General features: G+C 35.8%; 115 protein-coding genes, 16 tRNA genes and 4 riboswitches (1 of these 135 running past the window's edge). Of the genes, 40 read left to right on the top strand and 91 right to left on the bottom strand.

Annotation, left to right across the window (positions count from 1 at the left end):
* Nucleotides 1-1,081, bottom strand: the 5' portion of a protein-coding gene (gene metK, locus AC2CGR_RS14195) for a methionine adenosyltransferase (RefSeq protein WP_000163123.1). 119 nt of this gene lie to the left of the window's left edge; 1,081 of the gene's 1,200 nt are visible here — the first part of the coding sequence; its start codon is at nucleotides 1,079-1,081; its stop codon lies beyond the left edge, outside the window.
* 169 nt (nucleotides 1,082-1,250) lie between these two features.
* Nucleotides 1,251-1,372, bottom strand: a riboswitch (SAM riboswitch).
* A gap of 228 nt (nucleotides 1,373-1,600) precedes the next feature.
* Here metK and pckA point away from each other — a divergent pair.
* The gene (gene pckA, locus AC2CGR_RS14190; RefSeq protein WP_087966570.1) at nucleotides 1,601-3,187 is read left to right on the top strand and encodes a phosphoenolpyruvate carboxykinase (ATP); all 1,587 of its coding nucleotides are present in this window, start codon (nucleotides 1,601-1,603) and stop codon (nucleotides 3,185-3,187) included.
* 286 nt (nucleotides 3,188-3,473) lie between these two features.
* Nucleotides 3,474-3,671: a hypothetical protein gene (locus tag AC2CGR_RS14185; protein ID WP_087966696.1), complete on the top strand. Its 198-nt coding sequence runs from the start codon at nucleotides 3,474-3,476 to the stop codon at nucleotides 3,669-3,671.
* A gap of 121 nt (nucleotides 3,672-3,792) precedes the next feature.
* Here AC2CGR_RS14185 and AC2CGR_RS14180 read toward each other — a convergent pair whose 3' ends face one another.
* Nucleotides 3,793-4,176 carry an ATP synthase subunit I gene (locus AC2CGR_RS14180; RefSeq protein WP_484480947.1) on the bottom strand — a complete coding sequence of 128 codons (384 nt, stop codon included), beginning with the start codon at nucleotides 4,174-4,176 and terminating at the stop codon, nucleotides 3,793-3,795.
* Between the two features lie 281 nt (nucleotides 4,177-4,457).
* Between AC2CGR_RS14180 and AC2CGR_RS14175 the strand changes: the two genes are divergently transcribed.
* Nucleotides 4,458-4,679, top strand: coding sequence for a hypothetical protein (locus AC2CGR_RS14175; protein WP_000639042.1), 222 nt, complete (start codon nucleotides 4,458-4,460; stop codon nucleotides 4,677-4,679).
* Between the two features lie 9 nt (nucleotides 4,680-4,688).
* Here the strand turns inward: AC2CGR_RS14175 and AC2CGR_RS14170 are convergent, their stop codons facing one another.
* From AC2CGR_RS14170 to AC2CGR_RS14130, 9 genes are all read right to left on the bottom strand, one after another.
* Nucleotides 4,689-5,612 carry a DMT family transporter gene (locus AC2CGR_RS14170; RefSeq protein WP_087966571.1) on the bottom strand — a complete coding sequence of 308 codons (924 nt, stop codon included), beginning with the start codon at nucleotides 5,610-5,612 and terminating at the stop codon, nucleotides 4,689-4,691.
* 259 nt (nucleotides 5,613-5,871) lie between these two features.
* Nucleotides 5,872-6,195 carry an iron-sulfur cluster biosynthesis family protein gene (locus AC2CGR_RS14165; RefSeq protein ID WP_000289563.1) on the bottom strand — a complete coding sequence of 108 codons (324 nt, stop codon included), beginning with the start codon at nucleotides 6,193-6,195 and terminating at the stop codon, nucleotides 5,872-5,874.
* 558 nt (nucleotides 6,196-6,753) lie between these two features.
* A complete protein-coding gene (locus AC2CGR_RS14160) occupies nucleotides 6,754-7,770 on the bottom strand; it encodes a WxLIP family cell surface protein (RefSeq protein ID WP_098594003.1) in 1,017 nt (338 codons plus the stop codon).
* A 109-nt stretch (nucleotides 7,771-7,879) separates the two neighbouring features.
* Nucleotides 7,880-8,605, bottom strand: coding sequence for a WxL domain-containing protein (locus AC2CGR_RS14155; RefSeq protein ID WP_087966575.1), 726 nt, complete (start codon nucleotides 8,603-8,605; stop codon nucleotides 7,880-7,882).
* Between the two features lie 66 nt (nucleotides 8,606-8,671).
* Nucleotides 8,672-9,397: a WxL domain-containing protein gene (locus tag AC2CGR_RS14150; RefSeq protein WP_087966577.1), complete on the bottom strand. Its 726-nt coding sequence runs from the start codon at nucleotides 9,395-9,397 to the stop codon at nucleotides 8,672-8,674.
* A 38-nt stretch (nucleotides 9,398-9,435) separates the two neighbouring features.
* Entirely contained in the window at nucleotides 9,436-9,780 is a 345-nt protein-coding gene (locus AC2CGR_RS14145) for an LPXTG cell wall anchor domain-containing protein (RefSeq protein ID WP_087966581.1), read from the bottom strand.
* Nucleotides 9,781-9,822: 42 nt separating this feature from the next.
* Nucleotides 9,823-12,405: a WxL domain-containing protein gene (locus tag AC2CGR_RS14140; protein WP_484480946.1), complete on the bottom strand. Its 2,583-nt coding sequence runs from the start codon at nucleotides 12,403-12,405 to the stop codon at nucleotides 9,823-9,825.
* Between the two features lie 152 nt (nucleotides 12,406-12,557).
* Nucleotides 12,558-12,646, bottom strand: a riboswitch (cyclic di-GMP riboswitch).
* Between the two features lie 71 nt (nucleotides 12,647-12,717).
* Nucleotides 12,718-12,806: riboswitch (cyclic di-GMP riboswitch) on the bottom strand.
* A gap of 246 nt (nucleotides 12,807-13,052) precedes the next feature.
* Nucleotides 13,053-14,273, bottom strand: a complete 1,221-nt coding sequence (locus AC2CGR_RS14135) for an ATP-binding protein (RefSeq protein ID WP_087966585.1) — start codon at nucleotides 14,271-14,273, stop codon at nucleotides 13,053-13,055.
* Nucleotides 14,270-15,526: an ATP-binding protein gene (locus AC2CGR_RS14130; RefSeq protein ID WP_484480945.1), complete on the bottom strand. Its 1,257-nt coding sequence runs from the start codon at nucleotides 15,524-15,526 to the stop codon at nucleotides 14,270-14,272. The genes AC2CGR_RS14135 and AC2CGR_RS14130 overlap by 4 nt, the downstream gene beginning before the upstream one ends.
* Nucleotides 15,527-15,836: 310 nt before the next feature.
* Here AC2CGR_RS14130 and AC2CGR_RS14125 point away from each other — a divergent pair, with 310 nt between their 5' ends.
* Nucleotides 15,837-16,646, top strand: a complete 810-nt coding sequence (locus AC2CGR_RS14125; protein ID WP_131100903.1) for an alpha/beta fold hydrolase — start codon at nucleotides 15,837-15,839, stop codon at nucleotides 16,644-16,646.
* Nucleotides 16,647-16,850: 204 nt separating this feature from the next.
* On the opposite strand, the gene AC2CGR_RS14120 is transcribed toward AC2CGR_RS14125, so the two are convergent.
* The 3 genes from AC2CGR_RS14120 to AC2CGR_RS14110 form a co-directional block, all read right to left on the bottom strand.
* Nucleotides 16,851-18,995: an LTA synthase family protein gene (locus AC2CGR_RS14120; protein ID WP_131102656.1), complete on the bottom strand. Its 2,145-nt coding sequence runs from the start codon at nucleotides 18,993-18,995 to the stop codon at nucleotides 16,851-16,853.
* A gap of 234 nt (nucleotides 18,996-19,229) precedes the next feature.
* Nucleotides 19,230-19,460, bottom strand: a complete 231-nt coding sequence (locus tag AC2CGR_RS14115) for a hypothetical protein (protein WP_029440218.1) — start codon at nucleotides 19,458-19,460, stop codon at nucleotides 19,230-19,232.
* Nucleotides 19,461-19,471: 11 nt separating this feature from the next.
* On the bottom strand, nucleotides 19,472-19,768 hold the full coding sequence (locus AC2CGR_RS14110; RefSeq protein WP_000455572.1) for a DUF3986 family protein: 297 nt from the start codon (nucleotides 19,766-19,768) through the stop codon (nucleotides 19,472-19,474).
* A 120-nt stretch (nucleotides 19,769-19,888) separates the two neighbouring features.
* Between AC2CGR_RS14110 and AC2CGR_RS14105 the strand changes: the two genes are divergently transcribed.
* The 3 genes from AC2CGR_RS14105 to AC2CGR_RS14095 are packed head-to-tail and all read left to right on the top strand — an operon-like array spanning nucleotide 19,889 to nucleotide 22,471.
* Nucleotides 19,889-20,896: an ABC transporter substrate-binding protein gene (locus tag AC2CGR_RS14105; protein ID WP_131100905.1), complete on the top strand. Its 1,008-nt coding sequence runs from the start codon at nucleotides 19,889-19,891 to the stop codon at nucleotides 20,894-20,896.
* Between the two features lie 11 nt (nucleotides 20,897-20,907).
* Nucleotides 20,908-21,672: an ABC transporter ATP-binding protein gene (locus AC2CGR_RS14100; RefSeq protein ID WP_000009047.1), complete on the top strand. Its 765-nt coding sequence runs from the start codon at nucleotides 20,908-20,910 to the stop codon at nucleotides 21,670-21,672.
* Complete coding sequence (locus AC2CGR_RS14095) at nucleotides 21,665-22,471, top strand: ABC transporter permease (protein ID WP_000368783.1); 807 nt, start codon at nucleotides 21,665-21,667, stop codon at nucleotides 22,469-22,471. Before AC2CGR_RS14100 ends, AC2CGR_RS14095 begins: the two co-directional genes overlap by 8 nt.
* A gap of 34 nt (nucleotides 22,472-22,505) precedes the next feature.
* Here AC2CGR_RS14095 and AC2CGR_RS14090 read toward each other — a convergent pair whose 3' ends face one another.
* Together AC2CGR_RS14090 and AC2CGR_RS14085 are read right to left on the bottom strand one after the other, a co-directional pair.
* Entirely contained in the window at nucleotides 22,506-22,733 is a 228-nt protein-coding gene (locus tag AC2CGR_RS14090) for a hypothetical protein (RefSeq protein ID WP_000849109.1), read from the bottom strand.
* 214 nt (nucleotides 22,734-22,947) lie between these two features.
* The gene (locus AC2CGR_RS14085) at nucleotides 22,948-24,063 is read right to left on the bottom strand and encodes a zinc metalloprotease (RefSeq protein WP_484480944.1); all 1,116 of its coding nucleotides are present in this window, start codon (nucleotides 24,061-24,063) and stop codon (nucleotides 22,948-22,950) included.
* Nucleotides 24,064-24,156: 93 nt separating this feature from the next.
* Between AC2CGR_RS14085 and AC2CGR_RS14080 the strand changes: the two genes are divergently transcribed.
* Nucleotides 24,157-24,831 (top strand): HAD family hydrolase, encoded by a 675-nt coding sequence (locus tag AC2CGR_RS14080; RefSeq protein WP_484480943.1) that lies wholly within the window; start codon nucleotides 24,157-24,159, stop codon nucleotides 24,829-24,831.
* Nucleotides 24,832-24,869: 38 nt separating this feature from the next.
* Here AC2CGR_RS14080 and AC2CGR_RS14075 read toward each other — a convergent pair whose 3' ends face one another.
* The 3 genes from AC2CGR_RS14075 to AC2CGR_RS14065 form a co-directional block, all read right to left on the bottom strand.
* A complete protein-coding gene (locus AC2CGR_RS14075; protein ID WP_087966595.1) occupies nucleotides 24,870-25,409 on the bottom strand; it encodes a DUF3267 domain-containing protein in 540 nt (179 codons plus the stop codon).
* 106 nt (nucleotides 25,410-25,515) lie between these two features.
* Entirely contained in the window at nucleotides 25,516-25,995 is a 480-nt protein-coding gene (mutTA, locus tag AC2CGR_RS14070; RefSeq protein WP_000276389.1) for an antimutator 8-oxo-(dGTP/GTP)ase, read from the bottom strand.
* 84 nt (nucleotides 25,996-26,079) lie between these two features.
* The gene (locus tag AC2CGR_RS14065; RefSeq protein ID WP_000435820.1) at nucleotides 26,080-26,397 is read right to left on the bottom strand and encodes a hypothetical protein; all 318 of its coding nucleotides are present in this window, start codon (nucleotides 26,395-26,397) and stop codon (nucleotides 26,080-26,082) included.
* Between the two features lie 83 nt (nucleotides 26,398-26,480).
* On the opposite strand from AC2CGR_RS14065, the gene ytzI reads away from it, so the two are divergent.
* From ytzI to AC2CGR_RS14045, 4 genes are all read left to right on the top strand, one after another.
* Nucleotides 26,481-26,630 carry a YtzI protein gene (gene ytzI, locus AC2CGR_RS14060; protein ID WP_131100911.1) on the top strand — a complete coding sequence of 50 codons (150 nt, stop codon included), beginning with the start codon at nucleotides 26,481-26,483 and terminating at the stop codon, nucleotides 26,628-26,630.
* A 213-nt stretch (nucleotides 26,631-26,843) separates the two neighbouring features.
* The gene (locus AC2CGR_RS14055) at nucleotides 26,844-27,074 is read left to right on the top strand and encodes a YczI family protein (protein ID WP_000911966.1); all 231 of its coding nucleotides are present in this window, start codon (nucleotides 26,844-26,846) and stop codon (nucleotides 27,072-27,074) included.
* 330 nt (nucleotides 27,075-27,404) lie between these two features.
* The gene (locus AC2CGR_RS14050; protein WP_270184717.1) at nucleotides 27,405-27,644 is read left to right on the top strand and encodes a hypothetical protein; all 240 of its coding nucleotides are present in this window, start codon (nucleotides 27,405-27,407) and stop codon (nucleotides 27,642-27,644) included.
* An 11-nt stretch (nucleotides 27,645-27,655) separates the two neighbouring features.
* Nucleotides 27,656-27,886: a YczI family protein gene (locus AC2CGR_RS14045; protein WP_270184716.1), complete on the top strand. Its 231-nt coding sequence runs from the start codon at nucleotides 27,656-27,658 to the stop codon at nucleotides 27,884-27,886.
* A gap of 63 nt (nucleotides 27,887-27,949) precedes the next feature.
* On the opposite strand, the gene luxS is transcribed toward AC2CGR_RS14045, so the two are convergent.
* Entirely contained in the window at nucleotides 27,950-28,423 is a 474-nt protein-coding gene (luxS, locus tag AC2CGR_RS14040; RefSeq protein ID WP_001141369.1) for an S-ribosylhomocysteine lyase LuxS, read from the bottom strand.
* Nucleotides 28,424-28,551: 128 nt separating this feature from the next.
* On the opposite strand from luxS, the gene yidD reads away from it, so the two are divergent.
* Nucleotides 28,552-28,788, top strand: a complete 237-nt coding sequence (yidD, locus tag AC2CGR_RS14035) for a membrane protein insertion efficiency factor YidD (RefSeq protein ID WP_000809327.1) — start codon at nucleotides 28,552-28,554, stop codon at nucleotides 28,786-28,788.
* Here yidD and AC2CGR_RS14030 read toward each other — a convergent pair.
* Entirely contained in the window at nucleotides 28,785-29,348 is a 564-nt protein-coding gene (locus AC2CGR_RS14030; protein WP_000838159.1) for a beta-class carbonic anhydrase, read from the bottom strand. The genes yidD and AC2CGR_RS14030 overlap by 4 nt on opposite strands.
* Before the next feature lie 223 nt (nucleotides 29,349-29,571).
* Here AC2CGR_RS14030 and cydA point away from each other — a divergent pair, with 223 nt between their 5' ends.
* Together cydA and cydB are read left to right on the top strand one after the other, a co-directional pair.
* The gene (gene cydA / locus AC2CGR_RS14025) at nucleotides 29,572-30,921 is read left to right on the top strand and encodes a cytochrome ubiquinol oxidase subunit I (RefSeq protein WP_087966599.1); all 1,350 of its coding nucleotides are present in this window, start codon (nucleotides 29,572-29,574) and stop codon (nucleotides 30,919-30,921) included.
* Nucleotides 30,911-31,939, top strand: coding sequence for a cytochrome d ubiquinol oxidase subunit II (gene cydB, locus AC2CGR_RS14020; protein WP_000017662.1), 1,029 nt, complete (start codon nucleotides 30,911-30,913; stop codon nucleotides 31,937-31,939). The genes cydA and cydB overlap by 11 nt, the downstream gene beginning before the upstream one ends.
* 166 nt (nucleotides 31,940-32,105) lie before the next feature.
* Here cydB and AC2CGR_RS14015 read toward each other — a convergent pair whose 3' ends face one another.
* On the bottom strand, nucleotides 32,106-32,339 hold the full coding sequence (locus AC2CGR_RS14015) for a spore germination protein (RefSeq protein ID WP_131100914.1): 234 nt from the start codon (nucleotides 32,337-32,339) through the stop codon (nucleotides 32,106-32,108).
* Between the two features lie 82 nt (nucleotides 32,340-32,421).
* Entirely contained in the window at nucleotides 32,422-33,240 is an 819-nt protein-coding gene (locus AC2CGR_RS14010; protein WP_087966602.1) for an S-layer homology domain-containing protein, read from the bottom strand.
* 708 nt (nucleotides 33,241-33,948) lie between these two features.
* Here AC2CGR_RS14010 and AC2CGR_RS14005 point away from each other — a divergent pair.
* Nucleotides 33,949-34,986, top strand: a complete 1,038-nt coding sequence (locus AC2CGR_RS14005) for a YdcF family protein (RefSeq protein ID WP_087966604.1) — start codon at nucleotides 33,949-33,951, stop codon at nucleotides 34,984-34,986.
* 74 nt (nucleotides 34,987-35,060) lie between these two features.
* Here AC2CGR_RS14005 and AC2CGR_RS14000 read toward each other — a convergent pair whose 3' ends face one another.
* Nucleotides 35,061-35,378 (bottom strand): zinc ribbon domain-containing protein, encoded by a 318-nt coding sequence (locus tag AC2CGR_RS14000; protein ID WP_087966606.1) that lies wholly within the window; start codon nucleotides 35,376-35,378, stop codon nucleotides 35,061-35,063.
* Nucleotides 35,379-35,619: 241 nt separating this feature from the next.
* On the opposite strand from AC2CGR_RS14000, the gene AC2CGR_RS13995 reads away from it, so the two are divergent.
* The gene (locus AC2CGR_RS13995) at nucleotides 35,620-36,492 is read left to right on the top strand and encodes a YitT family protein (RefSeq protein WP_484480942.1); all 873 of its coding nucleotides are present in this window, start codon (nucleotides 35,620-35,622) and stop codon (nucleotides 36,490-36,492) included.
* Nucleotides 36,493-36,722: 230 nt separating this feature from the next.
* On the opposite strand, the gene AC2CGR_RS13990 is transcribed toward AC2CGR_RS13995, so the two are convergent.
* The 5 genes from AC2CGR_RS13990 to AC2CGR_RS13970 form a co-directional block, all read right to left on the bottom strand.
* On the bottom strand, nucleotides 36,723-36,941 hold the full coding sequence (locus tag AC2CGR_RS13990; protein WP_087966608.1) for a hypothetical protein: 219 nt from the start codon (nucleotides 36,939-36,941) through the stop codon (nucleotides 36,723-36,725).
* Between the two features lie 95 nt (nucleotides 36,942-37,036).
* A complete protein-coding gene (locus AC2CGR_RS13985) occupies nucleotides 37,037-37,852 on the bottom strand; it encodes a DUF4247 domain-containing protein (RefSeq protein WP_000071207.1) in 816 nt (271 codons plus the stop codon).
* Nucleotides 37,853-37,864: 12 nt separating this feature from the next.
* The gene (locus AC2CGR_RS13980) at nucleotides 37,865-38,371 is read right to left on the bottom strand and encodes a DUF4178 domain-containing protein (protein WP_000051761.1); all 507 of its coding nucleotides are present in this window, start codon (nucleotides 38,369-38,371) and stop codon (nucleotides 37,865-37,867) included.
* Between the two features lie 22 nt (nucleotides 38,372-38,393).
* Nucleotides 38,394-38,798 (bottom strand): DUF350 domain-containing protein, encoded by a 405-nt coding sequence (locus tag AC2CGR_RS13975; protein ID WP_000220322.1) that lies wholly within the window; start codon nucleotides 38,796-38,798, stop codon nucleotides 38,394-38,396.
* 80 nt (nucleotides 38,799-38,878) lie between these two features.
* Nucleotides 38,879-39,544 (bottom strand): PspA/IM30 family protein, encoded by a 666-nt coding sequence (locus AC2CGR_RS13970; RefSeq protein ID WP_000110287.1) that lies wholly within the window; start codon nucleotides 39,542-39,544, stop codon nucleotides 38,879-38,881.
* 403 nt (nucleotides 39,545-39,947) lie between these two features.
* On the opposite strand from AC2CGR_RS13970, the gene AC2CGR_RS13965 reads away from it, so the two are divergent.
* Entirely contained in the window at nucleotides 39,948-40,526 is a 579-nt protein-coding gene (locus tag AC2CGR_RS13965; protein ID WP_087966610.1) for a lipoprotein BA_5634 family protein, read from the top strand.
* Between the two features lie 36 nt (nucleotides 40,527-40,562).
* On the opposite strand, the gene AC2CGR_RS13960 is transcribed toward AC2CGR_RS13965, so the two are convergent.
* The 3 genes from AC2CGR_RS13960 to AC2CGR_RS13950 are packed head-to-tail and all read right to left on the bottom strand — an operon-like array spanning nucleotide 40,563 to nucleotide 42,959.
* Nucleotides 40,563-40,730, bottom strand: coding sequence for a FeoB-associated Cys-rich membrane protein (locus tag AC2CGR_RS13960; protein ID WP_000989599.1), 168 nt, complete (start codon nucleotides 40,728-40,730; stop codon nucleotides 40,563-40,565).
* A 16-nt stretch (nucleotides 40,731-40,746) separates the two neighbouring features.
* Nucleotides 40,747-42,735, bottom strand: coding sequence for a ferrous iron transport protein B (gene feoB, locus AC2CGR_RS13955; protein ID WP_131100916.1), 1,989 nt, complete (start codon nucleotides 42,733-42,735; stop codon nucleotides 40,747-40,749).
* Nucleotides 42,732-42,959, bottom strand: a complete 228-nt coding sequence (locus AC2CGR_RS13950) for a FeoA family protein (RefSeq protein ID WP_000060512.1) — start codon at nucleotides 42,957-42,959, stop codon at nucleotides 42,732-42,734. The genes feoB and AC2CGR_RS13950 overlap by 4 nt, the downstream gene beginning before the upstream one ends.
* 194 nt (nucleotides 42,960-43,153) lie before the next feature.
* A riboswitch (TPP riboswitch) is annotated at nucleotides 43,154-43,255 on the top strand.
* Nucleotides 43,256-43,341: 86 nt separating this feature from the next.
* Between AC2CGR_RS13950 and thiT the strand changes: the two genes are divergently transcribed.
* Nucleotides 43,342-44,013, top strand: coding sequence for an energy-coupled thiamine transporter ThiT (thiT, locus tag AC2CGR_RS13945; protein ID WP_087966614.1), 672 nt, complete (start codon nucleotides 43,342-43,344; stop codon nucleotides 44,011-44,013).
* A 205-nt stretch (nucleotides 44,014-44,218) separates the two neighbouring features.
* On the opposite strand, the gene AC2CGR_RS13940 is transcribed toward thiT, so the two are convergent.
* The 6 genes from AC2CGR_RS13940 to AC2CGR_RS13915 form a co-directional block, all read right to left on the bottom strand.
* Nucleotides 44,219-46,072, bottom strand: a complete 1,854-nt coding sequence (locus tag AC2CGR_RS13940; protein ID WP_087966616.1) for a sensor histidine kinase — start codon at nucleotides 46,070-46,072, stop codon at nucleotides 44,219-44,221.
* Nucleotides 46,069-46,758, bottom strand: a complete 690-nt coding sequence (locus AC2CGR_RS13935) for a response regulator transcription factor (RefSeq protein ID WP_001097103.1) — start codon at nucleotides 46,756-46,758, stop codon at nucleotides 46,069-46,071. The genes AC2CGR_RS13940 and AC2CGR_RS13935 overlap by 4 nt, the downstream gene beginning before the upstream one ends.
* A 38-nt stretch (nucleotides 46,759-46,796) precedes the next feature.
* Nucleotides 46,797-47,417 carry a class D sortase gene (locus tag AC2CGR_RS13930; protein WP_071722131.1) on the bottom strand — a complete coding sequence of 207 codons (621 nt, stop codon included), beginning with the start codon at nucleotides 47,415-47,417 and terminating at the stop codon, nucleotides 46,797-46,799.
* Between the two features lie 89 nt (nucleotides 47,418-47,506).
* On the bottom strand, nucleotides 47,507-47,983 hold the full coding sequence (locus AC2CGR_RS13925) for an LPXTG cell wall anchor domain-containing protein (protein WP_087966618.1): 477 nt from the start codon (nucleotides 47,981-47,983) through the stop codon (nucleotides 47,507-47,509).
* Nucleotides 47,984-48,161: 178 nt separating this feature from the next.
* A complete protein-coding gene (locus AC2CGR_RS13920) occupies nucleotides 48,162-48,494 on the bottom strand; it encodes a hypothetical protein (RefSeq protein ID WP_071722127.1) in 333 nt (110 codons plus the stop codon).
* 183 nt (nucleotides 48,495-48,677) lie between these two features.
* Nucleotides 48,678-48,893 carry a hypothetical protein gene (locus AC2CGR_RS13915; protein ID WP_071722125.1) on the bottom strand — a complete coding sequence of 72 codons (216 nt, stop codon included), beginning with the start codon at nucleotides 48,891-48,893 and terminating at the stop codon, nucleotides 48,678-48,680.
* A gap of 161 nt (nucleotides 48,894-49,054) precedes the next feature.
* Here AC2CGR_RS13915 and hpt point away from each other — a divergent pair, with 161 nt between their 5' ends.
* Together hpt and AC2CGR_RS13905 are read left to right on the top strand one after the other, a co-directional pair.
* Entirely contained in the window at nucleotides 49,055-49,582 is a 528-nt protein-coding gene (gene hpt, locus AC2CGR_RS13910) for a hypoxanthine phosphoribosyltransferase (protein WP_001019304.1), read from the top strand.
* A gap of 216 nt (nucleotides 49,583-49,798) precedes the next feature.
* Entirely contained in the window at nucleotides 49,799-50,701 is a 903-nt protein-coding gene (locus tag AC2CGR_RS13905; protein WP_087966620.1) for a diacylglycerol/lipid kinase family protein, read from the top strand.
* 79 nt (nucleotides 50,702-50,780) lie between these two features.
* On the opposite strand, the gene AC2CGR_RS13900 is transcribed toward AC2CGR_RS13905, so the two are convergent.
* The gene (locus tag AC2CGR_RS13900; protein WP_484480941.1) at nucleotides 50,781-51,461 is read right to left on the bottom strand and encodes a DUF7003 family protein; all 681 of its coding nucleotides are present in this window, start codon (nucleotides 51,459-51,461) and stop codon (nucleotides 50,781-50,783) included.
* 180 nt (nucleotides 51,462-51,641) lie between these two features.
* Between AC2CGR_RS13900 and AC2CGR_RS13895 the strand changes: the two genes are divergently transcribed.
* Entirely contained in the window at nucleotides 51,642-52,601 is a 960-nt protein-coding gene (locus AC2CGR_RS13895; protein WP_087966623.1) for an Rpn family recombination-promoting nuclease/putative transposase, read from the top strand.
* A gap of 121 nt (nucleotides 52,602-52,722) precedes the next feature.
* Here AC2CGR_RS13895 and AC2CGR_RS13890 read toward each other — a convergent pair whose 3' ends face one another.
* The 6 genes from AC2CGR_RS13890 to AC2CGR_RS13865 all read right to left on the bottom strand — a co-directional run bounded on the left by AC2CGR_RS13890 (nucleotide 52,723) and on the right by AC2CGR_RS13865 (nucleotide 56,523).
* Nucleotides 52,723-53,139 (bottom strand): SRPBCC family protein, encoded by a 417-nt coding sequence (locus tag AC2CGR_RS13890; protein WP_087966625.1) that lies wholly within the window; start codon nucleotides 53,137-53,139, stop codon nucleotides 52,723-52,725.
* 17 nt (nucleotides 53,140-53,156) lie between these two features.
* Nucleotides 53,157-54,167, bottom strand: coding sequence for an aldo/keto reductase (locus AC2CGR_RS13885; protein WP_087966628.1), 1,011 nt, complete (start codon nucleotides 54,165-54,167; stop codon nucleotides 53,157-53,159).
* Between the two features lie 389 nt (nucleotides 54,168-54,556).
* Nucleotides 54,557-54,736, bottom strand: coding sequence for a hypothetical protein (locus tag AC2CGR_RS13880; protein WP_087966630.1), 180 nt, complete (start codon nucleotides 54,734-54,736; stop codon nucleotides 54,557-54,559).
* A 75-nt stretch (nucleotides 54,737-54,811) separates the two neighbouring features.
* Nucleotides 54,812-55,159: a YxeA family protein gene (locus AC2CGR_RS13875; protein WP_087966633.1), complete on the bottom strand. Its 348-nt coding sequence runs from the start codon at nucleotides 55,157-55,159 to the stop codon at nucleotides 54,812-54,814.
* A gap of 195 nt (nucleotides 55,160-55,354) precedes the next feature.
* Nucleotides 55,355-55,945 carry a DedA family protein gene (locus tag AC2CGR_RS13870; protein WP_087966635.1) on the bottom strand — a complete coding sequence of 197 codons (591 nt, stop codon included), beginning with the start codon at nucleotides 55,943-55,945 and terminating at the stop codon, nucleotides 55,355-55,357.
* Complete coding sequence (locus AC2CGR_RS13865) at nucleotides 55,945-56,523, bottom strand: class I SAM-dependent methyltransferase (protein WP_071722111.1); 579 nt, start codon at nucleotides 56,521-56,523, stop codon at nucleotides 55,945-55,947. The genes AC2CGR_RS13870 and AC2CGR_RS13865 overlap by 1 nt, the downstream gene beginning before the upstream one ends.
* A 400-nt stretch (nucleotides 56,524-56,923) precedes the next feature.
* Between AC2CGR_RS13865 and AC2CGR_RS13860 the strand changes: the two genes are divergently transcribed.
* A complete protein-coding gene (locus AC2CGR_RS13860) occupies nucleotides 56,924-58,153 on the top strand; it encodes a helix-turn-helix domain-containing protein (RefSeq protein ID WP_071722109.1) in 1,230 nt (409 codons plus the stop codon).
* Nucleotides 58,154-58,566: 413 nt separating this feature from the next.
* Complete coding sequence (locus AC2CGR_RS13855) at nucleotides 58,567-58,866, top strand: YolD-like family protein (RefSeq protein WP_484480940.1); 300 nt, start codon at nucleotides 58,567-58,569, stop codon at nucleotides 58,864-58,866.
* Between the two features lie 93 nt (nucleotides 58,867-58,959).
* On the opposite strand, the gene AC2CGR_RS13850 is transcribed toward AC2CGR_RS13855, so the two are convergent.
* Nucleotides 58,960-60,909 (bottom strand): ABC transporter permease, encoded by a 1,950-nt coding sequence (locus tag AC2CGR_RS13850; RefSeq protein WP_484480939.1) that lies wholly within the window; start codon nucleotides 60,907-60,909, stop codon nucleotides 58,960-58,962.
* A complete protein-coding gene (locus AC2CGR_RS13845) occupies nucleotides 60,896-61,666 on the bottom strand; it encodes an ABC transporter ATP-binding protein (RefSeq protein WP_000859654.1) in 771 nt (256 codons plus the stop codon). Before AC2CGR_RS13845 ends, AC2CGR_RS13850 begins: the two co-directional genes overlap by 14 nt.
* 307 nt (nucleotides 61,667-61,973) lie before the next feature.
* Here AC2CGR_RS13845 and AC2CGR_RS13840 point away from each other — a divergent pair, with 307 nt between their 5' ends.
* Entirely contained in the window at nucleotides 61,974-62,846 is an 873-nt protein-coding gene (locus tag AC2CGR_RS13840) for an AraC family transcriptional regulator (protein ID WP_087966642.1), read from the top strand.
* Between the two features lie 43 nt (nucleotides 62,847-62,889).
* Here AC2CGR_RS13840 and AC2CGR_RS13835 read toward each other — a convergent pair whose 3' ends face one another.
* Both AC2CGR_RS13835 and AC2CGR_RS13830 read right to left on the bottom strand, forming a co-directional pair.
* Entirely contained in the window at nucleotides 62,890-63,525 is a 636-nt protein-coding gene (locus tag AC2CGR_RS13835) for an SdpI family protein (RefSeq protein WP_029440261.1), read from the bottom strand.
* Complete coding sequence (locus AC2CGR_RS13830; protein ID WP_029440262.1) at nucleotides 63,522-63,794, bottom strand: autorepressor SdpR family transcription factor; 273 nt, start codon at nucleotides 63,792-63,794, stop codon at nucleotides 63,522-63,524. Before AC2CGR_RS13830 ends, AC2CGR_RS13835 begins: the two co-directional genes overlap by 4 nt.
* Nucleotides 63,795-64,002: 208 nt before the next feature.
* On the opposite strand from AC2CGR_RS13830, the gene AC2CGR_RS13825 reads away from it, so the two are divergent.
* The 6 genes from AC2CGR_RS13825 to AC2CGR_RS13800 all read left to right on the top strand — a co-directional run bounded on the left by AC2CGR_RS13825 (nucleotide 64,003) and on the right by AC2CGR_RS13800 (nucleotide 72,575).
* Nucleotides 64,003-64,698, top strand: a complete 696-nt coding sequence (locus AC2CGR_RS13825; protein WP_000276737.1) for a response regulator transcription factor — start codon at nucleotides 64,003-64,005, stop codon at nucleotides 64,696-64,698.
* 2 nt (nucleotides 64,699-64,700) lie between these two features.
* Nucleotides 64,701-65,723 carry a sensor histidine kinase gene (locus AC2CGR_RS13820; RefSeq protein ID WP_087966644.1) on the top strand — a complete coding sequence of 341 codons (1,023 nt, stop codon included), beginning with the start codon at nucleotides 64,701-64,703 and terminating at the stop codon, nucleotides 65,721-65,723.
* 94 nt (nucleotides 65,724-65,817) lie between these two features.
* Nucleotides 65,818-67,791: an FtsX-like permease family protein gene (locus AC2CGR_RS13815; protein ID WP_484480938.1), complete on the top strand. Its 1,974-nt coding sequence runs from the start codon at nucleotides 65,818-65,820 to the stop codon at nucleotides 67,789-67,791.
* Between the two features lie 80 nt (nucleotides 67,792-67,871).
* Nucleotides 67,872-69,827: an FtsX-like permease family protein gene (locus AC2CGR_RS13810; RefSeq protein WP_484480937.1), complete on the top strand. Its 1,956-nt coding sequence runs from the start codon at nucleotides 67,872-67,874 to the stop codon at nucleotides 69,825-69,827.
* A 19-nt stretch (nucleotides 69,828-69,846) separates the two neighbouring features.
* The gene (locus tag AC2CGR_RS13805) at nucleotides 69,847-70,599 is read left to right on the top strand and encodes an ABC transporter ATP-binding protein (RefSeq protein ID WP_000393244.1); all 753 of its coding nucleotides are present in this window, start codon (nucleotides 69,847-69,849) and stop codon (nucleotides 70,597-70,599) included.
* On the top strand, nucleotides 70,596-72,575 hold the full coding sequence (locus AC2CGR_RS13800) for an FtsX-like permease family protein (RefSeq protein WP_270184709.1): 1,980 nt from the start codon (nucleotides 70,596-70,598) through the stop codon (nucleotides 72,573-72,575). The genes AC2CGR_RS13805 and AC2CGR_RS13800 overlap by 4 nt, the downstream gene beginning before the upstream one ends.
* 50 nt (nucleotides 72,576-72,625) lie before the next feature.
* Here AC2CGR_RS13800 and AC2CGR_RS13795 read toward each other — a convergent pair whose 3' ends face one another.
* Nucleotides 72,626-72,820, bottom strand: coding sequence for a YjcZ family sporulation protein (locus AC2CGR_RS13795; protein ID WP_001290395.1), 195 nt, complete (start codon nucleotides 72,818-72,820; stop codon nucleotides 72,626-72,628).
* A 277-nt stretch (nucleotides 72,821-73,097) separates the two neighbouring features.
* Here AC2CGR_RS13795 and AC2CGR_RS13790 point away from each other — a divergent pair, with 277 nt between their 5' ends.
* Together AC2CGR_RS13790 and AC2CGR_RS13785 are read left to right on the top strand one after the other, a co-directional pair.
* The gene (locus AC2CGR_RS13790) at nucleotides 73,098-73,691 is read left to right on the top strand and encodes a TetR/AcrR family transcriptional regulator (RefSeq protein WP_071722093.1); all 594 of its coding nucleotides are present in this window, start codon (nucleotides 73,098-73,100) and stop codon (nucleotides 73,689-73,691) included.
* 47 nt (nucleotides 73,692-73,738) lie between these two features.
* Nucleotides 73,739-74,410, top strand: a complete 672-nt coding sequence (locus AC2CGR_RS13785; protein WP_087966653.1) for a YqeB family protein — start codon at nucleotides 73,739-73,741, stop codon at nucleotides 74,408-74,410.
* An 85-nt stretch (nucleotides 74,411-74,495) separates the two neighbouring features.
* Here the strand turns inward: AC2CGR_RS13785 and gntP are convergent, their stop codons facing one another.
* The 15 genes from gntP to AC2CGR_RS13710 all read right to left on the bottom strand — a co-directional run bounded on the left by gntP (nucleotide 74,496) and on the right by AC2CGR_RS13710 (nucleotide 91,521).
* Complete coding sequence (gene gntP, locus AC2CGR_RS13780) at nucleotides 74,496-75,821, bottom strand: gluconate permease GntP (protein WP_484480936.1); 1,326 nt, start codon at nucleotides 75,819-75,821, stop codon at nucleotides 74,496-74,498.
* A gap of 49 nt (nucleotides 75,822-75,870) precedes the next feature.
* On the bottom strand, nucleotides 75,871-76,596 hold the full coding sequence (locus AC2CGR_RS13775; RefSeq protein WP_484480935.1) for a GntR family transcriptional regulator: 726 nt from the start codon (nucleotides 76,594-76,596) through the stop codon (nucleotides 75,871-75,873).
* Nucleotides 76,596-77,612 carry a sugar kinase gene (locus tag AC2CGR_RS13770; protein ID WP_484480934.1) on the bottom strand — a complete coding sequence of 339 codons (1,017 nt, stop codon included), beginning with the start codon at nucleotides 77,610-77,612 and terminating at the stop codon, nucleotides 76,596-76,598. Before AC2CGR_RS13770 ends, AC2CGR_RS13775 begins: the two co-directional genes overlap by 1 nt.
* Entirely contained in the window at nucleotides 77,605-78,360 is a 756-nt protein-coding gene (gene dagF, locus AC2CGR_RS13765; RefSeq protein WP_000181907.1) for a 2-dehydro-3-deoxy-phosphogluconate aldolase, read from the bottom strand. The genes AC2CGR_RS13770 and dagF overlap by 8 nt, the downstream gene beginning before the upstream one ends.
* Nucleotide 78,361: 1 nt before the next feature.
* Nucleotides 78,362-79,465 (bottom strand): DgaE family pyridoxal phosphate-dependent ammonia lyase, encoded by a 1,104-nt coding sequence (locus AC2CGR_RS13760; RefSeq protein WP_484480933.1) that lies wholly within the window; start codon nucleotides 79,463-79,465, stop codon nucleotides 78,362-78,364.
* Complete coding sequence (locus AC2CGR_RS13755) at nucleotides 79,443-80,543, bottom strand: amidohydrolase/deacetylase family metallohydrolase (protein WP_484480932.1); 1,101 nt, start codon at nucleotides 80,541-80,543, stop codon at nucleotides 79,443-79,445. The genes AC2CGR_RS13760 and AC2CGR_RS13755 overlap by 23 nt, the downstream gene beginning before the upstream one ends.
* A 360-nt stretch (nucleotides 80,544-80,903) precedes the next feature.
* The gene (locus AC2CGR_RS13750) at nucleotides 80,904-81,764 is read right to left on the bottom strand and encodes a M15 family metallopeptidase (RefSeq protein WP_484480931.1); all 861 of its coding nucleotides are present in this window, start codon (nucleotides 81,762-81,764) and stop codon (nucleotides 80,904-80,906) included.
* Between the two features lie 82 nt (nucleotides 81,765-81,846).
* Complete coding sequence (locus tag AC2CGR_RS13745; protein WP_484480930.1) at nucleotides 81,847-82,953, bottom strand: sensor histidine kinase; 1,107 nt, start codon at nucleotides 82,951-82,953, stop codon at nucleotides 81,847-81,849.
* Nucleotides 82,946-83,644: a response regulator transcription factor gene (locus AC2CGR_RS13740; protein WP_087953105.1), complete on the bottom strand. Its 699-nt coding sequence runs from the start codon at nucleotides 83,642-83,644 to the stop codon at nucleotides 82,946-82,948. The genes AC2CGR_RS13745 and AC2CGR_RS13740 overlap by 8 nt, the downstream gene beginning before the upstream one ends.
* A 173-nt stretch (nucleotides 83,645-83,817) precedes the next feature.
* Nucleotides 83,818-84,924: an o-succinylbenzoate synthase gene (gene menC, locus AC2CGR_RS13735; protein WP_484480929.1), complete on the bottom strand. Its 1,107-nt coding sequence runs from the start codon at nucleotides 84,922-84,924 to the stop codon at nucleotides 83,818-83,820.
* The gene (locus tag AC2CGR_RS13730; RefSeq protein ID WP_484480928.1) at nucleotides 84,925-86,370 is read right to left on the bottom strand and encodes an o-succinylbenzoate--CoA ligase; all 1,446 of its coding nucleotides are present in this window, start codon (nucleotides 86,368-86,370) and stop codon (nucleotides 84,925-84,927) included.
* Nucleotides 86,371-86,678: 308 nt separating this feature from the next.
* Entirely contained in the window at nucleotides 86,679-87,497 is an 819-nt protein-coding gene (menB, locus tag AC2CGR_RS13725; protein WP_000963885.1) for a 1,4-dihydroxy-2-naphthoyl-CoA synthase, read from the bottom strand.
* A gap of 69 nt (nucleotides 87,498-87,566) precedes the next feature.
* Nucleotides 87,567-88,379, bottom strand: coding sequence for a 2-succinyl-6-hydroxy-2,4-cyclohexadiene-1-carboxylate synthase (gene menH / locus AC2CGR_RS13720; RefSeq protein WP_484480927.1), 813 nt, complete (start codon nucleotides 88,377-88,379; stop codon nucleotides 87,567-87,569).
* Nucleotides 88,376-90,130, bottom strand: a complete 1,755-nt coding sequence (menD, locus tag AC2CGR_RS13715; RefSeq protein ID WP_270184699.1) for a 2-succinyl-5-enolpyruvyl-6-hydroxy-3-cyclohexene-1-carboxylic-acid synthase — start codon at nucleotides 90,128-90,130, stop codon at nucleotides 88,376-88,378. Before menD ends, menH begins: the two co-directional genes overlap by 4 nt.
* Entirely contained in the window at nucleotides 90,127-91,521 is a 1,395-nt protein-coding gene (locus AC2CGR_RS13710; RefSeq protein WP_087966673.1) for an isochorismate synthase, read from the bottom strand. Before AC2CGR_RS13710 ends, menD begins: the two co-directional genes overlap by 4 nt.
* Before the next feature lie 194 nt (nucleotides 91,522-91,715).
* Here AC2CGR_RS13710 and AC2CGR_RS13705 point away from each other — a divergent pair, with 194 nt between their 5' ends.
* On the top strand, nucleotides 91,716-92,669 hold the full coding sequence (locus tag AC2CGR_RS13705) for a 1,4-dihydroxy-2-naphthoate polyprenyltransferase (RefSeq protein ID WP_131100952.1): 954 nt from the start codon (nucleotides 91,716-91,718) through the stop codon (nucleotides 92,667-92,669).
* Between the two features lie 109 nt (nucleotides 92,670-92,778).
* Nucleotides 92,779-93,510, top strand: coding sequence for a yteA family sporulation protein (locus tag AC2CGR_RS13700; protein WP_484480926.1), 732 nt, complete (start codon nucleotides 92,779-92,781; stop codon nucleotides 93,508-93,510).
* A gap of 44 nt (nucleotides 93,511-93,554) precedes the next feature.
* Here AC2CGR_RS13700 and cspD read toward each other — a convergent pair whose 3' ends face one another.
* Entirely contained in the window at nucleotides 93,555-93,755 is a 201-nt protein-coding gene (cspD, locus tag AC2CGR_RS13695) for a cold-shock protein CspD (RefSeq protein ID WP_001193054.1), read from the bottom strand.
* A 391-nt stretch (nucleotides 93,756-94,146) separates the two neighbouring features.
* On the opposite strand from cspD, the gene AC2CGR_RS13690 reads away from it, so the two are divergent.
* Complete coding sequence (locus tag AC2CGR_RS13690; RefSeq protein WP_001201255.1) at nucleotides 94,147-94,929, top strand: TIGR00266 family protein; 783 nt, start codon at nucleotides 94,147-94,149, stop codon at nucleotides 94,927-94,929.
* Between the two features lie 172 nt (nucleotides 94,930-95,101).
* Here the strand turns inward: AC2CGR_RS13690 and AC2CGR_RS13685 are convergent, their stop codons facing one another.
* Complete coding sequence (locus AC2CGR_RS13685) at nucleotides 95,102-95,875, bottom strand: MerR family transcriptional regulator (RefSeq protein WP_131100954.1); 774 nt, start codon at nucleotides 95,873-95,875, stop codon at nucleotides 95,102-95,104.
* 140 nt (nucleotides 95,876-96,015) lie between these two features.
* Here AC2CGR_RS13685 and AC2CGR_RS13680 point away from each other — a divergent pair, with 140 nt between their 5' ends.
* Together AC2CGR_RS13680 and AC2CGR_RS13675 are read left to right on the top strand one after the other, a co-directional pair.
* Nucleotides 96,016-96,738 (top strand): lipase family protein, encoded by a 723-nt coding sequence (locus tag AC2CGR_RS13680; RefSeq protein ID WP_001260122.1) that lies wholly within the window; start codon nucleotides 96,016-96,018, stop codon nucleotides 96,736-96,738.
* Nucleotides 96,739-96,814: 76 nt separating this feature from the next.
* Nucleotides 96,815-96,949 (top strand): hypothetical protein, encoded by a 135-nt coding sequence (locus tag AC2CGR_RS13675; RefSeq protein ID WP_000911071.1) that lies wholly within the window; start codon nucleotides 96,815-96,817, stop codon nucleotides 96,947-96,949.
* 285 nt (nucleotides 96,950-97,234) lie between these two features.
* Here the strand turns inward: AC2CGR_RS13675 and glgP are convergent, their stop codons facing one another.
* The 5 genes from glgP to glgB form a co-directional block, all read right to left on the bottom strand.
* A complete protein-coding gene (gene glgP / locus AC2CGR_RS13670; protein WP_484480925.1) occupies nucleotides 97,235-99,643 on the bottom strand; it encodes a glycogen phosphorylase in 2,409 nt (802 codons plus the stop codon).
* Nucleotides 99,644-99,661: 18 nt separating this feature from the next.
* Complete coding sequence (gene glgA / locus AC2CGR_RS13665; protein WP_087966708.1) at nucleotides 99,662-101,092, bottom strand: glycogen synthase GlgA; 1,431 nt, start codon at nucleotides 101,090-101,092, stop codon at nucleotides 99,662-99,664.
* A 112-nt stretch (nucleotides 101,093-101,204) separates the two neighbouring features.
* Nucleotides 101,205-102,239, bottom strand: a complete 1,035-nt coding sequence (gene glgD / locus AC2CGR_RS13660; RefSeq protein ID WP_000504140.1) for a glucose-1-phosphate adenylyltransferase subunit GlgD — start codon at nucleotides 102,237-102,239, stop codon at nucleotides 101,205-101,207.
* An 18-nt stretch (nucleotides 102,240-102,257) separates the two neighbouring features.
* A complete protein-coding gene (gene glgC / locus AC2CGR_RS13655; RefSeq protein ID WP_087966684.1) occupies nucleotides 102,258-103,388 on the bottom strand; it encodes a glucose-1-phosphate adenylyltransferase in 1,131 nt (376 codons plus the stop codon).
* Nucleotides 103,336-105,273 (bottom strand): 1,4-alpha-glucan branching protein GlgB, encoded by a 1,938-nt coding sequence (gene glgB, locus AC2CGR_RS13650; protein WP_087966686.1) that lies wholly within the window; start codon nucleotides 105,271-105,273, stop codon nucleotides 103,336-103,338. The genes glgC and glgB overlap by 53 nt, the downstream gene beginning before the upstream one ends.
* Nucleotides 105,274-105,742: 469 nt before the next feature.
* On the opposite strand from glgB, the gene AC2CGR_RS13645 reads away from it, so the two are divergent.
* Nucleotides 105,743-106,357 (top strand): CalY family protein, encoded by a 615-nt coding sequence (locus tag AC2CGR_RS13645; protein WP_087966689.1) that lies wholly within the window; start codon nucleotides 105,743-105,745, stop codon nucleotides 106,355-106,357.
* A 175-nt stretch (nucleotides 106,358-106,532) separates the two neighbouring features.
* Nucleotides 106,533-110,756 carry a S8 family serine peptidase gene (locus AC2CGR_RS13640; RefSeq protein WP_484480924.1) on the top strand — a complete coding sequence of 1,408 codons (4,224 nt, stop codon included), beginning with the start codon at nucleotides 106,533-106,535 and terminating at the stop codon, nucleotides 110,754-110,756.
* Nucleotides 110,757-110,927: 171 nt separating this feature from the next.
* On the opposite strand, the gene AC2CGR_RS13635 is transcribed toward AC2CGR_RS13640, so the two are convergent.
* The 19 genes from AC2CGR_RS13635 to AC2CGR_RS13545 all read right to left on the bottom strand — a co-directional run bounded on the left by AC2CGR_RS13635 (nucleotide 110,928) and on the right by AC2CGR_RS13545 (nucleotide 115,340).
* On the bottom strand, nucleotides 110,928-111,872 hold the full coding sequence (locus AC2CGR_RS13635; RefSeq protein ID WP_000715339.1) for an L-lactate dehydrogenase: 945 nt from the start codon (nucleotides 111,870-111,872) through the stop codon (nucleotides 110,928-110,930).
* Nucleotides 111,873-112,335: 463 nt separating this feature from the next.
* The gene (locus AC2CGR_RS13630) at nucleotides 112,336-113,316 is read right to left on the bottom strand and encodes an anti sigma factor C-terminal domain-containing protein (RefSeq protein ID WP_484480923.1); all 981 of its coding nucleotides are present in this window, start codon (nucleotides 113,314-113,316) and stop codon (nucleotides 112,336-112,338) included.
* On the bottom strand, nucleotides 113,303-113,797 hold the full coding sequence (locus AC2CGR_RS13625) for an RNA polymerase sigma factor (protein WP_484480922.1): 495 nt from the start codon (nucleotides 113,795-113,797) through the stop codon (nucleotides 113,303-113,305). The genes AC2CGR_RS13630 and AC2CGR_RS13625 overlap by 14 nt, the downstream gene beginning before the upstream one ends.
* 135 nt (nucleotides 113,798-113,932) lie before the next feature.
* Nucleotides 113,933-114,004: transfer RNA gene (locus AC2CGR_RS13620), tRNA-Glu, on the bottom strand.
* Between the two features lie 5 nt (nucleotides 114,005-114,009).
* A tRNA-Ser gene (locus AC2CGR_RS13615) sits at nucleotides 114,010-114,100 on the bottom strand.
* Nucleotides 114,101-114,107: 7 nt separating this feature from the next.
* Nucleotides 114,108-114,182 (bottom strand) — tRNA-Asn (locus AC2CGR_RS13610).
* Nucleotides 114,183-114,189: 7 nt separating this feature from the next.
* Nucleotides 114,190-114,266 (bottom strand) — tRNA-Ile (locus AC2CGR_RS13605).
* 9 nt (nucleotides 114,267-114,275) lie between these two features.
* Nucleotides 114,276-114,346 (bottom strand) — tRNA-Gly (locus tag AC2CGR_RS13600).
* A gap of 13 nt (nucleotides 114,347-114,359) precedes the next feature.
* A tRNA-Lys gene (locus AC2CGR_RS13595) sits at nucleotides 114,360-114,435 on the bottom strand.
* 10 nt (nucleotides 114,436-114,445) lie between these two features.
* Nucleotides 114,446-114,521: transfer RNA gene (locus AC2CGR_RS13590), tRNA-Thr, on the bottom strand.
* 14 nt (nucleotides 114,522-114,535) lie between these two features.
* Nucleotides 114,536-114,611: transfer RNA gene (locus AC2CGR_RS13585), tRNA-Phe, on the bottom strand.
* A gap of 12 nt (nucleotides 114,612-114,623) precedes the next feature.
* Nucleotides 114,624-114,699, bottom strand: a tRNA-Asp gene (locus AC2CGR_RS13580).
* A gap of 3 nt (nucleotides 114,700-114,702) precedes the next feature.
* A tRNA-Met gene (locus tag AC2CGR_RS13575) sits at nucleotides 114,703-114,779 on the bottom strand.
* A gap of 27 nt (nucleotides 114,780-114,806) precedes the next feature.
* Nucleotides 114,807-114,899, bottom strand: a tRNA-Ser gene (locus AC2CGR_RS13570).
* Between the two features lie 17 nt (nucleotides 114,900-114,916).
* Nucleotides 114,917-114,993 (bottom strand) — tRNA-Ile (locus AC2CGR_RS13565).
* Nucleotides 114,994-114,997: 4 nt separating this feature from the next.
* A tRNA-Met gene (locus tag AC2CGR_RS13560) sits at nucleotides 114,998-115,074 on the bottom strand.
* A 20-nt stretch (nucleotides 115,075-115,094) separates the two neighbouring features.
* Nucleotides 115,095-115,167, bottom strand: a tRNA-Ala gene (locus tag AC2CGR_RS13555).
* A 15-nt stretch (nucleotides 115,168-115,182) separates the two neighbouring features.
* Nucleotides 115,183-115,256, bottom strand: a tRNA-Pro gene (locus AC2CGR_RS13550).
* Between the two features lie 10 nt (nucleotides 115,257-115,266).
* Nucleotides 115,267-115,340, bottom strand: a tRNA-Arg gene (locus AC2CGR_RS13545).
* Between the last annotated feature and the right edge of the window lie 3 nt (nucleotides 115,341-115,343).

Raw genomic sequence — 115,343 nt, 5'->3', positions numbered from 1 at the left:
AGTCTAGCATTTTAATAATACCAGCTGGGCGAAGATCGAAGTTGTTACGAACTAGTTCTACTAATACGTCTTCAGATACTTTACCAGTGCCGAATGTATCAACTGAAATTGATACTGGTTGTGCTACACCGATTGCGTATGCAAGTTGTACTTCTGCTTTTTCAGCAAGACCAGCTGCTACGATGTTTTTCGCAACATAACGAGCTGCATATGCTGCAGAACGGTCAACTTTTGTTGCATCTTTACCAGAGAATGCACCGCCACCGTGGCGAGCGTATCCACCGTAAGTATCAACGATGATTTTACGTCCTGTTAAACCAGCATCACCTTGTGGTCCACCAATTACGAAGCGGCCAGTTGGGTTAATGAAGAATTTCGTTTCTCCATCCATTAATTCTGCTGGTACTACAGCTTTAATTACGTGCTCTTTTAAGTCGCGATCGATTTCTTCCCATGTAACATCTGGGTGATGTTGTGTAGAAATTACGATAGTATCAACACGTACTGGTTTACCATTTTCATCATACTCAACTGTAACTTGCGTTTTTCCATCCGGACGTAGGTATGATAATGTATCATCTTTACGTACTTCAGTTAAACGGCGAGCTAATTTGTGAGCAAGCGAGATTGGAAGTGGCATTAACTCTTGTGTTTCATTACATGCGAAACCAAACATTAAACCTTGGTCTCCTGCACCAATTGCCTCAATCTCAGCGTCAGTCATTTGACCTTCGCGTGCTTCTAGCGCTTGGTCAACACCCATAGCGATGTCAGCAGATTGCTCATCGATAGATGTTAAAACTGCACAAGTTTCTGCATCGAATCCGTATTTTGCGCGTGTGTAACCAATGCCTTGAATTGTTTCACGAACGATTTTTGGAATATCTACGTAAGTAGAAGTCGTAATTTCCCCCGCTACCAATACTAAACCAGTTGTTACAGTTGTTTCACAAGCTACACGTGCATTTGCGTCTTTTGATAAGATCGCATCTAAAATTGAATCAGAAATTTGGTCACAAATTTTATCTGGATGTCCTTCAGTTACAGACTCAGATGTGAACAGATGACGTTTTTTTGTCATGTGGTAAACCTCCCTACAGTAATTGTATATATTGTACGGAACTCATCCTTAATTTGCCACAAACTGCGACATACATTTATTCTCCCACACAAGCATACAGAAAAACCTTTCCTACTTTACATAGAGGAAAGGTTTAATTTGCTACTTGCATACTGCTTTTTGCCCTTCGCTCTTATCGTTCGAGACCTGTAGCCTCGCACAGGTTTTAGCACCTATTCACCTGTATTTACCACTACAAGTGAGGTTGCTGGGCTTCATCGGGCCTGTCCCTCCGCCAGCTCGGGATAAGAGAGTATCCGTCCCAACCTATACTAAAGAAATGATATTCATTTGTCAATTAATATTCACATTTTCGTGAAAGTTTTTCTCAGTGCGCCTAAAATGAAATATTAATAAGGAAATAATGTATTCACACAAACAAAAAGAAAGAAATAGTATACATTATTTATATAATTGTGTTATACTCTTGTTGGGGATTACGAGAAATATTTCATTAAATGAAAAGGATGGTATATAAATATGAGTACTGTGAATGTCCAAATTGGTTTACACGAATTATTGAACGGAAGCAATGCACAGATTCAACTAAGTGTTCCGCAATTAGTGGAAAAAGTATTAATGCGAAATGAAGGGAAATTAACTTCGACTGGTGCCGTTTCTGCTTCAACTGGAAAATATACAGGACGTTCTCCTAAAGATAAATTTATTGTGAAAGAAGCATCGGTTGCTGACAAAATTGCTTGGGGAGCTGTGAACCAACCGATTTCTGAAGAACATTTTAATAAATTATATACTAAAGTTTTAGAATACTTAAAAGAAAAAGAAGAGTTATTCGTCTTCAAAGGATTTGCAGGCGCTGACCGCAATTACCGCCTACCAATTCAAGTTATTAACGAATATGCATGGCACAATTTATTTGTACATCAATTATTCATTCGTCCAACTGAAGAAGAATTAACGACTCATGAATCAGAGTTCACAATTGTTTCTGCACCGAATTTCAAAGCTAATCCAGCTGTTGACGGTACAAACTCTGAAGCATTCATTATGGTTTCATTCGAAAAACGTATCGTACTAATTGGTGGTACAGAATACGCTGGAGAAATGAAAAAATCAATCTTCTCTATTATGAACTTCTTATTACCTGAACAAGATATTCTTTCTATGCATTGCTCTGCAAACGTAGGTGAAGAAGGCGACGTAGCGTTATTCTTCGGTTTATCTGGAACAGGTAAAACAACATTATCTGCTGATCCAAACCGTAAACTAATCGGTGATGATGAGCACGGTTGGTCTGATAACGGTGTATTCAATATTGAAGGCGGTTGCTACGCGAAATGTGTAAACCTTTCTCACGAGAAAGAACCACAAATTTTCGATGCAATCACATTTGGATCTGTTTTAGAAAACGTTATCATTAATGACCAAACGCGTATCGCAGACTATAACGATACTACTTTAACAGAAAATACTCGTGCTGCATACCCTATGCATGCGATCGACAATATCGTACTGCCAAGTGTTGCAGGACACCCAAATACAATTATTTTCTTAACTGCTGATGCATCAGGCGTATTGCCTCCAATCAGTAAGTTATCAAAAGAACAAGCTATGTACCATTTCTTAAGTGGTTACACTAGTAAACTAGCAGGAACAGAGCGCGGTGTTACATCTCCGCAAGCAACATTCTCAACTTGCTTCGGTTCACCATTCTTACCACTTGATGCATCTCGCTATGCTGAAATGCTTGGTGAAAAAATCGAGAAACACGATGCGAAAGTATTCTTAGTAAACACTGGCTGGACTGGTGGCGAATACGGCGTTGGTAAACGTATGAACTTAGGTTACACTCGTGCAATGATTCAAGCAGCATTAAACGGTGAACTTGCGAAAACTGAAACAGCTAAACATGACATCTTCGGTCTTGAAGTTCCACTTCACGTACCAGGTGTACCTGACGAAGTGTTAATGCCTGAACAAACTTGGGCTGATAAAGCTGCTTACAAAGCAAAAGCAATCGAACTTGCAAATGAATTCAAAGCTAACTTCAAAAAGTTCGACAGCGTATCTGAAGACATTATTAACTTAGGCGGCCCAATCGCTTAAATTAAAACTTTCTGTTGGAATAACCCTTTACTCATATGAATAAGTGTCGTGTAACCGTAAAGTTCCGCGTACTCACCGACAAAACCCAATGCGGCTTAGTGGTTACACACACTTACATAAAAAAGAAGCTTACGTAAAAAACGTAAGCTTCTTTCTATATCTTATATAGTGACTTAGCTCATAAATCACTTACCTTCACCTATGAAATTACAGAAAATTCATTTTATAATCACTCATTTTTAGTTTCCTATACTATAATTTACATATACAGGAAAGGGTGAAGCTTATGAAAAATTTTTCTCGTACAGGAAAAATTTTATTCAGTTATGGAGCGATCCAACTGTTTTGGGGACTGGTAATGCTTAACGTTCATTTATTTGAGCATACAAATGAAACAATAAAATATATTATTCTAATTACCGGAATAGTTTTTTGTATTATATCCAACTTTTTTAAAGAACCTAAAAGTCATACCAATACGTGATTTCATGTTAACTTATTGGAAGCAAAAACCTGTATTTTATGCAACGTTTCGCTTCCTGTTGTACTATTCATCGCTGGATCCCCTATTCCATCTAAAAAGATGCTTTTTATCTTTTATCATTTTAGCTCTTCGTTAATTCTTTCTCATCTTTCATGCTATAGTATCCTAAATTAACAACAATCAAGAAATAACCGCCCATAATCCCTACTGCAAATGCCCACATCACCATATGGTGCTCAATTTCGTACATAATAATAGCACCTAAAATAGCAGCCGCATAACGATTAAACATACCGAGCGTCGGTGCTTTCGTTTTCTTTACGATACTATCTCCAAGTTTCTCAATTCGTCTCCCTAAAAGCCAAACACAATACATACTTACGATAAGTCCAATTCCCGCACCTAAAAAATGTGCTGAAAACGGGGTTACCATCCAGCCTAATAAAAGAATACCTAGTATATAATACGATTGAATTTTAAACGACCTTAACGACATACTAATCATGCTGTTCTCCTCTTCCGTAATTTTCATCTATCTAACAAAAAATTTCTTTCAAGTCTATACTGCTTACATCCATTTCACTCAAATTAAAAAAACAACATAAACGGTATGTTTATGTTGTTTAAATGTTTTTAGGAAATAATATTATACAAGATTTCAAACGTCATATTCTCATAATTTGTGACGTTTTTCCAAACATTTTCCGTCCATTTATGAAAAAATTGATATCAATCTATGAACATACGGATATGATGTAATAAGCACACAAATAAAGGGGGCGTCTAATGATTTATTTTTTAATGGCTCTCATTCACCTCATTATCCCTGCACTTATTGGACTTTCATTGTATTGGTACACGAAAAACCATAGTATTTTCTACGCTGTCCTCGGTGTCCTTCTTCCGGGTATTATTCTTATCACACTCTTCCGTATTCCATTTTTAAACTTAATTCCACTTATTACTGCGATCTTATTTCTCATCTTCTTACCAAAAATAAAAAAATAGGAAAGCAGATCATAGGTGATCTGTTTTCCTATTTTGATATAGGTTCCCCACAGTAGCATGCACTTTTACTTTCTCCGATTTCACAAACCATAAACCGAAGAAAATAATAATTCCACCAATTATTTGTTGAAACGATACATATTCATTTGCCCAAACAGCTGCAAATAAAACAGCTACAAGCGGCGTTATATACATATATACCATCGTATGTGACGCCCCAATTTTTTGAACTCCAACATACCACATTACTAAACCGAATACTGTTACAAAGAAAATAGAATATAGTAAAGCGAATAGTGTCATTCCATGCGTAATGTGAAATGGCATTATAAATACGTATGGTCCACTAAAAAGCAAGAGTGGAATCGCGCCAACTAGTGCTGACCATGCGGTAACACGTAGCGCTGAATATTTTTTAATTAATGGACTTGCTAAAACAGGATAAAGCCCCCAGCATATTGATGTAATGAGTCCAATCCCATTTCCATAAAAAGAACTAGCAAGTGAATTCCCTGCTACTAAAACTAAGGCTGCACCACAAAAGGCAATGATAGAACCGATAAGCTTTCGAGAAGAAAATTTTTCTTGTTTTAATAAAATCGCAAATACAGTTGTAAAAATAGGTGAAATAGAAATGAGTAAAGAGGCATTTGTAGCGGATGTATATTTAACAGTTTCCATAAATAACGTTTGATACAGTACAATACCTACAACGCTAACGATAATTAATCTAGGTATATCCTTTCGCTCCATATAAACTGACTTTTCAATAAAAAATGTAAGGAGTAACATAAGCGGTGCCGCCGATATCATCCGAAGTGCAGTAAACTCAATTGCTGTAAATTCTAAAAGTCCATATTTCGCAATCGTAAAATTAATCCCCCAAATAATAACGACACTTAAAATTAGTAACTCAATTCCCCATTTTCTCATGCGTATCCCCTCCGCAAATACGATTATACAGAAAATTCAATCATATGTACATTTCATTATGTGAAAAAAACTTTGTATTATATGCACGTTTTGGTACATGAAATTATATCGGCGATTTTCTAAATATATCAGCGCAACTCGAATTATATCAGCGATTTTTTAAATATATCGACTTATCAACAAAAAACGACAATAATAGCGACTTATCCAATTAAAAAAAAGTGGTTCCAAAATACATTTTTGGACCACCTTTCCTTTACTACACTCGAACGTGTAACTTCATATTTGGATTATAAAACTGGCTCGGGCTCTTCAGCTGAAAAGTTCCTCCACCTTCATGCCAATCGACAGTCAACTTATCATCCATAAATACAAGCTTTGTACGATCAGCGATAAAGCTAAACTGGCTAGATTCAATATCCACATCGCGCTCATCTTTTTCTGCTACAGCTACTAAATCGATAATTCCGCTCATTACACAACCGCAACCTTCATTATCGTAAAATAACTTTATATATTTCGCTTCATTTGGAATCGTATCCATAATTTTTTTATATGCTGCTTCTGTTACAGTAACGTACATACTCTAATCTTCATCCTCTCTTCTCGTATCCTTCATATATTGTACCACCATTTTTTCTAAAAGATATGTACAGAAAATTGATACCCTATCTTCTTAGGCCTACTCGGTAGCTTTTTTATTTCTAGCGGGATGGTATTACATCATATCCTTCCCTATTCTCCTTCTATTGATTGGATTTGCTGCGTCTATAAATGTAAATAACTTACCTGTTGCTATTTATACGATTGATATTTGCAGAAATGTCCCCACACCCCCCACTACCGCTACTGTAACTTGGATTAGCATTACAGCTGGAAATCCAGTTTCTAGAGACGATGCTATATCTCTTTATATTAATCCTGGAATTACTGCCAGTGCTGTATATTCTATTTTTCTAATCACTGATATTTAGATCCCTCTTAAAAGTAATTTATTTAACAAAAAAAGCCCCAATAATTGGGGCCAACAAATAGAAATACAAATGAATTAAAACAAATAACAGACAAGTCTATGATATACTTATTATGGTTTAATATCCATTATTTAACTTATTAGCTCATTTACACTATCAATATATTATTATTTTTCGTTATTCTTCTCTTTGTTAGAACGTCTTCCTAAGAAGAATACAAGAACGAGCAGTAAGACTACTAGAAGTACTCCACCAATAATGTAATATAGCGTATAGTCTTTTTTCGCTTCTACAGCCGAATCATTTAACTTATCCGCTGTCTTTCCTTCAATCGTAAAGTTCTTCTTCCATTCCCATTTTTGATCACCATCAGTAGCTTTTATTTCTACTCGGTACGTCCCAGGATCAAACGCTTTGTTCTCCCAGCTAATAGCGTAATCAAAGTTTGAGTTTGGTGCCATTCTTAAATTTTCTTTTTTTGTTTCAAATAAAACGTCTTTCCCTTTTTCTTTATATACCTTTGCATCAACACTTAAATTCTTTAACATTGCTGGTTTTACGTTTTGTAAATTCGCTGTTACAACGTTACGTCCATTTATTTGCGTTGGCTTCACTTCGTTTAATTTCATATCTGGTTTTACTTCAACATCTGTTTCTCGTAAAACAACACCGATTGCGTATGCATATTTATTTTCAATTTGTACGCCCTCTTGTTTTTTCTTAGAAGCTTCATCTTCTTTTTCTTTAAAGTATAAACCACCTAAAATAACGCCATCAAATGACTCACTTGGCATTTCTAAATTCACATCAACTGTAACTGCACCATTTGCGGGCACTTTTGTTTCTTTTGGCATTTTAGCAATTTTAGAGAATGAATGTTTCAGTGTAGAATCCATTTTTGCTTCTACTGTACTATAATCTGTAATTCCATTACTATTTGTAATTGCTGTATTCGCAAATGATTCTACCACAACTTCTTTATTCGTATCGTTTTTCATTTGTACTTGAATCGTTTGCTTTTGTCCAGGCTGCATTTTTAAATCAAAGTACGTTTGATTCTTATCAATTTGGTTTTCTGGTATAACTGCTGTTACTGCGAACTTCATTTCTGCAGCATTTGCTGACAACGTGTTTACCATAAAGAATACAATTAATAGTAAGCTAGTTAATATTTTTTTTGCCATCTCTTATGTAGTTCCCTTCCTATCCATTTTATAGACAAGAAAGAGATAAGGTTAAAGCCATTCCCTTATCTCTTCTCATTTTCCTCTTTTATCTTAAAATTTCTCTTACTTACATAGGAGCGTCTGTTAGTTCCCAAGTTAGTGAAGTTGTGTATTGTGTTTGTTCTTTTTTCGTTTTACCTGGTACAGATAATTCAACACTTTTCTCCGCTTCTTTTGCATCTTTACCAAATGCATTTACCCATGTACCCATACCTTGATCTACTTTTGCATCAATTAAATCAGATGCTGCACCACTTGGATTTAATGTGATAGATTGTTCTGCTGTTGGTGCATCGCTACCTGCATTTGATTTCAAAGCTGAATTTTTTAATGTTAATGCCGCGCCATCCAACGCTTTATCATCTGCAGTTTTGAATTGACCATTTTGTTTTACTGTTAAATGCCATCCTGCATTTGTACCACGGTTATCTGTTACTTGAACGTAGTTTGGCACGTCAATTACAGAACCGTCTACTTTTTTCTTTACTTTATCTAATTCTGCAAAGTAGATTTCGTTATTCCCTGATGCTTTTTGTGTTTTAAAGTTGAAGTTAGATACATAATCAATACTTAATGGACCATCTGTACCTTTTTTATCTGGATCAACTGGATCTACAGTTTCATCTGGATTCTCTGGATTAACAACATCAATTTTATCTGTATTTTTCTCGAATTTAATGAATGCTTTCGAATTTAATTCTCCGCCATCTTTCTCAGCTGCGAATGCTGACGTTCCTACTGATACTGATGATAATGTTACTGCTCCGATTAATGCTAATTTTGCTAGTTTCATAGTTTTTATACCCCTTTATTTTTATTTTAATATTTTGTCATTCTCAATATTCAAACTTAAAATGGTTTAGTTAGGTGTATCTTCTAAAGTCCAAGTTAATGTCGCTGAGTATTTTGCATCTTTCACTTTCGCTGTTGTACCTGGTACGAATAAGCTAACACTCTCTTTACCTTGGTCTGCACCTTTACCAAATGCAGTTGTCCAGTCTCCCATACCTTTATCTTTTGCTGCAGTAGTAATCTCAACTGCATCTCCACCTGGATTTAGAGTTACAGAACCAGCAAACGGTGTAGGCGCATATGCTTTATCTGTGACAGAGTTTACAACTGGATTGCTTAACGTTAATGTTGCATTTGTTAATACATTTTTTCCACTGTGGAATTGCTCATTTTGTTTTACTTTTAACTTCCAACCTGCGTTTGTACCACGCTTATCCGTTACAGATACGAAGTTAGGAACATCCATTTTATCGTTTCCTTTTTTTACTGTATCTAATTTTGCAAAGTAAGTTTGGTCATTACCAGAAATAACATTCTCACCGAAGTGTAAGTTAGAAACATAGTTAATGCTTAATGGACCAGCTGTTCCTGGTTGATGCTCATCTGGTTTTTCTGGTGTAATTTTTTCATTTGGATTTTCTGGGTTGTTCGGATCTGTTGTACTTTTGTCTTCAATAAATGTTACGTCTGTTGTCGATTTCATATTTGCTTTCTCTTCTGCAAACGCTGATGTTCCTACTGATACTGTTGATAATGTTACTGCTCCGACCAATGCTAATTTTGCTAGTTTCATATGTACCTTCCCCTTTTTCATTGTTTTTTATCTATGTTTTATTTTGAATACACTTGCTTTTCCCTAATTCTTTTGAATACATATAGAGATAATGTAATGGAAAACAATCCAATATATGGTGTGAAGTCCCGTGTCTGGCCTCCAGTTTTCGGTAAATGTTTATCTCCATTTTTATCTTTTTCTTTTATAATACGAGTACCATTTTTATCAACTGTCTCTTCTTTTATTTTTGTCTCTGTCGGATCAGTTGATGTAACTGGTGTATAACTATTTGAAAATGTAATACCTGCTTTGGAATTCATACTCGAAGCATTCGCTGCCTTTAACGTAATAAGCGGTGCGCATATTAATGTGACAGCTATACAACAAGCTACCTTTTTCATTCACCTTCCTCCTTTCTAAAATGTATATATTACATATATTTTTTAGAGCGGAGCATCGGTTAATGTCCATTCAAGCTTTCCAGCATATTTCGTATTTGCTTTTATGTTCGGTCCTGGCTTAACTTGTAAATGAACACCTTCATTTTCTTTCCAATTTAACGCTACTTCCTCATCATTTTTAGAAGTATAAGAGAATGCTTCTATGTTAGAACTACTTAACGGTGTATCTTTTCCATTTTTCTTATACACTAATGCACCAGTTAATTTATCGTTTTGCTCTGAAGTAAGGGGTGTAATCTCTTTTACATATACACTCCATTTTTGTTTTTGAACTCGTTCATCTGTTACTTTCAAAGGGTTCGAAATGGACTTCGGTGCGTATGTCGTTGGCTTAGATGGAATTGTTAGATCCCCAAAAGAAATTTCCTTTGGTACATCAATTAACTTTAAAGTGCCATCTACGACAGTAACCGGAACTTGAATTTCCGCTTGTACACCTTGTTTCGTCTCAATTACAGCTATCACAGTATGATTCCCTAACTTCTTTGTATCTGGAATGTTTATTAATTTAACTACCGATATCGGTTTATCAACATCTAAATTTGTATCTACAGATAAGTCTGTTACAAATTTTTCAATATCCATTTTCGTTAAATCTGTTCCTTGCACCACTTTTTGCGGGACTGGTTTACCTGTCGGAATACCTTTATACCTTATTTTGGCAATATCTTGATTACTCTCTTGTCCCTTTGTATCACCATTTATATAGTTTTTAGCTGATACCGGTATTTCAAGATAACCATCTTTGTAATATTTCATTACATCGGTACCTTTTACAGGAGAACCTGTAATTGTCATCTCGTAAATTTTCCCGTTGAATTCTTCTATTTTTAGCGCATTTTCTTTCGCAACCGCAGTAACTTTATTGTTTTTCCTGCTAATATCAAAGAAGCTACTTACATCATCTCCACTCTCCACATCTTGAATGGAAACATCATTCACAGTAAAATCCTTATTCACTTCACTTTCTAATACAAAAGATTTCGCATAGTGAATATCTTTCGATTGAGCAGGCATATTTTGATATACCTTATAAGAAAGTTGACGGGAATTATCTTCCACAATATCTCCTATTACACTTGGAGCTGGAATTTCAATTTGTGCGATCGCTAATTGGTCGTATGATACATTAACACCTGAAGCATTTAATCTAACTTCTAGCGGTAATTCTGTTAAATTATCAAATGTAATTGTCATATCTGCTTCTGGAGTAGCTACTGGGCCTGCTGTTCCAGAAAACTCTATTTTATTATTCCCTTTGTCTTGATACCTAATTGAACTCGTATCATACACGTATAAATTCGTTAAATGACTACCATCATTACGTAAAGTAACATTTTTATAACTGTTTATCCTTTTAAAATTCCACATTGCCGTTAATGGTACTTTTTTACTTGTTCCGTGCTCATAAAATTCAAAGGAAGCATTATACGTTTGTCCTGACCTTCCGTTCCCATATAATTGTAAAAAGTTTTTTGCATCAGCTTTAGTTATTGGTGTTTTAACATCTACAGATGAAGCTGTCATAGAGTGAATATTAATACGGACATCGATCCATTTCCCTTGATATTCACCAGCCCTTTTTACTAATACATACTGTTCTCTATTTGAATTTCTAAATGTGTATTGACTTTGACCAGTTCTATCATTGCTACTCCCCTTTACCTCATATGTTACTTGTGGGCTCCAAACAAATCTAAAAGCATATTTGCCTGGGATAGAAGATCCCTCACCGGTTCTATTATTTATTACTTTTACGTCTGGATACTTAAGAACACTTGTAATAGGACTCGCAGCTAGTAGCGATTGGCCTTTTAATAGCTTCTCGGATTGAATGGAAGATAACCCCTCATTATTTTCATTTATCTTCTTACCCTCTTTTAATTCATTTTTCTTTGGTAATTGTTCTTCATTACCCTTTTCTGTTTCTAAATGCTTCGTTTCTTTTAGAACTTCAGCATGCTTTGACTCTAGTTCTTGCTTTTTATTTTCTTCTAGTACTTTCTCTGTTTTGTTTACTTCTTGTTTCATATTTTCTTCGGAAGATTTTGTATCACTTTCAGGAATAGCAACTTTTGAATCTTGCTTATTTTCGATGACATGGAGTAAAGTAGATTCAACCTTCCTTTCCTGATCCTCAAGCTTCACTGTTGGTTCAAATTTATACTCTCCAGCTTGTTTCACTTGAATAACCACATATACGTCACCGATGTAATCACTGTTCTCGTTTTTTTCAATCTGTACAATTCGATCCTCTGTTACAGACAAGTTTTGAATCGCTTTATTGTTTTTGTTCATTTTTTTCGTTTCTTCTTCACTGAAGAGTTGTCCATCAAATAATTTAAGTTCAATGTTCGTATCTTGTTTATTTGTATTCGTAATCTTTAATACTACGTTTTCATCAACTTTTATTTGTTGCTTATCCATATGAATAAGAAATCTTCCTTGTTCATCATTCGTAACCGCATAAACTTTCTTTGCAGAGTAGTCTAGCACACCAACTTGCGTAAATAATATTCCTCCAGCGAGAAGTATACGCCCAAATTTCCCTATTTGATTTTGCAATGTACTTCCCTACCTCACTTTCTATATACTTAATATTTCGAACATTAAATTTATTTTCCAACTAAATTTACAATCATAATGTGTATTCCTAGAAAATAAAAAGCCTGGTTGCCTTTTCGATTTTCATACATCACAACATGTGTGAAAATCCAAACTGCAACCAGACTATCATAGTAATTTTCATTACCTTAGACTCTTAGCTTTGCGACCTATCCTTTCGAATAGTGTGCCCATTTATTTTTTCTTTTTAAGACAATAAAAAATCCGGTTGCCTCTTGGATTTTCATACATACAACTATGTATGAAAATCCAAACTGCAACCAGACTATCATAGTAATTTTCATTACTTTAGACTCTTAGCTTTGCGACCTATCCTTTCGAATAGTGTGCCAAATATAGGTATTTATTTATCGTGTTTTGAATATACCATTAAAATCCAAAAAAGAAAATAGTTTTTTTGAAAAAAACAATTAATTTTGATAGTCTAAATTTTTTTCTGGAAAATCCATATTGAAAAATTTCAAAAAACATTTTGATGTTATAAACACATCATACATTCTTTATCGATAAAATGAGTTTTTTACCATATGCAAATAGTGAGATAAAATAAAAAAACATCACTTCCAAATAAGTGATGTTTTTTGTAGTTAATGCAGTGGCAACATAACCTTCACCGTCGTTCCAACCCCAACTTCACTTTCAAAACTCATTTTACCGTTGTGGTCTTTAATAATTTTTTCTGTAACTACTAAACCTAAACCTGTTCCCGTTTCTTTCGTTGTGTAAAACGCTTCATTTAGCTTTGGAATTTTATCTTTTGGAATACCGCAACCCTCATCCTTAACTTGAACAATGATTGCATCTTCTACAGTCACTTTAATCGTAATGGTTCCACCAACTGACATTGCTTCAATCGCATTTTTAATCAAATTAAAAAACACTTGTTTTAACCGTTTTTCATCGCATGTAATTGATGGTATGTCTTTACTATAAATACCTTGTATGTGTACGCCTTGATTTAAAGCAGGCTTCCCCATAACTCGAATAACATAAGCAATAATTTCTTCTATATTATGAACTTCTGATTCTAGTGATTTAGATTTCTCAAATCCACTAAGTTCTGTAGCGATTATATGAATTCGTTCTACTTCTTGTTTCATAATATCACTATATATTTTATCCTCTGGATATTTAATTGCTTGCTTATTCACAAATTTATCTAAATTGGCTAGAGGTCTTCTAATTTTGTAACCAATAACTGTAGCCATTTTCCCAACAGTTGCTAGCTTTTCTGTTTGTTGTATTTCTTTATCCATCATCTCAAGCGTACGAACGTAAGATTGAAACCTTAAAAACATAATCCAACATATGATAGTAAATACGCTATATAATGCCATCGGGATTAAAACGAGTGACGAGTGAATAATGACTCCTATAAGAGCGTATTTTCCAACAAGTATGCTCGGAACTAACCAAAAATATCTTTTATTCACAAAAAGTGGGGCAAATAAAATAAAAAATCCTTCTACTATATTCCCACCATCAAACTCAGCATCACTACCGTAGTAAATCATAAAATTATGGATAAAATCTAATAGATTATATCCAATTAGTATAATATATTTCACTACAAATGGATTCTTCCATTTCATGAAATATACTCCAATACAAAATAAGATCACCATCAGAAAATAAAGCCATAAACCTAAACCATCTTCAAATTGTCCTACTCCTTCTTGCGCTCCTCCTATTAAAGGTACAATAAATTCATAGGCAAGATCGTATACAAAAAATATAATAAAAAATAAACTTAAAAATGTTTTCAGCGCCTTCATTTCTTCATTTTTAAATATATCGTCTTTATTCATATGGTAACTCCTAGCTTTTCTCCCCCTTGGATTTCACTATTTCCACGTTGCTTCGGGAGAATGATATCTATTCTAGTTCCAATATCTCTTTTACTTGAAATATGTAATTCACCAAGATGCTGCTCAGTAACAAGCCGATTCGCTACCGTAAGTCCCAAACCAATTTTATCTTGTTTCGTTGTATAAAAAGCTTCTGTAACACGAGCCAAATTTTCTTTCTTAATACCATAACCATTATCGATTACACTTAGCATTACATAATCTTGTCCTTTATTTTCTAACCTTAACTCTAATGTGCCACCTTGCTCCATTGCCTCCAGAGCATTTTTTATGACATATAGAAAGACTCCTCTTATTTTCCGCTCATCACATTCAACCTCTATTATCTTTTCTTCGATATTAGAAATAAGCTGGACACTAGATTCATTCATTTTTTCTCGAAGAATTGCTACTGCTTGTAATGCAATCTCACCTATATTATGTTTCTTATAAATAGAAGGTTTACATGTAGCAACCTCCATCAATTCGCTTATCATATTATTCATATTTTCTATTTCAAAAATCATCTGTTTGTAAATAGGGTCCTCCCCATGCTTCTCTCGTTGTAACTGCGTAAATCCTTTTAATGAAGCAAGGGGATTTTTAATTTCATGTCCCACTGTCGCTGCCATTTTTCCGATTACTGCTAATTTTTGTGATTCACTAGCAATCTTAATACTTTCCTTTACCGCTGAAAGGTATTGTATAAATCGATTTAAAATGATGTATGCTGCTATTAATACGAGTGTATACATAATGAGGAACATAAATCCTTTTACTTCTTTTAATACAAATAAATAAATCACATATTTCACTACAATAGTTGAAAGTACAAACACAAAATATTTTTTATTTAAAAATATAGGTACAAAGAAGATGAGAATAATTTCTATTATATTTACCCCATCAAATGCCGCCTTATTATAAAGCATATACGAAAGTATATTAGCAATTTCTATTCCTATGTATGCAAATAAACATGCATATTTAACAAGATTCGCTTTCTCCTTTTTTATTAAATATACATTTACACCGAGTATTACAGTTCCGCAAATTACTTGCCATAGTATGCTATGTCCCTTATCCGTTAGTGATTTATTCTCTAATACGATTGCATATAAAACTTGGTATGAAATAACAATGACATATAGCACCCACAAAAAGATTTTGGCATTCCTTTCTTCTTCTTTATATGATAGAAAACTTTCTTTCACTTCAACACCCCTTCAAAATAATATCTCGAAGAATACCATTTATTATAATAAATGATTTTCTTATACAAACAAAGAGAAATCGAACATTTGAGGAAAATCATCCCAAAACCGTGATATTTTCAGACGATATGCAATCATAAAAATTATAAACAATAATACGTATATTATGTGGGAGAGATTTTATAGAAGCGGAAAAGAATGAAGGAAATCCTGGTGTTTGAATAGAACAAAATCCAACGCTCTATCCCAAAAGCTATGACGAAACAACGCTTTTGGGATAGAGCATACGAATAGGATAGGGGGATAACTTATGTTTGTTACCGTCGAGAAAGATGTGCATATTTTTGTGCAAGACGTTAATCCTGGTCCTGGTAGTAAAACTGTTTTCTTCGTCCACGGCTGGCCTTTAAATCATCAAATGTACCAATATCAGCTCAACGTGTTACCACAGCACGGCTTTCGCTGCATCGCTATGGATATACGCGGAAATGGGCAATCTGATAAACCATGGACTGGTTACACATACGATCGATTAGCCGATGATATCGCAATTGTTCTAGAAGCACTCCAAGTAGAAAATGCTACATTAGTCGGTTTCTCAGTAGGTGGCGCTCTTTCTATTCGGTACATGTCTCGTTATAACGGTCGCCGCATTTCTAAGCTCGCATTAATTGATGCTGTTTCTCCTTCATTTGTTAAAAATCAAGAATCTCCTTACGGTGTACCAAAGGAACAAGCAGATACCCTCATTAATCAAATGTATGCGAATCTACCTAAATTTTTAAATGATGTATCTTTATCATTTTTTAATAGAAATTTAGGATCTGCTACGTTAGAATGGTTTTCTTATCTCGGTATGCAGTCTGCTTCCTATGCTCTCATCAAAATATTGCAAGCAGCCGCAAATGAAGATGTAACAAAAGACTTAAGTAAAATTAACGTTCCAACAAAAATATTCCACGGTATTCATGATCAACTTATCCCATACAAAAGCGCTGAACTTACGCAAAAGCGGATTAAAAATTCTCAGTTACATCCTCTCACAAATAGTGGTCACGGCTCTCCTATCGATCAAGCGGATGAATTAAACAAAGAACTCATGAAGTTTTTACATTCATAAAAAACTATGCCAAATGTATCGATAGGAACGTAGTTTTTAAAAAGGTTAAAATTCACACATTTCTCACAAATCATTCAATAAAACGGTTACATTTTCATTTATACTAAATGTACAGGTAATACTCCCTAAACCCAGCTTGTCTGGTTACCCCGTTAAATACTATAAAAAAGAACTTGTATCGATATACAAGTTCTTTTTGTTTTTCTATTTAAAAAGTATCTCTTTACTATACTGCTTTCCAGCAAGTAGATCATATTGGAGCATTTTATATTGCTCTAACATTTCTTTTTGTTCTTTCGTTAAATCTGTTATCTCTTCCCCATCTTTATTAACCTTTAACTCATCTCTAAGAACGGGGATTTCTTTATGCATTTTTGATAAAAATTGATAAAATGGTGATTGATTTAATCCTGCATAATCAAAAACAAGACTAGAAAAATAAATTGGACTTACTAAACCTAAGTTGTCATTTGGCAAATCGTAATTCGCATACATTAACAATGGTGTTTCTGACATAATTAATCTTTCTCTTACCGTCTCTTCATTTTCTATATATCCTGCTTCTTTATAAATAGATTTATTAGTTCCTAACATAGGTAAATGATCTCCAAAGAAGACTAATAAAGTAGGCCTGTCTAAATCATCAAGCTGCTCTACTAAATATTTCAGAGCTTCATCAGACAGTCGTACACCTTCTGTATATGCTTCTAATTCTGCCTTCGATTCCTCTTCTGTTAATCCACTAATTTCTATTTTATTTTCCCCAAACATATTTGGTTTATATGGAAAATGATTTTGCATCGTCACCGCATGAATAAATGTCGGTTGTTTTCTCTTTTTTAATTCATCTATTATTTCTTTACTCATAGATAAATCACCAATATTATCTCCAACTACTTCTTTATTTTTCATCGTGTCTTCTGCATTAAAATTATCAAATCCTAATGTTTTATATACATCTTCCCGTTTATAAAACGATCGGTTAAAAGCATGAATTGCGCTTGCATAATACCCTTGTTTCTTCAACTCACTTGCAATAGATGGAATCTCTTTCTGACTTGGAACAGCTTGTTGATATGGTATAGAACCAGGCATTAAAAGACTCATTGAGTAACTCGTTAATGCTTCAAATTCTGTATTTGCTGTATTCCCTCCAAATGTAGGAGCTATCGTTTGTCCCCCTGGGAAATTCTCTGTATAACGATGTAAATTCGGCACTGGATCTTCGCTAAATGAAAGATTCGTTAATTTTGTTGGATCCCAAAATGCTTCACTCATAATAAATATAATGTTCGGCTTTTCTACTTTTTTGTGTGCTTTTACTTTGCCACTATATTGTTTTTCTATATCCTTTGCAATTTGCTGCATATTTTCTTTTGAATATTCCTCTGGCTCTTTAATAACCGTCGTATCTAAGTTACTTAAAAATCCAATAATAAAACCATTCGCTTTATAATTTGCAGCTTGATTCCATGCACGGATGTCTACTCCACCTTTTATAAATAAATCATTCATAAAAGTAGTAGGATAGTTACTATATCCATACAACATAAACCCCGAGCCACATATTAAAATAATCCTCATCATAATATGTGATTTTATAACTGGAATATACTTTCGTATATACGTAACTACAAATACAATCAACACAATGCCAACGATTGTCAGGAACATATTCCAAAAACTGAAATAATCCATAACCATCGGTATAACGGAGTCCATATGACCAACCTGTGTGAAATCAGACGGATAGAATGGCTCTCCTCTAAAAATAAGCTTAAAATGGTTCACCATCACAAAAATAATTAAAACTAAGCTAGTTATCGTTGTACTTAAGAAAACTCTTCCAAACAAATTATATGCAAAAACATATACCATATAAATAAATAACAGGCTTAATATATACTGCCCATTTTGTAAATACACCCATGTATTTACTACTATAAGGCTCATATCCTCCTGTATCATGATATACATCCAATTCATTGTATGAGCGATTAAAAATAATACGACATAAACTCGAATGGCTGGCCTAAGCTTATGGCTGATGCCTTTATTCAAATGAATGATGTATAGTAGTGCACTCCACAAAACAATAATAAGTATACTTAGCGGTATTTCCCCATTAAAAAAATCTTTAGTTTTCTCAAATTCGAAAGACCTTAACATAACAAAGAATAGCGTTTCTAAACAGATCGCCCACATTCCACTAAGAATGATAGAAATTAATAGATTCTTTCTCGGTTGCTGAGCCGAGAAACTAAAATGAAATTCATCTCTTCTTCGTCGCTGTGTAAAAACATTAAAACGCAATTTATTCCCTCTTTCCTTTACCCCTTCGTCTCGCATCAACAAACATATTGTCATATACAAAATAACATATTTGTATACAGTTAGTCTCCCTATGTGTTTGTATTATACACGTATATCCTTAATTTCCCCTTAAAAAATACACCTTCTTTATCTCTTCTATATTCTAGTAGCATAATAAACGAACTATGCTTCATAAAAATATTACCATAAGAAAAGAACCTACCAACAATGATAGGTTCTCCTTCATTTTAACAGATATGGGCATATTTATCATATAATAGAATACATCCATACTTTCCATATAATACATACGAGTACGATAACTACAAAATCAAAAAGATCTAATCTCGGTCCTTTTTTCATATTCATCTCTAGCCACAAATGAAGCCATTTTATTTGTGTGTATTTTTGGATGTTTTTCTTTGCAAATCGGTAAACGAGTACTTGCATAATAAAAAATCCGACTACAAAAATGAACAAGAAAATGAGAAAATCGACCACAAAATACCTCCCTATTTTTGCAGTGATTTTTCTACTATATGATTTTTCAAAACCCACTCTTCAAATTGAGCACTTCCAAATTCCCAACTAAGATCACGAGCATGTACAGAAAAAACGTAATAACCAGCATATTCGTCCATAAATTTCCCCGTCTCGATCCCATCTTTCTGAAGACCATATGCTCCAAAATTAAAATATACATCCCACACATCTTCATTCTTCCGCTTATAAGCAATCGATTCCATATCACATTCTGTTCCGAAATAATCAAGATGTAAATGTACGCTATCATCATATTCGTACTCCATTTTATCACCCCTTATATTTGTACTTCTTTATCCCCAAAAAAATTCCTGCTATCTACACTCACATATGGGCACTTACCTACATATCATGCTTGTAGAGTGACTTCTAGGAGGTGTTATATAGTGAAAAAATTAATAGCTGTTTTTTGTATCATGTTACTAGCTGTTTTCACATTTTCTGCTTGCAGTAGTAAAAAAGAAGGTACGAAAGAACAAACTCAAAACATTCGGATCGGCGAAGTTACCCATTCTCTCTTCTATGCCCCGTTATATGTTGGGATTGAAAAAGGATTTTTTAAAGAGGAAGGATTAAATATTGATCTCCAAACAACAGCTGGCGGAGATAAAACGATGACCGCCCTATTATCTGGTGGCATTGATATTGCTCTCGTCGGTTCTGAAACGTCCATTTACGTTCATCAACAAGGCGCAAAAGACCCTGTCATTAACTTCGCACAACTTACACAAACAGATGGAACATTTTTAGTTTCGCGTAAAAAATTAGACTCTTTTAATTGGAATGACGTAAAAGGTGTTACGTTTTTAGGACAACGTAAAGGCGGTATGCCGCAAATGGTTGGAGAATACGTTTTAAAGAAAAATGGCATCGATCCTCACAAAGATACAAACTTAATTCAAAACATCGAATTTGCTAACATTGCAAATGCCTACGCATCTGGTACGGGGGAATTTGTACAGCTCTTTGAACCGACTGCAAGTATATTCGAAAAAGAAGGAAAAGGTTATATCGTCGCTTCGTTCGGAAATGAATCTGGTACTGTTCCATATACCTCGTTCATGGCAAAGGAAAGTTTCTTAAAGAAAGATAAAGTTGCTGCTGAAAAATTCACACGTGCTCTCTATAAAGCGCAACAATGGGTTGATACTCATAGTCCAGAAGAGATTGCTGATGCCGTTTCTCCGTTATTTAAAGATACTTCAAAAGACATTACAGTAAAAGTAATTGAACGGTATAAAAAGCAACATTCTTATGCGACAAATCCGCTATTAGATGCGGAAGAATGGAAACAGCTCCAAACGATTATGAAAGACGCTGGCGAATTACAAAAAGAAGTTCCACATGAAGCGCTCGTCAATACAAAAATTGCCGAGAGCGTTATTAAGAAATAGAGGCGAAGTGTATGAGCTTTTTACAAATACGTAACGTTTCTCACTGCTTTTTCGCAAAAGAGAATGCCAAATTGATTCTCGAAGATATGAGTTTACAAGTGGAAGAAGGCGAATTCATTTCTATACTCGGTCCAAGTGGTTGCGGCAAAACGACACTCCTCTCCATTATTGCCGGGCTGCTTGATCCAATTGAAGGTATCGTCTTTTTAGATGGTGAGCCCATTACAACGAAAACTTCATCTATGGGGTATATGTTGCAGCAAGACTACTTGTTCCCTTGGAAGACAATTGAAGAAAATATTATGCTTGGACTTCATATCCGAAACATTTACGATGAACAGACGAAAGAACATACTTTACAGCTTTTAAAGCAAGTCGGTCTACATGATGTAGAGCAGCAATACCCTCGTGAACTATCCGGTGGTATGCGTCAACGTGCCGCCCTCGTTCGAACGTTAGCGACCGATCCAAAAATTTTATTGCTAGATGAACCATTCTCAGCGCTCGATTATCAAACGAAATTGAAACTAGAAGATCTCGTTTTCAGCTTACTACACAAATATAAGAAAACTTCACTACTCGTGACACATGATATTGAAGAAGCAATTGCGATGAGTGATCGTATTTATTTACTACAAGCGAATCCTGGAAAAATTGCAAAAACATTTATTGTCCCAGAAAGCATCCGTTCCTTATCACCGTTAGAATCACGCCACCACCATGACTTCCCATCCCTCTTCCAAAATATATGGAAGGAGCTGGAGCGTCTTGGATAATATAAAGCAACTACATGAACAGTTTCGGAAAAAAGAACGCAGGCGCGCATGGTTAGCACGCTCTTTGCAGCTTTTACTGCTCATTCTTTTCTTTGCACTATGGGAAATCGCTAGCAAAAAAGAATGGATTGATCCTTTACTCTTTAGCTCTCCTTCAAGCATTTGGGATCTCTTCCTTAACAAATGGATGGACGGTTCGCTTTGGGTTCACATATGGACGACATTACTTGAAACGGGAGTAGGCTTCATTCTTGGAACAGTGCTCGGAGCCATTATCGCTACTTTCCTTTGGTGGATACCACTTCTCGCCCGTGTACTTGATCCATATCTCGTCGTCCTAAACGCCATGCCAAAAGTGGCACTTGGGCCGATTATCATTGTAATCTTCGGTCCAAATATTTCTTCGTCAATTGCAATGGGAGTAATCATTTCCATCATCATTACCATTCTCGTTATTTACAGCGCATTCCAAGAAGTCGATTCTAACTATATAAAAGTGATGGACACATTTGGCGCAAATAAATGGCAATGTTATAAACAAGTAGTTCTCCCTGCATCTTTCCCAGCCATTATTTCAACATTAAAAGTGAACGTCGGTTTATCATGGGTCGGTGTTATATTCGGCGAACTTCTCGTCTCTAAACAAGGTCTTGGCTACTTAATTAGCTACGGATTCCAAGTATTTAATTTCACTCTCGTCTTACTGAGCGTACTACTCACCTGTGTCCTCGCAACACTTATGTATGTGTTTGTTGAAGCATTTGAAAAACTTCTAATTGGGAAACGAAAAAAAAGCTGACTTAGGGCAACAGACTATAGTCAGCTTCTTTCTTTTACTTTTTATCACACATCTTTGTTTCATTTTTAACGTTTCCATCCGCAACCGTAACTGTATGGAAACAATCTTTCACACGTACTGTAACGACATTATCTTTTCGATCTATTACATGATAATCATTAAACTTTTTATCCAATGCACTACGAATTTGCTCCCCTTCAAAAATCGGAAAACCGTGAGACATTACCCAAATGAGACCAGCAACAGCAAGAATCGTTTTCATACGTTTCATTACCTCCTCGAGAGTAAACTTATAGTCCCTATAACACGCGCATTATAATTGTGTCTAAATTGTGACATTTTTATACTAATTCTATTTTATAGTGATAGTTCCTTCTTCTTTTTAATAAAAATACAGAATTTTCAATTTTATCAACATAAAAAACGTAAAGAACTACAATTCTTTACGTTTTCTTAGCTAACATATATAACTCGCATTAGTTTCCACTTCGTTGTTCTATCGTTTTCGAAACATCATATAATCCTGCCAACACTTCCACTCTCATTTTTACAAGCTCAGGGAATTGATAGAAAAAGGCAATTTTTTTATACTTTAACTCCGATCCTTCTTTCACTTTTTTTGAATCTTGCAAAATAAATGCTGTAAATGTATCTGCAATATCTTCTGCCACATTTGTCGTTCCATACTGTGATACAAACTCATCATGTTTTTCTTTAAAAAATTCAATTTGCGTTTCTTCACTTTCTTCTACTTTCTTTTCTGTCCACTCCTGCTCAATAGGCTTCCAGAAAGAATTATAGAATTGGTTAATATAAGAGTTTTCCTTCGCACATCCCTCTTGTAAGAAAAGATTTCCACATTTATTTCGGTACGTTGAAATATCTTTATCCTCTTCAAAATCCTTTACATAGTTTTCATCTACTGGTATTTGCTTATGCCCGAGCGTCAATACGTGAGCCGTCTCATGAATTAATGTTTTCATCACTTCATCAATATTTACCGCAGAATCAAGCGTATCTAAGCTAAGAGTCCAGTCTTTCGGATTCTCTATACTAGGCATAACGTGAGCAACAACACCGTCATAACCATCCGTTATTAAATCAAATTCTGTTATACTCCCGCGATACTTAGCTGGAATAAGCGTGCGATACATATCCCATAAATCTTCATGATACCCTCTATCTTGACGTTGTTGTAGCACCTCTTCTTTCGCTTCTTTATCTTCAGCGAATACTTTATTTAAACGTTTCCGTTCTATTTTTTCAAAATAAGGATCAACAATTTCATCACCATCAATATAATAAGAAGCTAAAAAGAAATAATTTTCATCATCATCTTCTTTTTTCTGCTCTGCCTCTTTCATATCCGCACTTTCCTGCTCTTCTATATCATAATCTTCTACTGCTTCAAGCTCAGATAATCCATCTATTTTTTCATATACTTTTTGAAGTTTCTTATCTCCTATTTCCACGCATTCTTCTTCTGTTTTACAAATTTCTTTTTCTTTCACACTCTTCATAGAACTATCGCACCCTGCTAGTAAGCCGATTGCGACCATAACCCCTACTAACTTACCATACAGTCTCTTCATACAATCCTCCATTATTCCATTCTACAAAAATATCATAATCATTTTTTAACGAATATGCGATAATTAATTATAAAAACTGTAAGGAGGTTCCCCATGATTCAGGCAGTCTTATTCGACTTAGATGGAACACTATTAGATCGGCGCCAATCTCTAGAACAATTTATTCCTGATCAATATAATCGCTTTACCTCTCACTTAATGAACATAGAAAAATCCGAGTATTGTTCTCGGTTTCTTGCACTCGATAATAATGGCTATACGTGGAAGGATAAAGTGTATGATATTCTCCTTTCCGAATACAACATTACTACTTTAACGCAAGAACAACTGCTGCACGACTACATTACAAATTTTCAACATCATTGTATCCCTTTCCAAAACATGCATGAATTACTTCAACGTTTAACACAACAAAATATTAAAATTGGTATTATCACAAACGGCTTTACTGACTTTCAAATGAACAATCTTCGCGCACTAAACATACATACGTATACAAATACGATTCTCGTTTCAGAAGCGGAAGGAATTAAAAAACCGCATCCTGAAATTTTCGAACGAGCTTTAAAAAAGCTAGATGTTAAGGCCACAGAATGTCTTTACGTTGGGGATCATCCAGAAAACGATGTGCTTGGTTCTGAACGAGTAGGGATTCTTGGTGTGTGGAAGAGAGATTCATTTTGGGGTGACTTTAATCATTTACGTGTGGTGGATGATTTATTGGAGGTGCTTTCGTTTTTAGAGGTAGAGACAAAAACAAGACAATAGTAAAAGGAGGCTTCGTTTCCCGAACGCCTCCGCTTCCTTTATGATTCATATACTGTAAATTGCGGTTTACTCGGATGATCTTGAACTAGCGCATCATCTGGAAACTTTGAAACTTTTTGATATAAGGCAATGTCACCCATGCAACCTGCTGTTAGTAAAATTCCTAAAAATGAGATTGATGGCATATTCGTAGCTAACCCAATTACAATTGGCAAAATTCCAGTTGGTAAAAACGGAAGCATTAACACCTTCTTCATTTGCTTTACTGTAATCGCCTGTTTAGAATGAGCATATGCAACACCTAATCTCCAATTGACGCCCCATGTTAGTTCACTCCACGGAACGCCTCCGATATAACGAAATCCTATTAAATGTATCGCTTCATGAATACAAACAAGAACAAGCAGCGTGATAATAAAAAGAAGCATAGTTAGTAATGTAATTTCCAATTGCACCTCACCTGAAAGAAATGCATGTAAAAAACTAATTCCAATCGCTAGAGCGAATATTATAAGAAATGCATAGATATTTAATTTAACCATCGAAAGAGTAACAGTTGTTTCTTTTCTTTTATCCATCTTTCCCCTCCTAAAATGTAAATATATCTTTACAAAATTGTATAATATATCCAAAATAATGTAAAGATATCTTTACATTTAGACACAAAAAAAGAAACCGGCCACTTTACTTCGTAAAACAGCCGATTTCTTCTATATGTTTCATCGTACGCGCCAATACATCGTCGCGCATTATAAAGCTAAATTTTCTATCCGTTTTAATGTTGTCAGGAATGTCTGTTAATAAAACAGATCCTTTCGTTTCTTCGTAATGCGTATGTTGTTCTACCGCACTAATTGTTGCAAAATAAATGTTTTTAATGATTATTTTGTCTTTTCCAGATACTTTATATTGTCCTAAGTAAGTTAAATCAGAAACTATGCCGCCGGTTTCTTCATGAACCTCTCGAACTGCCGCTTCTTCCGGTGTTTCCCCTAGTTCTACTTTACCACCTGGAAATTCAAGACCGCGACGTAAATGATGCGTTAATAACCATTGATCCCCGTACCGGCATACAACCCAAACATGCTTTGGCTCAGGAGAAAATGGATAACGTTCAAACGATAATTGTACAGTATTGTGGTAATAATCTTTAAATTTGTACATGCCATTACTCCCCTATTGATGGTTACAAGTTTTTCCTACCACAAATTGTAGCATATTCTCGCTTTTCTGCATAATATTATCCAATTATAATCCATTGATTATTCCCATTTGCGCGACTAATTCTTTCGTCTCATGATTTCCTAAATCGTAAATCATTTTATATGCTTTTTGTAGTTGTTCATCATATCGGTCATTATTTGAATCGTGATGATACTCAACAAATGGAACGTGGGAGCGTACAAATGAACCTAAATCCTCTACATATGCTTGATCAAAGTACTCTCTTAATTCCGTAATTTCCTCATCATTTGCGGAAATCTCAAAATTATACGTATCCGCTGTCTTCACTTGTGAAATTTGACCGTTTCCTATTGATATATAATATGTTTTTTTCTGCTCCATGTAACACCCTTCTTTCATCCTTTTTATTTCTATTGTTTTCATCAATTACAAAATTATGTAAAATAAAGAAAAGGAGGGATTTCATGTTTAAAATATTAATTATCGGTATGATCATCGTCCTATTCATATTAGTACTCTCCGTCATGACGATTAATAAAGGCTACGCTTATAAACATTCCGTCGATAAACCAGAAGATAACCCGTATACAAAAAACAGCAAGAAGAATTCATAATACGCTTCGTATACTACTACTTATTTTAGGCCACACCATATCCAATATTCGTTTACTAGCAGGTCAGCATAACTTTCTACCACTTTCACAATTTCTATTAAGAGCTTTACTATTCCTCATTGCCCTTGAACAAATAAAGAAAAAAAATTCAAGAATCGGATTTATTTAGATTTTCCTCATCATTAGCTATACAAAATAACAGGGGGGAAATATATGCTAAAAGGATTACAGATTACTTTTGCACTCATTGCATTATGTATAACAATATACGGATATTTTACTGGTAATAGAGAAATGATGCCTTATATGTTCATTTTCTTAGGATTAATGGCTTTCACTATAGGACTAGGAGAAATAAAACAAGACAGAAAATCTAGTGGCATACTTGCTTTTCTCGCTGGATCTGGCGCTTTATTTCTTAGCTTCTCAGAACTATTCCGGTAAATCATCTATTTAAGGGGGACTTACATGCTAACTGGATTACGGATTGTTTTAGGACTTTTCACGTTTCTCATACTCTCTCTTTGCACTTATATCCAGATTACCGATCATTTCTCACTTCTCCCATACGTACAATTTATTCTCAGTTGTTTCTTTATTCTTGTCGGAATTAACGCAATTATATCCGGACGAAAATCAATGAGCATTCCGTTTTTTTTCGTTTCTAGCCTTATATTCTTCATTTTAATATCGAACTACTTTCGCTACATGTAGAATGAAATTCCAATCAATTTAGCATTTATCATTATTTTCTTTCTACTAAGGAGGGCTAAAATGCATATTAGACAAATACAACTCATCATCGTTTTTATTACTTTAGTTCTATGTCTATACAGCACATTTACAATGAACTTTCAAATCCTTTCACCTATCATTTTGTTCCTTTTTAGTTTATATGGCATTTTAGTAGGCATTGAGACAATTCAAAAACAACAAAAGCAAATTGGATTCATTAGCATCGGTTTAAGCATGTTTACAATTATTTTTGTTATTCCATTTATACTGTTCTACTAAAGAAGGATTCTATGTTTAAAAACACTCGAAGTATACTCGCAACGATTGCCCTCATCCTCGCTATATTTAGCCTCTTTGCAAATATCTCTATACTTTTGTCATTCGTATTCATCCTTTTAAGTATTATGTTTATCCTTTTTGGAATCGATGAAATAAAGAAACAGGAAAAAGCAAAAGCATTTGTTTATTTTCTCGGTTCTGCCTTTGTTTTATATGTTGGTGTATCTAGTTTTTTTTCATAAAAAGAAGAATATGGTCGCCCTTAATACAATAAAAAAAACTGCCCTTTCACAGGCAGTTTTTCTTTATCCAAATACTTTCTCAAGTTCATCTTTATCTTGGCTTAACCAGAAGTTCATTAAGCGTTTTGCTCCTTCTAAATCGTGAAGCTTCGCTTGACCACATTGTGTTTCATTTGCAGCTGGAATTTCTGTAATTTGAACCGCATCTTTTAATGTTAATTCTAATAAATCAATGATTTCTCGAACTGTCGGTGTTCCGCTTACTACAAGGTAATATCCTGTTTGGCAGCCCATTGGTGAAATATCGATAATATCAAAATGCGGATAACGATCAATATATTTACGTAAATTAAATGCTAATAAATGTTCTAACGTATGAATAACATCTGGTTTCATTGCTTGTTTATTCGGTTGGCAAAAACGAATATCAAATTTATTTACAATACCGTCACTACCTACATTGTGAACTCCGCAATGTCTTACATAAGGTGCCTTTACAATCGTATGATCTAATTCAAAGCTTTCTACTGATGGCATACAACATCTCTCCCGCTTTTAATTTAATTCCGTTATATCCAATATGATATAACGGAAATGCACATTAGTAAAGTATTATGTACAGTCGTGCTATAATACTTTAAGAATATGCTGAAAAGGAGACCGTTATGAAACAGATTTTTATTGGGATTATACACTTTTATCAAAAATTCATTTCTCCAATGACACCGCCAACTTGCCGCTTTTATCCAACTTGTTCTCATTACGGATTAGAGGCGTTTCAAAAACATGGTGCCCTCAAAGGCTTTTGGCTTACTTGTAAGCGTATATTAAAATGTCACCCTTTCCACCCGGGAGGATTTGATCCTGTCCCAGATAAAAAGGATGACAAAGTAAATTCTTAATTGTCGTAACCATTCACAACTAAATCTAATTTTCCTGTATCAGGATCGATAACAAGACCGTGAACAGGTACTTCTTCTGGAAGTAATGGGTGGTTGCGAAGTACTGATACGCTATGTTCTACACTTTCTTCTACACTAGAGAAACCGCGCAAGAATTGTTCTAAATCGATTCCAGAATAACGAAGCATATCTAATTTCTCTTCTGTTATACCGCGCTCTTTCATTTTCTCAATCGTACTGCTCGCTTGAATTTTTGCCATACCACAATCATGGTGACCCACTACACATACTTCATCAGCACCAAGTTCATATACAGCGACTAAAATACTACGCATAATACTTCCAAACGGATGTGAAATAACAGCGCCTGCTACTTTAATAATTTTCACATCGCCGTTACGCATATTCATCGCTTTCGGCAATAGTTCAACAAGTCTTGTATCCATGCAAGAAATAATGACCATCTTTTTATTTGGAAATTTCCCCGCTACAAACTCTTCATATTTTTTCTCTTCAACAAATTTCTCATTGTATTGCAAAATCTCTTCTAATGACTTCATAGTAAAGGCCCTCTTTTCTCTCGTTTACACTACATAAATAGTGTACCAAAATATGAAAAACTCAAAAAGGATATCGCTTTATAGTAGAAATAAGATATTTTCAGATAATCGACATAATTCTTTCAAAATATACACACAGCTTTGTAACAAGTTTCACATACTTTAAACGTATTTTCACTATAAACTGATTGTAGATAATGTAAAAAAGGAGTGAATATTTATTATGTCCGACGTTCTGTTACTGAGTCGTTTTCAATTTGCAATTACTATTTTTTATCACTTTTTATTTGTACCTTTGACAATCGGACTTGTTATTTTAGTAGCATGTATGGAAACTCAATACGCCCGCACATTGAATCCAACATACCGCAAAATGGCAAATTTCTGGGGTAAATTATTTACAATTAACTTCGTAATGGGAATTATAACCGGGATTACGATGGAATTCCAATTTGGAACAAACTGGTCTGAGTACTCCAAATATATGGGAGATATTTTCGGATCTCCTCTCGCAATTGAAGCACTCGTTGCCTTCTTCTTAGAATCTACTTTCATGGGAATATGGTTATTCGGTAAAGACAAAATTTCACCAAAGTTCCGTGCCTTCTGTATGTGGATGGTTGCACTTGGAACAAATATTTCCGCCCTTTGGATTATTACAGCAAACGGCTTTATGCAAAACCCTGTTGGCTACGTTGTGCGTAACGGCCGCGCTGAATTAAATGATTTCTGGGCACTCGTTACGAATCCATACGCTTGGAATATGTTCTTCCATACTGTAGTTGGTTGTTATATTGTTGGTGCTTTCTTCGTTATGGCAATTAGTGCCTATCACTTATTACGTAAGAATGAAGTTGAATTCTTCAAAAAATCATTTAAATTTGGCTTAATGTTAGGCTTATTCGCCGCAACAATTACACCGTTTATGGGACATCAATCTGGTGTATCAGCAGCTAAATATCAACCAGCTAAAGGTGCTGCGATGGAAGCTGTTTGGGAAACTGGAAAAGGACAAGGCTTCTCGATTGTTCAAATTCCTGATGTAAAAAACGAAAAGAACTTTGAATTCCTAACGATTCCAAAATTAGGAAGCTTCTTCTATACAAATTCATTTGATGGCGAAATTGTTGGTTTAAAAGATATTCCGAAAGAAGATCGTCCAAATGTTAACCTCGTGTACTATAGCTTCCGCTTAATGGTTGCACTTGGTATGTTCTTTATGGCATTAACTTGGTACGGTTTCTATTTAAATCGAAAAGGAAAACTAGAAAACTCAAAACGTTACTTAAAAATTACAATATGGTCTGTTTTACTACCATATATCGCAATTAACGCTGGTTGGATTGTTGCCGAAGTAGGTCGTCAACCATGGACAGTTTATAAACTAATGCGTACAGCAGAATCTGTATCACCTATATCTGTCCCGCAAATTTGGTTCTCATTAATTAGTTTAATCTTGTTCTACACTTTACTTTTAATCGCAGACGTATACTTAATGCTGAAGTTCGCGAAAAAAGGACCAGCAGCATTAGAGGAACCTGTTACTGAGGGAGGTGCATATCATGTCTCATGATATGCTTGCGATCATCTGGTTTGGTTTATGGGGCGTGATTTGGACAGTTTACTTCATTCTTGATGGATATGCACTTGGTAACGGAATGATTTTTCCTTTCGTTACGAAAGATCGACAAGAACGAAATCAATTACAAGAAGCAATTGGCCCATTCTGGGGCGGTAATGAAGTGTGGTTAATTACAGCTGGTGGCGCAACATTTGCTGCCTTCCCAGTCACATATGCAAATATGTTTAGTTATCTATATACACCGTTATTTTTAGTATTACTTGCACTATTTGCTCGTGCTGCTGGACTTGAATTCATGCATAAAGATGATTCACCAATTTGGCAAAAAACTTGTAAATGGGCATTTGCAATTGGTAGTTTCTTAATTGCTTTCCTATTCGGTGTTACATTTGCTAATCTTTATTACGGACTACAAATCGGAAAAAATGGCTATGAAGGAAATTTACTTAGCTTACTAAATCATTACGGTATTTTAGGAGGGTTGTTCTTCACTGCTATATTCGTCGTATCTGGTGCCCTTTGGGTTATGATTAAAACGACTGGTGAAGTATCCGACCGTGCTTATAAAATCGCAAGACCGTTTTCAATGGCAGCTGCTATTATTTTAGCTATTTTCTATGTAGCAACTGCAAATCGTACAAATTTATTCCAAAACTTCACAGAATATCCGGTACTATTCATTCTTCCAGTACTTGCAATGTTAATGAGTGTACTCGCACTTATTATGGTGTACAAACATAAAATCGGCCTTGCATTCACATTCGTTTGCTTAACAATCGCAATGTTTATGACAACAGGCTTTGCGGGTATGTTCCCAAGAATGTTACCATCTCGTATTAATGATGCTTATAGCACAACGTTATACAACGCAGCTGGTAGTCAATTAAACTTAAAAATTATGTTCTTCGTTGCAATGGTTATGGTACCAATTGTTATTGGATATCAACTTTGGAGTTACAGTATCTTTAAAAATAAAATTCATAAAGACTCTGCCAAAGGGTATCACTAAAATGAAAAAAGACACTTCGTTTGAAGTGTCTTTTTTATACGTATGATTTTCGATAGGATGTTATATTTCTAATCTAACAACTATAATACAGAAGAATCATTAACAGCTCACAGCTAGATTGTAGCACAGAGCAAGTTCATCATTTTATGCAATTTTACATATTTCTCTATAAAGTAAACTGTATTCCTTGATCATTCACGTCGCTATCCCCTACATCCGTTGTACTAATACCACTAAATGTTTGTACTTTCATTCCTGTGTTCGATGATCCCGATCCATTATACGCTTTCGTTTTTTCAATTGGCTGCACGTTATATTTATCTCCTAAATTAATCGTTCCATTGCAGTTTTCAATAATAACACCTTCCACAACTGATGGCATTTTGTCACCTACTTTCATTTCCTTACTTTCATTTTATGAACAGCGCCTAAAAAAATAGCATGTTTCCATAAGAAAAAGCACTCAGTCTGAGTGCTTTTTCTTATTTACCTTTTTTCTTTTTCTCACAAGCAATTCCATCGCCATCACGGTCTAAATGCTTACCATAATATGGACTATCTCTTGTAATGTCATAATATCCCGCATCGTTTGCTTCTTTACAGTTCGCAAAACGTTTCGGATCTGGTTTCACTTCCGGTTTTACTTCTGGTTTCGGTTGTGGCTGTGGTTGTTTTGCTCCTGGCCTTTCTTCAAGTGGTAACGTTGCATTATATAAGAACTGAACGTATTGCTCACGACTTACATGCATTTTAGGTGCGAATTTACCATCACCAGTTCCAGCCGTAATATAATTTGATTTAATTGCAGTAATCGCAGGATTCGCCCATCCATTTCTATCTACATCCGGGAAATTATGATCCCCTCTAATTTGCAATTGGAATCCTCTTGTTAAAATTTGTGCCATTTCTTCACGAGTTAACGAATCTTTCGGTCTAAATTTCCCTGTGTTATCTCCTACGAATACACCCATCTCTGTTAAAGCAAGAATCTCTTTTTTAAACATAGTTGAACGATCCGTAATATCTTTATATGGATTATTATACTGTTCTTTTACTGTCGGTTTTAAATGACGAAACATAAGAGCGGCAACTTGCTCACGCGTTACATCATCCCCAAATCCAAAAATCCCATTTCCGTATCCAGCAACAACGTTTTTATTTGCTAAATCCATAATTGCTTTATAAGACCAATGATTGTTTGGAACATCTTTAAAACCTGCGCTTGCTTGCGCTGTTCCAATTGAAGTAAATGCTGTAGTTGCAACAAGTGCGCCTGTTAAAATTAATTTTTTAAATCCCATACTTAAGTCTCCTTCTCTTTCTATAATAACCATTTAACAATATAACAGATTATTCAAATGTGTTTTGTCACATTCTGTCGAACACAAAAAAGAATCCAGCAGGATTCTTTTTTGTTAAGCATGAATGGCAATTTTGGAGACAGTTGACTTCTTCAAAAATTTATTAGGGGTAATATTTTGAAAAAGAAAGCCTTTCATATGTAGGTTAACATCACTGGAATATATAGTAAATTGATAATATTTATACGGAAGATTGCTAATGTTTAGTATAGATACTTTCCACTATATCAACAGTGAAAAGTATCTATATGAAACAACACAAAAACGCCTTCAAAGAAGACGCCTTTCATAAACAGACACTATAAAACAGAATTATTTATTGTTATACGATTGTTAGATACAAAAAGTAGAGGGAAATGTTTGTATTACATTCTGCTTTATAAAGTATGTCTACCACTTATATTTTAATCCTCTTCAATTGAAAATAAATATAATATGCATAATTACATACCAAAAAGAAAAGACACTCCATAGAGTGCCTCTTCAACCATTTTACTTTTAATATATCGCTTTGAATATATTGTAGCATATGTATCCATATATTTTATTGAGAAAATTCAAAATCCTTTTTCTTTCATTTCCAGTTATAAAATCATGTAATATAAAAGGTATGTCAAATTCTTATACAAGTTGAGGTGTACTATATTTATGCTGTATTTCGGAATTATCCCTCTTATACTGTTTATTATTTTTCTTATCTCCTATTTAAAAGATCCACGAAAAATAATAAACGGCTTTTTATTTAATACCTTTATCTGTTTTTTCCTTCTTTTTTGTGTAATTATATCTGTGAATTCAAGTAGTGATATCTTACGCTATATTATCATTTTACCTATTTTAGCACTTATCATTATGATTCCTTTTGGCATTATTGCCTTAATGTTTGGGTTATTTCTTAATGCTAGAATTTTAATGAAGCGAGAAGGACGACGTTTCACTAACTGTTTAACACTTCTTGCAGCTTTAGGGATTTTATTCTTTATGTTACTTCCTATTATAAGTCCAGCAAGTTTGTTCTCATCACATTTAGAGCCTATTTTCGCTGGTATTTCTCTTATAACAGTATATTTCTTTATACACTTATCTAATTTCTTAACTGCTTATTTTCTATACCAATTCAACAGACCAAGACGTAATCAAGATTTCATTATCGTTCTTGGAAGTGGCTTAATTAATGATAAAGTACCGCCTTTACTTGCAAGTCGTATTCATAAAGCAATCGACTTTTACTGGAAACAAGCAGCGGTGAATACACCACCAACGATTATATTCTCTGGTGGCCAAGGTCCAGATGAAGGCCTTCCTGAAGCAGAAGCGATGCAAAAGTACGCTGTTGAAAAAGGAATTCCACTTGAACATACAGTACAAGAAAATCGCTCTGTAAACACATATCAAAATATGTCGTTCTCTAAAGATATTATGGATTCTTTAAAACCAGATGGTAAGTATAGAAGTATCTTTACAACGAATAATTTCCATCTTTTCCGCGCAGGTATATATGCAAGACAAGCTGGTCTTAATAGCCAAGGAATTGGATCAAAAACAGCCTTTTATTATTGGCCTAATGCAATGATTCGCGAATATGTCGCAATCGTCGTTATGGGACGTAAGCGCCATATGAAAATATGTGGAACTATTTTAGGTTTTGCTTTATTCCTAACAGTCCTTAGTTTTATTATTTCTTAATAGCTATCAAATAAAAGGTCCCCTGAACGCTTTATACAAAGGGGACTTTTTTTATATCTTTCAGTCCATCAAATTTAAATAAGTAACATAACAGCATACAACACATTAATTATTCCAGAAACCAATCCAACAATGGCAAATGTTTTACTCGTACCTGTCACTCTTTTGTTTAAACCTAATATAGAAAACACGATAGCTACACTACCAATAAGCCCCCATAAGTTAATAAACCAAGATATTAATCCAGTGATAAAACCAACTAAAGAAAAAACTTCTATACCGCTATTTGAAACACTTCCCTCTATCGTTTTATAGCTAAGACTCTCTCCGCACTGCCCGCAAAACTTGCTGCCCTCGTTCGTTTCATTTCCACATTTCGTACAGTATCCCACAGAATCCCCTCCTTAAGATCAATGCCCAAAATGTATATGTCCATACTATTGATTCTACTTTTTTATATCAAAATTATGACCACCCTCTAATCTTCTACAATTGTATTTTAAATAATAATATGGTGATAATATTCCCTGCATACATCCATTAAAGGAGAATTTTTTCAAATTAAATGTTAAAATGGTAATTAGGTGTGAATTACGTAACAAATAAGAAACTAGTTTGAAACGAGGAAATTATATGGAGAAAATTATCAAAAACAAGCCCAATAAGCTAAAAATTGCTTCAAAAGCTTTGATGATTATTATTGGGGCATTTATCACAGCGTACGGATTAGAAGCAGTATTAATTCCAAATAACGTATCAGACGGTGGTGTAACTGGTTTAAGTATCGTTAGTTCAAGATTATTTGGATTGCCATTAGGAGCTCTAATCGCAGTTATTAACATTCCTTTCGTTTGGTTAGGATATAAGCAAATCGGTAAAAGCTTTGCGATTTATTCCATTATCGGGATTGCTTCATTAGCAATAGGTACCGTTGTCATGCACGGAATACCAGCTATTATTGAAGGCGATACATTATTAGTTACAGTTGTTGGTGGTATTATCATCGGTTTTGGTATGGGACTAGCATTACGTAACGGCGGGGCATTAGATGGAATCGATATGCTAGCTGTATTGCTTTCTCGTAAGTTACCATTTGGAACGAGTGACCTTATTTTATTCTTAAACATGTTCGTATTTATTTTCGTATCAACAGTATTCGGCCTTCAAGGAGCTATCCTTTCGGCAATTGCTTACTTTATTGCTTCGAAAGTGATTCATATCGTTGAAGTTGGTTTAAGTGGTTCGAAAGCATTTAAAATCATTACAAAAGAGCCTGAATTGATGGTAGAAACAATTCGCGGCCGTTTAGGCCGAAGTGCAACATATAACGAAGTATACGGTGGTTATTCAAGAGAGAAATTCAAAGAAATTTCTTGTGTAATTAACCGTTTAGAAGAAAGTAAAATGAAAGAACTTATTAATGAAATCGATCCACACGCCTTTATTACAGTTTATGATGTAGCAGAAGTAAAAGGCGGTAACTTTAAGAAACGTGATATTCATTAATCATTATGAAAAAAGAGGGTGTGCCAATATGTTGGCATACCCTCTTCTTTTACCATTATCAGTTTTTGTCGGTAAGTCGATATATTTCGATAATCGCTGATATATTTTAAGTTGTGGTCGATATATTCCAATAATCGCTGATATATTTTGAGTTGTGGTCGATATATTCCAATAATCGCTAATATATTTTGAGTTGTGGTCGATATATTCCAATAATCGCTAATATATTTTTACTCGCCCCACCGGCTCCCTCGTTTAATCCACTCTACATACTTTTGAAAAAACGGCACTTCTTGTTGAAAATGAAGCGGAACATATAGAAAAAGAGTACATGTACATAGTATCCATAGAATACCTACTACAAAGTGAAATTTCATCGTTGTGCTAATGAACAAACTTAAGAATAATACGAGGAACATAATTACACTAAATCTTTTATACATAGTCATAATAATCTCCTCCTTATAACTTCATTGTACCAGCTATAAGGAATTAATTTCCATAAAAAAAACCGAAAAGCAAATTCCACTTTTCGGTCTCCCTACTATCTTCTCTTCGTAATCTTTCCTGAACCACCGACCCTCGTTTTCGGAGGAGATGTATTCCTTGGCGGCGTTTTAATAGATGATTTTGGCTTCACATCTGATCCGCTCGAACCACCTGGTGTTTTCGTTATTTTCCCTTTACTTCCAGTAGAAGGCGGAGGCGTGCTGCTTCCTTTTTTCGTAATACTTCCTGTATCTCCTACAGAAGATTTCGAATCTACATTATCGCCGCGCTTAATGATAGATCCTTTCCCTTCCTTCGTAATTGGAGGCGGGGTTTTCTTTTCTTCTTTCGTAGGCGGTCTCTCTGGAATAACTGGTTTATGATTTTGTCTGTCATTATATCCGCGATAATCACCGTACGATGATTTTCGTGAACCGAATATATCGTTTAAAATACTACCCATAATATATCCTTGTAAGAAGGACGGTTGGTAATTTTGACGGACAAACTCTTTATTACTTATTTCAATTAACGTATCAGATGGCTTCTCTTTATCCTTTTGCAGATTATAAATCTTATCAGAATAAACGAGGAACATTTGATTTTCGTCTTCTTTAGATGCTTGCTTCGGTTCTCTTTCATTAATGAGTTCCTTTGCGACTTCAGGAACTGACCGATTGGCGGCCCTATACACGTAAGATTCTTGTTTACCTTCTTTTGCGACAGATTCAAGCGGATAACGGTCTTGAATCGACTTTGTCTGTCCGCCCTGACAACCTGATAAGGCATATCCAGCAACAACAAGTAATGTAACGATAGCAAGTATAGGGATCACGAACGATTTAATCATGGTAAACAATCGGTTTGACATGATTACGCCCCCTTACGTTGCTCTTATAATTTGTACATCAGCAGGAATAATTGCTTCTCCCTCATACATCATTGTGCGACCATTTTGCCATTCAATACGTAATAATTTTCGATTATCTGATTGGAATTCCCATACATACTGTTCTTCTGAAGCAGAGAATGGTGTTTTCCCCATTACAACAACACGTCCGTTATATTGCTCTTCCATATGGTACTCTGTATCATCCATTTCTATTGTCGTCGGAATTTCATCAATTGAATCTAAACGACCATCAATTGGTGTATACAATTTGTAATACGTATTTTCACGATCTTCAATTTTTAAATAACGAATATCTTTCCCGTCTTGCAGTGTTAAAACAATTTCTTTACGAGAATGCATACTCGTTTTCCCAGTTAATTCGTACATGACTAATGAAACTTCAACCATATCGCCAGGAGCTAACGTTAACAAGCTTTTCTCTGGTTTCGGTGGCTCTGGGCTCTTCATTATATTTTTAATTCGTTTAAATAAACTCATGATCTACCCCCTCCTTCTCTCTTTATAAACAAGCACCTAAAATAAGTGCACCAACGATATGTAATGATCCGGCCAACATCGCATGAGCAACACTGCCTTCTTTCGTACCTTCTTCTAAATCTAAACCAGCCATTTTCTTTAACACAAATTCGATAAACATTTCTACCACTAATAAAATAACGAAAGAAACTGCTGATGCAAGTAGCGCTTGCCATAAGTCATTTGCTTTCGTTATCGATTGAGATAAGATGTACCCTTGTGCAAATAATTTCATAACGAAACGAGTTGTTACAGCTGTATTCCCATTTTTTATTTCTTTTAAATCATTGTATTTTGTAAAAATTGAATCAACCCACATAATTGCAAATAAAAGTACTGCACTCGCTCCAGTCCATACAAGCATGGCTAATACATTTGTCCATGTCATTGCAAAACCTCCTCTAAAAAATAATAGAAAACCGACATGAATTTGTTTAGACATGTCGGTTCATTTGTCTCTATTCTATATTATTTCTCATACTGCTTCATAATACGAGCTAATTCATCGTCAACAGCAGAATTTTTGTTTAAGCTTGCGAATTCATCATCTAATGATTTTTCCTTTTTGTACACTTCACCGCTTGCTTCTGCTTCAGCCTCCAATTGAAGAGCTTTCTCTTCCATACGGCTTAAACCAGCTTTCGCTGAGTTTGAATCAAATCCAGACATCGCCTGATTAATATTCTTTTGTGCTTTCGCCGCGTTTACACGTGCTACAAGTGTTTCACGTTTATTTTTCAGCTCTGTTAATTGCTTACGCATTTCTTCTAACTTCAGGCGAAGATTATCAGCAGCAGCTTTGTTTTGCTCGTAGCTTGCTTTATATTCATTCATCTTTTGCTCTGCATTTTGTTTTTCTTCAAGAGCACGACGCGCAAGGTCAAGATTGCTTGCTTGAACAGCCATATGAGCTTGCTCTTCACGTTTTTTCACAAGTGCTTCTTGCTCTTCAAATAATATTTTGAATTTCTTCTCAAGTGCAATTTGAGCTGCTACACTTTTCTCAGCTTCTTGTACATCCGCTTGCATATCGCGTAAATATTGATCCGTCATCTTAACTGGATCTTCCGCTTTTTCAATTAATGAATATACGTTCGACATTGTTAAATCTCTTAATCGTTTAAATACAGACATCTAAATTCCTCCTATGATATAACTCATATTTCAAATTCACTACTTGGAAAACTGAAAAATCTCCCTTTACAGTAAAGAATATTCATTTTTACAGCCTATGTGTTTATTATAACAAAACTAATATGTCCTTACATGTTATTTCCAAAATACATCCATTATAATATGACATTCTATATATAATATTGTATTTCTAATATATTCTCATTATCCCTCTTTAAAATTAACTTACTTTTGTGCGATTTCACTAAATTACATAAGTGTAATGTTACTGTAAGCTAACTCGATAGTTGCATTCCGATATTTCTTATACACTAATACCAGAAGCAACAAACAAGCTTCTCATCATTTCAAAACTAATACAAAAATTGTATTTACTATAAAACAGATAAAAGGAGAAATCATCATGAAAAAATTAGTAGGAATCGGGTTAGCAGCAGCAATTTCATTTGGAGCATTATCAGGTTGTTCTTTATTAGGAGAGAAAGCGAACGGTTTTGTACTTTATGGATCAGAAGAACAAGTTCAGCAAATTACAGATAAAAACAAAAAAGAAGTGAAAGAAAAAGACTTCTATAAAATGAAAATGACAACATTAGAAGGTAAAAAAGTTCTTGTCATGGATAAGAAAACTGGTGAAGAACTGGTGAAGAAAGAATTACTTAACAAAGTGGATGCAAAAGACGATACGAAACCACTTGATAAATTACCAGCTGTAACAGCAGAACAAGGTGTATTATTCGCAAAAGAGAAAGTAGAAAATGCTGCACTTGATGGGGCAAAATTAAAATACGAAGGCAATACAATTATCGGAAGTGGCCGTGCATATACAGATATGTATGCGATTGTTGATGACGTAACTTACAGCAATGTAAAAGGTGAAGAAAAATCTGTAGGTGTATTAAAATTCGATAAAGATCCAAGTAAAGAATTCCCTGGTTACAAAGGCGTAGAAGCTTCTCAACTTGTAAAAATTAAAAAGTAAAACAAAAAAGCTTTGCGAATTTCGCAAAGCTTTTTTCTATTTATGAGCAACTTGCTCCATATCCGGACTACAAGTTTGCGACTGACATGACTTATTTAAAGAACATGCTGCGCATTTTCCTTTTTTACTTCTCTTTACAAAATTAACTAACGTGTATGCTGCATAACCAAAAATGATAGCTCCAATTATAATATTGACCATCATCACAATACATCTCCTTCTAGAATCCGAGTAAAGATCCAACTTGGTATATAATGAGCGTTAATACATAAGCAACTACGAGCGGATAAACGACTGAGAAAATCGTCCATTTCGCTGATCCTGTTTCACGTTTAATAACAGCTACCGTCGCTAAACATGGAACATATAATAAAATAAAGAACATAAATGCATAAGCTGATAATGCTGTATAATGTGCTCCCATTACATTTCCAAGCACATCTTCTTTCACCGCATAAATAATTGCCATTGTAGAAACGACAACTTCCTTCGCTAAAAATCCTGTTAAAAGGGATGCTGCAGCTTGCCACGTTCCAAAGCCGAGCGGTGCGAATAGCGGTGCGATAAATCCACCAATCATCGCTAAGTAACTGTCTCCCATATCAACACCAAATCCTGATGGACCTGCATAGTTTAATAACCAAATGACAACCGAACCACCAAAGATGAATGTACCAGCTTTACGAACAAATCCTTTTCCTTTCTCCCATGTGCTCAGCCATAATGTTTTCGCTTGTGGCACACGGTAAGGCGGTAGTTCAATTACGAAAATAGACTTTTCCGCTTTCAAAATTGTAAGAGACATAATTTTTGTAACTAATAACGCAAGAACAATCCCTGCAACATATAAAGAAAATACAACAGTCGCCTGACTATGCGGGAAGAATACGCCCGCAAATAATGCATATACAGGTAATCGTGCTGAACAAGACATAAATGGTGTTACTAAAATGGTAAGTAAACGTTCTTTTTCCTGTTCAATCGTTCTCGCAGCCATAATACCTGGAACGTTACATCCAAAACCGATAATCATCGGAATAAAAGCTTTTCCGTTTAAGCCGAAAAATTCCATAATTCTATCCATAACAACTGCAATTCGCGCCATATACCCTGAGTCTTCTAATAATGAAATGAAAAAGAATAGTGCAAAGATTTGTGGTACGAATACTAATACAGCACCAACACCGGCAATAATACCTTCTGTAACGAGTGCTTGAATAAAATCAGAAGCTCCAATACTTGTAAGTCCAGCCGTTACCCAATCCGTAAGCTGGCCACCAAAAAACTCATCTAACATATCCGATAACGGTGTCCCAATCCACGTAAACGTAACCTGAAAAATAAAAAACATAACTGCTAAAAAGATTGGAAGTCCTAAAATTTTATGTGTAATTAATCTATCAATTTTTTCTGAAAAAGGAATTTTCCCTTCTTTCTCATGCTTCATAACATTTGTTTTTAACTTTTCAATATACGCTTCACGAGTTTTGTATATGTGCTCCTCTAACGTACAATCAAGTTTTCCTTCTAAGCGAGATCGAATGGCTATGAGTTCCTTATAAATTGGTAATGCTTTCATTTCTTTTTCTACTACTTCGTTATTGCTTAAAAATTGAAGTGCTAACCATCTCGGATGCTCGTAATTCACTGTCTCTAAAAGAGCAATTACTTCTCCAATTCCTTCATCCATTTGTACACCATATGAAATAAGGAATGGCTTTTTCTCTTTTTTATCATTTTCTTTAAGAGTCGTAAGCAGTTCTTCACAGCCTTTTCCACTTCTTGCAACAACAGGAACGACTGTTACACCTAATAGTTCTGATAATCGTTTTACATCAATGACAATTCCTCTTTGCTTCGCCACATCAACCATGTTTAAACCAATTGAGATTGGCTTACCAAATTCAAGTAACTGCAACGTTAAATGCATATTTCTTTCAAACTGCGAGGAATCTACGATATTTAACATATGATTAAATTCTTCTGTTAATAGAAAGTTTGTTACAACACCTTCATCACGTGAAACTGGATTTAAATCATAAACACCTGGTAAATCAATTAATGTTCCTTGTCTATCTTTTAATTTACCAACCTTCTTTTCTACTGTTACACCGCTCCAGTTTCCTACATACTCATAAGAACCAGTAAGTGCATTAAATAATGATGTCTTCCCTGTATTCGGATTCCCTAGCAAAGCTACCTTATTCACGCTAATTCCACCTTTATCATTTTCGCGTCACAATGACGAATACTAATTAACTGTCCACGACACTCCAATGTACAAGGACCTTTAAACATCGCTTTCTGTTTCAGGCGAAGTTCGCTTCCTTCAGCAAGACCGAAAGCAGCTAGTCTACGCTTTAATAGCTGATCTAAAGACTGAATACTTTTTACTAACACTTTCTCTCCAATTTTAATATCTACTAAGCTCATAACCTTCCCCCTCAGAAGAGAATGATAATTATTTTCAAAAAAATTATACCACACTCAATTTCTCTTGTACTATACCCTTTTGCTTCATATTTATTAACATTTCGCTACAATTCTATTTCAATTATTGTCATACTGTATTCGTTTGCCATTCTCATCCATTTCGCTTACAATAAACAATAGCAAATAAAGAATCTCGTTATCACAGGGGGAGCCATGCCGCTGAGAGGGAACACTTCGTTCCGACCCTTCGAACCTGTTAGTTAATGCTAACGCAGGGATTGTGCAAACGTCCGAAATACATACCTCATTTTTATTTACGTATTTCGTATCCTCCTATGATATCTATTCTTTTTTGTACAACTTGGATTTAGGGGGAGACAACATGCGTAACACCAATTTACAAGCGATGATCGAATCTGCTATTCTTGCAGCCTTCGCCCTGATCATCGATATTTTACCATTATCAATCAAACTTCCAACAGGCGGTTCCATTTCATTTGCTATGATTCCTATTTTTATTATCGCATACCGCTGGGGCTTTAAATCAGCTTTCTTAGGTGGTTTAGTTTGGGGACTATTACAAATTGTCGTGGGAGATGCTTACATTTTAACACCTGTTCAAGCATTCATTGAGTACTTCATTGCCTTTGCTTTTATCGGATTTGCTGGCTTATTCTATCGTCCAATTCAAAAAGCACTTTTAACGTCTAATGAAAATAACTTAGAACAATCAAATTTAGGTAGCCGTAAAGACAAACCTTCTTCAAAACAAAACGAAGGAAAAAAAGTTCTTGGTTATATTATCCTTGCTACATTTATCGGTAGCTTTGCTCGCTACTTCTGTCACTTTATTGCCGGTATTATTTTCTGGGGACAATATGCGCCGAAAGGTCAATCAGCTGTGCTTTATTCATTAATCGTAAATGGTAGTACAATGATTGGTTCCTATATTCTATGTACCATTTTACTTATATTTTTATTCCTTACTTCACCACGCTTATTCAAGAGCATCAATGCTTATCAAATAAATGCAAACAAAAAGAGCGCTTCATGAGCGCTCTTTTTTTCATATTGTAATATCAATTAAAAAAACAATAAATGCACAAAAGAAAATAAATACCATTATACTTAGCCAATTGCTATGCACGGTTCATCTACTCCTTACATAACCTCATTTTCTAAACAAATTATACTGATTAAAAATAAAGATTAGGTAAAGATAATATGAAAATTAATTAAAAAAGCATAGATCATATTGTCTACGCTTTTTTCAATAAGTAGAAATAAAATAATACACCATCTTCTGTATTCTTTACTCCATATTCAACTTCATGCAGTTCTAAAATATTCTTTGAAATGGCAAGCCCGAGCCCTGTTCCACCTTGCGAACGCTGACGAGCTGCATCCACGCGATAAAAACGATCCCAAATTTTATCTAATTGTTCTTCTTCAATATGAGTACCTTTATTTTCAATACACACTTTTATACGATTTTTTTCATCTATTGTAGAAATAATAATATCTTCTTTATTTGGTGTATAACGTATGGCATTCGTAATGAAATTCACGATCACTTGTTCAATCCGGCCTTGATTTGCGACTACTTCAAATGGACCTATATTTTTATGAACACGAAGCTCTTTTTTCTCTATTTCTACAGAAAGGTGTTCACATATATCTTCCATTACTGTATCGATATAAAATGAATCCATTTTCATTTTATATGTGCCTGACTCAAATTTAGCTAACTCCAGCATATCCAAAATTAATGTATCCATTTTATCTACTTCCCGTTCCATCGCTTGAAAATAGTACTCCTTTTTATGCTCAGCTACTCCATCTTTTAAAATAGAAATACAGCTTTTCATAATACTCAGCGGTGTTTTTAGTTCATGCGAAACACCAGAAATGAATTCTTTCCGCGTATTTTCTAATTTTCTTTCCTTTTCAATATCTTGTTCTAACTGCCCAATATGCGAATGAAGTTTATTTGATAGTACATTAATATTTTTCGATAAATCCCCAATTTCATCTTTTGAAGTAATCGGTATTTGTTCTGTGAAATCTAAATGCGCTATTTTCTTCGTTGTATCATTTATTTTTAGTAACGGTTTTGCGATTTGTTTAGAGTAATAGAACGAAGCTAGAAAAATAAGAACGACTACAAATGCAATGATATAGATGTAATAATCTTGTACCATTTGTACAGCTTCATCTACAGGCTGTAAGGAAGCCATCGCATATATATATGTTACCGATCCGTCTTTTTCTTTTATTGGTTTCACTAATAATTTATATTTAATATCATTTTTTTCATAGTCCATTGTCTTTGTTGAATACTCTATTTGCTTACTCTCTTTTAGTAATACATCCGTTTGAAATTCTTTTATACTATCCAGAAATAAAGTATTTTTATAAATTGGATTTACAGGGCCTTTTACATCTGGGAATTGTATTTTCGTAACACGCCCTCTTATGTAAACATCTGGTTCTTGGGCAGGTTGCTCCTGAACGGCTGGCTTCTTTTCCTTACCAACTTGTTCCCCAGCTGCTTTCTTTTTCTCCACATTTAATTTACTCATTTTCTCCTTAAATGCTTTTTCTAACGGTTTATTAGATCCACTTAAATTCTGCTTAGATAAAGAAAAAGAGAATGGAATAAAACTATCTTCTTTTCTCACTCCAGAAAAATAAATTTCTTGCCCTAAAAAATGTTCTGATGGTTTATTATCAATCTCCTCTATATTGACGAGATTGTATAGGGGGATTTTGAATAGTTGTTGTCCAAAACTCTTCTGTTGCCTATGGTCTATCGTTACTTCAAAATAAAAATCATCTGCATGTTTTAAATTCCCATTCTGATCTAATGTCGTAATCCACGTATTATTTTCTCTTAAAAAGTCTTGCTCCAGCTTTTGAATTCCTTCTGCATTTCCGGTATCCTTTAAATAATTCTGTTCAAAGGAATTTAAATTCACTTTAATATCTTCCACTTTTCGATTCGCATAATATTGCTTAAAAAATATCGTTTGTCCAATAAATATCGTCGCTAAAATTAACATACATAATGCTGTTGTGAGAGTAAATAATTTCAGTACAATCCCTTTTCTCATACATTCCCCTCAAATTTATAACCTGTTCGTACTACAGTTGTAATGTACTTTGCTTTCTCTCCTAATTTATTTCTCAAATTACGAATATGGCTATTAACCGTTCGATCGTCACCAGCAAATTCATATCCCCAAATTCTTGAAATGAGTTGCTCTCTTGTTAAAACAATCCCTTGATTTTTCATAAAGTACGCTAATATTTCAAATTCTGTATGTGTTAAATTAATGTCTGTTTTATTTACTGTTACAGTACGCGATGGAAAATGGACATGGATACCATGAATTGATAATGTATCATCTTCATTCTCTAAAAGCTGCTTTGTCACTTTTCTACTTTCTAACAACCGTTTCGCTCTTGCTAATAAAATTGGTGGGCTATACGGCTTCGTCACATAGTCATCCGCCCCAAGTTCAAATCCAAGTAACGTATCATCTTCATCTACACGTGCCGTCAGCATAATGATAGGAACCTCGGATGTTTTACGGATTCTCCGGCAAACGGACCACCCATCAAGTTCCGGCAACATAATATCTAAAATAACTAAATCAACCTCTTCTTCCTCAAATACAACTAAAGCTTCTTTCCCATCTCTTGCTTCAAACACTACATATTGCTCACTTAAAAAATAATCTTTTAATATTTCACGTAATATATCTTCATCTTCTACAATTAAAATATTTTTTGCCATAACTTATATATCCCCTCCTGCTTTCAGAAACTATAATTTCATTTTGAATAACTAGCAGTTAACTTCGCCTCGATAATATATCTATCTGGCGCATCCCCTATATAATTAAATGGATAGCAAGTCGTCAGTGTTAATATCGGTTCTTCTTTTTTTATAATAACAGTACGATCATCCGCATGAGTAATCCATATTTTTTTAATTTCATATGTGTAAGTTTTATTATCATACTCTAAAATAAGAGTGTCTTTTTCTTTTAACTCTCCTAAATCTGTAAATACAGTATCTCGATGTCCACTCAGTACAGTATGTCCCCCTCCAGATGGCGTTGTTGTTACATCACTAACAAACATTCCGACCCCTTTCTTCAACGTTGCATCACTCGCTCCCCAATATATAGAAAACTTCTTCTTTATTTTCGGTATGTTTAACATCGCTACCTTTTCTCCTTCTTTATGTTCTGTTTGAGAAGAAGGCACTTGAGAAGTTACAGGTGCTTCATGAGAAAGTTGATTATGTTGTATATTGTGAAGGCTCTTTATTTCTTCTTCTGTTAGTTGCTGTGCAGAGCTTTTTCCTTTATACCATTCCATAACGTAATAGGAACCCATAAATAGTCCGATAGCCATTAATATGATACCGATATAATTGAGTACCTTCATGTTTCATCCCTCCATGCCAAAAATGGTAGGAATAACCTACCATTTTTAATATATGAAATTATTCCATTCTTTATAGGACAATATTTTATTTACGCCTTAACTTTATTGCGACGATTCAAACCAAATAATGTCCCTATCCCTACAAGGCATGCGCTTAGTGCCATCATTGCTACATTATTAGAGGCTGTGTTTGGTAATTTTTCACCTTGTACAACTGGCTTTGCTACATCTTTTTTTTGCTGTTCCTTAATTGCGGCTTCTTTTTTTGCCATATCACTTTTTAACTGTTCTTGCGCTATCCTCTTTTTCTCTTCTTCACTTTTTTTCTCAGCTTTTATTGCTTCCTCTTTTTTAGCCATATCATTTTTTTCTTGTACTTGCGCCGCTTGCTTTTTCTCTACTTCACTTTTTTGCTGTTCCTTAATTGCTTCTTCTTTTTTAGCCTTATCTTGCTGCAATTGCGCCTCTCCCTCCTTCGTTACTGTTCCAGTATCCGCGCTTGCTACTGAAGAATATCCTACTGTTAAAAGTGCCATTGCACAGATTGGTAATAGCTTCTTTTTCATTTCATTTCTCTCCTTTTATACGTTTTACATCACTTCGCATCGGATGTATCACTAGAATAAACAAGAGATATAAATATAAAATGCAGATGAAATATATTTCATTTAAAGATTTCATTGTAGAAAAATAAAAAAACATCGCAATATATACGATGTTTTTTCGGGTGTGTGTCTCAATTATTTACATGTTACTTTCGCGTGATTTAGAAGTAGAATGGGCCGGAGCGATAACTAATTGTCTCGGCTCAGTTTTCTTTAAGTGATTTTTGACGTTACACTTACGACGTTGAACAACCCACGCTTTAATAGGGTTTGTCAAAATAATCTTTTGCTCTTCGTTAGGGGTCTCTTCTTCAAACCTACAACTTTCGCTCCATTTATTCCATTTCATTGTAAAATTAGAAGAAGAATGATCGTCTTCTCGATCAAACAAGTGCAAAAAATCCATTTCGCCAGCTAGCATTACGGTGTTGCTAGTTGCTAAAAAAGAAAAGGTCGTCCAACGTTTCTCCATGCCCTCCTACTCCTTTTTCACATATAGAGTGCCTAAAACTTAATTTACCTAAAATATGCTTGCCTTTTACCTTACACCCATAGTTTATCCAAAACACTACTATGCAACTATCGATTTGCCTTACAACTACCTTACATTTTTGTAAGAAACAAAAAACCTTCACTCTCTATACGTGAAGGTTTCTCATTTTTCATCTATATGATCTTTCATACGATCGACCCCAGCTTCTTGCAGCTGTGACATCATACCGTGGGAAATTGCGCCTAATACTAAAGTCATTCCAATTAGTGAAATCCGAATCGCTGGTATATCAATTATGTATGCTAACAGGCCAAGAACAATTGTTAATAGCAATGCTTTTATAAATGTTGCACTTGTATACTCTTTCTTTTTCATCATAATCACCCTTTATGGAAGCGTTTTCTTAATATAATCAGTATATCATATCATCTGACTATTTTGTGGAGATTTTTGTAACAAACTTATATCTTCTTTGACTTTTTTCTTTCTATCCTTTACAGTCGAAATGTTCGCAAGTTTTACACTGTAGGAGGACTCCAATGAATATTGAAATAAAAGACACTTTAATTTCTGAAGAACAATTACAAGAAAAAGTAAAAGAACTAGCACTTCAAATCGAACGTGATTTTGAAGGAGAAGAAATCGTAGTAATCGCTGTATTAAAAGGATCTTTCGTATTCGCTGCTGATTTAATTCGTCACATTAAAAACGATGTAACAATCGACTTTATTTCTGCATCTAGCTACGGAAATCAAACAGAAACAACTGGCAAAGTAAAACTATTAAAAGATATCGATGTAAACATTACTGGAAAAAACGTAATTGTCGTAGAAGACATTATCGATTCTGGTTTAACACTTCACTTCTTAAAAGATCACTTCTTTATGCATAAACCAAAGGCACTCAAATTCTGTACGCTACTTGATAAACCTGAGCGCCGCAAAGTGGACTTAAAAGCTGAATATGTCGGCTTCCAAATTCCAGACGAATTTATCGTTGGCTACGGCATCGACTGTGCAGAAAAATATCGTAACTTACCATTTATTGCTTCGGTTGTAACGGAATAATCGTATAACTTAAAAAATCGATAGTACATGAAATTTATATCGGCGATTTTTCAAATATATCGACTGTAACTCAAATTATATCGGCGATTTTTTAAGCATATCAACTTACCGATAATAACTGACAATCTTAGTACCTATTAATAGGAAGAAGCTGTTCTGAAATACATGGGAACAGCTCCTTTCTTTCCATTACAAAAAAACCGGGAGAGATGAAATATGACAAAGACAAAATTTGAAAAAGTACTCCTCATCGTAAATCCAAAAGCTGGACAAGGCGACTTACATACAAATTTAACGAAAATCGTACCACCTCTTGCCGCAGCTTTTCCTGACTTACATATCCTTCATACGAAAAAGCAAGGTGATGCAACAAAATATTGCCAAGAGTTTGCTAGTAAAGTAGATTTAATTATCGTCTTTGGTGGTGACGGCACTGTATTTGAATGCACAAATGGATTAGCACCTCTTGAAACTAGACCTACACTTGCAATCATTCCAGGTGGAACTTGCAACGACTTCTCTCGCACGCTAGGCGTTCCGCAAAACATTGCAGAAGCAGCAAAGCTTATTACAAAAGAACACGTAAAACCAGTTGACGTTGCAAAAGCAAACGGACAACATTTCTTAAACTTCTGGGGCATTGGACTCGTATCTGAAGTATCAAACAATATTGATGCAGAAGAAAAAGCAAAGCTTGGAAAAATCGGCTACTACTTAAGCACAATTCGAACTGTCAAAAATGCTGAAACATTCCCAGTAAAAATCACTTACGATGGACAAGTATATGAAGACGAAGCTGTCCTAGTTATGGTTGGAAACGGTGAATATCTTGGCGGTATCCCATCCTTTATTCCGAACGTAAAATGTGACGACGGAACACTTGATATTTTCGTAGTCAAATCAACAGGCATTCAAGCATTTAAAGATTATATCGGAAAGAAACTATTTGAAGACTCAAATGAAAATGACATCTTCCACGTAAAAGCGAAATCCATTCATATTGAAACAGAAGAAGAAAAAGAAGTAGATACAGATGGAGAAAGTTCGCTGCATACGCCTTGTCATATTGAATTATTACAAGGACACTTTACGATGGTTTATAATCCTGCGGTTGTGTAATACAAAAAGACGAGCTAAAGTTTTAACATGTTAGCTCGTCTTTTTTATTAGAAAGGTATTTTAATCTACGCTTTCATTTTTAATATGAGTTTTCATAATCAAACTCCACCCAATTTTTCCAATGCGTATTACAATCCTTATTCACAATAACACTTGGATCTTTCTTCTCTATTGCAGCAGCTACTGATTGGAAAAATTCATTTTCACTTACTTTCTCTTCTTCAACGTGTTTCCACTCTTCCGTTTCATACGCTATTTCCCAATCACCTTCTAAACCGCACTCTTCTAAAATTTCTTCTTTATCCCACCATACTAATTTTCGAGCTTCTTCATAAGTAGCAAGCATACGCATGAAATATGTTGGATAAGACTCTGTCGTTTGTACTTCTATTCCATGATTCACATAATCTTCTTCTGTAAATTCATATTCAAAATGATGATCCCGAATTTTCACAATGCCTTTATGAATATCCGGTATAAATTCACCTTCATCATCAAATAATTCATCATCACCATCATTTAATTGCAAAATGCCATCATCACCAATTAAATGATCCACCCCATCACCATATATTTGAATATCATTACATATGCCTAATGATCCTACACCGACAACCTGAAACACCATTAACCAATCTTTATTATCTTTAAAGAAAAGAGAATATTTCACTTGTGAAATATCCATATCTTCATTATCAAAGGCAGGAAATTCATAGTTACTTTGCTTTTTATCTAATAGTTTCAAAATATCTTTTTGCATATGTATCATCTTCACCTCTATATAAACTTTTCAATTTCACTAGAGTATAACATAGATATACTTGACATTCATCTTCCAATACTATTGCTAAAGATAGTAGAATTGCTAGTTTGCATACTCTAGTTCTTTTTATATACAATGAAGGAAAGAAGCACCTTCATATAAGGGAGAGGACAAACTTTGTTCAACCAACAGTTAGTGAATTTACGCATTGATTTTGCATTTAAACAATTGTTTGGTACGAATGATAGTGAAGATATTCTAATTGCATTTTTAAATGCTATGTTACAAAAATCTTTAGAGTCGCCCATTGCTTCCCTACAATTAGAAGATCCACATTTACACCGAGAACACGCAAATGATAAATTATCAATTCTAGACATTTCAGCCACATTAGACACAGGGACAAAAGTAAATGTAGAAATACAGCTTAATAATAATCACGATATGATGAAACGCAGTTTATATTATTGGGGAAAATTATACACATCTCAGTTACAAAAAGGCATGCCATACAGTGCACTTCGTAAAACTATCACCATTAATTTATTGAACTTTATAATGTTTTTAGATCACAAAGAATTTCATACAACGGGCACATTATGGAATACACAACAACAGAAACTCCTGAGTGACGACATAGAAATCCACATTATAGAAATTCCAAAGTTAACAGAACAATGGCATGAAGAAAAAGTAAATCCGTGGAAAGATCCATTTGTTCGTTGGCTTTTATTGCTTTCAGCAAATGAGGATGAGCACTTAACTAAACTATTGGAGGATATTGCTATGAACCGAGACCCTATTTTACAAAAAGCGATAAATAAATGGGAACGTATGAGTCAAGATTCTTCTTTCCGACAAGCCTATGACGCAAGGGAGAAAGTTTTAATGGATGAAGCCGCAAAATTTGCCCACGCAGAGACAGAAGGAATAAAAAGAGGAATGGAACAAGGGATAAAAAAGGGACTTGAAAAAGGGCTTGAAAAAGGCATTAAACAAGGGCGAAAAGAAGGAGTTCAACAGGGAAAAATTCAAATGATTAAAAGTATGTATGATCTTGGTATACCACTTGAAACGATTGGTAAGACAAGTAAATTGAGTGTGCATGACGTTGAACAAATTTTAGGAAAGAAATAATGATAAAAAGGCGAAAGAGAGCATAATTCAGTATAAATAAATTTTCTTAAAAAGAAGTTCAATAATTATAAAAAAGCCTGCAGTTGTTACACTGCAGACTTTCTTATGTTTAATAAATGGATTAAGCTAAATATGCTTGTTGTAACGCCTCTAAACCATCTTTATAAATTCCATGGAATAGATTAATTGCCTCTTCATCAGTAACCTCTACAGGTGTGAAGCTACCAGACCATTCAACTAATGATGTGTTAGCATCTTTACCTTCTTTAACACGAATTGTAGATAAATAATTCGTCACAGGGAACGGTGCTTGCATAATTGAATATGTGTAGTAGCGCTCTTTCTCATTAAATGCTTCTAAACGCTCTACAATCGCATCGCCATCAGGATTAGCTAAATGACGTACACGTCCGCCTTCCGTTACTTTACTGCTAGGGATATACGGTAACCAATCTGGAAGTGCATCAAAACCTCCAATTAATTGCCATACTTGGTCAGGTGAAGCTGGAATTTCAATAGATGTAATAGTATTTGCCATTTTCATTACTCTCCTTTTTATTTAACGTTAATTGGTAGTGGTGCATTCTCTGCAACTAGTTTTTGTTCACGCATTTCTTCCCAGAATGTTGCCGGAATTACTGTTTTCAATGCAGCTTGGTCTTCTGCAATTCGTTCCGGTTTACTTGCACCTGGAATAACAGCAGCAACCGCTGGATTAGCCAATGCAAATTGTAAAGCAGCAGCTTTAATGCTAATTCCATGACGATCTGCAAGGTTTTTCATTTTATTCACTTTTGCAATGATTTCTGGTGATGCTTTTTGGTATTCGAAGTGAGCTCCTCCCGCAAGAACACCTGAGCTATATGGTCCACCAACAACAATGTCCATATTGTTTTTTACAGCCGCAGGCATTACGCGTTCTAACGCACGCTCGTGGTCTAATAATGAATAGCGACCAGCTAATAAAGAAACATTTGGTTTTGCTTCTTCTAAATCCAGCATAAGTTCAATTGATTCTACTTTATTTACTCCAAGGCCCCAGCCTTTAATTACATCTTCATCACGTAATTGAGTAAGTGCACGGAATGCTCCTGTTCGAGCAATTTCAAATTGTGAAATCCACTCATCTCCATAAAAATCTTGTGCTACGTCATGAATGTAAACAAAATCTAGACGATCTGTTTTTAAGCGTTTTAAACTATCTTCAATAGAACGAAAAGTTGCATCTGCACTGTAGTCGTTGATGATTTTATTTTTACGACCAAATTCGAAAAGTCCGCCTTTTTCACCTAAATCACGTGTAGATGGATCTTCCAGTTCATCTGAAATAATTCGACCTACTTTTGTACTTAAGAAGTACTCATCACGATTTCTTTTCGATAATGCTTCACCAAGACGAATCTCTGCTAAACCAGATCCATAAAGTGGAGCCGTATCAAAGTAACGAACACCATTCTCCCAAGCAGCATCCACTGTTGCGATTGCTTCTTCTTCCGGAATATTACGGTACATATTACCTAGTGGTGCCGTACCAAAACCAAGTGTACCTTTTAATAAATCTTTCATGTAAAATCCCCTCCTAAAATTTATATAAAAATGATTAATTGATGTAAATAATGTGAAAAGAGATGACCGATCAAAGCACGATAGTTATGAAAAATAACATAGATGCTTTTGAGTTCTACACTACTCATTTCCCTCTCACGTATGTAATTATGTCTCATCTACAACACAATAAAAAGTACGCACTTTAAAGTGTTATAGATACTAATAAGTAACAATTTTATGTTTCAACGTATGTAGCTCCAAAATAAAATGATTTTATTTAAAAAATCCACTATTCTTGCGGAGATAACTGTAGAAATTATGAGTGAAACATAGAAAGTTGTTATGATTCTTCATTAAAAAAGGCAACAACGAACTGATATATGTTCGTTGTTGCCTTTTGACCTTCTTTAAAAGATTACATTACATTTCGAACAAAAAGGAGCAGAATTCCCTTTTCTAATTTTCGCATCACATTTTGGACAATATACGTATCGCTCTTCTATCTTTTGTCGTTCTATCATATGTAAAGATACTACCCTCATACTACACATGATTCCAATTAAAATAAGGCTAACAATGAGTAGCATAACTCTCATCCCCTCCATCCCTAAATTTTACCATAAAATAAAACCGATTCTCTAAATTAAGAATCGGTTTTATACTCATAATCCTAACTTTTCCTTCGCACCGCCAGGAATTTTATCTATCGTTACTTGCACTTTATCATGTAAAAACTTCCCTCTTGTAATTACATGCCAATACGAACCTTTCGGTAACTCATCAACCTCACTAATCCTAACTTCTTTTGCCTCACCTTTCTCATCATAAGCTTTCACTGTATACTCACGGCCTTTATTTCCACCTAATTCTTTTCCATCATTATCAACAATTGCGTAATGGTTCTCTAAATCAAGAAATGGGTTCATCTGATCTAATAGCTTACTACCACTTAATAAATATGCCGCTCCTGCCACAATAACAAGCATTGCTCCAAAAATAAATCTTTTCATCTATATTCCGCCTTTCATTATATTTTTCGATAAGACTTTTCTAAGTATAGAGAGCATTTCTTAATAAATACTCGTATGGTTTCTTAACTTTTTCTTAATGTTTAGTAATGTGCCATCAAGATATATGAAATTATATCGACTGACCGTAGAAACAATAGAAGAGGCTGTCCAAAATGCATTTTGGAACAGCCTCCTCTACTTACTAACTACCGCACTTCTTTTTACATAAAACAAACTGCCAATCAAAACGACAATCCCGCCAAAATACACGCCATACTCTATCGCAACTGCTACAATTCTTTCAATATGTTGTCCAAATAAAGAACCGAGCACGAAATAAATAAGTGTCCAAACAAATCCTGTCGCATAGGAATACAAAGCATATATCCGAAATGACATATTATTCATTCCAACTAAATACGGTACCATATGTCTTACAACCGGTATGAAGTAACTTGTGACTAACGCATAGTGACCATACTTCTCTACCATTTGTTGAGATTTCAAAAGATATTTCGCCTTTTTCTTTTTCATTAGTTTATCGAGTACTTTCGTACCAAATATTTTCCCTAATATATAACCTAAAGATAGCCCTGATACAACACCTAAATATGTTAATAAAAACGCAGGAATGACACTTAATATTCCTAGTGAAGAGACAAGACCACCGCTCATTACGATCATTTCATCTGGAATTGGCATACCGATAATCCCTAACCATAAACAGAAAAACAAAGCCCAATAACCGTATTGTTCAATATAAGATAATAATTCATGTAATTCCATTATGCATACGCTCTCCTTAGCTCTTTTTTACAGCTAAAGACGTACGCTGGTGGGAAATTGAGCCACACTTTCTCTAGCGTAATTTCAGGAAAGAAGTGCTGTATAAATCCTTTTTTCACCAGTGAATATTGAAATGTAATAAATTCACCATTCTCATGTATCGCTTCCATTACATTGTTTAAAATACGCTTTGAAACTTCTTCTGGTAAAGATGTAAAAGGTAATCCCGATAAGACGTAATCCACGCATTCTATATTGAACTCTTCCATATACTTCTTTATATTTTCAGCTGAACCGTGTACAACAATGACGTTCTGTTCATCTTTAAACTTTCTTGTTAACTCTTTGCAAAACACTTCATTAATTTCAATAAGAAGAAATATTGTTTCCTTCTTCTTTCTCTTCATAATTTCTTTCGTAAAGACTCCTGTACCAGGCCCTAACTCTACGATGCATTTCGCTCTATGAAAATCAATTACATCTACCATTTTTTTTGCTAATATTTTTGAACTTGGTGCAATCGCACCAGTATGTTTCGGATGTTTAATAAATTCGTGTAAGAATGTTATGAGTTGCATGTAACCATCTCCCCATTCGTTCAATAGTTTTTAACTTGTTTCTAAGTATAACTATCGTTTCTTAACAAAAATTGAGGAGATTTCTTAAGATTTTATGAAGAATGTACCATTCGTTCTTATGTATAGAACATTCCGTATTCTATATAAATATCTCTTTTATATTTATTAATTTGGTATAATGGATATAAAAAGAAATTTTATGGAAAGTACCATCACTACGTCTATTTTCATACAACATCTGAGGAATTTTATCTGTAAATCACCTTTCATTATTATCCAATATATGTAATCCTTTTCGTATAACAATAAAATTCAAATAATAAGAAATTTATACTTTATAGAAACGAATGTAGATCTAATTACTATGTGATATTTCAAAACTATTTAAAAGGAGAAAATAATGAATAATTCCATCGACATACAGCACTTATGCGATCTCGTGCATAGTACTTTTCATGTACCCGTCCAATTTTTATCTACTGATAGAAAAATAGTGTATGAATCTACTTCTCATACGATTGGTAGTCCTTTTTATTCTTCTAAAGACGAACATCTGAATGAAATTTATCAAGAAAATGCTCCTTGTAATTTTCCAATTTTCAAAGGGAATAAATATCTTGAGAATTTCATTAGCATTCATATAACAAAACATGAACATATAAAAGGCACAATTATAATCGGCCCTACTACTTATCCAAAAGTATCAGATGAAATGGCGATTAAACTTATGAAATATTTTAACTGTACGAATAACATGCAACAAGGAGTAGACTACTATCAATTTCTACCTGAGATTAAAAAAAGCACACTAATTGATATAAGTATTTGGTTACATTACGTCATTTTTAATGAAAAATTAGATCGCGATATTGTTTGGAAAAAAAATAAATTGCTCGAAGACGTTTCTTATAAAATCGTAAATCCTGATCTATACATTTCAAAACGTCTTCGGCACGATCCGCAAAATTATGACATATCATTGGAACGTAAATTTTTTTCTGCAATTAAAGAAGGCAATAAAGAAAAAGTTATACAATATGCATATTCCTTCCCGCAAGAAGATTCAGCAATTTCATCCAAAGGAGATCAACTGAGAAACCAAAAAAATAATGGCATTATCGCCATTACGCTAGCTATTCGATATGCGATAGATGGTAATCTTCCATCACATGTTGCTTTTTCACTCGGTACTTTATATATCCAAACCATCGAAAAACTAGATAACATGTATTCCGTAAACAGATTAATTGAAGATGCATTATGTACTTTCGCAGAACGTGTGAAGGAATATAATAATCAAGCATATTCTAATTCCATTACTACATGCCTAAATCATATTCACAAACATATTTACGATGAAATAACTCTCAATGATCTTGCTAACCTTTTACATATTTCCCCTACTTATTTATCAAAGCTATTTAAAAAAGAAGTGGGAATCCCTTTAAGTGAATACATTCAGAGAGAACGAGTAGAAGAAGCAAAAAAGTTATTAACATTAACGACCTATCCTTTATCAGATATTTGTGCCTGGCTTAATTTTAATGATCAAAGTTATTTCACAAGAGTCTTCAAAAAAATTACTAGTATGACTCCTAGACAATATCGTGAAAATCATACTGTAATATAAAATAAAACTTTAATCAGTGGGAGTTTTGCTCATCCCTCACTGACTATTAATCCTCCCTCTACCTAACTACTTTGCTTTCGCTGAATTTTGAGGTTAGGATATTAAGCGGTATAAAAATGCTTTCCTAATAGAAGGTGAGATAGTTATCATACTAACTCACCTTCATTCATTTATTCTTCTTCATCCAAATTCACCGTAATAAAGTTTTAATCCCATTCAAAAAAGTACAAAAATGACAAATAATTACTATAAATAAGTGAATGAATTTGATAATTTTTTAGTGCTAAGCAAATTCGACTCCCAATCAGACATAATAAAACTAACACAAGGTACTTCTGAATGATCAGTAGTAGCTACTTCCATAGTGATTACCCTTCCTATATAGAAAATATATTGTTAGGAGAATAGAAAGCATGAGTAGTACAAATATACCAAAATCGTTTCAATTGACTATTACGTCTAAACAATATGCTGACATGAAAGAATCGCGAAGAGTATCACCATATGATGATAGAGAAAGAATTGAAGATACTTTATTACGCTCATTCATTTCAGAAAAAGAAATATTGATCATTTGTTATAAAGATGGTTATTTCCCTACAAGCTATATGACTGTAATTGAATTAAATCCTTTGAAACGTTCTTTAATTTGCATAGATTCCTTTGACCGAAAACATACTTTTAGTTTCATCGACATAATCGATGCGCATTAATTATCTCTTCATTATAATTAGGTCGTAAAAAAAGCCATTCACCTCATAAAAAATGAGGTGAATGGCTTTTTTATTTTCTCGCAGCTTCACTTATTATTTCGCACTTACAATCTTATAATAAGAACGAACTGTTATGAAGTAATACCCAATATAAATGACACCATAGACTCCGATACTAATTAGAAGCGGAATCATAATTTCAAATGGTAGTATGTTCCCTAAACCTTTTAATGCAAACAAGCTGTGCAGGATTCCGATTACTAACGGAATGGCAAAGATAAAGCTTACTTGTTTTGCGATAGCTTTTTTCATTTCTTGTTTTGTGACCCCTATTTTGTGAAGTACAACATAACGCTCACGATCAGCATTTGCTTCTGTTAATTGTTTAAAGTAAATGATAGAACCTGTTGCTAGTAAGAATACAAGACCTAAGAACATTCCAATAAACATCATTAATCCTGTTCCTTCAAGCCCCATATGGAAACCAGTGTAGAAATCTCTAAATGATGGCACCATTTCTGATTCACCAGCTGGCATCACTTTTGTTAATTTTTCTGTTAACACTTTACTATCTTTCTCGTCTTTTACATCAATATTTTTTACAACGCGTGTTCCAAATGCTTGCTTCGCTTGTTCATACATTTCATCTGAAACGACAACAACTAATTCACCTAAATTTGTAATCGCAACGTCATTTGCACCTTGGATTTTTAATTGCTTCGTTTCGTTTCCAATTTGGAATACTGCTTTGTTTCCTTTATATTGTGGACTAAACTCATGCCCTTCCATATACGAACTATCATATATAATTGCTTCACCAACAGCTACATTCACTGTTTCTGCGTCGATTTTCTTAGCAAGTTTATTAAATTCCGACTGAGACATTAACTGATATTTCTCTGAAATTGTGTAATTCATATTCAGAATGAAGTCCACTTTGTCTCCTTCAAACTTCCCTTTTACAGGAACTGTCTCAATTTCAAATTGATCTTTGATCGGATGGTTTTTCTTCTCTTCTGCAAAAATCGCATTTACTTTCTTATCAAGCTCTGCATCTTTTTTCTCATAAGAATAGCTATATGGTGCAACTGCTTTTGATTGCGTAAATGTGTTGTAATACATCGTAACTGACGTACCAACCGCTGTTAATGTTACCGCGCTTAAAATAGAAATTGTCGCAAGTGACTTTGCATTTCCTTTAATACGATATAGTAGCTGTGACGTCGTTACCATATTCATACCGTTATAAAACGATGATTTATTCGTTCTTGCACGTTTCAATACGAATACTGTAAAGAACATAAATAGTAAGTACGTACCTAATACCGTTGCCAGTAAAATATAAAGTGCAACTGCCATAAAGTCTGCATATTTAACTGCCTTCATGAACATTAATGCTAAGAAATAACCTGAACCGATTAAGACAACTGAAATTAATGCCATAATGACAGATCCTTTTGGCATTGCTTCTCCTTCACGTTCTGCACGGAAAAGTTCAATTAACTTAAAGCGATAAATTAAATGATATCCTTGAAGTGATGTATACAAAATAATCACAAAGAAAATAAGTGCTGTATCAACAATGGCAGCCATCGGTACTTCAAAATGAACGTTTAAATTTAATCCCATCATATTTACTAATAACTCAAGGAATAACTTTGAAAGGACACTACCGATCGCAATCCCGATTACTAATGACATTAATCCCATTAACATATTTTCATAAAACAGCATTTTACCAATCTGTCTTTTTCGAATACCTAATAAGGAATATAATCCAACTTCTTTTTTACGTTTACGTGTAAAGAATCCGTTCGAATATATAATGAACACTGCTACGAAAATGATAAGCATCACACTTGAAACTTGGAATGCTCCGCTAATTTTTTTAGAAGCTTCCGCTGCTTTTTCCATTTGGGAATTGTACTGCAGTGCTTTAAATGTAAAATAAATAACGATACTAAAGATCATAGATGCAAAATATACAAAGTAGTCTTTAAAATTCCGCTGTATGTTGCGGAGGGCAATGCTAGATAAGGTCATCAGCCATACCTCCAGAAATAGAAGACATTACATCAACGACTTGTTGGAAGAACTGCTTACGCGTTAACTCGCCGCGGTGCAATTCTTTATATAACTCACCATCTTTAATGAAAATAACTCGTTTACAGTAACTTGCCGCAAACGCATCGTGCGTTACCATTAAAATTGTAGAGTTATCATATTCATTTAACGACTTCATACTTTCAAGTAAATCTGTTGCTGATTTAGAATCAAGTGCTCCCGTTGGCTCGTCCCCGAAAATCATACTTGGATTTGTAACGATTGCACGTGATGCCGCACATCTTTGCTTCTGTCCACCAGATACTTGATATGGGAACTGACTTAAAATATGATCAATACCGAATTTCTTTGAGATTTCAAGAACGCGGCGATCAATCTCACTCGCTTTCACCTTTGATAACGCAAGAGGTAACGCAATGTTCTCTTTTACAGTTAACGTATCTAATAAGTTATAATCTTGGAAAATGAAACCTAAATGATCGCGGCGGAATAACGCTAACTTATCATCATTCATTTTCACGATATCTTTTCCATCAATTAAAATTTCACCGTTCGTCGCATTATCAATTGTAGAAAGAACGTTTAGTAAAGTCGTCTTACCAGAACCAGAAGGTCCCATAATTCCAACGAACTCACCTTCTTTTACTTGTAAGTTAATACCTTTTAACGCTGCAAATTTATTACCACCCGTGTCATATACTTTTTCAATATTTTTTGCTTCTAACACTGTTTTCATCTCGACATCCCTCATTTCTTCTATTCTCTATCTTCAACTATATACACTCTCTACTCTTGCCACTATCGATGTTTCTTACACAAACATGACAGTTATGTAAGGCACATAAGTAAAGACATCAAAAAGTTAACGTAATGAATCAAAGTACTTTGTTACTATAACATTGGGATATCATGCCATCCATTCATTCTCCTTACAGGAACATTACAATTTTGTAAGGTACAAAATGTACCCTACAAAGTTGTGCACGAAATGTCGGATGGAGCTATTTCGTTCCTGCTATTCTATGTACAGAGGAGGTCATCATATGGATTCACTGAAAAATATGAATGCTGCAATGCACTATATTGAAAACAACCTAACAAATGAAATTAATTTTAAAGAAGTTGCGAAGCTAGCTTACTGCTCGGAATATCATTTCAAAAGAATGTTTTCTTTCCTAGCTGGCATATCACTATCAGAATATATTCGTTGTAGACGTCTTACTCTCGCTGCTTTTGAACTAAAAAATGGCGATGCAAAAGTCATTGATGTCGCTATCAAATACGGCTACAACTCACCAGATTCATTCTCTCGTGCCTTTCAACACTTGCACGGCATAACACCTTCAGAGGCCCGAAATAGTAGTCATTCCTTAAAAGCCTATTCACCAATGACCTTCCAATTATCTATTCAAGGGGGAAACGAAATGAACTATCGAATTGAAGAAAAAGAACCATTTCGAATTATAGGTATTACAAAACGAGTACCGATTGTATTTAACGGTGTAAATGAAGAAATCGCTTCTATGTGGAAAAGTTTAAATCAAGATTCCATTCAAACGTTAAAGTCACTTTCAAATGTAGAACCGAGTGGGATCATTAGTGCTTCTACTAACTTTTCTGAAGGAAGAATGGAAGAAAAGGGAGAACTCGATCACTACATTGGAGTAGCTAGTAAGGAAGATTGCCCAGAGCAATTCGCACAACTTGAAGTCGCAGCTTCAACGTGGGCTATATTTGAAGCTATCGGTCCATTTCCTGATGCATTACAAAATGTATGGGGGCGTATTTATTCTGAATGGTTCCCTTCTTCGAACTATGAACTAGCAGAAGGACCAGAAATATTGTGGAATGAACAAAAAGACGTAACATCACCAAACTTTAAAAGTGAAATTTGGATACCAGTTTTGAGGAAATAAAAAAACAAAGCTGCTCTTCCTAAAAAGGAAAAGCAGCTTTGTTTTACATTTTTAGTTCTTTTTTATAAGCGACATAGGAATATCCCATCGTTAATCCTACTGCACCAATAATAATTCCAACCATTATGAAAGATTTCCACGTTACTGGTACAAAAACACTTAAAATCATAATAATCCCTAATACAACAAACACCTTTCCGCTAAAACGGTGCGTTTTTCTCCATACTTCTTCGTTGCTTAACGTCCACGGTGTTTTTATACCTACAAAGTAATTTGGTTTACATTGTGGTAAATAGTTTCCGATGACTATAAATAAAAGACCAACAAGAATAAGCGGTGTACTATTCATTGGAATGTCATAGCCTAACCCCACTCCAATTACAAGCATATTAACTAAAAATAATAATACTACTACGCTATAGTTTATTATCATATAACCTTTAGAAAACTTATCATAATTCTTTTTCTTAGGATCAATCTTTGGAGTAATTGTTAATAAAACGTAAGTAAAAATCATAATCCCAAGTAACAACAACATTGCATTAAATTTGGAAGCATAACCATTTACACCTTCCATTCCCCAATGAACTGCCATTGTGTCAGGCAAATTCGGCCATGCATATGCCCAAGCTAAACCAGTTATAAGAATCAATATAATTGCGACAAGATGCTTTTTCATTTGCTCTCCTCCCCCTTATTCGTAAACGTAAATACCCAAGTTAACAAATCTTGAAATACAGTTGTATTTAAAGAGTACACAACGAATTGCCCTTTCTTTTCATCTTGAATAAGTTCAGCATTTTTAAGTGCGTTTAAGTGGTGTGAAATACTTGGTTTTGTCATATTGAAATGTTCAGCAATCTCGCCAGCGGTTAAATCGCCTTCTTTTAATAAGTCTAAAATTTTCCGCCTTGTTGGATCTGCTAACGCTTTGAATGCTTGATTCAATGTCTTTCTTCCTTTCACTAATTAGACATTTAGATATTTATCTAAATGTTAAAATGATTTCAGTTAATTGTCAATTATATACAAAGCCCTTTTTACTTTCTCCGCTTTTGACCTATACTGTTTACTAGCATATCTTTCAACATAATGAAAAGACTTGAAACACATGATACACTATAGCTACAATTGTTTATTTAGGAGGAATATACATATGTATAAAATTTTAATCGTTGAAGACGATCCAAATATTTCATCATTGCTACAATCCCACATTCAAAAATACGGCTATGAAGCTGTTGTTGCAGAGAATTTCGATGATATTATGGAATCGTTTAACGCTGTGAAACCACATCTTGTTTTACTTGATGTAAACTTACCAAAATTCGATGGGTTCTACTGGTGCCGCCAAATCCGTCATGAATCTACTTGTCCTATTATTTTCATTTCAGCTCGTGCTGGTGAGATGGAACAAATTATGGCGATTGAAAGCGGTGCGGATGATTATATTACAAAACCGTTCCACTATGACGTTGTAATGGCAAAAATTAAAGGTCAATTACGTCGTATTTACGGTGATTATGCGCCAAATATTTCTGAACGTATCGTTGAAGTAGAAGGCTTAAAACTATTCCCAGAACGTCCAGAAATTCATTTTGGATCTGAGCAAGTTCTTTTAACGAAGAAAGAAGCCATTTTAGCAGAAATGTTATTATCTAAATTCCCTCGTACAGCGAGCCGTGAAGATTTATTAGCTGCGCTTTGGGATGACGAGAGCTTCGTTGAAGAAAACACATTAAACGTAAACATTACGCGTCTTCGTAAAAAGTTCAATGAGCTTGGTATTGAAAATGCCATTGAAACAGTGCGCGGACTTGGGTATCGTTTTAACGCAACTTGGAGTGAATAAGCATGAAGCTATTTCTACGTGATCATTTTGCATTTTTTCTACTGTACGTATTAAACTTCGGTATCATCTTCGTTCTTTATGATGCAGTAGATGGATTTCAAAATAATAAATTTTACTTCGTCGTTTTAAGCTTATACTTATTTATTTGTTTCCTCGCTTACCGTTACGTTCGCAATCGTAGAATGTACCATAGATTAAGTGAACAACCAGAAAAAATGGAAGATGCGTTTATTGAAAGAGCAACTGCTCCGATGCCTCACGGTGTAAATGAACTCGTGCGCACGCAGTATCGTCTCTTCCAAAAAGAACTACAATCGTACGAAGTAAAACAACAAGAACATCAATTATTCATTAACCACTGGGTGCATCAAATGAAGACACCCGTTTCTGTTATGCAGCTTATGGTGCTCGAAATGGAAGATGAACATTTGATTCCGAAATTTAAAAAGGAATTAGAACGTCTAAACCAAGGGCTTGATATGGCTCTATACATGGCAAGGTTAAATAACTTCCATGAAGACTTCCATGTTGAGACGATTTCATTAAAAGATACGGTAACAAAAAATATTAATGGATTAAAAGAATTATTCATTCGAAACGGAGTTTTTCCTGTTTTAGAAGTTCATTCTGATTTAAAGGTTGCTTCTGATGCGAAATGGCTAAAATTTATTATCTATCAGTTAATGACAAATGCTGTTCGTTATTCTGGTGAGCGTGGAAAGAAAGTATTCTTATCCGCTTACCGAAACGGAAAAGATATTATTTTAGAAGTTCGTGATGAAGGTGTTGGTATTCCGCAAGAAGATATTCGAAGAGTATTCGAACCGTTTTACACTGGGAAAAATGGCCGTACATTCGGAGAATCTACTGGTATGGGACTTTATATTGTAAGTAAAATTTGTGATTATTTAGGTCACTCTGTCAAACTAGATTCTGAAGTTGGTAAAGGAACGACGATTAAAATCATCTTCCACAACGCTGCAAATAATCCAGCAGAACATGCGGAGAAGGTGACCGAAGCATGATCGTGACATATGCTAGCAAAATGTATGAGAACTTACTCTCATACATTTTTTGCAATAAAACTACGTATTTTCCTTCTAGCGGGAGGTACGTATTATGACATTTTGGCAGTTTGCCTTTAAAAATGTAACACGTAATTCCAGAGCTTACTTTGCTTATTTCGTAAGCAGTTCTTTTTCCATTGCTGTTTTCTTTTCGTTTGCTGTTTATTTGTTTCATCCTAAACTACAAAATTTTAGTATGCTCTCTGAAATTTCAGGATTAATGATTTTTTCAGAAGTTGTCATTGTCTTGTTCTCGTTCTTCTTTCTACTTTATTCAATCGGATCGTTTTTAAAAGTTCGGAAAAAGCAATTTGGTGTGTTAATCGTTTTAGGTATATCAAAAAAGCAATTACATCGACTCATTTTCACTGAAAATATGTTAATTGGTATTTTATCTATCTTTTTCGGCATGCAGTTTGGACTTGTCTTTTCGCAATTTTTCTTGTTAGTAACAGCGAAAATTACACATCTACCAGGACTATATTTATATTGGCCAACGAATGCTTTTATTTTAACAACAATTGTATTTCTTAGTCTCTTTATCGCCGTATCTTCATTTACACCAATGCTAATTCGTACGAAAAGGGCGGTAAACCTTTTAAAAACTAATAATAGTGGGAAACAAAAAGAAAGAAAACCATCCATATTCATCTCTCTATTTGGTGCGAGTTGTTTATTAGGTGGTTATATTTTAGCTGCAAATCCTAAATATTTCTTCTCAATAAACCCGCAAGTAGGCGTTATATATATGGTTTCAAGTATTTTTGTGATCCCATCACTTGTTACAATTGGGACATATTTTTTCTTTTCTCAAATTAGTTTCTTACTTATTTATATTTTAAAGAAAAGAAGAAAGTTTTATATGAAACGAATTAATATGCTGTGGATTTCGGATTTAGCAAGCCGCATCCGAACGAATATTAATATGCTGTTTATTGTAGCGATGCTATCTACAATTGCTTTCACAATGATTACTTTCTTATATGGAGCCGGAAAGTTTACAAAGCTAGAGGTTACGCGAAGTTCACCTTTTCCATTCTCTTATTTTTCTTATGACGCAAATCCTTTTGTGGACAATCATTTAAATTGGCTTGAACAACAATTACAAAAAGAGAATTTCTCTTATAAAAAAATAAAGACTGATTTATATGAAACACCATTGAAAGAAGATGAAGGTATAACAGCTTATAATGACATATATGCAATAAAACAAAGTGACTATAATAAACTCGCAGCTTCCCTACGAATGAAACAACTATTCATGAACGATAATGAAGCATATGTCTTAACAGGTAACGCTTATGTAACCTTATTCAACGAGTTTGAACCAAGTTACAATAGAAAGTCTATTACACTTTCTAGCACAAATACGCAATTACAAGTAAAGGGCTATGAACAAGCAGGGGCCATTCCATCTAACTTTTCATATCAAACTTTAATTTTACCTGACACTGTTGTAAACAACTTACCACATACAACAAAGCATGTAGCAGCGTACAATTATAAAGTACAAAACTGGGAAAAGACGTATAAAATTGCTGATGATTTTATACAAAAAATACAAAAAGATCGAGAAGAATCTCAATATGAAGGGGTTCTTATACGCTCCTATGAATCAGCAGGTTCATTATACAGAATCACATCTGGTAGTGCCACATACTTCCTAATCGGGACATTTTTAGGAGTTATTTTCTTCATTGGAGCTGGTAGCGTTCTTTATTTTAGAATGTATACAGATTTGACGAACGAACAAGAGAAATATATAACGATTTCTAAGATCGGTGTAACAGATAAAGAGATGAAACGATCTGCAACTATTCAGCTTAGCATTTTATTTTTCGTTCCATATGTTATGGCATCCATTCATACAATGTTTGCAACAAAAATGCTCCAAGATGTAATTGATCTATCACTATTCAAAGAAATTTCAGCTGTTCTTATTATTTTTGGCGTAGTTGAAATCGTCTTTTTCTTATTCATTCGTTCTTTTTACATGCAAAAGTTATCAGAGTATACGAATGGTTAAATTTTATGAATGTATTTAATAGGGGAAAAGGGTATCTCTTATATCCTTTTCGTCTTCATCCTACTAGGAGGTCTAGGTGAATGACATTTTGGCAGTTTGCATTTAAAAACGTCACAAGGAACGCCAGAGCTTATTTCGCCTATTTTGTAAGCAGTGCGTTCTCTATCGCAATTTTTTTCTCATTTGCAGTTTATTTATTTCATCCGAAATTGCATATGACAGACGTTAATTATGCTTTGAGCATATTAATGACAATTTCAGAAGTTGTCATTGTGTTCTTTTCATTTTTCTTTTTACTATATTCGATCGGTACTTTCTTAAAAGTACGAAAAAAACAGTTCGGGATTTTAACTGTACTTGGTATATCTCAAAAACAACTAAAACGACTTATTTTTTTAGAAAACATGTTAATCGGTATTCTTTCTATATTTTTTGGTATTCAATTAGGACTTGTCTTTTCACAGTTCTTTTTATTAGTTACCGCAAAAATTACGCATGTACCAGGTCTATATTTATATTGGCCTACAGGTGCTATCATTTTAACAATAGTAATCTTTCTCGGTCTCTTTATTCTCGTATCGTCTTTTACACCGATGCTCATTCGTACAAGAAAAGCGGTACGACTTTTAAAAGAAGGGAAACAGCAAAAAGAAAGAAAAGCATCCGTGCTCATCTCTCTATTCGGTGCGACATGCTTAATAACTGGATATGTATTAGCAGCCAATCCACTGTATTTTATGTCGTTAGGTGACATCATTGGGCTTTTATATGCCGTCTCTAGTATATTTGTCATTCCATCGCTTATTTCAGCTGGGACATATTTTTTCTTTTCACAAATTAGTTTTTTACTTATTCGTATATTAAAGACGCGAAGAAAATTTTATATGAAACGTATTAATATGCTTTGGATTTCTGATTTAGCAGCGCGTATTCGGACAAACATTAACATGCTCTTTATTGTAGCAATGCTATCGACTCTCGCTTTTACAATGATTACCTTCTTATATGGATTCGGGAAGTTTACAAAGTTTGATGAAATTAGGAAAAACCCTTTCCCGTTTACTTATTTATCTCATACTGAAAATACGTTAGCGGATGAACATTTAAACTGGTTAGAACAAAAATTTATTGAAGAGCACTTTACTTATACAAAATTTAAAACAGATATCTATGAAGTATCTTCATCTGAAGATAACACGCAGCTCTATTACGCCATTAAACAAAGTGACTATAATGTACTTGCTAAGGCTTTAAATTGGGAAACGCTCACGGTAAATAAGAATGAATCTTATATTCTTATGACAGACTTAGATGATCAAGTTATTGGAACGCTTCATAATAAAGACAAAAAAAATACTCTTACACTTACTCAAAACAATTTACAACTACAAGTGAAAGAATATAAAAGTTATAATCCATTCCCAAATCGCTTAATATACCAATTGCTCATACTATCTGATGAAAATGTAGAAGCATTATCCACCATTTCAAAACAAATGAGTGTATATAGCTTTAAAGTGTACGATTGGGAAAAAGCACATAACATCGGTTCGGCATTTACAACAAAAATTTATAATGAAAGTGAAGCGATCAAAGCAGAGCATCCTCCTTTCCACGCAAGTGAAGCGAGTGATTCTCTATATAAAGCAAAACTAAATGTCGCTTCGTTCTTCTTAATTGGTACTTTCCTAGGAGTTATTTTCTTTATCGGTGCTGGCAGTGTTCTTTACTTCCGAATGTATACAGATTTAACAAATGAGCAAGAAAAGTATGTAACCATTACAAAAATTGGTTTAACAGAAGCCGAAATGAAACGATCTGCTACAATTCAACTTGCTATTTTATTCTTTGTTCCATACATTATGGCATCGATCCATACGATGTTTGCGACAAAGATGCTACAAGAAATTTTACATCTCTCGTTCTTCGCTGAGATTACAGTCGTACTGATGATTTTTGGAACAGTTGAAATTTTATTTTTCCTTTTAATTCGTTCCTTCTATATGCAAAAATTATCACAACACATTAAGTTTTAAAATTAGAAAGGTGATTATTATGGAAGAAGTATTACACATAAAAAATGTCTCAAAAGTGTATGAAGGAAAAGTCCCTCATACTGCTTTAAAAAATATAAATTTACATGTAGATAAAGGTGAATTCGTTGCGATCATGGGACCATCTGGTAGCGGTAAATCTACGTTTTTAAACGTTATCTCTACCATTGATTCTCCGACTGCTGGTGATGTCGTGATTAACGGAAAAAAACCGCACACATTTCGTAGAGAGAAGTTAGCTATTTTCCGCCGCCAAGAGTTAGGATTTGTTTTCCAAAACTTTAACCTACTAGATACACTAACAATCGGTGAAAATATCGTACTACCTTTAACATTAGATAATGTTCCTTTAAAAGAAATGGATGAAAAGCTTGATAACATTTCAAAAAAGCTTGGAATTGATCATATTTTAGACAAGCGTATCTTTGAAGTGTCAGGAGGACAAGCACAGCGTACCGCAGTAGCACGTGCTGTTATTCATCATCCTTCCCTTCTACTTGCCGATGAACCGACAGGAAACTTAGATTCAAAAGCGGCAATTGACGTAATGGAGCTATTTACGAAATTAAATAAAGAAGAAGATGCAACGATTTTAATGGTTACGCACGATCCGTTTGCAGCAAGTTATTGCAACCGCGTCATTTTCATTAAAGATGGCGAACTTTACAATGAACTACACCGCGGGCTATACCGAGAGAAATTTTATCAAGAAATATTAGATGTTCTAGCATTATTAGGAGGAAGACGTGGATGACATTTTGGCAATTCGCATTTAAAAATGTCTCGCGTAATTCGAAAGCATATTTCGCTTATTTTGTAAGTAGTGCGTTCTCTATCATGGTTTTCTTTTCATTTACTGTATACGCGTATCATCCACGCTTACAAATTATAAATAAATTACAGGAACAAGATCCGCTCATGAACTTGGCTGGCATGGCACAGTTTGTTATCGTTTTGTTCTCGTTCTTCTTTCTCTTATATTCTATTGGGACGTTTTTAAATGTACGGAAACAACAATTTGGCGTTTTAACTGTTCTCGGTATATCTCAAAAACAATTAAAACGTCTTTTGTTTACTGAAAATATGATTATTGGAATACTAGCTATCTTTGCTGGTATTCAAGGCGGTCTTGTGTTCTCTAACTTTTTCTTACTCGTTACTTCTAAATTAACAAATGCAAAAGGTCTCTATTTATATTGGCCAACAGAAGCTATTATCGTAACAACAGTAACTTTTATTATTTTATTTTTCATCGTTTCTACATTTACACCGATGTTCATTCGTACTCGGAAAACAACACGATTAATTAAAAATAATAAAAATAAAAAAGATGAAAAAAGGCCATCTATACTCATTTCATTGTTTGCCTTAATTTGTTTAGGCCTGTGCTATTATATCGCTGGTTATCCGCAAGGCTACGTAACAGAAAAAAACGTACAAAATGGATCTGTATACCTTATCATGTTATCTATTTTACCGCTCGTAATAGTCGGAACATATTTATTCTTTTCACAGACGTTTCTCCTCTTTATCTTTATCTTAAAAAAGCGGAGAAAGTTTTATATGAAACAAATAAACATGTTATGGATTTCAGATTTAGCTAGCCGTACACGTAGTAATATTAATGTGCTCTTTATCGTTTCTATGTTGTCAGCACTGGCATTTACAATTATTACTGGGCTATTTGCTGCTAATAATAATACAAAAGCATCAACATTAGAACGATATCCTTTCCCCTTCACGTATACGTCCAAAGGTGAAAATCAATTGGAACAAAAACACATTGCTACAATTGAAACGGAGCTTACAAAGGCTAATTTTCAATACAATAAGCATAAGTTTACAGTATTACAAGATACTGCTTTAAAAGAAAACATTACTCTTATGAAAATGAGTGACTATAATTCACTTGCGAAACAGTTAAAGAGGCCGGAAATAACCCTTGATTCTACACAAGTTTATATTATTTCTCGTTACTCGCCAGAACTCGTAAATCTTGTATCCAATCCATTTGCAAAACAAAATACAATTACACTGGGATCAAATAAAACGGAATTTCATATTAAAGGATTTATTAATAAAGGGATCTTACCAGCCTTTAAATTTCCGCATGTAATTGTTGTACAAGATTATGTATTTGATAATATGATTCCTCATATTGAAACGACCAGAGTGTATAACTACTTCGTTGAGAATTGGGAAAATACAGTTGTTCCGACGAAAAATATGTTAAAACATATTCAGAAGGATACAGATATCTTCTATGAAGCATATAAAGATACAGAACTGGCTCCTTCTCCCCCGTTTGATATTGATACAGCTGCGGTTGATCTAAACTACAGTAAAGGGAATTCAATTGCCGCTTTCTTTATTTGGACATTTCTCGGCTTTATTTTCTTTATCGGAGCAGCTAGTGTTTTATACTTCCGTATGTATAATGACTTAACGAATGAAAAACAAAAATACATTACGATTACAAAGCTTGGATTAACTGAGTCAGAAATGTTTCGCTCCGCAACGATTCAGTTAGGAATTTTATTTTTTGTTCCTTACATCGTTGCTGGTGTTCACACGTTATTTGCGGTTAAGTTTTTACAAAGCATGTTTTCTTTCTCATTACTAAAAGAGACATGTATCGTACTCACCTTTTTCGGGATTATCGAGATTGTTTTCTTCTTCTTAATCCGTTCTCTGTACATTAATAAATTATCACAGCATATCAAAATATGAATAAAATGGCCTTGTGCGTATTGCACAAGGCCATTTTCAATAGTTTTTAATTAGCAGCAATATCCGCCGTAGCCACCATATCCGTAGCCGCCGTAACCGCCATAACCACAACCGCCTCCGCCACCGAAGCAGCTAGCACCGATGATAATTAATAAAATAAACAATACGATTAGAAGCGCAAAACCGCCTCCGCACCCATGTCTGCGGTTACAATCATCATGTCTGTGTTCACACTTTTCGCTCATTACTCTATTCCTCCTTTAGTATCATTCATAACAAGTTCACCTTGCTCTAAATGAGGGGATTCCATTTATATTATGTTTTCAGGGCGAATCGGAAGCTTGGCTTACTTAAAAACGGGCTTGTTTTAGGAATTGGGCTTGATCAATAGGCGAATTACCCTTATCAAGATGTAAGCATAAAGCATTTGACATACTTCTAATTTCTTACTAAAATTTAATTGAACGACCAATCAATTTTTTGATTATACATTCAAATTATAAAAATCAGGAGTTGAATAGCGTGACTGATTCTTTTATTGCAGAGGCTAGACGTGAACAAATTATTCTTGCATGTATTGATACATTAGAAGAAGTTGGATATAACAACTTAAGCTTAACGAAGGTAGCAAAAAAAGCTAAGATTAGCACTGGACTTATTTCTTATCATTTTAACGATAAGCTTTATCTTATGAATCGGACTTTACAATTTTTAGTTGATAAACAACATGAATTTATTAGCAATCGAGTACTATTAGCCCAATCTGAAATAAACAAACTAGAGGCTTTTATTGAAGCACATTTGGCTTATCAAGAAACTCATTACAAAAATAATATTGCCTTAATTGAGATTGTCTTTAATGCAAGAAATGAAGAGAATGTTCCTTATTACAGAATCGAAGACGACGAAGAAGATGATGCTCTTAGAACGATGTTATTAGATATTTTGAAGACTGGTCAACAAAATGGAGTGTTTTCTAACTCTTTCCGAATTGACACATTGGCTTCATTTATTTTAGGAGCAATCGAAGAAAGAATGCTAAAGGCAAATTCATCTATATCTATAGAAAATTACTCGGATGAGCTCATCAAAATGGTGAAGAAACTCACTGTTTAAATGCCCTGATTTTGAAAAAATATAGATTAAGAAAGGATGAACTACAAATGAAAAAGGTATCTGTCATTGGATTAGGTTTTTTAGAAAAATTACTTGCTATAGTAAGTCCAATCCTTTTAGGCATTATTGGATATTTTTCACCTAAATTAATAGAGATTATAAAAAAGATTCCTCTCTTTTCTGATTCAAAAATTATAGAACTTTTAAATTTTATTAACCCCTTCTGGCTTCCTGTTATCCTCATGTCAATTGGCGCTATTGCAGGAATTTTATTTTCTTTAATTATTTATAGTGAAGCTTTAAAAATGAACATTACTTCGGAAAGCATTCACGTGAATAAAGACGATCAAAAGAAGCAAATTACCAGGTCAAATGTAAAAGCCGTTTTTGTAGATAAGCGTCAAGTGGTTATCATTGATCAAGAAGAACGAGAATGGTTACGTGAAACATCTGACATTAATCCAAGCAAAATTAAAGATACTTTCGTAATGCACGGCTTCCCCTGGGTGGAACAAGATCCTTATAAACAAGAGTATAGCTTATGGAAATTAGAGGATGAGCGATTTAATAAAAGCATAAATACTATTTTGTATGAAAGACGAAATGCTCTTCGAGAAGGAAACTCGAAAAAAAAGAAGCATTTACGCAAAGATTTGAATGAGCTGGGAGTCTTTGTCAAAGACGATGGAGAAGATCAGTATGTCCGTTCCATTAAGTAATAGAAAGCACAAAAAAACGAATAAAGCACGCAGAGAAATTACATTTCCTCTGTGTGCTTTATTCGTTTAAATCGGCTCTTCTCTCCTAAATAAACATATTCAATAAAAGTGCAAAACCAAATGCAATAAATGATAACAATGTCTCGAGTACCGTCCACGTTTTAAATGTTTCCTTCACCGTCAAACCTAAATACTCTTTTACAAGCCAGAACCCTGCATCATTTACGTGAGAAAACATTAACGATCCTGCACCGGTTGCTATAACGAGCAATTCTAAATTCACACCAGACATGTGCTGAATAACTGGTGAAACAATTCCTGCTGCTGTCGTTAACGCTACTGTCGCGGAACCTGTTGCAATTCGAATTAATCCAGCTACCATGAAAGCTAATACGATTGGTGATAACGATATATGTTCTGCCATTTGCGCGATCGCCGTTCCAACGCCGCTTTCAATTAATATTTGTTTAAATCCACCGCCTGCACCGATAATTAAAATAATGGAACCGACCGGTAATAAACTTTCATCTGTTAATTTTTTAATCATCTTTTTATTAATTCCTTGTCTGATTCCAAGTAAATAAAATGCTGCGAAACATGAAATAAGTAAAGCAATTACTGGGCTCCCTATAAATACGAAAAATTCAGTTATCTTTTTCGGTAATGAAATATATGGTGCCACTACTGATAAAATCATCAATACAACTGGTAATAAAATAATAAAAAATGAAACTTTACGACTCGGTAAATCTGTTGATACAGTTGTAACTCGAATAAGCTCTGGTTCATTTTCAGGTATAACCCTCTTATGTACCCACTTTGCAAATATCGGTCCTGCAATAATAGCTGTTGGTAACGCGATAATTAATGAATATAAAAGCACCTTTCCTAAGTTCGCGTTATAAATGCCGATTGCTGTCATGGCACCTGGATGTGGTGGCACTAGTCCATGCACGATAGATAATCCCGCAATAACAGGTAACGCAATTAATAATATATTTTGTTTCGTCGTTTTTCGAATGGAAATAACAAGTGGTAATAAAATGACAATCCCCACTTCAAAAAATACGGGAATCCCTATAACAAATCCTGCAAATAACATAGCCCAAGGTAGTTTCTTTACACCAAAAAATCGAATAAAGAAATCTGCAACTTGCATGCCTGCCCCTGAATCAGACATCATTTTCCCTAATATAGTTCCAAGTGCCAAAATACCAACTAAATGCCCTAGTACACTACCAACACCAGTTTCATAGGCAGCCACTATTTTCGTTAAGTTCAGTCCAGACATAATAGCTAAAAATAAACTCGCAACTGTTAAACTAATAAATGCATGCCATTTCCACCATGATACCCCTAAAATAACAATCGCAATTGCAAGTAACGTGACGATTAATAAGTATATATCCATCTCTCATTCCCCTTACTTTATAAAAAAAGAGGGAAAATCCCCTCTTTTTTTATACGTCATAATTCACTACATAATGCTGCATTTCTGTATTGTAGTAGCCTTCGCTATATTCAATTACTTCGCCAACTTCATCGTAAGAATAGCGCATTCGTTTTAATAACGCTGTGCCCTCTTTTTCACCTAACGCTTCTGCAACGAAACTAGGCGTAAGTCCAACAGCGAATTCATCTCTGAAGTTTTCTAAATGAATGCCTCGGTCTTCAACTAAATCATAAAGCGATTGCAAGTCAAAGTCCGATAAATCTGAACTTGCCATTTTCGCTGAGAAATAGTGTGTATAATGAATGTACGGTGCATCATTTAACGTATATAAACGTTCAATACGAAAACTCTCTTTACCGAATAATCGAAATGGCACTGTTCCTTCTTCATTCTGAACGATTTCTGCTTTTAGCAATTTCTTCTGTACTTTATATCCTTCTTCCACTAAAACTTCAGTAAATTTCTTACCCTTTGACAACTTTGTCGCAGAAGTGTTACGGATGACTTTCGTTCCTTTACCGCTTTTCTTTTCCAAATATCCTTCTTGAGCAAGTTCTTTAATCGCATTACGCACTGTAATTTTGCTCACTTTGAACTCTTCTTCTAACTGTGGTTCGGAAGGAATATTCGTATGAATCGCATATACACCATGCAATATTCGATCACGAATAATATTTTTTATTTGTAAATATAATGGTCCTTTTTTCCTCGTTACGTTCACCGTTACACCCACTACCTTTCTACATCACCTACTGATGCCGTCATTGCCCGAAGTATATCCTTCTCTGATGACATTGGCGTATCACCGACGATTGTATGTGCAAGCATTCCAGCTGCTGACGCAAATGAAACAGCTTTCTCTGGTGCAAACTCTTCTATCTCGCCATGAATAATCCCGCTCGTATAAGCATCTCCAGCACCTATTCTATCATATACAGAAAACGTAAGTGTTTTTGCAAAAGTGAACGCACCATCTTTACATATAAATCCGCGAAGCGAGTGTGTATTATCGCTATTAATAGAGCGATGTGTACCAGCGATTGTAGCGATACTATACGTTTCAGCTACTTTTGGAATAAGATCAACAAGCTGCGCCTCTCGCTCCGTCTCTTCTGTTTTCATTCCTAGAACGAACATCGCATCTTTTTCGTTCATCATTACAATATCAGCTAGCCCTAACATTTCTTCATAATGCGGTTTCGCCTGTTCATATCCGTCTTCTCCCCAAAGTGACGGACGATAGTTACAATCAAAAACGACAGTGCCTCCGTTTTCTTTCACTGCTTTCGCTAAAGATTTCATATGATGACGCACCGTATCATTCATCGCAAGTGTAATCCCGCAAAAATGAACGATATCAATTTCCTTAGCGATTTCTTCAAATTGATACATCTCTTCACATGCCGTATTGAAACTACTTTCTAATCGATTTGAATATGTAACGCGGCTTGCACGTGCTCCAAATCCATTTTCCAAAAAGTACATGCCGACATATTTGCCGCCTCTTGAAACAAGTGAGGTTTGCACACCTAACTTTTGAATATAAGATAATGCAGCATCTCCAACCGAATTTTCCGGTAAAGTTGAAATAAGAAATCCTTCATGCCCGAGATGAGAAAGTGCTGCTGCCACGTTCACACCCGTACCAGAAAAGGAATAATTTAATGTGTTAGCTTGCGATAACAATTCATATCCTGGTACTTGCAGGCGCATCATTACTTCGCCGAACGCTGCAATTTTCTTACGCATATTGGTCAACTAACTTCTTCACGACTGCTAATAATTCACGAACATCTTCTACTTTCGTATTACCAGTTTCTTTATCAATAATAGAAGAGTACACGTGCGGAATCACTTGTTCTACGTTTGCCTCTAGCGCAATACGTACAATTGTTTCAAAGTTTTCTTTATCGATTCCGCCCGTTGGCTCTAATGCGAATCCTTCTTCTGCACAAGCTTTCGCAACTGCGCGATATTCTTCTTCATGAGCTAGCCCTTTCATTGGGAAGTATTTCAATGAATTTCCACCCATATCACGTACAAGTGCGATCGCTGTTTTAATTGGAACGATTGCTTTTTCTTCTCCAGCTGCACTAATTGGACCAGTAGAAATATTTACGTACCCTACTTTTCCTGTTGGCGATACTAAACTATTAATCCAGCTATCTTTTTCACCAAGATTTGCACGTGTCGCTCCAACTGAAGGGAACACTTGGTTAATATGGCTACCAGGATAATGCTTCGCAATTTCAGCTACAACTGCAGCTTGACGATTATCTCCTGCTCCTAGTCCGATTGATACAGCGTCATCAATTTCTTTTCCGTATGCTTTCATCGCTGTAACTGCTTCTTCTACAGTTGGATAATCTTTTGATAACACACCGACTACTACATAACCTTCTGCTGCTTCAAAAATATCTTTTGCATTTTCGATATTGTTCGCTAATACATTTAATGCTACGCGGCCTTTATAAAAACGTTTTTGAATGTTTGTCATTTTAGTTTCCCCCTACAATTTCTCTCAATTTTTCTTCAATCACATGTATATCATCACCTTGGAGTGGACGTGGATCAATATCAAAGAATCCTTGTCTTACTCCGTAATCACGTGTGTAGATTGCGATTTCCCCTTCCCGTAATGCTGTCACAACGTCTTTTGCTGATTTATTTAATTCTTTTTCATTAATATGAATACGTGCTCTAAAGATTGCTCTTCCTGCTTCATCTTGAACGATCGTTACATTGACGCCGTTTAATTCTTTTAGCGGCATAAGTACTTGTAACAACTCTTTTTCTTGCTCGCTCTTATCTTCTTTTACTCCGTACTCATCAAGCGCTTGTAGTAAACCGAAAGTCGTCTCTTTCCCAACTTTCATACTTCTTCCGATGCAATGTAATTGTACTTTCAGCCATTCAATATATTTTCGTTTCCCGCCAACAATACCAGAAGTTGGTCCTTCAATTGCCTTTGAACCGCTATAAATGGCAAGGTCTGAATACTTCACATATTTTTGAATATCTTCTTCAGCTGCCGCATCGACGATAAGCGGGATGTTATTTCGCTGCGCAACTTCCCATGCTTCTTCAACAGAAATCATATTTTTTTGCACGGCATGATGGGATTTCACATATAGAATCGCTGCTGTATTTTCACCAATTGCATCTTCAATATGCTCTGCTTTCCCTTCATTGGCATAACCAACTTCTACAAGTTTTCCTCCGCCTAAATAAATCATCGTTTCAACAGGAGCACCGTATTGCACGTTATGACCTTTTAACATAATTACTTCGTTTTTCGCGATGACCTCTTGATGAAGTCTTTCACTTTTACGGCGATTTCCTTCTGTAACGATACCAGCGATAGAAAGCGCAATTCCGCTCGATGCTGAGTTCACAACGACCGCTGCCTCTGAATCTAGAATTCTCGCAATATGGTCTCCCGCTTTATCTACTAAATCAGTAATTTCTACATAATTTTGTCCACCATGTTTCATCGCATCCATAACTGTATCTGTCGGAGCGGATACACCTAAAATACTCATTCTACCGCTCGCATTAATTACTCTCTTTAATCCGTACTTAGCATTCAATGAATGACCCATTGATTACAACCCCTTTCGTATCAATTCTTCTTTCAGCAATGTGCTGATCCCCTTCTGAATCAATTAACGTAATCTTCTCATCTTTCACCGTAAATAAAGTTAAGTTTGCAATATCGCCTTCTTGAATACGACCAAGCTCTGGTTTCTTCAGCCACTCTGCCGCATTTTTCGTAACCGCATCAATCACTTCTTCTAGCGGATAACCTAAGTAAAGGAATTTCGAAAGAACGTGGGCCATACTATACACTGGACCATGCACGCGATTCTTCCGGTAAATATCTGTACTAATTGTATTAAAAGCAATATCGTGACACTTTGCTGCCTCTGCTACTTTAAAAGAAAAACTAGCATTACCATGCCCAACATCTAAATGCACACCGCGATTCACTGCATCTAGTAACAAAGGTAGCGGTTTGCCTTCTTCATCAAATAAATTATTTTCTTTCCCGTTTAAGTAATGTGTAATGACATCATCTTTTTCTAAAAGAGGTACAACTTCCTCAATGTGAGGGGGCGCTGAACCGATATGTACCATAATTGGTAATGATGTTTCACGGGATAAATCACGCGCTATATGAAGTGGCTCAATTCCACTATCACAAACGATACTTTTACTCATTCTCGCCTTTAACCCAACGATTACATCTTTATACTTTTCTACTGCTTCTATTACTTTCTCCTTATCGATCCACTCCATATTGGATAATTCATCAATTCGTTTCAAACCGATGCGAGAAATATTTAAAAAGGCAAATAAATTCGTTTTTGCCTGCTCTCTACTTTTTACTAAATCTTCAATGCGATCAGCTCCGCAGCTACCCGCATCAACAATTGTCGTTACCCCTTGCTTAACGCCAATTTCGTCCACCTCATCGCCATACGGATCGAACTCCGGAAAAGCATGAACGTGCAAATCAATCCAGCCACTCGATACGTAAGTACCAGAGTAATCAAGAACCTTTCCACCCTCACCAGCACCAGCTTTCGTCACCTGTGCGATTTTATTATTTTCAATTACAATGTCAATCTCTTCCCCGTTCACACGTTTCACATTACGTAGTACGAATCGTTCTGTCATTGTATTTCCACCCTTTTCTATAAGAAGCCATAAGAATACGCTTACATTAAAGTTTCATTTTATATGTTTTTCACACGTTTAGCGTAACACAAAAAAAGGGAGAAGTAAATATAACGTTATAATGTTTAAGAGTAAAATAAAAGATACTCCTCAAAAGGCTGATAGTACAGGAAATTATATCAACGATTTTTCGAATATATCTATCGTAACTTGCAATATATCAACGATTTTTCAATTATATCTACCGTAACTCACAATATATCAACGATTCGACAAGGAATATCGATTTACCGACAAAAAACATCAATCCCTTTCTTATATATACGAAAAGGTTGCTCCAAACCGGAACAACCTCTTTATTTATTCCTGTACCGTCACAATAACCCCATCCATATTATTCCCCGAAATTTCATACTGCTTATTTACCGGAACATTCACTTTCCTATTCCCAGAAACTTTATAATAAGAAACCGTATATTTCGTACCTTCCACATCAGTTGTGATTTCTTTTTGCTCTTTTAGGAAGTCTAAGTATTCCTCTAATGTAATTTTCTTTTTTTGCATAATCGCACTATGAGGTAGGCCGACATAACGGATATGCCATGGCTCATATTGAATGCCTGTAATGTTACTTTTATTTTTCGGATAACGTAAAACAAATCCGTGCTTCCATACATTCTCTTCAATCCATTTTCCTTCAGGCGCTTTTTCCATTTTCTTTTGCGTCGATCCAACGTCTAGTGATAACCCTAAATTATGCTCACTGTATCCTGCTGGGAGTGCATAATCCGATCCCATGTCTTTATATAATTTACTTTGCTCTTTAAAATCTCTATACCCGCTATTCATTAAGAAATGTTGTACGCCATCTTTTCCAGCCGCATCGACAACGTTCAAAAACTTTTTTACAACATCCTTTGATAAACGAAGATTTCTATCAAATATTACGTAACCTCTTACTAATTCACTGCTATGATTTACATTTATAATGTCAGACCTAATACTATCTTTTTTTACTGGGTAATCTTTGTTAACTAATAATAGATCCCCTTTATAAATGTCTTCTTTTGTAACCTCTACCTTTTTCATATTTTCATTCTTTACTGCACTATTTTCCCCGCCGATTTTCACATCAATTTCTTTTTGAAATAACGGTGATATATAAACGCCTACACAGATTGTGCATGCAATAAAAAAAGAAATAAATACCCACTTTTTCATTTCTAGTTCCTCCTTAACGTAACTTACGTCTAGAATAGAAAAAACTATTAAAATAAAAAGTGGGATAAAGTTTAAATTTTTATTAAATTGTTACGTTCTCGTCTTTTGGCAATCGCACTTCAAATATTGTTCTAACTACATTACTTTCAGCAGAAATCGTACCGTTATGCTGCTCGATAATATTTTTCGCAATAAATAGCCCAAGGCCTGTCCCGCCACGGTTCTCCGTTCTCGATTTATCACCTGTATAAAACATATCAAAAAGATACGGTAAATCTTCTTCTGGAATGCTATCTCCATAATTTATAACTTGTACGACAACTTCTTCATTATCGATATACCCATTCAGATCAACAAATTGCCCATCATATCCGTATCGAACGGCATTTGTTAACAAGTTTTCAAATACTCTAGCTAACAATTTTCCATCACCGTTAATCGGCAAATGCGGATCAATATTCAATCTAGCTTCTAAATGATGTTTCTCTAACAGCGGATATAATTCCTCATCTAGCTGTATAAGTAGCTCACTTATATCAATAGGCTTTTTATTTAGTTGTAACATGCCATAATTCATACGTGTAATTTCAAATAACTCATCAATTAAACTTTCAAGCCTTTGCGATTTCGTATATGCAATTGTGGAGAAATGTTTAATTTGTTCTTTTGTTAAATTCTCCTCTTTAAGAATTAAATCTAAATACCCTAACACGGATGTTAATGGAGTTCTTAAATCATGAGCTAAGTTTACAACGAGCTGATCTTTACTACTTTCTGCAAAGTCTCCTCTTTCAACAGCTTCTTTTAACTTTTCACTCGCAACATTTATTTCACGCGCGATATTTCCAAACTCATCATTTGATGAAACGCGCACTTCATTTGTAAAATCTCCGTTCGCCAAATGATGAATTCCGTTTGAAATCTCATCAAAATATTTTAAATACGGCCTAGTAAGGAAGAAGAAAAACATAATGGACAGAGGGATGAAAATAATTAAAAAGAAATTAACATCCCCAATTTGTCTTATCATGAAACGCACTTCGGCTAAACGATCCTCATAAAGAACTTCTGATTTGTAATAAATCCGTAATCCTTCATAAATGATATACGTTACGCCACCAGCTAATATCATACTTAACGCAAATAGCATAACCATCTTTGAGCGAAAACTTCTCATCTTTTTACCCATTGAAAGTATACCCTACCCCCCACACTGTTTTTATTAACTTATCTTTTCTTTTATCTTCTCCAAGTTTTTTCCGCAATGTACGAATATGTACCATAACTGTATTTCCACTTTCGTAATACCCTTCACCCCATACTTGCTGAAAAATATTTTCCACATTGTATACTTTCTTCGGGTGACTCGCTAATAAATATAAAATATCAAACTCTTTTGGCGTTAATTCAATTTTCTCATCGTACACATCTACCGTTCGGCGCTCAGGATCAATCACAACTCCGCCTATCGCTAAAGCAGATTTATTCTCCGCTACTTTCGGCTGATTTAACGTAAGAAACCTACGTAATTGTGCATTTACACGTGCAACTAATTCAATCGGTGTAAAAGGTTTCGTCATATAATCATCTGCACCTAATACAAGACCTGTCACCTTATCAAAATCAGACGTTTTCGCACTTAAGAAAATGATTGGCATATGGTGCTTCGCGCGAATTTGACGCGTCACTTCATACCCATCCATTTTCGGCATCATAATATCTAAAACCACTAGATCGATTGGCTGCGTTTCAATAATATGAACGGCCTCTTCCCCGTTCGCTGCCTTCACAACATGGTACCCTTCTTTTTCTAAATGTATCTCAATTAAATCAGCAATTTCTGCCTCATCATCCGCTATTAAAATGGAAATGCGCTTCATTTTACTCCCCCTTTTATACGCTCGATTGTAAACTAGTCTATCCAATTTGTACAATACGAAAAGGTTACCCGTTAGAGTAACCTTTGTAAATAAAATTATATCAGCGATTATTGAAATATATCGACTTACCAACAATTAACGACAAAATTCTCTCGCTATTTTAAAGACCCCACTTACCGCTCAAAAGCAATCCGCTGCTTCGTAATTTCCACCAGCCTTCCGCAATCTACTTCATACTCAGTATCAACGCTTTGCGGCACCATCACTTTCCCGCGCTCAAGCGTCACTGCCGGTGAAATAATATCCTTCTCCCAATGTCTACTAGAAGCGGATATATCTCCTGGAATCGTAAAGTTAGGCAATGAGGCGAGGGCAACATTTTGCGCTCGTGAAATCCCCATCTCTACCATACCGCCGCACCAAACTGGTATGTTATGCTCCATACAATAATTATGGATTTGGATTGATTCTGTTAATCCGCCCACTCGCCCTGGTTTAATGTTAACGATTTGGCAGCTGCCAAGCGTAATCGCAACGCGTGCATCTTCTAAACTATGGATACTTTCGTCCAAACAAATTGGTGTTTCTATTTTCTTTTGCAACTGTGCATGATCAAGAAAATCGTAATCCGCTAGCGGTTGCTCAATCATCATTAATTGGAATTCATCTAGTCGTTTCAGACTCTCTGTATCCGCTAATGTATACGCTGAATTTGCATCAGCCATTAACGGGATATGTGGAAACTCTTTACGAATTTCTTTCAATAACTCATAATCATGCTCTGGCTTTATTTTCACTTTAAAACGCTCGTATCCTTCTTCCGCGTACTTCTCGATTTGTTTTAACATAACTGGAATCGTATTAAGCCCAATTACAACACCGACTTCAATTTCAGCCTTCGTTCCCCCAAGCAATGTCGCTAGCGATTTCTTTTGACGCTTCGCATATAAATCCCAAACAGCCCCTTCAATTCCCGCCTTTGCCATTCGGTTTCTTTTTATATGCTGGAACAAGCTCGGTACCTCATTCGGATGAGAAATTTCAGCCTTTAATAAATCAGGTAATAAAAAGTCTTGCAGTACATGCAGCGCCGTCTTCACTGTTTCTTCCGTATACCACGGTTCAGAAAATGCAACGACTTCGCCAAACCCAATGTACCCGTCCTCATCTTCTAATTCAATGACGATACTCTCACGTTTTTCATAAGTCCCGTAGCTCGCAGCAAACGGGATGACGAGTGGCATTTCCGTTATATGAAGTGTCGCTTTTTTAATTTCCACTTACATCTCCTCCACTAATTGTCTTAACTCTCGTCTTAACAATTTTTTCGAAGCATTTCGTGGTAATTCCTCTAAGAAACAAGCTTTTTTCGGCACTTTATATTTCGCTAATTTCTCCTCGCAAAAATGAAGAATTTCTTCTTCTGTTATCTCTCCACTTTTTACAACAAAAGCAGCGGGTACTTGTCCCCATTTATCATCAGTCATACCGACAACACCAGCTTCCGCTACCGCCGGATGAGAAAGCAACACTTCTTCAATTTGAGCCGGATATATATTCTCTCCGCCAGAAATAATTAAATCACTGCGGCGATCTAATACGTATAAAAATCCTTCTTCATCTAAATAACCGAGGTCGCCAGTATGAAGCCATCCGTTTTGAATTGTCTCACGCGTCGCATCTTCACGGTTAAAGTAACCGCCTGTTACGTTTGGTCCTTTTACTACGATCTCACCTTCCGCAAATGGCGGTACTACGACGCCATCTTTTTCAATACGAAGTTGGCACTGAAATAGTGGCTTTCCGGCTGATCCTACTTTCGTTAACATGTAATCTGCGGACAACGTACAAATTTGCGAAGACGTTTCTGTCATACCGTACGTTTGATATACAGGAATCCCTTTATCTACACACGTTTCTAATAACGGTTTCGGCGCTGGTCCTCCGCCAAGTAACATGCATCGTAAAGAAGGTGGATATGTCTCTCCTCCAAGTCTCTCTAATAAATCAGTTAACATTTTTGATACGACAGAAATAATCGTAACGCCTCTCGTTTGAAGTGCTTTATGAATAAAATCCGCATCATATTTCGGAGCGAGTAAAATGCGCATACCGTACATAATATTTTTCATTAAAAGAGATAGCCCACCAACGTGGAACATCGGCATACAAGCTAACCAGCAATCATCATCACGAAGGCCTAAATTAAGCGAAGAGCCAACCGCGCTTGCCCAGTGATTTCCGTACGTTAAAATAACGCCTTTCGGTTTCCCTGTCGTCCCGGACGTATAAATAATTGTCATCGCTTCTTCTAAAGAGAATTCTTCCTGTATAGATGCTTCCGCCTTCGATCCATTCATCACTTCAGCGAATGAATATACAGGAACATCTGTAGCATCAAATTCTTGATCCGTCACTAAACAACCAACTTCAGCATCATCCATTTGCCAAAGTAGCTCTTCTCTTGAAAGACGCGTATTTAAAAGCACAGCTACTGCCCCTATATAAGATAGGGCGTGAATAACTGTAATCATCTCCATACCATTTTTCATCAGAACAGCCACCTTTTGCCCTCGCTTCACTCCAACATGCGTGAGGTGTTCACAAACAGATACTACTTTTTCATGCAGCTGCATAAAAGTAACTTTCTCTTCCTCTATTTCAATTGCAGTTCGATCTGGTGTTAGAAACGCACGTTGCATTAACCAATTTGGCATAGTTTCCATCATACATTCTCCTTTCATGAAAGAAAGAGACTTGATATGACATCAAGTCTCTTAGTTGTTTTGTTTCCATCCAGCTACAGCGGCTAGAACAGTCGGTCGTTTCACGCCTTCCTACGAGGCAAAAATCGCCTCTACGTCAGGAGTTCCAACGCCCTCTTGTTCTAAGCAAGCCGCTTCCGCTTTTGATCTCATCTAGCTGCGCCTCCTAGCCCCTTCCGTCTAAGAACCTTCCGCACGAGAAAGTAAAAAACACTTTCTGTGCGAAAGAACCTTAGCCTACGAGGCTAAACAGTCGGCTCCGCTTTTGATCAAGGGAAACGAGGGAATTGACCGAAGTCCGGACTGCGTTTTTCTTTGAATGCGTCGCGACCTTCTTTCGCTTCGTCAGTTGTGTAGTACAATAACGTTGCATCTCCAGCTAGTTGTTGAATACCAGCTAGACCGTCTGTGTCTGCGTTGAATGCAGCTTTTAGGAAACGAAGTGCCATTGGGCTGTTTGCTAAGATTTCTTGTGCCCATTGTACTGTTTCTGCTTCAAGTTCTTCTAATGGTACTACTGTGTTTACTAAGCCCATATCAAGCGCTTCTTGTGCACTATATTGACGGCATAGGTACCAAATTTCGCGAGCTTTCTTGTGGCCTACCATACGAGCTAAATAACCAGCTCCGTATCCACCGTCAAAGCTTCCTACTTTAGGACCTGTTTGTCCGAATACAGCATTGTCTGCAGCGATTGTTAAGTCACATACGATATGAAGTACGTGTCCTCCACCGATTGCATAACCTGCTACCATTGCGATAACTGGTTTAGGAATTGCGCGAATTAGACGTTGTAAGTCTAATACGTTTAGACGTGGAATTTGGTCGTCACCTACATATCCACCATGACCGCGAACTTTTTGGTCGCCGCCAGAACAGAATGCACGTCCACCTTCACCTGTTAAAATGATAACGCCAACATTTGCATCATCACGAGCTTGTGCAAAAGCGTCGATTAACTCCATTACCGTTTTAGGACGGAATGCGTTATGTACTTCAGGGCGGTTAATCGAAATCTTTGCGATACCATTGTATGTTGAATAAATAATATCTTCGTAATTGCCTTCTTTTACCCATTCAATAGCCATTACAACTACCTCCTTGTATATTTCTGATCTCCTCTATAAGTGTAACTTCATTCTTAACTGAAAAAAGCATCACTGCATAGTTTTTAGAAATCCCTTTACTATTGTATCAAACTTTTCCGGTTGTTCCACATGAATTGCATGGCCAGCACCATCAATTTTGACAAATTTCGCGTCAGAGACGCATTTTTCGATATTTTTTAATATGCGAAAGAACTTTTCATCATACTCTCCGTTCATTAAAAGAACAGGCATCTTTAAGTTTTTCAGCTCATTCCACCATGAAGGCTGAGCCCCTGTTCCCATGCCGCGCAAGCTATTTGCGAGCCCTTTTGGATTGTTAGCAATTCGCTCTTTTCGCACTGCTTCTTGTACGTTTTGTGCTAAACGTTTTTGCGTTTCAAACAGCGGAATACTTTCCCACATCGTTACAAAGCTTTCGATGCCTTCTCGCTCGATTTTATCGGCAAGTCGCTCATCTTTTTCACGACGTTCTTTTCGCTCATCTTCCCTTTCAAGCCCAGCTGTACAATTTTCTAATAAAAGAGAACGTACATATTCTGGATATAGACATGCCATCGTAATCGCCAGTCTACCGCCCATTGAATAGCCAAGTATGTGCGCCTTTTCAATATGAAGATAATCTAGTAGTTCTTTTATTTGCAATGCCGCATTTCGAATATCATAATGCGTCACATCCTCAGGGCTTTCCGTTTTTCCGTGCCCAACAATGTCTACTAAAATAACTTGAAATTGCTCGCTCCAAGAAGGAACAAATGAACGCCACGTTTCCATGCTTCCCGTAAAACCATGAAGAAGTAGAAGTGGTTCCCCGCTTCCGACTACTTCATATTCATACAATACACCTTGTAGCGTTACGTTCATTTTGATTCACCTTGCAATGATGTAGTAATTACGTCCTGTGTTTTTGCCCATAACGTACGGTGCAACGTTAAGTTTTCATCACGGTTCGTACAAATTTCCACAACGTGTAAACCTTTTGTCGTTGCTCCCTTTTGTACTTCTTCCCGGAATTGCTCCCAACCATTTACACGGCTAAATGAACCACCGTACATTGTAACAACATGCTCATAATCAAGCCCAATTGGAGTTCCAAATAATGATTCGAAGTGTTCCTTTTTCTCATACTGTGGTAAGAATGAGAAAATACCACCACCGTCATTATTTACAACGACAATCGTTATATTTAATTCATGTAATTTTGCGGCTAATAATCCGTTTAAATCGTGATAAAATGATAAATCACCGATTACTAATACGAGCGGATCGCAAATCATGCTCGCTCCTAAAGCTGTCGAAATGATTCCATCAATCCCATTTACACCGCGGTTAGCCATCACTTGAATATTTTTATCCGATGTGAAGAAGAATGAATCCGTATCACGAATTGGCATACTATTACTCGCAAATAACGTTGCCCCTTCTGGTAATACGCGGACAATATCCGTAATGACTCTTCCTTCAAACGCAGTATCATATGTTTCCATTTCACGAAGCGTTTCCTTCGTTTTTTCGTTTATATGTTGCCACATTTGAGACCAATCATTCTTTTTCATAACTGGCATTTTTTCTATTAATGCACTGCAAAATGTAATATCATTTGCCTGTACAACTTCTGTTGCAACGAGAGCTGGATCTCTCCATTGTCCCGATTCGTCAACAACGATATGAACAGCTTTCGTCTGTTTTTTAATGAACTGCGTTAAAGCTTTCGAAACAGGCATACCACCAAAGCGAATTAAAACGTCTGGTTTCCACGTTTCCTTTAACAGCTCATTGCGTAAAAATGTATCGTAACAGTCGATTACCATCGTTTTATCATGGTGTCCGCTACGAATGTTAGAAAGTGGATCCGCTAATATTGGGTATCCCGTTTTTTCAGCTAGTTGCGTTGCAAATGTTGCGATTTCTGAATGACTATCATCTCCACAAATAATAAGCCCCTTTTCTATATGTGAAAGGCGCCCTACAAGAGAGTCTACATATTCACTCGGCATCACCGCATTCCCTTGCTGAACTACTCCTGTATATTCCCCGCGTCCTTTATCCCATAAACTTTCTAATGAGAAGTCCGGGATAAGCGGTTCGCGAACTGGAAAATTAAGATGAACAGGTCCTTGCGGTGCTAAAAGCGCGCTTGCTATCATGCGCTGCGTTGTCATGCGAGCATAGTGGTACATCGCTTCACTCGCTTCTGGAAGTGCCATCTCTGTAAATTGCTTCACAAACGTACCGTATAAATTAAATTGATTCATCGCTTGTGGTGCACCGACATCTCTTAATTCATGCGGTCTATCTGCCGTTAAGACGATAAGCGGCACTCGTGAATGAAAAGCTTCACATACAGCTGGATAATAGTTCGCTGCTGCCGTTCCTGACGTACATAATAATGCAACCGGACGTTTTTTCGCTTTTGCGATACCGAGCGCAAAAAATCCTGCAGATCTTTCATCTACATGTAAATATGTGTTCATTCCTTCATGTTGTTCCATTAGTAGAGCAATCGGCGTTGACCGTGAGCCTGGACTAATGACAACATCACATACATTTAGACGCGTCAGTTCATCCACGAACGCGCCTAAATAATATGATAATGCTTCTATATGATTGTTCATTTCATTAATTCCTCCAAAGCACCAAGCATCGGTCTAAACTTCAAACTTGTTTCTTCATATTCAAGTTGTGGTACTGAATCAATTACAATCCCGCAACCGGCGAATAAGGATGCTTTCTCGCCATTTAATAATCCGCAGCGAAGTGCAACCGCAAATTCACCATTTCCTTCATCATCTATCCAGCCAATCGGTGCACCATATAATCCTCTGTCTAACAATTCAACATCACGAATCAGTTTCATCGCTTCCAAACGAGGTGTCCCGCCAAGAGCTGGTGTTGGATGTAATTCTTCTACCATCGTTAAAAGACTCGCAGTGCCTTTTGCCTCTACAGGCGTATATAAATGAATTAAGTTTTTCGTTGTTAATAGACCTGGACTTTCTGGAATATTAACGTATTCGCAGTGCTCATTTAATACCGACCTGATCATGTTCACAACATAACCGTGTTCAGCTAAATTCTTTTCATCATGAAGAAGCGCATTACTGTTTCGCTTACTTTCTTCTATAGATTGACCATGACCAGTTGAACCAGCAAGACACATTGAAGTAAACTTCTCATCTTCTTTGCGAATTAATCTCTCTGGCGTCGCTCCTAAGAAGCATGCTCCTTTATAATCAAAAGAAAATACGTAACAATCTGGTTGCCCAATGCGAAGTGCTTCTAAAACAAGCGCAGAATCAATATGATGATCCATCTCTACTTTTAGCTCCCTCGCTAATACAACCTTCTGCACGTTCCCCTGCTTCATCTCATCTTGCACTTTCTCAATGGCCTTCATCCAGCCTTTCGGATCTACTTCTACTTTAGAAGTAACTGTTAATTTCGATCCTTGTAGTGCACATTTACTCTCCTCAAAAATTTTCTCTTCTAGAGAAACAATTTCGTTATAAAGAGTTTCTGCGCAATCTGTTGCTGAAACGAATGTATTCATTGTTAACCATGCTTTTTCATTTTTTACAGTTAATAAAAATGCTGGTAGTGAAAATGTCGTATCATCAAATTCTTTCCATAAATCTGTTTTCTCTTTTTCTTGGTCAAATGAAAATCCACCAAATAAAAGAGGACCTGTTCCAAATTCGTATCTTTCTCTTTGTACATATGCTTTCTCTTTTACTTTATCCCACTCGTCACGAGCCGTTTGAAAGCGTTTGTGAGAAGCAGTTGCTATAGTGAAAACAGAGCCAATTCCAGCAAATATTACATGCTGAGCTGGGTCTGCAAAATAACATCTATTTTCGAATGCAATCCTTTTTCCTGCCGCATAAAACAGAAGCGGATCCATCCAGTCTATTTGTTTTACGAAGCTAACCAATATTTTTTCATCAGTTGCACGCTTAATGGCCGCACTAAGAACTTCTTGCAAGCCTATTTGTTTCGTTTGAATCACAATTGTCTCCCCCCTATGGGCGAAAAATAGTCATAATTACGCTTGATTTTAAGATACACCTCAAACGAAAGGCCTGTCAACGTTTAGCATTTCTGAGAAATTCACCTTCTCTTCCTAGAAAATAAACGTTGACACTAAATGATGCTTTTTCTACACTTAGTTGTGTACAATATGTGACCAAAGGAGGATTCAACATGGAAATGAACGTCGACACGAATTCCTCTCCTACGGCGCCAAAGCCAAGTAAGCAAACTGGCTGGCGCATTTGGTGGAGTTTATTACGTCCCCATACACTAACAGCAGCTTTCGTTCCTGTTTTCATCGGAACAGCCTATGCAATGCAGGTCGGAGGTATAAATCAAATACATCCCCCTCTTTTCCTTATAATGCTTCTTGCTTGTCTTCTCATTCAGGCAGCAACAAACATGTTTAATGAATACTTTGATTATAAAAGAGGACTCGATCACGAAGGTTCAGTTGGTATCGGCGGCGCTATCGTTCGCGATGGCATTCAGCCAAAAACAGTGCTTAACTTAGCATTTGGATTTTTCGGCATCGCAATACTATTAGGTGTGTATATTTGCATGAATTCTAGCTGGTGGCTTGCGGCAATCGGTCTTGTTTGTATGGCCGTTGCTTACCTTTATACAGGCGGCCCACTTCCAATTGCCTATACACCATTTGGAGAGTTAACAGCCGGATTATTTATGGGTGTCATTATTATCGGGATTTCATTCTTTATTCAAACTGGAACTGTAACATCAGAAGTCATTTTACTATCTATTCCAAGCTCCATTTTAATTGGTGCCATTTTACTAGCTAATAACATCCGTGACTTAGATGGCGATAAAGAAAACGGTCGTAAAACGTTAGCAATTCTCGTTGGGCGTGAAAGAGCCGTTGGTGTACTTGCTTCTATGTTCATCGTTTCCTACATTTGGACAATTGCTTTAATTATCGTGGGCATCGTATCACCATGGATGCTGATCGTATTTTTAAGTGCACCGAAAGCATTTAAAGCGACGAAAGGTTTTATCGGCAAAAGCATTCCAATGGAAATGGTACCTGCGATGATTTCAACAGCAAAAACAAATACAATCTTCGGTCTCCTCATGGGAATCGGATTATTACTTGGATATTTCCTTTAAAAGGAGCTGCTAATGCGGCTCCTTTTTCATATACCAATTTCAGCTCATAATTCCTACTCGCAACGCTCATACTATGTAAAGAAACTGAATTGTAGGAAGGTGGACGACTATGTTAACTCCACAACAAATAAATCAATTTAAATCCGTTTTAGAAAAACAAAAACAAGAACTAGAGCAAACGATACAAACACACGAAAATGAAGATCGTGCATCTGAGCGTGAGTCTGTTGGAGAATTATCTAGCTATGATAACCATCCAGCTGATATGGCAACAGAGCTATATGAACGGGAAAAAGACTTCGGGCTTATTGAACTTTGGCATAAACAGCTAGAGGATACGAAACATGCCTTGCAAAAAATAGAAGCGGGTACGTACGGCATTTGTGAAGTGTCTGGTGAAGAAATTCCATTTGAAAGATTAGAAGCAATGCCGACTGCTACAACATGCATCCAGCACGCGACAAATAAGTTAAATATGAATACACGACCAGTTGAAGAAGAAGTGTTGTCTCCTTCTTTCCACAAACATGATAAAGATCGTTCTGTTGAATATGATGCAGAAGATGCATGGCAAGATGTTGCTAATTACGGAACATCTGAAACACCGTCTGATTTAGAACGACAAGATTCGAAAAACTATAATGGTATGTACGTAAATAGTGAAGAAAACGTAGGCTACGTAGAGGATTTCGAAAACTTTATCGGTACAGATATGTATGGAAAAAATCCGCAAGTTTTCGCTACGGAAGAACATGAAGAATATGAGCAAATGCTTGATGACTTTGAAGAGCGTACCTTTAAGGGCGAATTATCTTCAAATGAGTCGAGTTCCAAAGAATAAAAAAAAGCATTCCGAAAATCGGAATGCTTTTTATCGCTAGCTAATTAGTTTTTTGTAACGTTAGCAGCTTGTGGTCCACGGTTACCTTCAACGATTTCGAAAGAAACTTCTTGACCTTCTTCTAAAGTTTTGAATCCGTCACCTTGGATAGCTGAGAAGTGAACGAATACATCGTCTCCACCTTCAACTTCGATGAAACCGAAACCTTTTTCGCTGTTGAACCATTTAACTTTACCTGTTTGCATGTCATGTACCTCCTAAATAAAAATGAAACTATGAATCCACATGAAAAGGTGGATATAAAGGACATGAATGTATAACAAGCTTACAGCCTTTAATTCAACGTGCTTTATTTCCGTACCACATTATGTAGCTCAATAGTGACTTCACTATATCACGCTATATCAAAAACGTCAAATGAGAACACTTTCATTCCATTATTTTTTTATAATTTTAATATAATGTTGAATTTCCATATTCATATTTTATCTCGCTATTTGCAGACTGCTCGATTGGTGGGATCTGACAACCAATTTTGGGTGCTCACACTTTATTTGAAAATTAACAAAACTAAAGTATTCTAATCTTATTAAATTCTGTACAATATAAGTATCTATTACATACGAGGTGAAAAAAATGAGAGCACACGAAATCGAGTATAAATTATACGGCGATGATATGCAGTTTGTTGAAATTGAGTTAGATCCAGAAGAAAGCGTTATCGCAGAAGCTGGCGCAATGATGATGATGGAAGATTACATCGAAATGGAAACAATCTTCGGTGATGGTTCTGGCCCATCTGGAGGTTTATTCGGAAAATTAATGGGCGCTGGTAAGCGTCTCGTTACAGGCGAAAGCATGTTTATGACTGTATTTACAAATACAGGTCACGGCAAGCGTCACGTATCCTTTGCTGCTCCTTATCCGGGTAAAATTATTCCTGTAGATTTAACAGAATATCAAGGAAAAGTAGTTTGTCAAAAAGATGCATTTCTTTGTGCCGCAAAAGGCGTTTCTATCGGAATCGAGTTTACGAAAAAGATCGGAACTGGTTTCTTCGGCGGTGAAGGTTTCATCATGCAGAAACTCGAAGGTGATGGACTTGCTTTCATGCATGCAGGCGGAACTGTATATAAACGTGAATTAAAACATGGCGAAAAGCTTCGTATCGATACAGGCTGTCTCGTTGCCATGACAAAAGACATTAACTACGATGTCGAGTTCGTTGGAAAGGTAAAAACAGCTCTATTTGGCGGCGAAGGTTTATTCTTCGCAACGTTAGAAGGTCCTGGAACAGTTTGGATTCAGTCCTTAACACTTAGCCGCTTAGCAGCACGCCTGACAAGCCCAGCAGCACAAAGCACTGGTGAAGGCAGCGTTTTAGGTGGACTTGGTCGTTTATTAGATGGGAAAGAGTAAAAAGGGCCCTTATAGGGCTCTTTTTATTTTGGTGGACTATATAAAGTGAAACTTTAATCAGTGGGGGTTTTCTTCATCCCCCACTGATTATTAGTTGAACCAATCGGGCTTTTATGGGCAGTTGATCCCCCACCTAACTTCTTTGCTTTCGCTGAATTTTGAGGTGGGGGTCTTACTGCCCATTAAAGCGGGATAAACCATTTCGAATCATATAATACTCCATCGCTTCATTAAGCCACGCCTCTTCTTCTTCCGTATAAGGAGATGGCATCATATTATTATATTGTTCTTCTGCATTCTCTAATTTACCTAGAGCATACATTGTCTCTTCACCAACATACTTAAAAGTCGCCTTCATATGTTCATCAACCAATTTTTGCACTTCTGAATCCTCAATTTGTCTTCCAAATAACCTTTTCACTTCTTTTGCTAAACGCACAAACTCTTTATCAAGCGCTATACCCTCTTCTTCCGGCTTATTATATAATCCATCAACCAACTCTTTTGATACATATCCTTCAAGCCATAAACGTTGTTCTTTTTCTTCTTGAATGCTGTTAATTAGACTCATTAATATGTCACTATCCAGCTCTTCATCTTCCTCAAGACATACCATTGTTCGTTCAAGTGCCTTTATCGAAACTTCAATTTGTTTTCTTTTTTCTTCAAAGGCTTTTCTTTGTTGCTCCAATGTTTCTTTTAAATTTACATTCAAACTTGGCATTTTCAGCATGACGCTTATTTCTTCTAAACTATATCCTAATACTTTAAGGCTCACTATTTTCTGTAGCTCTAATATATCTTTTCCTTTGTACACACGGTGACCAGAGCTAACATTCTTTTCAGGTTTAAGTAATCCAATTTCATCGTAATATTGGAGCGTTCGTATCGTTGTACCCGTTCTCCTTGAAAACTCACCAATTGAATAGCCTTCTCTTTTGCTCATCTTACACTCCTCCTAACAGTCTGTTTACAAAAATCATACTCCCTCACGTAACTGTAGGTTCAAGCTTTTTTTCTAAAAGAATGAATCAAGTCCCTCACTGCATATATTGAACTATACCTTTTCTTAAGGAGGCTCCCTTAATGCGTACTCCTTTATCCTTTGATAAAGATACTGCCATACTGTTAGCTTCTTGTTGTGAGTTAACGTATGAACAATATAAACAAAATGGGATTTTTGAAATACCAGATGGTTTTCAATATGTACAAGGCTTTCAAGGAAAAACCATTCAAACGACAGAATGGTTCGGATTCATACTAGAATCTGAGGATACCGTTATTGTAGCTTTTCGCGGAACACAAACGGATACAGACTGGATTATCGATTCACTCGTTAACCAAAAACCATACCCATATGCTTTAAATAGTGGAAATGTCCATAACGGCTTTCTTTCCATTTATGAGTCTTGCCGAGATTCTATTATGGATATGCTCGTATCATTACCAGCCCATAAGAAACTTCTTGCAACAGGTCATAGTTTAGGCGGCGCGCTCGCTACACTACATATACTCGATGCGCGTATAAACACTGCCTTCGCACAGTACGGTCTGTATACATTTGCCTCCCCAAAAGTGGGAGATATTGCATTTCGTAATTATTATAAACTCCAAGTAGCTAGTAGCTTTCGTTTCGTCAACTTATTTGATGTCGTTCCACTTCTTCCTCCTCGAAACATAAATTTCAATGACCAAGACTGGGAATATGCACACGTTCATCACAACATGACTTTTACAAAAAACACAAAATCGATTGCAAATAATCATGCCATGACAACATACAAAACATGTCTGACTTCTCATTTTTAACCAGTAAACAATTGGAAATTAAATATCCTTATACTATAATAATATATGAAGTTACTTTTGGATGAGGGGACCTTACATGCTAAAATTTATCTTTGCACTTTTTCTCATTGTAATTTTTACGTTTACAGGTTTCTTTACATTTTCATACTTTGCGACAGGAGAATATGATGGAACAGGTATCATATATACTGTGATCCCATTTCTTTCTTAAGCAAAAAGAAAACCGAGCTTAATGAGTTTAAGCTCGGTTTATTTATTAGTGTCAATTTTTTTCGGTAAATCGATATATCTTAAAAATCGCCGATATAAAGTGAGACTTTAATCAGTGGGGGTTTTCTTCATCATCCACTGATTATTAGCCCACACCAATCGGACGTTTACGAACAGCCCGACTCCCACCTAACTTCTTTGCTCCAACTGAATTTTGAGGTGGGAGTTTTACTGGCCGTTAACGCGGGATAAATTTCATATAGTCTTTCTCGGCCTAGCAATCTCTTTAAATCTGCGTAACTGTATTACCAATACCCCAAATCTCATTACTATACTGTAAAATCGTTCGATCGCTCGCAAAATGACCAGATTGTGCAATATTTAAAATCGACATTTCCAACCACTTCGTTCGGTTTTCATAAGCTCTACCAACAGCTTCTTGCTTTTCCGCATATGGGCTAAAATCTCGCAGAACAAAATATTCATCATTTTGAATAACGAGAGAATCGTAAATTGCTTCAAATTCAGCTCCAGACTGTGCAAAGAAACCATTCGTTAACTGGTCTACTACCTTTTTAATGTGCCCATTGTGGTGATAATAATCACTTGCACGATATCCACCATTTTGATAGTAATGAAGAACCTCTTCGGCCGTTAAGCCGAAAATGAAACAGTTATCATCACCGACTCTATCTTTTATTTCAATATTCGCTCCGTCTAACGTGCCGAGTGTAATCGCACCATTCATCATAAATTTCATATTACCTGTTCCTGATGCTTCTTTACTCGCAGTTGAAATTTGTTCACTGACATCGGCCGCTGGGAATATATCTTCCGCTACAGACACTCGATAGTTTTCTAGAAAGATAACTTTCATATATTGGCTTACGTAAGGATCATTATTCACTTTCCTTGCGAGTTCATTAATTAATTTAATAATTTTTTTCGCATAGTAATAGCCAGGTGAGGCTTTCGCTCCAAAGATAAACGTACGCGGATAAAATGTAAAACTAGCATCCTCTTTCAAACGGTTATACAAATATAGAATATGAAGAACATTTAATAATTGTCGCTTGTAAGCATGCAGTCTTTTTACTTGCACATCAAAAATAGAATTAGGATCAATTGTAATCCCCATTGTATTATGAATACGCTCCGCTAAAATCTCTTTACGCTCTTGTTTTACCTCCGCAAATTTCTCTTGGAAACTCGCATCGTATTGAACTAATTGTAGCTCTTGAAGCTTAATCGGTTCTTTCTTCCACTCTGTTCCAATCGCCTCTGAAATAAGGTTCGTCAGCTGCGGATTCGCCTTCATTAACCAGCGTCTATGAGCGATTCCATTCGTCTTATTATTAAACTTATCTGGATAAAACTCATAAAATAATCGCATTTCACGCTGCTTTAAAATTTCCGTATGAATTTTTGCTACACCGTTTACGCTATGGCTACCGACAATTGCTAAATGAGCCATTTTCACAAGATCATGCGCAATAATCGCCATCTCTTCAATGCGATGCCATTCATATGGATAACGTTCCCAAAGCTCATGACAGAAACGTTCATTAATCTCTTCAATAATCATATAAATTCTCGGTAATAACGGTTTAAAAATGTGAATTGGCCATTTCTCAAGTGCTTCTGATAACGTCGTATGATTCGTATAAGAAATCGTTTGCGTTGTTATGTGCCAAGCTTCTTCCCATGCTAGTTTTTCTTCATCTAATAAAATACGCATCAGTTCTGGAATCGCCAAAACTGGATGTGTATCATTAATATGAATCGCAATTTTCTCATGTAATTGACGAAGGTCACCATATCTTTCTCTATGCATACGAACGATATTTTGCAAACTTGCTGATACGAGGAAATACTGTTGTTTCAAACGAAGTATTTTCCCCTCATCATGCGTATCATCTGGATATAAAAACTCCGATACCGCCTCTGTTTCACGCTTATATTTCAAAATATCTTTGCAATTTTGCGGGAAAGGAACTGGTTCCGCATTCCAAAGTCTAAGTGTATTTACAGTACTCGTCTCATAACCTACTACTGGAACGTCATATGGTACTGCCATAATTACTTCTGCATTTGTATGCCTAAATTCTAAACGTCCATCAATGTAGAGCGGTTCAACATTGCCGAAATAACTTACTTCTACAGCTTGATCGTGTCTTCTTACTTCCCATACGTTTTCATGAAGAAGCCACTGTTCTGGAAATTCAACTTGATAACCATCAACAATTTTTTGATCAAATAAGCCGTGTTTGTAACGAATTCCACATCCATGACCTGGTAAATCTAAAGATGCAAGTGAATCGAGGAAACAGGCTGCTAATCGTCCAAGTCCACCATTTCCAAGACCTGCATCTGCTTCCACCTCTTCTAATTCTTGCAACGAAATCCCAAGCTCAGAGAGTCCTTGCTCACATACATCCCTGATGCCTAAATTTAATATGTTACTTCCAAGCAAACGCCCAAGTAAAAACTCAATGGATAAGTAATACATTTGCTTTCGCTCTCCAGACCGATAGCTTTCATTCGTTGCAATCCATTGACTATTCATATACTCACGTACCATGTACCCAAGCGTATTGTATTGATCACGAGTTGTAGAGTCTTTGAAACTTTTACCATACATCGTCTCTAACTTTTCTAAAAAAGCTGATTTGAAACTTTCAACATGAGTAAACATTTCTTCACCACCTACATGTTATTCCATGAGACTTTTATACAATTTCTTATAAGCAAGAGCTGATTTCTCCCAGCTATAATCTTCAGTCATCGCTTGTTTTACAAGCTGCTCCCATACCGGTTTATCATGATAAAATTCAATTGCACGACGAACCGTGTGCAACATGTCATGTGCATTAAAGTTCGTGAAACTGAAACCATTTCCTTCTCCAGTTTCTTCGTCATAAGATTGTACCGTATCATTTAATCCGCCTGTTTCCCTTACAATTGGAATCGTACCGTACGCTAATGCGATAAGTTGTCCAAGTCCACACGGTTCAAACAGTGATGGCATTAAGAATAAATCACTTCCCGCATATACTTGGTGAGCTAATTCTTCATTAAAGCCAATATACACTTTTACCTTCTCAGGATACTCATATGCCATCCACTCAAAGAATTGTTCATATTCCGAATCACCTGACCCTAAAATAATACATTGTACATCTTCTTCCATTATTTCTCGGAATACAGTACGTACTAAATCAAGACCTTTTTGCTTCGTTAATCTCGTTACCATTGAAATAATTGGTGTATCTTCTTTTTCTGGCAAACCAAAATAACGCTGCAACGCGCGTTTATTTTCATTCTTTTCATATAATGAATCCGCATCGTACTGAGCAGTAATATACGAATCCGTTTCTGGATTGTACACGCTCGTATCAATTCCATTTACAATGCCGCTAAGCTTACCCTTATATTTTCGCAGTAATCCATCTAACTTCTCACCGAAAAACTCATATTGAATTTCTTCTTTATATGTCGGGCTAACCGCTGTAATTTGATCAGAAGCGATAATACCGCCCTTCATAAAGTTCACATTTCCATAAAACTCTAACTGCTCACTATGAAAATATTCATCACCAAGTTCTAACAAGTCGTACATCACTTCAGGAGGAAATACACCTTGGAACTGCAAGTTATGAATCGTATATACTGTTTTAATGTGCTCATATAATGGATTATCTTGATACTTTTCACGCAGTAAGAAATTGACCATAGCTGTATGCCAATCATGGCTATGAAGAACATCCACTTCAAAATCAAGATGCGGGATACACTCTAATACTGCTTTCGAGAAATAAGAAAAACGCTCTCCGTCATCATAATGGCCATACAGAGAATCCCTCTTAAAATAATATTCATTATCTATTAAGTAATACGTAATCCCGTCTTGCTCACCTTTTAAAATTCCGCAATATTGATTTCTCCAGCCAAGCGGGACGTTAATTACTTTATGTAACGTACATCCATCCCTTAATTTTTGCGGAATAAGACTATAATTCGGGAGTATAATGCGAACTTCCACACCTAATTTTTTTAGCTCTTTTGGGAGCGCACCTGCTACATCAGCTAATCCTCCCGATTTAACAAATGGTACACATTCTGATACTGCAAATAAAATATTCACTTGTTGTCCCACTGCACGAAAAGCTTATACTACTTCCCTTGCAGCTTCCTCCCTTCGAGTTTTCATTTAAATTAAAACTTTAATCAGTGGAGGAAAAACCCCCACTGATTTCTTAAGAATAACTATTAATCGTACTGTTTTGAACGCTTCCTTTTTCTACAACGTATGGCTCATCGGCGGTTCCTTTTAAAACAACACCGTCACCAATTTTCACATCTTTATCAATAATAACACCGTCTATTATACAGTTATCTCCAATTTGGCTCTTTTGCATAATAATGCTATTACGAACAATTGAACCTTTTCCAATTTTAACAGAACGGGAGACAACACTATTTTCTACTTCACCTTCGATAATACTGCCGTTTGCAATCATTGTATTTTTCACAGCTGCACCCTTTAGGTAACGAGTTGGTGGTTCATCTTTTACTTTCGTAAAGATTGGTGCTTCTTTCTTAAATAGTTGCTTCCAAATAGCAGGTTGCAAAATTTCTAAGCTATGTTTATAGTAACTTTCAATCGAATCAATAATAGCTACATATCCTGTATGCTCATACGTAGCAATATGTAGTGATTTTCCGCGCTTTTCTCTCACTACATCGAATAAGCTATATTGCTCCACATCCTTATATGACTCAAATAAATCTAACAATAATTGTTTCTTTAACACGTATGTTTGAAGCGAAACCCCTTCATGGCAAACTTCCGTAATATCAGCTGCCGTATGTATATGTCGCTCTAACACCGCTTGAAAATTTAATGCTGTTACAAGATGGCTATTCGTAATAACAACGTATTCTTCTCTAGCTCTTAGAAAATAATCAATATGTCTTCTAAAATGTGCAAAAGATCCAAATTCATCTTGGTCACATTGGCAGTTTGGTGGGAATAAAAACAATCCGTCTCTTTTTCTATCTAAATCCCACTGTTTACCTGAACCAACGTGGTCCATTAGCGAACGGTTTTTATGGCTTGTAAAAACTGCCACACTATGAATATTAGAATTCACCATATTTGAAAGCATGAAATCAATGAGTCGATAACGGCCCCCAAACGGTAACGCCGCTAGTGAACGATGCCCTGTTACTTTCTTTAAGGAAGGAAAACTTCCCGTTGCATTAATAATTCCTAACATTTTTTCTCCCATTCATTTCATCCCCCTTTTCTATTTCCCTTCAGCAATGAGTACTACATCGTCAACATTTTTTTCTGGACGAATGATTGTTCCATCTTCAATAACCATTTCCGATCCAACGATTGCTCTTTCAATCACAACATTTTTGCCAATCTTCGCTCCTGGCATAACGACAGAATCAATAACCATACTACCTTCTTCCACCGTCACTCCTTGGAATAATACAGAATGCTTCACGTCCCCTTCAATGACGCATCCTTCGTTAATAAGTGATTCTTCTACTTTTGCCTTTTCAGCAATATATTGAGGCGGTTCGTTTGGATTAACAGAATAAATACGCCAATTACGATCATTTAAATTCAGTGATGTTTCATCGCGAAGTAAATCCATATTCGCTTCCCATAAGCTCTTCACCGTTCCAACATCTTTCCAATATCCTTCAAACGGATACGCCATTAGCTTCTTCCCTTCATCTAATAAAAGCGGCAGTACATCTTTTCCGAAATCATTACTAGATTCAGGGTTTCTTGCATCCATTTCTAAATACTCTTTCAAAATTGTCCAGTTAAAAATATAAATTCCCATTGATGCAAGATTGCTTCTTGGAAATTGCGGTTTCTCTTCAAATTCAACAATCTCCATCTCTTCGTTCGTATTCATAATACCAAAGCGACTCGCCTCATCCCAAGGCACTTCAATAACAGAAATCGAAACGTCCGCTTCTTTATCAATATGATAATCTAGCATTTTACTGTAATCCATTTTATAAATATGGTCGCCTGATAAAATGAGAACATACTCTGGTTCATATTGACTCAAATAGTTTAAGTTTTGATAAATGGCACTTGCCGTACCTGTATACCACTTCACACCTGAAGACTCCGCATAAGGAGGTAATACTGTGACTCCACCGCTTACTCGGTCTAAATCCCACGCATTGCCGATTCCGATATAATTATGAAGTTCTAGCGGTTGATATTGCGTTAAAATCCCAACCGTTTCAATACCAGAATTCGCGCAGTTACTTAGCGTAAAATCAATAATTCGATATTTACCACCAAATGGAACAGCTGGCTTGGCTAAATTTTTTGTTAATGCACTTAATCGACTACCTTTTCCCCCTGCTAGTAACATTGCTACGCACTTTTGTTTTTGAGCCATCTTGTTTTTTGCTCCCCTTTCTCGTCTTCACTGGTCGTAATATGGATACGCCAAATGGTGGAATTGTAATTTCTACATGTGCCGCTTGATTATGATACGGTTCTTGAATCGCCTTAAGACGTTTCTTATTCACTTGCCCTGATCCGCCATATTGCTCAGCATCACTGTTTAAAATCTCGTTATAATACTCGAAATCTGGTACACCTACTTTATAGTTTTCATATGTAGCTTTCGTAAAATTACATACGACAACTAACGCATCTTCTTGTTTATCCCCTTGGCGGATAAAAGAGAAAATACTTTGCTCATTATTATTAGCATCAATCCACTGAAATCCTTCAGGCGAATGGTCAAGCTGCCAAAGTGGTTTAGAGCGCTTATACAATGCTATGAGCTCTTTAAAGTAATCATGCATATAACGATGCATTTCAAAATCATGTAAATTCCAATCTAAATCTTCAAGGTCTTTCCACTCATCAAACTGCCCGAATTCTCCTCCCATGAAAAGTAATTTCTTTCCTGGGTGAGTAAAGAAATATCCATATAATAAACGAAGTTGAGCAAACTTATCCCAGTAGTCTCCTGGCATTTTATTTAATAACGACTTTTTCCCATGAACGACTTCATCATGAGAAAGCGGTAATATGAAATTTTCAGAGTAAGCATATAGTAAAGAGAACGTCATTTTCTCATGAATATATTTTCTGTACTCTGGCGCACACTCCATATATTTCAGCACGTCATTCATCCAGCCCATATTCCATTTGTAATTGAATCCAAGCCCACCTTCATACGTTGGAGCTGTTACAAGTGGCCAAGCTGTTGAATCCTCTGCTGTCATAAGAAAGTCTTCATCCTCTGCAAACACCGCTTCATTTAACTCCCGTAAAAATGAAACAGCGTGCTCATTACTTTGCTCTTGTCCGTCTTTATTCCAGTACAGCATGTTCGCAACTGCATCCACCCTGAAACCATCAATATGGAAGTATCTCATCCAAAATAAAGCATTTGAAATTAAGAAATTACGTACTTCCCTCTTTCCTAAATCAAAGTTGACAGTTCCCCATACTGGATTTTCTTGCACATCTTTATCTTTATATTCATAAGTCGGTGTCCCATCAAACAAATATAAACCGTGAGCATCTTTACAAAAATGCCCCGGCACCCAATCTAAAATGACACCGATTCCATATTTATGACATTCATCGACAAAATGCATCAAATCATGTGGCGTGCCGAATCTACTCGTTGCTGCATAATATCCCGTCCCTTGGTATCCCCAAGAACGATCATATGGATGCTCAACAAGCGGCATAATTTCAATATGTGTAAATTGGTGTTCCACCACATAAGGAATGAGTTCTTCTGCCATTTCCCTGTAAGAATACAGTGTTCCATCTTCTTTCTTTTTCCAAGAACCGAAATGTAATTCATAAACTGTCATCGCTTCTTTATAAACCGATTTTTTCTTTTTCTTACGGCTCCAGTTTTTATCATTCCATTCGTATCCCTTTATATCAAAAACTACAGATGCCGTATTCGGTCTTACTTCTGCATACACAGCATACGGATCTGCCTTAAGAATGACATCACCAGCCATCGTTTCAATCGCATACTTATATATTTCTCTTTCTTCAATATGCGGTATAAATAGGGACCAAATTCCCTCTTCTGTCACTTGCAGCATCTTATGTTGCTTATAATCCCATTCATTAAAATCTCCAACAACACTCATTGCTTTCGCATGAGGAGCCCATACTGTAAATCGTACACCTCGCATCTCATCTTCCGTCACAATATGTGCGCCAAAGATGTTATAACTGTCATAGTACTTTTCTGTATGAAACTCATCTCGTTTCACTTCTTCACAATTTATTACACTCAATATGCTCACCTCACTAAGATGACAGAATTTTTTATACTTTACCAATTCTGCGAAAAACTGAAATATCCTTGTTAATTTATAAAAAATATACGTTTTTTTCTTAAAAATGTTGAATTTTTTTCATATTTCTATATAAAATATCGAATTTTGACGAATATTCATTGAAAACGCTTCATTTTTCACTAGTCTTTTATCTTACTATTTATTTCTCAACCTCTATTTTATTAGCTTCATCCTCTTTTTCATCCTATTTTCCACTTGAAATCGTAACAAAATAATCTGTCATAAAAAAATGTTTCTCAACATTTTTCGTCACAATTGTATTGAAATGGAAAATTTATACGCATATACTTGTTCTCAATAAAGAACGTCAACTTTTCGTAACTACAATTCATAGCGGACTACTATGTTTACTTACTTATCCTTGTTACGAACAGTCGCTATAAAAATTTAATTAGGGGGCTTTCTTATGTCATTAAAACAAAAGGTTGGAATGGGAGTTGTCACAGCAACGCTTGGCTTATCCCTTACATTCGGCGGTGTATTCGCCTACTTCAGTGATTCAGAAACATCTAGTAACTCATTTCAAGCTGGAACACTAGACCTTTCTATTAATCCAAGTGTAATTGTTGATGTGAAAGATTTAAAACCAGGTGACTTTATTGAAAAAAATTTCACGCTTGAAAATAAAGGGTCATTGGATATTGCAAAAGTAGCGCTCGAAACATCCTATGAAGTTACAGATGCAAAGCAAAATAATGATGGTGAAGATTTAGGCGATCACATCATCGTCAAATTTTTAGTGAATGATGGAAAGCCATCTAATCCAAACGATGATCATGAAATTTTATGGGAAACAAAACTATCAGAATTAAAAACTATGAAACCTGAAGATGTAGCTACTTCTCTAGAACGTCATAACTTAATAGACGGCATCCCATCTGGTGAAACAGATTACTTACATGTGCTCTTCTCCTTTGAAGACAACGAGCAAGATCAAAACAAATTTCAAGGTGATTCCTTACAGCTAAACTGGACATTCCATGCAGAGCAAACACCAGGCACAGATAAAGTGAAACTTTAATCAGTGAGGGTTTTCTTCATCCCCCACTGATTATTAGTTGAACCAATCGGACTTTTATGGGCAGCCCGCCCCCCACCTAACTTCTTTGCTTTCGCTGAATTTTGAGGTGGGGGTCTTACTGCCCATTAAAGTCGGAGAAATAATTTTTAAAATATAAATTATCGGAGGCTTATACATGAAAAAGAAAAATCGTTTTGTTACCGGAATTGTAACGGCTGGCGTTCTGTTTTCAACTGCCCTTCCGTTCAATGTACTTGCTGAAAATCCTATTAACCAAATTGACTCTTCAAACGCCCAGTCTTTACTATCAAAACTTTCTAAAGAACAGCGTCAGGCATTACAAACATTAGATGCCAATCCTGGCTTTACGATTTCGCCAGATATTAATACGAGTAGTTCCGAACCAGTAAATATCATTGTAGAATTTCAAACTGCGCCAGTAAAAATTAATGAATTAAAACAAAAAGAAAAAGGGTTACAAGCTGCTCCTGAAAATATAAAAGCACGTATTGATCAAGAACATGAGGAATTTCAAAAAGGACTAAAACGTCTTTATCAATTCAGCCCATCAGTAAAGTCAGGGAATTTCCAGTCAGTACAAATTAAACGTTCTTATAAACATGCCATAAATGGGGTTGCACTGACATTACCTGCAAATACAGTGGAAGAATTGTTACGGATTGGCGTTGTAAAACGTATTTGGAAAGATTACGAAGTGAAATTAAATTTACCAAAACAAGCGGAGCAAAAAGCACCTCAAAAACTAACCGATAGTATTCCACAAATTGGGGTCGATAAGTTACATAGTGAAGGCATTACCGGAAAAGGAATTAAAGTTGGTGTATTAGATACAGGTATTGATTACAATCACCCTGACTTAAAAGATGTGTATAAGGGCTATCGCGCAAAACCTGGCGAGGACTCTAGTAAGGTAGATCCAAACTCTGTAAAAGGGTGGGACTTTATTAATAACGATGCGGATCCGATGGAAACAACTTATAAAGAGTGGCAACAATCTGGTGCTCCTGAATTTGATAATCGTGGTTCTTCCTTCTACACAGCCCACGGTACTCACGTAGCAGGTATCGTTTCTGCTCAAAAGAAAAATACATCAGATTCCGCAGTAAAAGGCGTTGCACCTGAAATTGAACTGTATAACTATCGTGTGCTCGGTCCTTATGGAAGTGGAGATAGTTCTGGTATTATTGCCGCAATTGATAAGTCTATTTCTGACGGTATGAATGTTATCAATTTATCCTTAGGTGATGATAGCAACAATCCGCTTGATCCTACGTCTATCGCTGTCAACAATGCAATGCTTTCCGGTGTTGTTACAGTCGTTGCTGCTGGCAACTCTGGTCCAAATCCAGCGACACTCGGATCACCAGGTGCTTCTCCATTTGCGATTACGGTTGGAGCAAGTGATAGCTCTATTTCCTTACCGAAACTATCAGGTCATGCTGGACAATTACAATTTCCTAACCTAATTTTATTCGGAAAAAACTTCACTGATAAAATGGAGGATTTCAAAGGACAATCTCTCCCTATTGAATCTGTAGGAATCGGTACGCCTGACGAATTTAGTAAAAAGGATGTAAAAGGAAAAATCGCTCTCGTTGCACGTGGTACACTGTCATTTGACGAAAAAATTGCTAACGCAAAACAAGCTGGTGCAAAAGCCGTTATTATTTATAACAATGTGGACGGAGAAATTCCTTTCTACGTTGGCGAAAGCACAAAATACATTCCAGCATTCCGCCTAACGAAAGAAGACGGTGAAAAACTAAAAGCTCAAATCGAACAAGGTAATACATCCTTTGCCTTTGACGAACTTAGTTATATTCAAACAGAAGGCGATCATCTTGCAGACTTTAGCTCACGCGGTCCTGTTACATCAAATGATGATATTAAACCAGATATTACAGCGCCTGGTGTTGCTGTACTTTCAACAGTACCTGAATATATTAATGACCCACAAGAGGGCGAAAACTATGACGTTTCCTATGAGCGTATGCAAGGAACATCTATGGCTTCTCCTCATATCGCGGGCGTTGCTGCTCTTATTTTACAAGAACACCCAGAATACTCTCCATTCGATGTAAAGGCGTCTCTTATGAACACAGCTGATGATTTAAAAGAAAAGTATTCCGTATATGAAGTTGGAGCTGGACGAGTAGATGCATACAACGCCGTTCATACGGAAACAAGTTTTAAAGTGCTAGATACAACAAAAACAGTTGTAAATGATGAAGTAATTGAAGTACCAGAAGAAACCGGATCCATTGCATTCGGGAAGTTCTATCAAAAAGACGGTGAAGCTCTTGAACAAAAACGAAATATAAAAGTGGAAAACCATAATAAACAAGAGAAAAAAGAATTTAAAACAGAAATTTCTTATACACCGGCATCTTCTTCTATTAACGATGCTACCGCGAACGGTGTAAAAATTTCTGTTCCAGAAACAATTGCTCTTGATGCTGGCAAAGCAGATGAAATTGAAGCAAAAATTAATGTTCCAGCCGGCGTGAAGCAAGGCCGATACGAAGGATATATTCATATTACAAATACGAAAAATAAAGAAGAAACGTATCAAATACCATTCTCTATTCGTGTATCAGAACCTGGTATTGAAAATGCACTTTTATCAAGAAAAGCCATTTCAACTGATACATCTAAATTCAATCCATATCGTGAATCGTATTTACACGGAGCATTCCAATTAAATAGCGACCTTGAGACGTTAGATCTTATCGTGAAGGATTCAAAAACAAATAAAGCGCTTGGCTTCATTGGAACATTAAACACAAGCGGACTAAAAACGGATGTGTATTACTACTTAGATTCATTCTTTAACGGCAGAGTGTATCCTTTTACAAATGATCCCGCAAAACCAATTGGTGATGAGAAAGTCGACTTACCAGAAGGCGATTACACAATTGAGTTTGTTGGCTATGATAAAGCTCGAAAAGCACGTGTGAAAGGTGATTATGTCGTAATTGATAATACACCGCCGGAAGTGAAATTAACTGGATTAAAACCTGGTATTTATGAATTAAATGAAGAAAACTATACAGTAGAAGACGGTAAAAAGGCATTATGGATTAAAGGAAATGTGTATGATTCTAATGTGGATTACTTAAAAGGAAAAGGATTAAACATTACGCAAGAAGCAAACGGAGTTATGTATTATGACTATTCTCCATACTTGCATAAATTTTTACCTATTAATGCAAATGGTGACTTTAAAGTTGGCATTACTCCTGAATCCTTTAAAGTGGAAGGTCCAATGAACACAGGCGTATATATTTTCGATTATGCAACTGCAGGACCTGACTATCCAAGCGGTGTAAATAACTATTGGTTTATCCCGCAAGGAGCTCAATATGCAAAGGCTAGTTACGATAAAAAAGAATTATATAAAGGTGACGAGTTCACAGTAACCCTAAATGCGAAACACGTAAAACAATTTGTTGCTGGAGAATTTAACGTGAAATTCCTAGAAAAGAACTTCAAATTTGCAAATGCGAAATTCAATCCTGCTTTTGAAAAACTCCTTTCTGAAAAAGGGGTAGCAGCAAAGGTAAATGAACCAAAGCTAGAAGCAGGCTCTGTTACAGTTGGTGGGGCTATCGATGACAAAAACTTCGCTGGATTAGATGGTGATTTCCCGTTCATTGATGTAACGTTCAAAGTAGAAAACGATGAGTTTTATGAGGCAAATGCTCAATTAGAGTCACCAGTGTTTGTATACTGGAAACCAGGAGAAACAGAGCCAAATAGAATGCGTGTCCTTCAAGGTCAATCATTCTCAGTAATGTCCTTAAACTCATTAGTAGAAGGTAATATTAAACCTGGTGCATTCTTAAATGAACGTGGATATTTAGATGAAAAGTTCGATTATACAAAGCTTGGCGTAAAAGTATATGCGACTGATTCTTACCGTCATAAGTTTGAAGGCTCACTAGATAAATACGGATACTTCAAACTAAATGGACTTCCTGTTAATAAACGCGACTACAACTTATATGTAGAAGTACCAGGGCATTTAACAAGCCGCCTAACAACGAAATTAGGTACTGAAAAAGATGGTAAACTGCTCGGCCAATATTATTATGCACGCCTTGATGAAAACCTTGCAGGTGATGTAAATGGCGATAAAGTAATTGATATAAAAGATGCTGAAATAATCGCTAGCAACTATGGTAAAAAAGGACTATCTGTGAAAGACGGCGACCTTAACAAAGATGGTATTGTCGACGAAAAAGATATTCGCTTCGTTGAAAAGAACTTCTTGAAAAAAGGCCCGGATGCATCTAAATCACAAACACCTGTTGAAAAATCTAAAAGTGGTACACTGGCAGATATTTTAAAGAAATTAGGATTAACGCCTAAAAAATAATAATAAAGAGCACGCTACTTAAAGTAGAGTGCTCTTTTCTATAAACGACCCTGATCCAGCAAAAGGGGTATATTGGGGATATACAAGGGAAACCGGAAAAGGAATTTATATTAAATTATATGAATTCAGAGGTAGGAAGCAGTGTCCCGCCCCTGAATGATTTAGCAATTATTATAGTACTGGTGCCATTGTTTCTTTTAATACTTTTACAGAATGAGCGAATTTCGCTTTTTCTTCTTCATTTAACTCAAGCTCTACGATTTCACGTACACCTTCGCGGTTAATTACAGCTGGAACACCTACGTAAGCATCTTTCTCACCGTATTGGCCTTCAAGGTATGCAGATACAGTTAATACGCTGTTCTCGTTGTTTAAGATTGCTTTAGTTACACGAAGTAGTGACATACCGATTCCGTAGTAAGTTGCACCTTTACGCTCGATGATATGGTAAGCTGCATCACGTACATTTTCGAAGATTTTATCTAAGTCTTCTTGTTTGTACTGTTCGTTGTTAGCTAAGATTGTTTCTAGTTTTTGTACACCGATAGTAGCGTGACTCCATACTGGAAGTTCAGTATCACCATGTTCACCAACGATGTAAGCATGGACGTTACGTGGATCTACATCTAAGTAGTCACCTAACATGTAACGGAAACGAGCAGAGTCTAAAGTAGTACCAGAACCAATTACGCGCTCTTTTGGTAAACCAGATTCTTTCCAAGTTACGTAAGTTAAAATGTCAACTGGGTTAGTTGCGATTAAGAAGATTCCATCGAATCCGCTATCCATAATACCGCGAACGATTTGTTTAAAGATCTTTGTATTTTTCTCAACTAAGTCTAAACGAGTTTCACCTGGCTTTTGTGGTAATCCAGCAGTGATAACTACTAAATCTGCATCTTTACAATCTGCATAGCTACCGCTCCAAACTTTTGTTGGTGATGGAGAGAATGGTACCGCATGGCTTAAGTCCATTGCTTCCCCTTCTGCTTTTGCTTCATTAACATCTACTAATACGAATTCTTCAGCTACACCTTGGTTGATCATAGAGTAAGCGTAACTACAACCTACAGCTCCTGTTCCTACTAATACTACACGATTGATACCTTTTTTCATGGTAATTTCCCCTCTCTATTGTTCACATCTATTTTTTTATGATTGTTTAAGTAATTAATTAAAATACTAATTTAATGTTGTTTAACTTCTTTACACTCATATTGTAGCACGTATCATTGTGAATTACTTCACAAATTATGACCTATTTGTGAACTTTTTCACATAAAGTGTAAAGTTATTGGAATCGGTGTGGAATCCATTTCAATGGAGGCGTTTTCTTTAGATTGTGAAAGGGTTTTTCTTATGTTTTTGTTGGTAAGTGAAATTATATCGATGATTATTAGAATATATCGATCGTAACTCAAAATATATCAGCGATTATTGAAATTTATCGACCGTAACTCAAATTATATCGGCGATTTTTGCAATATATCGACTTACCGACAAAACTCGACAATAATGACAACATAAAAAAGCTGTCTCCGGTAGATTACCTCTACTTAGAGACAGCTTCTTCTATATATTATTTATTTTCCGCGGTAGCTCCTAACACAGCAGCCTTTACGTAATTTTGATCATTTAACTTCTGTAAATCCGCAGCGGTTCCTGTTACAACTACTCCAATAACTTTTACATCTTCCTCGCTTGGCTTTGTTTTCTTCCCTCTTAGGTAATCATATATACGTTTATATTCCTCATAATACTTTCCCTTTTGCTCAATGCCATTTTGAATTGCTAAAAGAAAATCTTTTTCTGTTCCATTTCCAAATTCAATATCACCTTGTTTTGCTTTAAAGCCGTACACATTATAAGCACTTTCGGTCATATCATTAATAGAATATGATTTTTTATCATCATACGTATCTACCCAATACCAAACAGGATGAATCCCTTCTGGCAGCATCTTTTTTATTTCAGACACCTTATGTGGTTTATCAAAAGATATAGCCAATTCAGCTACTTTATTTTCACCCTTCACTTTCTCTATATCATTTATATAACTATTATATGAAGCAAATGGAAGATAAAACTGCATCTCTCTTTCCATCGTTTGATTATTATACAATTCACTTGTTTTATTAATACGTTCATTTCCCACTACAACATTATCTGCTATTGTTAATGGGTTTACATTCGATAATCGGCGGAATGTATTCCAAACTTTATACTCATACACTTCATCTTCCCACTTAACAGGTTTCCCCTCAATAACTTTATACGTTTTATACTCTACTGTGCTTTTAAATAAACCGTTAGAAGTAATTGCTACGCCTCTTTCCGTATTAGGCCTTGTAATGTGTCTTATCATATTTACGTCACGATCCATGTTCATATAAGACTTATTATTTAAATATGAAATACTTATAAGAGAACCAATAAATAAAATACTAAATAAAATACTTGAAATGACTACCATCTTAAAGAGTTGTTTTCTTTTTGCTTTCTTTAATATATTCGATACTTTACTCGATTCTATATCAAAATCAAACTCATCTCTGCCCATCTTCAAACCTCCCATACAGCTTTTTAAACTCATTCCGAGCCCTATATAAAGAAACACGTACTGTCTCTTCTTTCATCTCTAATACGGTTGCTATTTCCTTATATGAGAGTTCATAGTCATACTTTAATAAAAGAATATGTTTATATACTGGATTCATCTTTCCAAGTATGCTTTGTATTTCTACTTGAAGCTCTTTCCTTAAAAGCGGTTCATCTAATCCTTTTGATCCGATTAATTGAACAGATTCAATTGGAATTTCTTCAATACGCTTTTGCCTTCTTGCTACATCACGATGCCTATTAATCGCAACTTGAAATAACCATGTTTTTATATACTTAATTTTCATATTCGGTATAGATACTAACGCTTTATGTATCGTATCTTGAACGATATCCTCTGCTTCTGCTGGTGTTACTCCAATTTTAAGCAAATATCTATAAATACTTTTAGATGTTTCTATAATAACCATTTCATACTCCATCGCTCTCTCCTTTCTATTAGTTAGACGATTGAAATAGAAAAAAGTATACAAAAAAACCATAAAAAAAGCAGACTATCCAAAGTCCACTTTTACACAACAAAAAAGAGATAGCAAATTATGCTATCTCTTTTAGTATGACCCGTACGGGATTCGAACCCGTGTTACCGCCGTGAAAGGGCGGTGTCTTAACCACTTGACCAACGGGCCAGTTCTGGCAGAGAAGAAGGGATTCGAACCCTCGCACCGCGTTCGCGATCTACTCCCTTAGCAGGGGAGCCCCTTGAGCCACTTGGGTACTTCTCTATAAATATGGCTCCGCAGGTAGGACTCGAACCTACGACCGATCGGTTAACAGCCGATAGCTCTACCACTGAGCTACTGCGGAACAATTATGGTGGGCCTAAATGGACTCGAACCATCGACCTCACGCTTATCAGGCGTGCGCTCTAACCAGCTGAGCTATAGGCCCATAATTGAAAGCGGGTGAAGAGAATCGAACTCTCGACCAGAGCTTGGAAGGCTCTTGTTTTACCACTAAACTACACCCGCATTAAATTGTAAATGGTGAGCCATGAAGGACTCGAACCTTCGACCCTCTGATTAAAAGTCAGATGCTCTACCAACTGAGCTAATGGCTCATTTTGAAAGTGGTGCCGACTAGAGGACTTGAACCCCCAACCTACTGATTACAAGTCAGTTGCTCTACCAATTGAGCTAAGTCGGCATGCGATTTCAAAATGGTGGCTCGGGACGGAATCGAACCGCCGACACGAGGATTTTCAGTCCTCTGCTCTACCGACTGAGCTACCGAGCCTTTATGTAAAAATGGCGGTCCCGACCGGGGTCGAACCGGCGATCTCCTGCGTGACAGGCAGGCATGTTAACCACTACACCACGGGACCATTTGGTTGCGGGGACAGGATTTGAACCTGCGACCTTCGGGTTATGAGCCCGACGAGCTACCGTGCTGCTCCACCCCGCGATGATAAAATATTTAATTTAGAAAAAATGGAGGAGGTAGAGGGATTCGAACCCCCGCGCGACTCTCGCCGCCTGTCGGTTTTCAAGACCGATCCCTTCAGCCGAACTTGGGTATACCTCCGAGATAGAAACGTCTAATGGTGGACCTTGTAGGACTCGAACCTACGACCGGACGGTTATGAGCCGTCTGCTCTAACCAGCTGAGCTAAAGGTCCTTTATGGTAGCGGCGGAGGGGATCGAACCCCCGACCTCACGGGTATGAACCGTACGCTCTAGCCAGCTGAGCTACACCGCCATAAATGATATTAAGATAAGTGGAGCCTAGCGGGATCGAACCGCTGACCTCCTGCGTGCAAGGCAGGCGCTCTCCCAGCTGAGCTAAGGCCCCATGTTTTTGGGAATATCGGGAAGACAGGATTTGAACCTGCGACCCCCTGGTCCCAAACCAGGTGCTCTACCAAGCTGAGCCACTTCCCGTTAATAAAAGCGCGCCCGAGAGGAGTCGAACCCCTAACCTCTTGATCCGTAGTCAAACGCTCTATCCAATTGAGCTACGGGCGCATA

Source organism: Bacillus sp. LSHTCR4, from assembly GCF_057197025.1.
The sequence above is the reverse complement of the archived record's forward strand: the minus strand, read 5'-3'. Positions and strand labels throughout refer to the sequence as shown.

Bases quoted from the DNA above. Each gene is read 5' to 3' on its own strand.
- AC2CGR_RS13905 (WP_087966620.1), top strand. From the start codon at position 49,799: ATGACAAAGACAAAATTTGAAAAAGTACTCCTCATCGTAAATCCAAAA.
- AC2CGR_RS13845 (WP_000859654.1), bottom strand. From the start codon at position 61,666: ATGAAAACAGTGTTAGAAGCAAAAAATATTGAAAAAGTATATGACACG.
- luxS (WP_001141369.1), bottom strand. From the start codon at position 28,423: ATGCCATCAGTAGAAAGCTTTGAATTAGATCATACGATTGTAAAGGCA.
- AC2CGR_RS14180 (WP_484480947.1), bottom strand. From the start codon at position 4,176: ATGATTAGTATGTCGTTAAGGTCGTTTAAAATTCAATCGTATTATATA.
- AC2CGR_RS14155 (WP_087966575.1), bottom strand. From the start codon at position 8,605: ATGAAACTAGCAAAATTAGCATTAATCGGAGCAGTAACATTATCATCA.
- AC2CGR_RS13855 (WP_484480940.1), top strand. From the start codon at position 58,567: ATGAGTAGTACAAATATACCAAAATCGTTTCAATTGACTATTACGTCT.
- AC2CGR_RS14145 (WP_087966581.1), bottom strand. From the start codon at position 9,780: ATGAAAAAGGTAGCTTGTTGTATAGCTGTCACATTAATATGCGCACCG.
- AC2CGR_RS13865 (WP_071722111.1), bottom strand. From the start codon at position 56,523: ATGCAACTCATAACATTCTTACACGAATTTATTAAACATCCGAAACAT.
- AC2CGR_RS14005 (WP_087966604.1), top strand. From the start codon at position 33,949: ATGCTGTATTTCGGAATTATCCCTCTTATACTGTTTATTATTTTTCTT.
- AC2CGR_RS13685 (WP_131100954.1), bottom strand. From the start codon at position 95,875: ATGAGCAAAAGAGAAGGCTATTCAATTGGTGAGTTTTCAAGGAGAACG.
- AC2CGR_RS13810 (WP_484480937.1), top strand. From the start codon at position 67,872: ATGACATTTTGGCAGTTTGCATTTAAAAACGTCACAAGGAACGCCAGA.
- AC2CGR_RS13740 (WP_087953105.1), bottom strand. From the start codon at position 83,644: ATGAAGCGCATTTCCATTTTAATAGCGGATGATGAGGCAGAAATTGCT.
- AC2CGR_RS13950 (WP_000060512.1), bottom strand. From the start codon at position 42,959: ATGAGCTTAGTAGATATTAAAATTGGAGAGAAAGTGTTAGTAAAAAGT.
- AC2CGR_RS14125 (WP_131100903.1), top strand. From the start codon at position 15,837: ATGTTTGTTACCGTCGAGAAAGATGTGCATATTTTTGTGCAAGACGTT.
- AC2CGR_RS13835 (WP_029440261.1), bottom strand. From the start codon at position 63,525: ATGAAAAAGCATCTTGTCGCAATTATATTGATTCTTATAACTGGTTTA.
- AC2CGR_RS14075 (WP_087966595.1), bottom strand. From the start codon at position 25,409: ATGGATAAAAGAAAAGAAACAACTGTTACTCTTTCGATGGTTAAATTA.
- pckA (WP_087966570.1), top strand. From the start codon at position 1,601: ATGAGTACTGTGAATGTCCAAATTGGTTTACACGAATTATTGAACGGA.
- AC2CGR_RS14090 (WP_000849109.1), bottom strand. From the start codon at position 22,733: ATGAAAACGATTCTTGCTGTTGCTGGTCTCATTTGGGTAATGTCTCAC.
- glgC (WP_087966684.1), bottom strand. From the start codon at position 103,388: ATGGCTCAAAAACAAAAGTGCGTAGCAATGTTACTAGCAGGGGGAAAA.
- thiT (WP_087966614.1), top strand. From the start codon at position 43,342: ATGCGTAACACCAATTTACAAGCGATGATCGAATCTGCTATTCTTGCA.
- cydB (WP_000017662.1), top strand. From the start codon at position 30,911: ATGTCTCATGATATGCTTGCGATCATCTGGTTTGGTTTATGGGGCGTG.
- AC2CGR_RS13900 (WP_484480941.1), bottom strand. From the start codon at position 51,461: ATGCAAAAAGATATTTTGAAACTATTAGATAAAAAGCAAAGTAACTAT.
- AC2CGR_RS14175 (WP_000639042.1), top strand. From the start codon at position 4,458: ATGATTTATTTTTTAATGGCTCTCATTCACCTCATTATCCCTGCACTT.
- AC2CGR_RS13700 (WP_484480926.1), top strand. From the start codon at position 92,779: ATGTTAACTCCACAACAAATAAATCAATTTAAATCCGTTTTAGAAAAA.
- AC2CGR_RS13645 (WP_087966689.1), top strand. From the start codon at position 105,743: ATGTCATTAAAACAAAAGGTTGGAATGGGAGTTGTCACAGCAACGCTT.
- AC2CGR_RS14045 (WP_270184716.1), top strand. From the start codon at position 27,656: ATGTTTAAAAACACTCGAAGTATACTCGCAACGATTGCCCTCATCCTC.
- menH (WP_484480927.1), bottom strand. From the start codon at position 88,379: ATGAACGTAACGCTACAAGGTGTATTGTATGAATATGAAGTAGTCGGA.
- AC2CGR_RS13960 (WP_000989599.1), bottom strand. From the start codon at position 40,730: ATGATGGTCAATATTATAATTGGAGCTATCATTTTTGGTTATGCAGCA.
- AC2CGR_RS14170 (WP_087966571.1), bottom strand. From the start codon at position 5,612: ATGAGAAAATGGGGAATTGAGTTACTAATTTTAAGTGTCGTTATTATT.
- AC2CGR_RS13680 (WP_001260122.1), top strand. From the start codon at position 96,016: ATGCGTACTCCTTTATCCTTTGATAAAGATACTGCCATACTGTTAGCT.
- AC2CGR_RS13820 (WP_087966644.1), top strand. From the start codon at position 64,701: ATGAAGCTATTTCTACGTGATCATTTTGCATTTTTTCTACTGTACGTA.
- AC2CGR_RS14015 (WP_131100914.1), bottom strand. From the start codon at position 32,339: ATGAAAGTAGGTGACAAAATGCCATCAGTTGTGGAAGGTGTTATTATT.
- ytzI (WP_131100911.1), top strand. From the start codon at position 26,481: ATGTTTAAAATATTAATTATCGGTATGATCATCGTCCTATTCATATTA.
- AC2CGR_RS14150 (WP_087966577.1), bottom strand. From the start codon at position 9,397: ATGAAACTAGCAAAATTAGCATTGGTCGGAGCAGTAACATTATCAACA.
- AC2CGR_RS13760 (WP_484480933.1), bottom strand. From the start codon at position 79,465: ATGGGTCATTCATTGAATGCTAAGTACGGATTAAAGAGAGTAATTAAT.
- glgP (WP_484480925.1), bottom strand. From the start codon at position 99,643: ATGTTTACTCATGTTGAAAGTTTCAAATCAGCTTTTTTAGAAAAGTTA.
- gntP (WP_484480936.1), bottom strand. From the start codon at position 75,821: ATGGATATATACTTATTAATCGTCACGTTACTTGCAATTGCGATTGTT.
- cydA (WP_087966599.1), top strand. From the start codon at position 29,572: ATGTCCGACGTTCTGTTACTGAGTCGTTTTCAATTTGCAATTACTATT.
- AC2CGR_RS14100 (WP_000009047.1), top strand. From the start codon at position 20,908: ATGAGCTTTTTACAAATACGTAACGTTTCTCACTGCTTTTTCGCAAAA.
- AC2CGR_RS13795 (WP_001290395.1), bottom strand. From the start codon at position 72,820: ATGAGCGAAAAGTGTGAACACAGACATGATGATTGTAACCGCAGACAT.
- AC2CGR_RS13930 (WP_071722131.1), bottom strand. From the start codon at position 47,417: ATGAAGGTACTCAATTATATCGGTATCATATTAATGGCTATCGGACTA.
- AC2CGR_RS13840 (WP_087966642.1), top strand. From the start codon at position 61,974: ATGGATTCACTGAAAAATATGAATGCTGCAATGCACTATATTGAAAAC.
- AC2CGR_RS13995 (WP_484480942.1), top strand. From the start codon at position 35,620: ATGGAGAAAATTATCAAAAACAAGCCCAATAAGCTAAAAATTGCTTCA.
- AC2CGR_RS14110 (WP_000455572.1), bottom strand. From the start codon at position 19,768: ATGGAGTACGAATATGATGATAGCGTACATTTACATCTTGATTATTTC.
- AC2CGR_RS13875 (WP_087966633.1), bottom strand. From the start codon at position 55,159: ATGAAAAGATTTATTTTTGGAGCAATGCTTGTTATTGTGGCAGGAGCG.
- AC2CGR_RS13890 (WP_087966625.1), bottom strand. From the start codon at position 53,139: ATGGCAAATACTATTACATCTATTGAAATTCCAGCTTCACCTGACCAA.
- dagF (WP_000181907.1), bottom strand. From the start codon at position 78,360: ATGACAAACATTCAAAAACGTTTTTATAAAGGCCGCGTAGCATTAAAT.
- AC2CGR_RS14065 (WP_000435820.1), bottom strand. From the start codon at position 26,397: ATGGAGCAGAAAAAAACATATTATATATCAATAGGAAACGGTCAAATT.
- yidD (WP_000809327.1), top strand. From the start codon at position 28,552: ATGAAACAGATTTTTATTGGGATTATACACTTTTATCAAAAATTCATT.
- AC2CGR_RS13935 (WP_001097103.1), bottom strand. From the start codon at position 46,758: ATGGCAAAAAATATTTTAATTGTAGAAGATGAAGATATATTACGTGAA.
- AC2CGR_RS14165 (WP_000289563.1), bottom strand. From the start codon at position 6,195: ATGTACGTTACTGTAACAGAAGCAGCATATAAAAAAATTATGGATACG.
- AC2CGR_RS14055 (WP_000911966.1), top strand. From the start codon at position 26,844: ATGCTAAAAGGATTACAGATTACTTTTGCACTCATTGCATTATGTATA.
- AC2CGR_RS13635 (WP_000715339.1), bottom strand. From the start codon at position 111,872: ATGAAAAAAGGTATCAATCGTGTAGTATTAGTAGGAACAGGAGCTGTA.
- mutTA (WP_000276389.1), bottom strand. From the start codon at position 25,995: ATGTACAAATTTAAAGATTATTACCACAATACTGTACAATTATCGTTT.
- AC2CGR_RS13750 (WP_484480931.1), bottom strand. From the start codon at position 81,764: ATGAAAAAGTGGGTATTTATTTCTTTTTTTATTGCATGCACAATCTGT.
- hpt (WP_001019304.1), top strand. From the start codon at position 49,055: ATGAATATTGAAATAAAAGACACTTTAATTTCTGAAGAACAATTACAA.
- AC2CGR_RS13640 (WP_484480924.1), top strand. From the start codon at position 106,533: ATGAAAAAGAAAAATCGTTTTGTTACCGGAATTGTAACGGCTGGCGTT.
- AC2CGR_RS14160 (WP_098594003.1), bottom strand. From the start codon at position 7,770: ATGGCAAAAAAAATATTAACTAGCTTACTATTAATTGTATTCTTTATG.
- AC2CGR_RS13675 (WP_000911071.1), top strand. From the start codon at position 96,815: ATGCTAAAATTTATCTTTGCACTTTTTCTCATTGTAATTTTTACGTTT.
- menB (WP_000963885.1), bottom strand. From the start codon at position 87,497: ATGGCTATTGAATGGGTAAAAGAAGGCAATTACGAAGATATTATTTAT.
- AC2CGR_RS13925 (WP_087966618.1), bottom strand. From the start codon at position 47,983: ATGAAAAAGAAGCTATTACCAATCTGTGCAATGGCACTTTTAACAGTA.
- AC2CGR_RS13970 (WP_000110287.1), bottom strand. From the start codon at position 39,544: ATGTCTGTATTTAAACGATTAAGAGATTTAACAATGTCGAACGTATAT.
- AC2CGR_RS13985 (WP_000071207.1), bottom strand. From the start codon at position 37,852: ATGTCAAACCGATTGTTTACCATGATTAAATCGTTCGTGATCCCTATA.
- glgD (WP_000504140.1), bottom strand. From the start codon at position 102,239: ATGGGAGAAAAAATGTTAGGAATTATTAATGCAACGGGAAGTTTTCCT.
- AC2CGR_RS13940 (WP_087966616.1), bottom strand. From the start codon at position 46,072: ATGAGAAAAGGGATTGTACTGAAATTATTTACTCTCACAACAGCATTA.
- menD (WP_270184699.1), bottom strand. From the start codon at position 90,130: ATGAACAATCATATAGAAGCATTATCATATTATTTAGGCGCGTTCGTG.
- AC2CGR_RS13785 (WP_087966653.1), top strand. From the start codon at position 73,739: ATGAAAAAGGTATCTGTCATTGGATTAGGTTTTTTAGAAAAATTACTT.
- AC2CGR_RS13630 (WP_484480923.1), bottom strand. From the start codon at position 113,316: ATGGGCAGAGATGAGTTTGATTTTGATATAGAATCGAGTAAAGTATCG.
- AC2CGR_RS14030 (WP_000838159.1), bottom strand. From the start codon at position 29,348: ATGAAGTCATTAGAAGAGATTTTGCAATACAATGAGAAATTTGTTGAA.
- AC2CGR_RS13860 (WP_071722109.1), top strand. From the start codon at position 56,924: ATGAATAATTCCATCGACATACAGCACTTATGCGATCTCGTGCATAGT.
- AC2CGR_RS14050 (WP_270184717.1), top strand. From the start codon at position 27,405: ATGCATATTAGACAAATACAACTCATCATCGTTTTTATTACTTTAGTT.
- AC2CGR_RS13805 (WP_000393244.1), top strand. From the start codon at position 69,847: ATGGAAGAAGTATTACACATAAAAAATGTCTCAAAAGTGTATGAAGGA.
- AC2CGR_RS13730 (WP_484480928.1), bottom strand. From the start codon at position 86,370: ATGGAAACTATGCCAAATTGGTTAATGCAACGTGCGTTTCTAACACCA.
- AC2CGR_RS13980 (WP_000051761.1), bottom strand. From the start codon at position 38,371: ATGAGTTTATTTAAACGAATTAAAAATATAATGAAGAGCCCAGAGCCA.
- AC2CGR_RS13975 (WP_000220322.1), bottom strand. From the start codon at position 38,798: ATGACATGGACAAATGTATTAGCCATGCTTGTATGGACTGGAGCGAGT.
- AC2CGR_RS13745 (WP_484480930.1), bottom strand. From the start codon at position 82,953: ATGGGTAAAAAGATGAGAAGTTTTCGCTCAAAGATGGTTATGCTATTT.
- AC2CGR_RS13625 (WP_484480922.1), bottom strand. From the start codon at position 113,797: ATGGAGTATGAAATGGTTATTATAGAAACATCTAAAAGTATTTATAGA.
- AC2CGR_RS14135 (WP_087966585.1), bottom strand. From the start codon at position 14,273: ATGAATAAAGACGATATATTTAAAAATGAAGAAATGAAGGCGCTGAAA.
- AC2CGR_RS14120 (WP_131102656.1), bottom strand. From the start codon at position 18,995: ATGCGAGACGAAGGGGTAAAGGAAAGAGGGAATAAATTGCGTTTTAAT.
- AC2CGR_RS13690 (WP_001201255.1), top strand. From the start codon at position 94,147: ATGAGAGCACACGAAATCGAGTATAAATTATACGGCGATGATATGCAG.
- AC2CGR_RS13965 (WP_087966610.1), top strand. From the start codon at position 39,948: ATGAAAAAATTAGTAGGAATCGGGTTAGCAGCAGCAATTTCATTTGGA.
- AC2CGR_RS13885 (WP_087966628.1), bottom strand. From the start codon at position 54,167: ATGAAAGATTTATTAAAAGGTACACTTGGTTTTGGTACGGCACCACTA.
- AC2CGR_RS13770 (WP_484480934.1), bottom strand. From the start codon at position 77,612: ATGCGTAAGAAAATTGCAGCGTTCGGCGAAGTAATGATGCGCCTGCAA.
- AC2CGR_RS13815 (WP_484480938.1), top strand. From the start codon at position 65,818: ATGACATTTTGGCAGTTTGCCTTTAAAAATGTAACACGTAATTCCAGA.
- AC2CGR_RS13870 (WP_087966635.1), bottom strand. From the start codon at position 55,945: ATGGAATTACATGAATTATTATCTTATATTGAACAATACGGTTATTGG.
- AC2CGR_RS13915 (WP_071722125.1), bottom strand. From the start codon at position 48,893: ATGATGAAAAAGAAAGAGTATACAAGTGCAACATTTATAAAAGCATTG.
- AC2CGR_RS14010 (WP_087966602.1), bottom strand. From the start codon at position 33,240: ATGGGATTTAAAAAATTAATTTTAACAGGCGCACTTGTTGCAACTACA.
- AC2CGR_RS14080 (WP_484480943.1), top strand. From the start codon at position 24,157: ATGATTCAGGCAGTCTTATTCGACTTAGATGGAACACTATTAGATCGG.
- AC2CGR_RS13705 (WP_131100952.1), top strand. From the start codon at position 91,716: ATGGAAATGAACGTCGACACGAATTCCTCTCCTACGGCGCCAAAGCCA.
- AC2CGR_RS13800 (WP_270184709.1), top strand. From the start codon at position 70,596: ATGACATTTTGGCAATTCGCATTTAAAAATGTCTCGCGTAATTCGAAA.
- cspD (WP_001193054.1), bottom strand. From the start codon at position 93,755: ATGCAAACAGGTAAAGTTAAATGGTTCAACAGCGAAAAAGGTTTCGGT.
- AC2CGR_RS14085 (WP_484480944.1), bottom strand. From the start codon at position 24,063: ATGAAGAGACTGTATGGTAAGTTAGTAGGGGTTATGGTCGCAATCGGC.
- AC2CGR_RS13990 (WP_087966608.1), bottom strand. From the start codon at position 36,941: ATGACTATGTATAAAAGATTTAGTGTAATTATGTTCCTCGTATTATTC.
- AC2CGR_RS13755 (WP_484480932.1), bottom strand. From the start codon at position 80,543: ATGACAGAACGATTCGTACTACGTAATGTGAAACGTGTGAACGGGGAA.
- AC2CGR_RS14185 (WP_087966696.1), top strand. From the start codon at position 3,474: ATGAAAAATTTTTCTCGTACAGGAAAAATTTTATTCAGTTATGGAGCG.
- AC2CGR_RS13880 (WP_087966630.1), bottom strand. From the start codon at position 54,736: ATGCTACTCATTGTTAGCCTTATTTTAATTGGAATCATGTGTAGTATG.
- AC2CGR_RS13825 (WP_000276737.1), top strand. From the start codon at position 64,003: ATGTATAAAATTTTAATCGTTGAAGACGATCCAAATATTTCATCATTG.
- AC2CGR_RS13850 (WP_484480939.1), bottom strand. From the start codon at position 60,909: ATGACCTTATCTAGCATTGCCCTCCGCAACATACAGCGGAATTTTAAA.
- AC2CGR_RS13920 (WP_071722127.1), bottom strand. From the start codon at position 48,494: ATGGAGAAACGTTGGACGACCTTTTCTTTTTTAGCAACTAGCAACACC.